This is a genomic window from Burkholderia sp. BCC1998, from assembly GCF_905339875.1.
Lineage (GTDB): Bacteria > Pseudomonadota > Gammaproteobacteria > Burkholderiales > Burkholderiaceae > Burkholderia.
The window spans coordinates 225,376-338,139 of sequence record NZ_CAJPHE010000006.1 but is presented as its reverse complement, the minus strand read 5'-3'; the positions used below and the strand labels follow the sequence as shown (position 1 = coordinate 338,139).

Below are 112,764 nucleotides of genomic sequence, written 5' to 3'. Positions count from 1 at the left end.
GCGGATCAGTTCGGTTTCGAGCGGGAAATACACGATGTCGGCGACCCACATGCCCGCGCGGAGCAGCTCGGCCGGCAGCGGCAGGCCCGGATGCTTGGCCATGCCGGTCGGCGTGCAATGGATCAGGCCGGTCGCGGCCTGCATCGCGGCCGCGAGATCGCTGCCTGGCGTGACCCGGGCGGCCGGGAAGCGCTGCTGCAGTTCACCCGCGAGCGCGGTGGCGCGCGTGCCGTCGACGTCGAAGATCGTCAGGTCGGCGGCACCCATCTGCAGCGCCGCATGCGCGACGGCCGCACCCGCGCCGCCCGCGCCGAGCTGCACGACACGTTCGAGCGACGCATCGGGCAGGCCGCGGCGGAACGACTTCGCGAAACCCGACCAGTCGGTGTTGTGGCCGATCCGCTTGCCGTCCTTGAACAGCACGGTGTTGACCGCGCCGAGTGCGCGCGCGTCGTCAGACAGTGCGTCGAGGTGCTCGATCACGCGCTGCTTGCAAGGATGCGTGATGTTGAGCCCGTTGTAGCCCATCCGCTGCGCGGCATCGAGCAGTTCCGGCAGCGCGTCGGCGGTCACGCCGAGCACGTCCAGATCGATGCGCCGGTACACGTAGCCGAATCCCTGGCGGAAGCCTTCTTCCTCGTGCATCGCGGGCGACAGCGAACCGCCGATGCCCTGGCCGATCAGGCCGATCAGAAAAGACGGGCGGCTCATCGTGCGGCTCCTTGGGCAAAAATGGTCGACAGGCGCTGCAGCGCGAATACGTAGCCTTCGGTGCCGCAGCCGCAGATCACGGCTTCGGCCACCGCCGACACATAAGAGTGGTGACGAAATGCCTCGCGGCGATGCACGTTCGAGATATGCACCTCGATCACGGGTTTCGCGATCGCGGACAGCGCGTCGGCCAGCGCGACCGACGTGTGCGTGTAGGCGGCCGGGTTGATCACGATGCCGTGCGTGTCGTGACGCGCGGCATGCAGCCAGTCGATCAGCTGGTGCTCGGCGTTCGACTGGCGGAAGTCGATCTCCAGCCCGAGCCCGTCGGCCGCCGTGCGGCAACGCTGCTCGAGGTCGGCGAGGGTTTCCGCGCCGTAGATATGGGGCTCGCGGGTCCCCAGCAGATTCAGGTTCGGGCCGTTCAGCACCAGCACCTTGTGCTTGCTCATGGTGTTTCTGCTCCTAAAACAGGGGCGAATCGCTAGTCGACTTCGCCCTCTGACGTCAAGATTTGGCGCTAGTGTGCGCTTGCGCAAGCGCAATGTCTTTTCGGGTTTTCGCTAATTTGTACCACCTAGTTAGTTTGTATAATTTCACTCACTCCCCTAGTAAATTCGGGATATGGCGCTCACCGGTAATTCAACGACTGGTTCATTCCGGCCCGATCCGGCCGACGCCACACCCCGCTCATCCGCAGGATTCGCCCATGCAGCGCTCGATCGCCACCGTGTCACTGTCCGGCACGCTCGCCGAGAAGCTCGCCGCCATCCAGGCCGCCGGCTTCGACGGCGTCGAAATCTTCGAGAACGACCTCGTCTACTTCGACGGATCGCCCGCCGACGTGCGGCGCATGGCCGCCGATCTCGGCCTCGACATCGTGCTGTTCCAGCCGTTTCGCGACTTCGAGGGCGTGAGCCCGGCCCAGCTCGCCCGCAATCTCGACCGCATCCGCCGCAAGTTCGACGTGATGCACGCGCTCGGCACCGACCGCATCCTGGTGTGCAGCAGCGTGTCGCCCGACACGATCGCGGACGACGCGCTGCTGGTCGACCAGCTCGGCGCGCTCGCCGAAGCCGCGCGGCAGGCGGGCGTGGTCGCCGCGTACGAGGCGCTCGCGTGGGGCCGCGTCGTGAACCGGTACGGCCACGCGTGGCAGCTCGTGAACGCGGTGAACAGCCCGCACCTCGGCCTCGCGCTCGACAGCTTCCATACGCTGTCGCTCGACGATTCGCCGGACGCAATCGCCGACATCCCGGGCGACCGGATCGCGTTCGTGCAGATCGCCGATGCGCCGAAGCTCGCGATGGACGTGCTCGAATGGAGCCGCCACTACCGCTCGTTCCCCGGCCAGGGCGACTTCGACCTCGCGCGCTTCACCGCCCGCGTGATCGAGTCCGGTTACAAGGGGCCGCTGTCGCTCGAGATCTTCAACGACGGCTTCCGCGCCGCGCCGACCGCGATCACGGCCGCCGACGGCCACCGCTCGCTGCTCTATCTGGAAGAACTGACGCGCGCGCGACTCGCGCAGGACGGCCGCGCGCCGGCCGCCGACCAGCCGCTGTTCGCGCCGCCGGCACCGCCCGCGCACGTCGGGTTCCAGTTCATCGAATTCGCGGTCGACGCGCAGGCGGCGGCCACCGTCGGCGAATGGCTCGGCCGGATGCGGTTCCGGCTCGCAGGCCGTCATCGGTCGAAGGACGTGACGCTGTTCCAGCACGGTGCCGCGTCGATCGTGCTGAACGCCGAGCGCGACTCGTTCGCCGACGCATTCTTCCAGCAGCACGGGTTGTCGCTGTGTGCGTCGGCGTTCCGCGTCGACGATGCGAAAGTGGCATTCGAGCGTGCGGCCGGCTTCGGCTACGCGCCGTTTTCCGGGCGCGTCGGCCCGAACGAGCGCGTGCTGCCGGGCGTGCAGGCGCCGGACGGCAGCCTCGAATACTTCGTCGACGAGACGCCGAACGCACCGACGCTGTATGAATCGGATTTCGTGCTGACCGACATCGACGGCCCGAGCGAGGTCGGCCCGCTGACGGGCATCGATCACGTCTGCCTCGCGCTGCCGGCCGACGCACTCGACACGTGGATCCTGTTCTTCAAGACCGCCTTCGGCTTCGAGGCCGAGCGCAGCTGGCTCGTGCCCGATCCGTACGGCCTGATGCGCAGCCGCGCGGTGCGCAGCACGGACGGTTCGGTGCGGATCGCGCTGAATGCGTCGGTCGACCGTCATACGGCCGTCGCCGAATCGCTCGACCGCTATCACGGCACGGGGCTGAACCATGTCGCGTTCCGGACCGACGACATCGTGAAGACGGTCGCCGCGTTCGCGGCCGACGGCGTGCCGTTCCTGCGGATCCCGCCGAACTACTACGACGATCTGGCCGCGCGCTACGCGTTGCCGGACGAGCTGATCGACACGCTGAGCGCCCACCACCTGCTGTACGACCGCGACGAAAACGGCGGTGAATTCCTGCATGCGTATACCGAGCTGGTCGACAACCGCTTCTCGCTCGAAATCGTCGAGCGGCGCAGCGGCTACGACGGCTACGGCGCGGCCAACGCCGCCGTGCGGCTCGCCGCACAGGCCCAGCGCAGGAAATAAGGGAGCAAGGGAATTTCGTCCAGGGGTCGAATCGAATGAGAAAAACACGACGACCCTGCGACGCGCGCCGCGCGACCGCACCATCGTGGTGAATCCCGCTGCGGCGCCCGCCCGGCAAGGCCGGCCGCCGGCGGCCGGAAACGGCCGCCCGGCGGGCGTTACATCCGGTAACGCACACCGCACCGCAGCATTCGCGCGGCCGCGGCCGTTTTAAGAATCGCTTAAGTCTCCGACGGCACCATCCGCAACCAGTACCCGATGGATACCCCGAAAAGGAGGACAGCGATGAGCGCCGTAGATACACCCGCGGGCCGCCCGGCCGCCCCCCCAGTGAAAAAGACGATGCTGCGCCGTTTGCTCAGCCATCATGAAATCGCGACGCTGCTCGTGCTGCTGCACGCGCCGATCGGCGCGAACGCCAAACCCGAATTGCCCGCGCTGCAGGAAGCCGGCCTCGTCGAGATGATCAAGCTCGACGCCGACACGGCGCCGAGCTTCCGGCTGACCGAAGACGGCACGGCCGTCCTGAAAGGGCTCGGCTACCGCTGAGCCGCCGCACGCCGAATCCCGTCTCGCCCCTTCAGATCCGCCGGCCCGGCCGGCGCGTCACTTCACCCTGCCCGGTCCTGCAGCATCAGCCGGTATTCCGTCGGCGTCACGCCGACCGTCGCCTTGAACTGGCGCGTGAACGCGCTGTGATCCGTATATCCGCATAGCGCCGCGACGTCGGTCACCTTGTCGTGCGTGACCAGCAGCGCCGTGGCCGCATCGAGCCGCGTCTTCAGCAGCACCTGGCGCGGCGTCAGGTGAAACACCTTGTGGAAGTAGCGCTCCAGCTGCGCGACCGACATCCCCGCCATCTGCGCGAGCTGCTTCAGGTTCAGCGGCTGCACGTAGTGATCCTGGATGTGCTGCACCACGTCGGCGAGCTTGCTGTAGGCCGGATGCGAGCCCTCGTGCGCCTTCAGGTCGCGCGAGATGCCCGCGAGGCCGACCACCTTGCCGGCCGCGTCGCGCAGCGGCTCCTTGCAGGTCAGGCACCAGCCCGGCTGACGGCCCGGATACAGATGCAGCTCGAGCTGGTCCATCAGCTGCTGACCTGCGGTGATCGTCGCCATGTCCTGCTCGAAATAGGTCTTGCCGAAGCGGCGCGGAAACACTTCGTCGGTCGTCTTGCCGAGCAGGTCGCGCTTGTCCTTGTAGCCGCAGCGCATCGCCAGCGTGCGGTTGACGAGCGCGTAGCGGCCGTTCGCGTCCTTCACGAAGAACGCGACGTCGGGCAGCGCATCGAACACCGGCTCGAGCAGGCGGAAGTGCGCGAGCATCGCGCCGAGATCGGCGTTGTCGGGCTGGTAGCGCAACGTATCGGACAGGCTCATGGGCGGTGCGGCAAGCAAGGTCGTCATCCCGGCATCTGCGAAGGGGGTGGCTGATGGCGTCGATTATAGGAGCGCCGTCTCGAACGCGTCGTGGCGATCGCGGGCCAGCGATCGGGCGGCCCAGCGAATGGCGGCAAGCGCAACGCGCGGCCGATCGGCGCCGATCGGGCGATTCGCGTGGGCCGGCAAGCACGTCATGCGCCGTGCGGTTGTGCGCGCAACCACTGCGCCGCACGCACGTCCGGCGGGCACGATTTCGCATCGGCACGTTGCCTGGCGTCGCGCACGGCCAGCGCTGCCGACGCGATCGGCTCACCCCGCCCGCACCGAGACTCCGCGCGCCCGAACCCGCCATCCTAAAAATGCCGGCGTGTCGCGTCTTGGCGCGTTTGCGCACTCGTCATGACGATTTCAGCATATATCAGGGTTATCGACGATATGCCGAAATCGTCGCCGGCTGCGCTCCGAACGCGCAAGACGCGCGCATTTTCGCTACCTAGACTTCGATCAACGGTTACGAGACGACATCCCGCCGCCGCCGCGCACGCCGATTCCGGCACAACCCGCGCAGCGCATGGCACACCCCGCACGGCTTTCGGAAAGGCCTGCAACCCGATACGTCTCGCCCGGTTTACCGCGCCGGCCGGCTGGCCGGCGGCGGCCCAACCATGCCATCAAGGGGAAGTGAAAGTGAAGCTGAAGGTATCGCACGTCGCGCTGGCTGCTGCCTGCGCACTGTCGGGCGCACACGCCATCGCCGCCGACGTCGTCAAGATCGGTTTCGCCGCACCGCTGACGGGGCCGCAGTCGAACTACGGCTCGGACATGCAGAAGGGCGTGCAACTCGCGATCGCCGATTTCAACGCGACGAATCCGACGATCGGCGGCAAGCCGGTCACGTTCCAGCTCGACTCGCAGGACGACCAGGCCGACCCGCGCACCGGCACGACGGTCGCGCAGCGGCTGATCGACGACAACGTCCGCGGGGTCATCGGCCACTTCAACTCGGGCACGAGCATTCCGGCGTCCGACCTGTACGATCGCGCGGGGCTGCCGCAGATCTCGATGGCGACGTCGCCGCAATACACGGCGCGCGGCTACAAGACGACCTACCGGCTGCTGACGAGCGACGCGCAGGCCGGCCGCATCGTCGGCACGTATGCGGTGAAGACGCTGCACTTCAAGCGCATCGCGATCATCGACGACCGCACGGCCTACGGCCAGGGCATCGCCGACGAATTCGCGAAGGCCGTGCAGGCCGCGGGCGGCACGATCGTCAAGCGCGACTTCACGAACGACAAGGCGCTCGACTTCTCCGCGATCCTGACCAACCTGAAGGGCATCAACCCGGACGCGATCTTCTACGGCGGCGGCGATGCGCAGTCGTCGCCGATGATCCGCAAGATGCGCCAGCTCGGGATGAAGTCCGCCTTCGTGACCGGCGAGATGTCGCGCTCGCCGACGTTCCTGAAGGTCGGCGGCGACGCGGCCGAAGGCGCGATCGTCTACATGGGCGGGCTGCCGAAGGAAAAGATGCCGGGCTTCGCCGGCTACGCATCGCGCTACAAGGCACGCTTCAACGAAGACGTGATCACCTATTCGCCCTACTCGTACGACGGCACGATCGCGCTGCTCACCGCGATGAAGGACGCGAACTCGACCGACCCGAAGGTCTACACGCCGTATCTCGGCAAGGTGTCGATCAAGGGCGTGTCGGCTCCGAGCATCGCGTACGACGCGAAGGGTGACCTGAAGGATGCGCCGGTGACGATCTACAAGGTCGAGCACGGCGCGTTCAAGCCGGTCGACACGATCGCCGGCAACTGATCGCGCAGACCCCGTCACACGCGGCGCGGCAAGCGGTTCTCCCGCCTGCCGCGCCGCGTGCGTTTCGGGCTCGACGAAGTTCGAAGCATGCCTCGGCGCGGCCCCGCGCGCGCGCATTTCGCGCTCCTGTAGAATCCCCCCACCCGCTTTGACGCTTCGTCTGCGTCGTGCCCCATCCCGGTGCGACGGTACGTGTCACATGCCCCATCCGGCACTCGACGCACGCTCGACGACGCAGGCCGCGCCTTGCCAGTCCATGCCGATAGCGGGTTCTGGAGACGCAGCACCGACAACTACATTCGAAAACCGATCGTCCTGACCATGCAAGCTTCCGAATTGAGCGGCGTGCCTCGCGCCGCCGAACGCGCGCTCACGCGCAGCGACTACAAGACCCTTGGCCTTGCCGCACTCGGCGGCGCCCTCGAGTTCTACGACTTCATCATCTTCGTGTTCTTCGCACCCGCGATCGGGCAGCTGTTCTTCCCGCACGACATTCCCGACTGGCTGCGCCAGTTGCAGACGTTCGGCATCTTCGCGGCCGGCTATCTCGCGCGCCCGCTCGGCGGCGTGATCATGGCGCACTTCGGCGACCTGTTCGGCCGCAAGCGGATGTTTACGCTGAGCGTGCTGATGATGTCGGTGCCGACGCTGCTGATGGGCCTGCTGCCGACCTACGACTCGATCGGCATCCTCGCGCCGGTGTTGCTGCTGCTGTTCCGCGTGCTGCAGGGCGCGGCGGTCGGCGGCGAAGTGCCGGGCGCATGGGTGTTCGTGTCGGAACACGTGCCGTCGCGCCACATCGGCTATGCGTGCGGCACGCTGACCGCGGGCCTCACCGCCGGCATCCTGCTCGGCTCGCTGGTCGCCGCGGGCATCAACAGCCGTTACTCGGGCGCCGAAGTCACCGCGTTCGCGTGGCGCATTCCGTTCCTGCTCGGCGGCGTGTTCGGCCTGTTCTCCGTGTACCTGCGCCGCTGGCTGCACGAGACGCCGGTGTTCGCCGAGATGAAGGCGAAGAAGGCGCTCGCGGCCGAGATTCCGCTGAAGGCCGTGCTGCGCGACCACGGCCGCGCGGTGATCGTGTCGATGCTGCTCACGTGGATGCTGTCGGCGGCGATCGTCGTCGTGATCCTGATGACGCCCGCGCTGCTGCAGAAGCAGTTTCACCTGACGCCCGCGACCACGCTGTTCGCGAACAGCGTCGCGACGCTGTGCCTGACGGCCGGCTGCATCACCGCCGGCTCGCTCGCGGGCTGGATCGGCGCGAAGCGCGTGCTCGGCATCGGCGGCCTCGTGCTGGCCGCGTGCTATTACCTGCTGTTCGCGCAGGTCGCGGCCGACGCGTCGACGCTGCCGCTGTACTACGGGATCGCCGGCTTCATGGTCGGCACGATCGGCGCGGTGCCGTTCGTGATGGTCAAGAGCTTCCCGCCCGTCGTGCGCTTCTCGGGCATCTCGTTCTCGTACAACGTCGCGTATGCGATCTTCGGCGGCCTCACGCCGGTGATCGTGTCGCTGATGATGAAGTCGAATCCGCTCGCGCCGGTCGTGTACGTCGCGGCGATCTGCGTGCTCGGCGCGATCGCCGTGCAGTTCTCGAAGGATGCGAAGGACCCGAAGGACACGCGCTGAACGTCGGCGCGCACGCGCCGGCCGGATGAACAAAGGGCCGAATCCCGCGGCGTGCGGGATTCGGCCCTTTTGTTTGGCTTCAGCGTAGCGACTTGCGTGCGCCGCGCCATCCAGCCCGGTTCGATTCAGCGCAGCGCGCCGTACGACGAACTCGGCCGGCGCAGCGCGTCGATGCTTGCGCCGCCGGCGCCGGTCACGAACAGCAGCAGGAAACCGCCGGCGATCGCGACGTTCTTCCAGAAGTGGATCACCATGTCGTGCTGGACCGCGGCGTCCGTCGCGTCCCAGAAATTGTGTCCGACCATCGCGGTCGCGATCGTATAGAACGCCATCAGCAACGCGAGCGGCTTCACCTTGTAGCCGACGATCAGCAGCAGCCCGCCGAGCGCTTCGATCGTGACGACGACCGGCCCCGTCACCTGCGGATAGGGCACGTTCAGCCCGTGCAGATAGCCGATGAAATCGCTGTAGCCGAGCAGCTTCATCACGCCGCCCCACAAGAACAACGCCGCCAGCGCCAGGCGCGCGAAAAAAATGACGCCGGAATCGACGGAACGCGTCATGCCTCTCTCCTCGTATGCAATTCGGCCGTCCACACGAGGCGTGCCCGTGCGGCTCGGGGTCGCGCGGCCCTGCCGGGCCGGCGGCAAATGGGCCAGCATAGAGGGTCTTTCCGCGGTGTCCAAGAAAAAGGTTGTAGCAAATCTTTACACCGCGGCGGTCATGCCGGCGCGGCGGCACCGCGAAACACGGTGTTCGGCCCTGGCGGATAAATAACGGAACAGGGCCTAACCGGCGTCGCTCAACAGCACGCCTTTCTTGAAGATGAAACAGCCGTAGCCGCGCGACTCGCCGGTGACGATCACCGCATACGCCTGCTGGGCGCGCTCGTAGAACGCGAAACGGTCGACGCCCGTGAGCGGCACCGCGCGCCCTTCCGCACGATCGATCTCGGCCTGCACTTCGCGCTGCACGGGCGGCACCGCGGCCGGATCGCCGACGACTTCCATCCGCCAAGCGGGTGTGTCGACGAACGTGTCGAGCGGCAGCACCGACAGCACCGCGCGCGCGACGCGCGCCGAGTCGGCGCCGTCGATGCGCAGCGCGCGGCCGACCACCGTGTGCCCGGCGACGGATTCCGCCGGAAAATTCGCATCGCAGATCACCACTTCATCGCCGTGGCCCATCGCGCGCAGCGCGTGCAGGATGTCGGCGTGCAACAGCGGATCGAGATTCTTCAACATGTGGGAAAGGCTCCGGGATCGGGAACGAATCGCATAACGTTACCCGATCCCGGCCGCCGCCGGGCATGCGTCGCTCGTATCACGACGCCGCGGCCGGCATTTCGTCGATGAAACCCGTGACCGACTTCAGGCGGCCCGACGCATCGACGGTGCCGAAGTCCGAACCTTTCACGACCGCCGCACCGTCGGGCGACACGAGCGCCCACGAGAAGCGCAGGTGCTGGCCGAACCCGTCGACGTCGGTCGTGCGGCGAAAGCGATACGCGGGGAAACGCTCCTGCACCGCAGCGATCATCGTGTCGATGCCCGCATGGCCGTCGCCGGCCATCAGCGGATCGCGATAGGCCGCGTCGCTCGCGTAGGTCGCATCGATCAGCGCGCGCCGGCGTGCGACGTCGGGCTCGTTCCAGGCATCGAAATAGCGGTCGATCAGGTCGGCGTGAGCCGACTGGGCGGTTTCGGCGGTGTTCATGGCGAGGCTCCTTGTGTCGATGGGGGAACGATGTCGCAAACGTTTCGTGTTCGCGTGTCGCCATCGTCGCCGGCCTCGCGTGGGCGGTCGATTACGTGCGAGGTAAGGAATTCGTGCCGGCCGCGGAAAATACGCATGCGCCGCACCGCGAACCCGCCGCCGCCATCAAAAACGGGCGCCCGAAGGCGCCCGCATCGCATCGTCTGCCGCCGTCGCGGCGCGCGTCAGGTCACCGGTGCCGGATTGAACAGCGTCAGCGCATTCGCGAGCTTCCATTGCTCGGCCCACGTGCGACGCTTGCCGCTCGCGACGTCGAGCATCAGCCGGAACAGTTCCCAGCCCACGTCCTCGATCGACGCCGCGCCGGTCGCGATCTGCCCCGCGTCGAGATCCATCAGGTCGTGCCAGCGGCGCGCGAGATCGCTGCGCGTCGCGACCTTGATCACCGGCACCTGCGCAAGGCCGTACGGCGTGCCGCGCCCCGTCGTGAAAACGTGCAGGTTCATCCCCGCCGCGAGCTGCAGCGTGCCGCAGATGAAGTCGCTCGCGGGCGTCGCCGCGTACAGCAGCCCCTTCTGCCGCGCCCGGTCGCCGGGACGCACGACGCCCGCGATCGGCGCGCTGCCCGACTTCACGATCGAGCCCATCGCCTTCTCGACGATGTTCGACAGGCCGCCCTTCTTGTTGCCGGGCGTCGTGTTCGCGCTGCGGTCGACGCGGCCGCGCTGCAGGTAGCGGTCGTACCAGTCCATCTCGCGGATGATCTCGCGGGCGACGTCCTCGTTCGCCGCGCGCGACGTGAGCTGCGCGACGCCGTCGCGCACTTCGGTCACCTCCGAGAACATGATCGTGGCGCCCGCCCGCACGAGCAGGTCGGCCGCGAAGCCGACCGCCGGGTTCGCGGTGAGCCCCGAGAACGCGTCGCTGCCGCCGCACTGCACGCCGACGACGAGATCCGACGCCGGGCAGGTTTCGCGACGGCGGCGGTTCAGCCGCTCGAGATGCGATTCGGCCATCTTCATGATCGAGTCGATCATCGAGTTGAAGCCGACGTGCGCGGCGTCCTGCAGGCACACGACGCCGCCGTTTTCCGGCGCGCCGTCGGCCGCCACCGGAATCGAGCCCGGCGGCAGCAGGCGCTCGGGCTGCAGCTTCTCGCAGCCGAGGCTCACCGTCATCACCTCGCCGCCGAAGTTCGGATTCAGGCTGATGTTGCGCAGCGTGCGGATCGGAATGTCGGCATCGGGCGCATCGATCGCGACGCCGCAGCCGTATGTGTGCTCGAGCCCGACCACGTCGTCGACGTTCGGGTAACGCGGCAGCAGTTCGTCCTTGATCCGCTTCACCGCATGCTCGACGACGCCCGACACGCATTGCACGGTCGTCGTGATCGCGAGGATGTTGCGCGTGCCGACCGAGCCGTCGGCATTGCGAAAGCCCTCGAACGTATAGCCTTCGAGCGGCGCCAGCGGCGGCGCGGCACGCGTGGCGAGCGGCAGGTCGTCGAGCCCCGGCGGCTCGGGCATGCGCATCGTGCGCTCGTTGACCCAGCTGCCGCGGCGCAGCTCGGCGAGCGCGTAGCCGATCACGACGTTGTAGCGGACGATCGGATCGCCGGCCGCGAGGTCGACCAGCGCGACCTTGTGCCCTTGCGGCACGCCTTCGCGCAGCGTCAGGCCGTCGGCGAACGTCGCGCCCTCGGGCAGGCCGCCGTCGTTGACGACGATCGCGACGTTGTCGTCCGGGTGCACGCGGATATAAAGCGGGGAAGCAGTCATCGGAATTCCTGGGAGGCTACCGGGTCAAATCGTTAGTCATCATATGACATTCAACACCCAGCCGCGATGCTGCGTAAACCCTTATCCGGAAAGACCCTATCTCTCGCCAGCCGGCAAACCGCTTGCGCCGCGCCTTTCCTCGTTGTACGATGACATACAACGACATCGCCAATATGGCCCGGATGCCGTACCCGACGAACCCATCAGCACTCGCGCTGGACGGACGACCCAACCATGACTTCACCGCAAGAACTCAAACAGATCATTTCCCACGGCCTGCTGTCGTTTCCGCTGACGGATTTCGACGCGGACGGCAGCTTCCGCCCGGCCACCTATGCCGAGCGTCTGGAATGGCTGGCGCCGTATGGCGCGACCGCGCTGTTCGCGGCCGGCGGCACCGGTGAATTCTTCTCGCTCACGCAGCGCGAGTATTCGGACGTGATCCGCGTCGCGACGGAAACCTGCAAGGGCAAGGTGCCGATCCTGGCCGGCGCCGGCGGCGCGACGCGCGTCGCGATCGAATACGCGCAGGAAGCCGAGCGCCTCGGCGCGAGCGGCGTGCTGCTGATGCCGCACTACCTGACCGAAGCCAGCCAGGAAGGCATCGCCGAGCACGTCGAGCAGGTGTGCCGCGCGCTGAAGATCGGCGTCGTGGTGTACAACCGCGCGAATTCGAAGCTGAATGCCGACATGCTCGAGCGCCTCGCCGATCGTTGCCCGAACCTGATCGGCTTCAAGGACGGCGTCGGCGAAATCGAGAGCATGGTCACGATCCGCCGCCGCCTCGGCGACCGCTTCGCGTACCTCGGCGGCCTGCCGACGGCCGAAGTCTACGCGGCCGCGTACAAGGCGCTCGGCGTGCCGGTGTACTCGTCGGCCGTGTTCAACTTCATCCCGAAGACGGCGATGGCATTCTACGAAGCGATCGCGAAGGACGACCACGCAACGGTCGGCCGCCTGCTCGACGAGTTCTTCCTGCCGTACCTGAAGATCCGCAACCGTCGCGCGGGCTACGCGGTCAGCATCGTGAAGGCGGGCGCGAAGCTCGCCGGCCACGACGCCGGCCCGGTGCGCGCGCCGCTCGTCGACCTCACCGACGCCGAAATGGCCGAACTCGACGTGCTGATCAAGAAGATGGGGGCGCAGTAAGCGGCGGGCTGACCAACGGCACGCGATCCGGTGCGTGCCGGCCCGCGCGGGACCGGCGGTTCCGCCCGGCGCCTCCCTTTCGACGGCCGCCCCGTGCTTCGCGGGCCGGCCGTTTTCATTACATCTGTGCGATGGTTCCGACGATCCGGTAGCGCAGGCTGCCGAGCCTGAGCCGGGTCGCGGCGATATCGGTGCCGGCCGCCGATCGCCGGAAGCGCGTGTTCGGATCGTCGGCAAGAATCTGATCCAGCACGTCGGGATCCACGACCGCATCGAAAAACCGGCCGAGCGTGAGCGTCGCATACTGTTTCGCGGTCGCGAGCTGGCTGTTGGCCTGCATCAGCGCCTCGGTGCGCAGGCCCGGATCGCGCTCGTCGATGCTGCGGCGATGCTTCAGCGCAAACACCAGCGCCTCCATGTCCAGCCGGAACCGCTTGACGGCCTGGCCGAACCCGAGCGAATGCGGATCGGCGCCGGTGACGGGCCGCCCCTGATTGATCGTCACGTCGAATTCACTGCCGCCCAGGTCGCGCTGCAATTCGAACAGCGCATTGGCCAGTACGCGCCCTTCGCTGGTCTCGCCGATCTGGGTACGCACCGATTTCGCGACGTCGCCGATCGCTTTCCACAATCCGGCCGCGAACAGGTGGTCGCCACGCTTGCTGATATTCATCGGAGGGCTCCTTGTTGGTTTTTGTCGGTCTCTCAGGCTCGCCTGCGGACCGGCGGGTCCGAGGCCTCGCTAATGTAGGAGAAATTCCGGCGGCGTGGAAGCCGCCATCCATCTCGTCAAGGCGGCGCATCATGAGAAGCATCATTCGATGCCCCCCGCTCTCTAATCGAGCAAAACCGGCCCTCCATCAAAAAGGCGGCGGGGTACCCGTGGGCACCGTGCGCCGCCTTGTTTCAACCTTGCCGGAACGCGCCCCTCCCGGGACGCGGCCTTCAGTCGTCCTGCGCCATCACTCCGCCTTCCCGTCCCGCAGCCGCGGAATGTCGAGCGGATTGCGTTCCTGCAGCCCTTCGGGCAGCAGGTCGTCCGGGAAGTCCTGATAGCACACGGGCCGCAGGAAACGGTCGATCGCGGTCGCGCCGACCGACGTGACGGCCGGGTTCGACGTCGCCGGGAACGGCCCGCCGTGGACCATCGCATCGCACACCTCGACGCCGGTCGGGTAGCCGTTGACGAGCAGGCGCCCGGCCTTGCGTTCGAGGATCGGCAGCAGGCGGCGCGCGAGCGGCTTGTCGTCGGCGTCCAGTTGCAGCGTGGCCGTCAGCTGGCCCTCGAGTGCGTCGAGCACGCGCGCGACTTCGTCGAGATCGCGGCAGCGCACGATCAGCGACGCCGGCCCGAACACCTCGTGGCCGAACGCCGGTTCGGCCAGGAACGCCTGCGCGGCGACTTCGTACAGCGCGCCGCCTGCCTGGCATTCGGTCTGCGCCGCCTCGCCCGCGCCGATTTCGCGCACGCCCGGCAGTTCGGCCAGCTTGCCGCGGCCGTTGCGATACGCGTCGGCGATGCCGCGCGTCAGCATCACGCCGGCCGGCTTCTTCGCGAGCGCCTGTGCGGCGACGGACTCGAAGCGATCGAGATTGGGGCCGTCGACCGCCAGCACGAGACCCGGGTTCGTGCAGAACTGGCCGGTGCCGAGCGTCAGCGAATCGACGAAGCCGGTCGCGATCGCGTCGCCGCGCGCGGCCAGCGCGGCCGGAAACAGCACGACCGGGTTGATGCTGCTCATTTCCGCATAGACGGGAATCGGTTGCGGGCGCGCGTTCGCGAGCTGCACGAGCGCCATGCCGCCCTGCCGCGACCCGGTGAAGCCGACGGCCTGGATCGCCGGATGGCTGACGAGCGCAGCGCCGATCACGCGGCCGGGGCCGATCAGCAGCGAGAACACGCCGGCCGGCATCCCGCATTTCGCCACCGCCGCGCGGATCGCGCGGCCGACCAGCTCGGACGTGCCGAGGTGCGCCTCATGGGCCTTCACGATCACCGGGCAGCCGGCCGCGAGTGCCGACGCGGTATCGCCGCCGGCCACCGAGAACGCGAGCGGGAAGTTGCTCGCGCCGAACACGACGACGGGCCCGAGCCCGACCTTCTGCAACCGCAGGTCCGAGCGCGGCAGCGGCGTGCGCGCGGGCTGCGCGGGATCGATCGACGCGGCGAGGAAGCGCCCGTCGCGCACGACGCGCGCGAACAGCCGGAGCTGGCCGACGGTGCGGCCGCGCTCGCCCTGCAGCCGCGCGACGGGCAGGCCCGTTTCGGCGTGCGCGCGTTCGATCAGCGCGTCGCCGAGCGCGACGATTTCGTCGGCGATCGCCTCGAGAAACGCCGCGCGGGCCGCGAGCGGCTGCGTGCGATACGCGTCGAAGGCGTCGCGCGCGAGTTCGCACGCGCGCTCGACATCGGCCTGCGTCGCGACGCCGAAGGCCGGCGCATCGATCGGCGCGCCCTTCGTCGGGTCGAACGCGCGCAGGGTACCGGCCGAGCCGGCCACCGCGTCGGCGCCGATCAGCATCTCTCCAGTCAGTTGCATGGGTGTGCTCCGTGGTTCGGGAATGGTTCGCTCATTGTAGCCCAACAGATATGATGTCTGCTGACAAGATGGCGATATTCTCGTCGCTCCACAGTTACTCGACTGCAGGCCACAAACCCTTATCCATTCGGCACAGGCAGGAAATTCTTGCCTCTCCCGCGGCCGTCCGAAGGGAAAACCCGAGGTGTCCGCACGCCCTCGTTGCAGGTAAGTTTTGGCCCATGTTATACGACGACATATATTAAGCACGCAATCGGCACACCTCTAGAGATCTTCCGATCAAACTCGCCGCAGCGCGCGCGCCGCACCGCCGTGCGCTACTGGATCCGGGCGCCGCTGTCCGTCGTCACGACGCTCAACGATGCGGACCACGCGACGCCGTCGGTCACCGGCATGCCGATCCGCAAGGCGTTCGGCATGATCCGGTGACGACGGGCCGGATCTTCCCGGCGCTCAGCCGGGCGTACGTGCTCGCGCAACTGCCGAGCGGCCGGTTCCCCGATTCGTCGATCGAGTTGCCCATCGGGCGCAGGCAGCGGGCAGCATCGGCGCTGCACACCGATCCGGAATGCTTACCTCGCAGGTAATGCCCGGCGCGCGCGGGATTGCCTATCATCTTCGTCATGAACTCGACCGCCACCCTCCAATCGCTCCCCCCGTCCGCCGGCCGCGCGTCTGGCATCGGCTCGCTGCTGCGCACCTGGCGTCAACGCCGCCGCCTGAGCCAGATGGCCCTCGCGCTGGAGGCCGAGGTGTCCGCGCGGCACCTGAGCTTCGTCGAATCGGGGCGTGCGCAGCCGAGCCGGGAGATGGTGCTGCATCTCGCGGAGCGCCTCGACGTGCCGCTGCGCGAGCGCAATGCGCTGCTCGTCGCGGCCGGCTATGCGCCGCTGTTTCGCGAGCGGCCGTTCTCCGATCCGCAGCTCGATGCGGCGCGCCAGGCGGTCGAAGCCGTGCTGCGCGGCCACGAACCCTACCCGGCACTCGCCGTGGATCGTCACTGGACTCTGCTCGCCGCGAACCGGATGCTCGGCGCGCTGGTCGCGCAGGCCGATCCGGCGCTCCTGCGGCCGCCCGTCAACGTGCTGCGGCTGAGCCTGCATCCCGACGGCCTCGCGCCGCAGATCGTCAACTGGCACGAGTGGCGCGCGCATATCCTGCACCGGCTGCAACGGCAGATCGACGCGAGCGGCGACCGCACGCTGCATGCGCTGCGCGACGAACTCGCGAACTATCCGGCACCGGCCGGCCAGCCCGCCGACACGCAGGCACGCGCCGACTACGCGGACATCGCGGTGCCGCTGCGGCTGCGCACGGCAGCCGGCGAACTGACGTTCTTCAGCACGACGACGGTGTTCGGCACGCCGGTCGACGTCACGCTGTCGGAGCTCGCGATCGAGGCGTTTTTCCCGGCGAATCCGGAGACGGCGGACGCGATGTGCGCGCTGGCGGACGCGTTGCCGGCGCAGTGAGCATCGTCAACGACGCTCGAACGCCAGCTTCACGCCCAACCCGAGCAGGACCGCGCCGCTCACCCGGTGCATGCGGGTCAGGATGCGCGGATTGCGCCGGATCGACGTCGACAGCAGGCCGGCGAACAGCGCGACCGGCCCCTTGACGAGAAACGTCAGGCCGGCAAACGTCGTGCCGAGCACGAACAGCGACAGCATCGGATGCGCGGCGCCCGCGGGGACGAACTGCGGCAGGAACGCGAGATAGAACAGCGCGACCTTCGGATTCGACACGTTGGACAGCGCGCCTTGCGCGAACGTGCGCAACCCGGACGCCGGCGCATCGCGACCGCTCGCGAGCGTCAGCTCGCCCGACGACCGCAGCAGCGTGATGCCGAGGTACAGCAGATACAGCGCGCCGATCATCTTCAATGCAGTGAACAGCCATTCGGACGCCTGAAGAAGCGCACCCAGCCCCAGCGTCGCGAGCATCGTATGCACGAGCAGCCCGACGCTGACGCCCGCCGCGGTCACGAGGCCCGCCCGCGTGCCGCCGGATAGCGTGCGCGACATCACGAGCACCATGTCCTGGCCCGGCGTCAGAATGATCAGAAGGGAAGTGGCCATGAACGGCAACCAGGCTACGTGCGGCATCGGAACTCTCCTGAAAGCGGCGCCAGGCGGGACGGGCGGGAATCGCGCGCGTCCGATGAGCCGGGCAGTCATCGGATTATCGGCAACTTGCCGTGGAGAATGGCTGCGAAGTCGGCTACTTTCGAGGCATGATTTGGCGTTATTCTCCAATATCGACTTCATCGGTAGTCAAAAATGCCAATCAAGCTGGATGCCATCGATCGGCGCATTCTGCGTGCGCTGCAACGGAACTCGAACCAGACGAACGCCGAACTCGCGCAGCAGGCCGGCCTCTCGCCCACGCCCTGCCTGCGCCGCGTTCACCTGCTGGAGGAACAGGGCGTGATCGACGCGTACGTCGCCCTGCTGAACCCGGCGGCCGTCGAGCTGCGGTTCACGGCCTTCGTGCGCGTCACGCTGGAACGCCAGGACAAGACGACCGTCGAGCGCTTCGCGCGCGAGATGGAGCAGGCGCCGGAAGTGCTCGAATGCCATCTGATGGCCGGCAGCTACGACTATCTGCTGCGCGTCATCGCGAAGGATCTCGACGACTATCAGCGCTTTCAGATGGAGACGCTCACGCAGATCGAAGGCGTACGCAACGTCGAAACCGAGATTCCGCTGAAGCGCATCAAGCAGACGGTGCGTCTGCCGATCTAGGCAGGCGAAAAGACAACGGTGTGCGCACCGCTGTCTTCGGATCAGGCGCCAGAACACTACAATGACGTCCGTTCGTACAAGATCCTGAAATGTCGTCCGCCACCCGGGCCACGCCGGCGGCGGCACCCTTCACTTGACGATGCCGGCACGCCCCGGTCTACCGCGGCCATTCCAACAATGATTCCGCTCGGTCGTTCGCCTGTCTCATGATTCCCGCTCCGATTTTCTCCGGCACCTTCTTCATCGTTCTCGGCATTTCGTTTCTGGCGGCCGTCTCTGTCGTGCTCTGGATCGTTGCGCTGGTGCTGTTTCCGCCTGTACGACGATCGTTTCGTGTATATCGGCGACGCTCCACCGCCATCTTCGCCGCCCTGTGCGTGACGAGCAGCTTCGTCGTCTCGATGGTGGCGATCGGGCTGCAGGCCGAGGCGAACATCAGAAAGGAAGAGGCCGCGAAGCATCCCGCGCTCGTGAAGAGCGAGCGTCTGCTGGGCATCGACATGCCGCCCGGCACGCGGCTGTCGCTCTCGACTGCCGGCGACATGAACTCGATCGAGAAAGCCGAGTTTCCGCATGCGGTCGATGTCTACGGCATTGCGGCCGTCGCGCTGACGGTCGGGACGGAATTCGACGATGAAGCGCCGCGCAACGACCGGGACCTCGCCACCCTCACCGCACTGACGCTCACCACCACCGGGCCCCGGACGATCGATGGTTGGACCTGCGGTTCGAAAGCGCCGCTGAAGATCGTGCTGCGCAACGATGCGCGGACCAGGACACTCTGGTCATGCCACCTGGCCGACGGCAATCGCGTGGCCGGCGGTGCCGTACCCGCCGGGTCGCGCGTCATGAGAAGCACCACCACCTATGGGGACGGCATGCGCGACAACGACTATTGGGAGATCAGGGTCGCGGAAGACGACGTGTTCGAATTGTCATCGCTACCGCTGCGTCACCCCGAACTGCGACTCAATCGGGAACGCACCGTTCTCGCGTTCGACTACGCGACGCTGGCGCGTGCGGCGAGCGTCGGTAACATCGCCTACCCGGCCGGCACCGAAGTCACGTTCGGCGTGCGCGGGCTGCGCGAAGACTACCCCGGTGCGTGGCGCTTCAGGACACCCGGGCGCCAGCACGCGGTCGACAAGAACACGGGACCGATCGCCGATGGTGCGTCGGTCGTACAGGCGCCTTCGGGGAAGGTTTACGCGATCTTCCCGGGTCGTACCGACTGAATGCGCTGCGCCATCACCGGCTGGCGGCCGGGTGCGAGCGCAGCGGAATGGTGATTGCACGGTTCGCGAAGAAATGCCGAAGTCCCGCAAGGACGCGGGCGTCGGCTATCGCCGGCAAGCCACACCGAGCGGCATGGCGACGCCGGACGGTTTGCCGACGCTACGTATAAAGCGACGCCTGCGGCAATTCCCCCGTCAGCGCGAACCGGCCGACGTCGCGCAGCCGATAGTCGAGCGGATCGTGCAGCGTATGCGTGCGCGCGTTGCGCCAGAAGCGGTCGAGGCCGAGCGATGCGGCCGTCGCACGTGCGCCGCACGTGTCGAACAGCGCCTCGCCGTTCTCGAGCGCCGCGCGCTGCGCGACGATCTTCGCGTCCGACACCGCGAGTGCCACCTCGGCCCGTTCGTCGGCCGTCAGCGCGTCATGCCGCGACCATGCGCGCTGCAACGCGACGGCCGCGCGGTCGGCGAGCGCCGCCGCCGCGACCGCCTGCACGCGCATGTCGCCGAAGCGCTGCAGCGTATAGGGATCGTCGCTCGCCTGCGCGACACCCGCGTTGATCCACGGCCGGCCGTGCTTCAGCACGTAGTCGCGCGCCTCGGCCAGCGCGCCTTCCGCGATCCCGACGAACAGGTTCGTCAGCACGAGCTGCGACACCAGCGTGCGCAGCGTCGCGCGCGGCGTCGGCGGTGTCTCGGAGCGGTGCAGTACCTCGTCCGGCGCGAGCGTCACACCGTCGAAGCGCACGCTGCCGCTGTCGGTCTGGCGCTGGCCGATCGGATCCCAGTCCTCGTTGACCGTGATCCCGTCACGATCGGTCGGCACCACGCCGAACACGGCGCGGCCCGTTTCCGGATCGTGCGCGGACACGGTCATCCGCTGCGAGCCGCGCGTGCCCGAACAGAAGCCCTTCACGCCGTCGAGCCGGTAGCCGCCGTCCGGCGTCGCGGTCGCCGCGAGCCGCGTGTCGAGCGGGTTGACCGCATTGCCCCACCACCAGCGATGCTCGACCGTGCCGCGCAGATAGCGTTCGCGCTGCGCCGCACTGCCCCACACGTCGACGCTCACCACCTGCAGGATCTGGAACCCGACCAGATGCGCGAGCGCGCTGTCGACGCGCGCGATCCGCCGGATCGTGTCGTAGATCGCCGGCCACTCGGCTTCCTGTCCGCCGAATTCGCGCGGCACCGCGAGCGTCAGCAGGCCCGCGTCGGCGAGCCGCTGCTTTTCGTCGGCCGCGTGACCGCCCGCGCGGTCGCGCTCGGCAGCCGTCGCACGCAGCGCGTCGATCGCACGCGCCAGCGCATCGGCGTCGAGCGCGCGTGCGTCGGTTTCCGGCGCCAGCGTCGCCGGGCCGCGGGGATCGTTCATGCGACGGCTTCCTGTGCAACGGTTTCGTGCGCAACGATTTCGCCCGACAACGGCACCAGCGCGCCGAGCCGGCGACCGGTCAGCCGCGACAGGATCTCGCGCCGCCAGTCGTCGTAGATCGCGCGGTATTCGGCGATATCCGCACCGAACACGTGCGCGGTGTGCGCGTATTCGTCATGCAGATAACCGTCGAGCCGCGCCTGGGTTTCCTCGTCGGCCGCGATCACGCGGTCGACCAGCGCGTCGCGCTCGGCGGGCGGCAGCGCGTTCAACGTGTCGAACCACCACTGGACGATCTGCACGCGATGCCACTCCTCGTCCGGACGGATCCGGTTCTCGCCGTGCTCGCGCATCGCGCCGTCGGCGATGCGGCCGGTCTTGCGCTGGATCCACAGCTTCGCGAGGATGTGCAGCTCGTAATGCCATTCGAACGCGAGAAAGCCCGCGACGTCGCGCACCGCGATGTCGCCGATGCGTTCCCAGTGCGCGGCGACGAGCCGCTCGACCTCCGGCAGCGGATCGCGGCCCGTCAGTTCGGTCACGCGCTCGCGCCCGATCACCGCGTGCGCGCCGTCGTCGCCGAGCTGGCGCGACAGGATCAGCTGGAAATGCGGGTCATCGCGAAACAGCGTGTCAATCGCCTTCGCGACGACCTGCACGATGAACAGGTCGTGCGACGCCATCTTCGTGTAGTAGTCGGCGACGGCGGCGAGCTCGTCCGCGCCGTGCGGCTCGCGCGGCGGCGTCGCCAGTTTGTCAGGGAAGCCGGGGCGATGGCGTCGTGCGACGTCCAGAAACAGGGCTTCCTCGAATTGTCCGTTCCATTCGCGCGGCGCGCCGATGGGCAAGGTCATGGGTATCGTTCTCTCAGGGTCTTCAATGAAAAGAGCCGGCGCTCGTGGCGCCGCTCAGGTACGCCGGGTCACGCGTCGGACCAGGCGGTCGCCCGTGATTTGCACGGCCGAAACGAGTGCGATCAGGATCACGATCACGGTCACCATGACCGTGGTGTCGAAACGCTGATAGCCATAGCGGATCGCGAGATCGCCGAGCCCACCCGCGCCGACTGCGCCCGCCATCGCGGTCGAGCCGATCAGCGCGACGACGGTGATCGTGAAACCGCCGAGCATGCCGGGCAACGCCTCCGGCAACAGCACGTGCCACACGATGTGGCGGCGTTTCGCGCCCATCGCGAGCGCGGCCTCGATCAGCCCGCGATCGACTTCGCGCAGGCTCACTTCCGCAATCCGCGCGAAGAATGGAATCGCCGCGATCGACAGCGGCACGACGGCCGCCCACACGCCGATCGTCGTGCCGATCAGCACGCGCGTGAACGGCAGCAGCGCGACGAGCAGGATGATGAACGGTGTCGAGCGGAACACGTTGACGAGCGCGCCGAGCACCGCGTTCAGGCCACGCCGCGCGTAAATGCCGCCGGGCGCGGTCGTCACCAGGATCACCGCGAGCGGGATGCCGATCAGCGCGGCGATCGCGGCCGACGCGGCGACCATCGACAGCGTGTCGCGGATCGCGTCGAGCAGTTCGGGCCACCAGAGTTCAAACATAGCCGAGCACCTCCGCATGATTCGCGTGGCGGCGCGCGCGCTCGAGCAACGCGGCGACCGCGCCGCCGCGTGCCGGCGGGTGGCCGGCGTCGTCCGCGCGCGGCGACGCCGCGATCACGAGGCGGCCCTGCGCATGCCCCTGAATGCGCTCGATCCCGCCGTGCAGGAAGCGCACCGAGCCGCCGAGCGCCGCCGCGAGCGCGCCGACGTCCGGCTCGCCGCCGCTTTCGCCCGTATAACGGACGTCCAGCACGACTTGCGCGCCGTCGGGCAGCGCGGCCAGCTCGGGCAACGGCTGCACGCGCGCGGCGAGTTCGGCCGGCAGGTCGTGCACGAGCGTGCTGAGCAGCGCGCGCGTCGCGCCGTGACGCGGATCGCCGAACACGCGCCACACCGGGCCCGTTTCGACGACCTCGCCCTGTTCGATCACCGCGACCGTGTCGCACACCGCGCGGATCACTTCCATCTCGTGCGTGATCAGCACGATCGTCAGTCCGAGGCGGCGGTTGATGTCGGCGAGCAGCGCGAGGATCGATTGCGTCGTCTCGGGGTCGAGCGCCGACGTCGCCTCGTCGCACAGCAGCACCTCCGGGTCGTGCACCAGCGCCCGCGCGATGCCGACGCGCTGCTTCTGGCCGCCCGACAGGCTCGCCGGATACGCGTCGCGTTTCGCGGCCAGCCCGACGAGATCGAGCAGCGCCTCGGCCTTGCGCGTGCGCTCGGCCTTCGGCACGCCGGCGATCTTCAGCGGCAGCGCGACGTTCTCGAACACCGTCTTCGCCGACAGCAGGTTGAAATGCTGGAACACCATGCCGGTGCGACGCCGCAGCGCGACGAGCCCGTCCTCGTCGAGCGCGCCGACGTCGACGCCCTGCACGCGCACGCTGCCCGAACTCGGACGTTCGAGGCCGTTCACGAGCCGCAGCAGCGTCGACTTGCCGGCACCGCTGCGGCCGATGATGCCGAACACCTCGCCGCGCCGCACGTCGAGCGTCACGTCGCGCAGCGCGGCGGCCTGGCCGCGCGGCGTCGCGAACACCTTGCCGACGTGTGCGAACGACACGGCGGCGGCGCCGTCGGCCCGCGCGGCCGCTGCGTTACGCGAATCATGCGCGTCATGCACGTCCGCACCCGCACCGGCCCGCACCGCCGATGCCTCGATGAAACCCAGCGTATCGAACAATTGCGTCATCGCTTCGCTCCGTCACGTTCACGCATGCGCGGGATGCGCGGGTTCGGGCGCCGGCACGGCGGCCGGCCGGTGCTGTGCGCCCGTGTGCCACGCGGGCAGCCGCGCGCCGGCGCCGAACAGCTTCTCGCGCAGCGTCGGCGCGGGATCGTAGTCTTCCTTGTAGATGCCGCGGTTCTGCAGCTCGGGCACGACCCAGTCGACGAAATCCGCGAACGACTCGGGCATCACGGTGCGCGTCAGGTTGAAACCGTCGATGCCCGTCTCGTCGATCCACGACTGCAGTTCGTCCGCGACCTGCGACGGCGAGCCGACGATCGGCGCATAGCGGCCGCCGAGCGACATCTGTTCGAGCATCCGGCGCACGGTCCACGTGCCGGTCGTGCTCTTGCGCGAGATCGCGTCGACGGCCGACTGGATCGAATCGGTCTTCACGTACGAGATCGGCTCGTCGAGGCCGTACTTCGCGAAGTCGATGCCGGTCGAGCTCGCGAAATGCGCGAGGCCGGCTTCCGGGCTCGCATAGCGCCGGTATTCGTCGAACTTCTCGCGCGCGAGCCGCTCGGTTTCGGCGGTCACGACGCTCACGCCCGCGAAAATCTTGATCGATGCGGGATCGCGGCCCTGCCGCGCGGCGGCTGCGCGAATATCCAGCGCCGCCGCGCGCGCCGCGGCCTTGCTCTGCCCGTTCACGAACACGCACTCCGCATGCCGCCCCGCGAACTCGACGCCGCGCGCGGACGAGCCGGCCTGGTACAGCACCGGCGTGCGCTGCAGCGACGGCTCGCTCAGGTGGATCGCGTCGACCGAATAGAACGGCCCGTCGTGCTTCACGCGCCGCACCTTGCCCGGCTGCGCGAACACGCGCGCCTGCGCGTCGCGGATCACCGCGTCGTCGTCCCAGCTCTGTTCCCACAGCTTGTAGACGACGTCCATGTAGTCGTCCGCGCGTTCGTAGCGGTCGTCGTGGCCGATCTGCTGTGCGAGGCCCATCCCGCGCGCGGCGCTGTCGAGATAGCCGGTCACGATGTTCCAGCCGATACGCCCCTTCGTCAGGTGATCGAGCGTCGACATGCGGCGCGCGAACAGGTAAGGCGGCTCGTAGGTCAGGTTCGCGGTCACGCCGAAGCCGAGATGTTGCGTGACCTGCGCCATTGCGGGCACGAGCAGCAGCGGATCGTTGACGGGTACCTGCACCGATTCGCGCAGTGCGGCGTCCGGGCCGCCGCCGAACACGTCGTACACGCCGACGATGTCCGCGAGAAAGATCCCGTCGAACTTGCCGCGTTCGAGCGTCCTCGCGAGATCGGCCCAGTAGTCCAGATCGGTGTAGTGCGCGGAGCGGTCGCGCGGATGCGTCCACAACCCGTGGTTGATGTGCCCGACGCAGTTCATGTTGAACGCGTTGAGCAGGATCTTCTTGCGGTTCGCCGTCGTCATGTCGCCTCCGTCACCACGCGATCGCGTACAGCGAGCCGAACGCGTTGTCGAGCGCACGGCGCACCGCCGGCGAATGCTGGTAGATCGCGATGAACTTGCGGATGCGCGCGTCGTTCACGCTCTCGGGCCGCACGACCCACTGGATCGCGAAGTTCTTGTTCTCGGTGCCGTCGAACAGCAGCGCGCTGTTCGGATCGGTCGTGCCTGCGAGCTTGATGAAGCTCGGATAGCCCTGCGCGAGGTCGACGTCGTCGAGCGAGCGCGCGAGCTGCGACGCTTCGGGCGGGATGATCTTCAGGTGTTTCGGGTTGGACACGATGTCGTGCGTCGTCGCGCGGTAGTCGGCGCCCGGCTTCAGCGTGATGAGGCCCGCGCGCTGCAGCAGCAGCAGCCCGCGCCCGCCGTTCACCGGGTCGTTCGCGATCGCGACACGCGCGCCGTCCTTCAGCTCATCGAAGCGCTTCACCTTCTTCGAGTAGAGGCCGATCTTCATGATCGTGCCCGGCGCGATCGACACGAAGTTGTAACCGCCCTGCTTCTTCGCGTTCTCGAGAAACGGGATGTGCTGGAAGTAGTTGACGTCGATGTCCTTGTTCGCGAGCGCCGCGTTTGGCGTATTCCAGTCGGTGAACTCGACGATCTTCACGTCTAGGCCCTGCTCCTTCGCTTCCTTCGCGGCAATCTTCAGCGCGTCGATCTGCGGGCTCGTCGAGATGCCGACCTTCAGCGGCGCGGTGTCGGCACGGGCGCCGTTCAGCATCAGGACACCGAGCAGCGTGGCTGCCAGCAGGCGGGCCACGCGGCCGGAGGAAAAGCGGGCGGAAAAAACGGCATGCAGCATGGGAACCACTCTCCTGTCCAAAGACGGTATCGACGGATGAGCGGCGCCGCGGCGAACGCGCGGGCGTTCTCCGGACAGTCGTCGTCACATCGGAAAAAGATCAGCCGATGATAGAGAGCGGCAGGAAGGCGGTCTACGAAGCGATTGTGCGAAGAAAATCGCGTGCGGCGATATGGCGCCAGGGCGCGCGTCCGATGCGCGGGCGGGCGCCAGGCCGGCCATCGGGCCGAAATCTCGGCCTGCCCGCCGGGCGAATTCCGAAATCTCGGCCAGCCGGGTGCTGCCATCCTTTCCACAGACGAAACAAAATCCTTATAAATCAATGCACTAAAAATATTCCGGCAGGCCGGAATGCTTGGCACGGGGGTTGCATTAATAGACGCCACACGATGCCGCGTAGCAATGCGGGCATTCCAAACATCAGGAGACACGTCTTGCAGACCTCAATCCCCACCCAATCCCGTCCGGAGGCACTTGCCGAAGCCGGTCCCGCCACGCGCACACGCTTCTGGCCGGAAGGCTGGTGGAAGCTGATGGAAATCCGCATCGGCATCATCCCGCTGCCGGTCTACGTGATCCTGTTCGGGCTGATCGTCGGCTTCGCGGTGACGGGCAAGGTGCCCGGCGAGATCTCGATGGCGATCGCCGTGCTCGCGTTCTTCGGCTTCACCTGCGCAGAACTCGGCAAGCGCCTGCCGCTCTTGCGCAACATCGGCGCGGCCGCGATCTTCGCGACCTTCGTGCCGTCGGCGCTCACCTACTACCACGTGCTGCCGAAGCCGGTGCTGAACCTCACCGTCGAGTTCACGAAGTCGACCAACTTCCTGTACCTGTTCATCGCGTCGATCATCGTCGGCAGCATCCTGAGCATGGACCGGCGCGTGCTGATCCAGGGCTTCGTGAAGATCTTCATTCCGCTCGCCGCCGGTTCGGTCGCGGCCGCGATCGTCGGCACGGCGGTCGGCACCGCGCTCGGCCTCGGCGCGCGCCACACGCTGCTGTACATCGTCGTGCCGATCATGGCGGGCGGCGTCGGCGAAGGTGCGATTCCGCTGTCGATCGGCTATTCGGAACTGATGCACCTGCCGCAGGGCGAGATGTTCGCGATGGTGCTGCCGCCGGTGATGCTCGGCAGCCTGACCGCGATCATCCTGTCGGGCGCGCTCGACATGCTCGGCAAGCGCCTGCCGCACCTGACCGGCAACGGTCGCCTGCAGGTCGGCGAAAGCGGCGACATGACGCCGGAAAGCGAGGAGATCCGCGGCCACGTCGACGTCACGCACATCGCGGGCGCCGGCATCACGGCGATCACGCTGTACCTCGTCGGCCTGATGGCGCACAAGCTGTTCGGCCTGCCCGCGCCGGTCGCGATGCTGTTCCTCGCGGTGCTGGTGAAGCTCGCGCGCGCGGTGTCGCCGCCGCTGCAGGAAGGCGCGTTCGTCGTCTACAAGTTCTTCTCGACCGCCGTCACGTATCCGCTGCTGTTCGCGATCGGCGTCGCGATGACGCCGTGGGACAAGCTGACCGCCGCCTTCACGATCGTCAACGTCGTCACGATCGTGTCGACCGTCGCGACGCTGATGGGCACCGGTTTCGTGGTCGGCCGCCTGCTGAAGATGTACCCTATCGACACCGCAATCGTGAACGCCTGCCACAGCGGGCAAGGCGGCACCGGCGACGTCGCGATCCTGACCGCCGCGAACCGGATGCAGCTGATGCCGTTCGCGCAGATCGCCACGCGCATCGGCGGCGCGATCGTCGTCACCGTGACGCTGATCCTGGTCGCGCACTTCGGATGACGCGCCGCTGCGCGCACCGTCGCGCAGGCTGCTTCGCACGCGCCGCCGCCGGCTTTGCCGGCGCGCGGCGCGCGTCGTTGTGGCGGGGCGTTTGGGACGGCCGGCGTTGCGGACGGCCGGTCTCGGACGGCCGGTCTCGGACGACCGGTTGCGGGCATCGATGAGGGCGAACGTGCAGAAGAGCTTCAAGGGAATCCCGTGGTGGGGCTGGGCGTCGGCCGCCGTGCTGTATGTCGGCGTGGCGGGCGCGGCCGTCGATTTCGCGTGGGAACGCGCGATCGATGCGCTCGAGGAAACCGGCGCGCACCGGCTCGACCTGTACGCGTCGAGCCTCAAGAGCGAACTCGGCCGCTTCGAGATCCTGCCCGGCCTGGTCGCCCGGCAAGACGGCGTGCGCGCGCTGCTGCGGGCCGCGCCGCACGATCGGCCCGCGCTCGCGCGCACGGTGGACACGTATCTCGAAGCCGTGAACCGCGATGCGGGCAGCGGCGCCGTCGACGTGATCGACCTGCAGGGCGAAGTGATCGCCGCCAGCAACTGGAACGAGACGATCAGCTTCGTCGGCACCAACGTGTCGTACCGGCCGTACTTCAAGGATGCCCTGGCGCACGGCAGCGGCCGCTTCTTCGGGATCGGCACCAACACCGGCGTGCCGGGCGTCTATTTCGCGAGCGCGGTGCGCGACGGTGGCGTGCCGATCGGCGCGGCGGCCGTGAAGATCAGCGTCGACCCGCTCGAATCCGCGTGGCGCGCGCCGGGCGTCGCCGCGATGGTGGTCGACGGCAACGGCGTGGTCGTGATCTCGACCGAGCCGGCGTGGAAGTTCACCGCGCTGCGCCCGATCACCGCGCAGCAGCAGCGCGACATCCAGGCGTCGCGGCAATACGCGGGCCGCACGGTCGACATGCTGCCCTACCGCCACCTCGGCGACCGCAGCGCCGCCGCATGGTTCGGCACGTTCCCCGATCCGCGTCACGCCGGCCGCAGCACGCGCTATCTCGTGATGTCGCGGCCCGCGCCGCAGGCCGGTGATTCGCTGATGGTGCTGCTCGACATCGCCGGCGCGCGGCGCCAGCAGCAGACCGCGTTCGCGTTCGTCACCGGCGCGTTCCTGATCGCCGCGCTGCTGGCCGGCTACGCGATCCAGCGGCGCCGGGCGATCGTCGCGCGGCTGAACGCGCAGGATGCGCTGCGCCGCGCGAACGACCGGCTCGAGCTGACCGTCGCGCAACGCACGGCCGCGCTGACGGCGGCGAACGAGCGGATGCAGCGCGAGATCGTCGAGCGCGAGCGCACCGAGCAGCGGCTGCGCGATTCACAACAGGAAGTCGTGCACGCGGGCAAGCTCGCGGTGCTCGGGCAGATGGCCGCGGGCCTCACGCACGAGCTGAACCAGCCGCTCGTCGCGATCCGCACGCTGTGCGACAACGCGCGCACGTTCTTCGAGCGCGGCCAGCCGGCACCGGCGTATGCGAATCTCGAACGGATCGGCAAGCTGGTCGACGGCATGGCCGTGCTCACCGGCGAGCTGAAGACCTTCGCGCGCAAGCCCGACGTCGAGCGCGTCGCCGTGTCGCTGAACGAGGCCGTCGCGCATGCGCGCCTCATCTACGATGCGCGGATCCGCGACGAAGGCGTGCAGCTCGACGTGAACATCGCGCCCGGCACGACGGTGTCCGCGGAATCGAGCCAGTTGCAGCAGGTGATCGTGAACCTGCTCGGCAACGCGCTCGACGCGGTGCACGACGCGCCGGTGCGGCGCATCGTGATCGAAGCCGCCGGGCCGGACGACGCCGGCCGCGTGCGTTTCTCGGTGGCCGACAGCGGCGCGGGCATCGCGCCCGACGTGCTGCCGCACCTGTTCGAGCCGTTCGTCACGACCAAGCCGCGCGGCCAGGGCCTCGGGCTCGGCCTCGCGATCACGTCGCGCATCGTCGAGGCGTTCGGCGCGAAGATCGCCGCGACGAACCGCGACGAAGGCGGCGCGCAGTTCAGTATCGAATTCGCGGCGGCGACGCCGCAACAGAGGATAGAGCATGGAAGATGAGATTCGCGTGCTGGTCGTCGAGGACGATGAAAACGTCCGGATCGGCGTCGAGCAGGCCGTCGCGCTCGCCGGGTTCCCGGTCGACGCATTCGCTTCGGCCGCCGACGCGCTCGCGCACGTCGCGCCCGGCGCCCCCGTCGTGATCGTGTCGGACGTGCGGATGCCGGGCATCGACGGGCTGCAGCTGCTCGAACGCGTGATGGCCGTCGATGCGCAGATTCCGGTCGTGCTGATCAGCGGCCATGCGGACATTTCGACGGCCGTCGGCGCGATGCAGGACGGCGCGTACGACTTCATCGAGAAGCCGTTCTCGTCGGACGTGATCGCGGGGCGCGTCGCGCGCGCGGTCGAGAAGCGCCGCCTGACGCTCGAGGTGCAGGGGCTGCGCGCGGCACTGAACAACTGGCAGGGCATCGAGGCGTTCGTGCTCGGCAAGTCGCCCGCGATGGCCGACGTGCGCAAGAAGATCCTGCGCCTCGCCGATACGTCGGTGTCGGTGCTGATCACCGGCGAGACGGGCACCGGCAAGGAACTGATCGCACGCAGCCTGCACGACTTCGGCGGACGGCGCGACGCGCATTTCGTTGCGCTGAATTGTGGCGGCCTGCCCGAGCAGGTGTTCGAGAGCGAGTTGTTCGGCCATGAGGCCGGCGCATTCACCGGCGCGATCAAGAAACGCATCGGCAAGATCGAATGGGCGCACGGCGGCACGCTGTTCCTCGACGAGATCGAGACGATGCCGATTCCGCTGCAGATCAAGATGTTGCGCGTGCTGCAGGAGCGCGTGGTCGAGCGGCTCGGCGCGAACGAGCTGATTCCGGTCGACTGCCGCGTGGTGGCCGCATCGAAGGCCGATCTCGCCGAACTCGCGGCCGACGGGCGCTTCCGCGCGGACTTGCTGTATCGGCTCAACGTCGCGCAGATCGAGCTGCCGCCGTTGCGCGAGCGGCGCGAGGACGTGCCGCTGCTGTTCGAGCATTTCGTGCTCGCGGCCGCACGGCGCTTCGGGCAGCCGGCGCCGGTCGTCACGGCTGCGCAGGTGTCCGAACTGATGACGCATGCATGGCCCGGCAACGTGCGCGAATTGCAGAACGTGGCCGATCGCTTCGTGCTCGGGTTGACCGGCGACAGCCTGTTGTCGTCCGGCGGCGCGCCGGCGGCCGGCGGCACGCTTGCCGAGCAGATGGCGTATTTCGAGCGGATGCTGATCGAAGACATGCTGCGGCGTCACAACGGCAACGTGGCGGACGCGAGCGTCGCGCTCGGCATGCCGAAGAAGACGCTTTATCACAAGCTGCGCAACCTGCGGATTCCCGCGCGCGGCGACGCGGCGGCCGACGGCGGCGAATGACGCGAACGAGGATACGCAGAACAGCATGGATCGCATCGACATCACCGAACACGGCCGCATCACCGGCCACCTGATCCGCGGCGTCACGCGCGCGCAGAAAACCTTCCGACCGAGCGGCTGGCCCGAGCGCCTCGCGGGTGTCATCACGCTGTTCGTCGGCGAGCGGCGGCCCGGCTATCCGTGCGCGCTGTCGCGGCTTGCGATGCCGGTCGTCGATGGGGGCGCCAAATGCCTGTTCGTGTCGGACGAATTGCGCGACGTATGCGCCGACGCGTTCGACTTCGCGATGCAGTTCGCCGCCGACAACGACCTTCCCGTCGAGCTTCAGACCGCGCCCGCGCTGGCGGTGCGGTGATGCGCGGGTCGCGTTCGGCGGCCCTTTCTCCCGTTTCCCCCCGCTCAGATGCGCGCCTGCGCAGGCGTTCGCACGTGCTTTCAGCCGTCAAATAAATCATCAGACGATTTGAGCCTTCGGCACTTCCCCACGCTGCGACAAGGGTTTTCAGCCGAGCCATCAATAAAATTGATCGTCACGATGAAAATTATGCGTTTTCCTTGCAGCTTGCCGTGAGGCATAGTTGCGACGTGATGACGCACCCATTGAGTTTTCAGTCATGAACATGCGAATCGAGCCTTCGGTGCTCGCGAACCCCGACCTGCAATTTGCGACGCTTTCGTCAGGCATCAGCCTGCCGTATGTCGAGCGGGGCAGCGGCGCGCCGATGGTCTTCGTGCACGGATCGTTGTGCGACTACCGTTACTGGGATCCGCAACTCGCGTCGTTGTCGGCCCACTACCGCTGCATCGCGCCGAGCCTGAGCCATTACTGGCCGGCCGTCGAGGCGGGCATCCAGGACGAGTTCAGCTGGCAGAACCACGTCGACGAGCTCGCCGAATTCATCGACGCGCTCGATCTCGGCCCCGTGCATCTCGTCGGCCACTCGCGTGGCGGCAGCGTCGCGTTCAACGTCGCGCGCCAGCATCCGCAGCTCGTCGACACGCTGACGCTCGCCGATCCGGGCGGCCCGCTACAACAGCCGGGCGTGCGCGAAGCCGCGCTGCCGGCCGCCGCGATCGCCCTGCGCACGCAGGCCGTGAACCTGATCGGGCAAGGCGAAGTGGAAGCCGGCCTCGAAATGTTCGTCGACTCGGTGAGCCTGCCCGGCGCATGGAAGAAGAGCACGTCGCGCTTTCGCACGATGGCGATCGACAATGCGAGCACGCTGCCGAAGCAGCTGCAGGATCCGCTGCCCGCGTATTCGCAGCACACGGCATCGGATATCGCATGCCGCACGCTGCTGATCGACGGCCAGCGCAGCCCGAAGATGTTCCGCAACAACGTCGACACGCTGTCGCAGTGGATCGGCGATGCTCAACGGCAGACCGTCGCCGGTGCGTCGCACGGGATGAACGCCGCGAGCCCCGCGGTGTTCAACCGTTACGTGCACGAGTTCGTCGCCGCGTAACGCTCGCGGGCGGCATTCGGTCCGCCCGTCACTTCCCGTCACTTCCCGCCCCTTTCCTGAACGAAGCGATACGGGCTGCCCCGCATCGCTTCGCCCGCCTCCGCGTCAAACGATCGGTTCGGGCTTGCGCGTCACCGCATCCGACAACCCGAACACGCTGTCGAACGACCAGTTGTACGCGAACGTGAAGATCGGGAAGAACACGATCAGCACGGACGGCGAACTCGCGCCGCTCGTGTTCGCGAACATCCGGAACGGGCTGCCGCCGCCCGTGTATCTGCGGCGGCCGAAACATACGGGGCTCGGCAAGGCAGCCAGCGAACTGATGCGGGCACTGCGGGCTGAAGGCAGTCACGGCTGACCGGTGCGGCGAATCATCGCCGCACCGTCGGTCAACGCTGGATGGTTTGACCGTTAGTTGCGGTTAATGCGAACCAGCCGCCGCACCCTGGATCGAATCGACGAGCGCAGCGTTGTCGTACCGTCGCCCGGCAATGCCCCATCCGCCGTCGACCGCATGCACGACATTCACCCAGATCTGCGCCGGCGTCAGCCGCCCGCCTGCGCGATGCAGCACGATCGCGGTCGCCCGTTCGACGAATTGCCGCTGCTTGTCGGGCGCCGCGAGCGCCACGGCCGGCAGCTTCAGCTCGACGAATGCCGCGGGCTCCGCGCGACCATTCACGAAGGTCCGGTGACGCGGCAGCACGTTGAGCGAGCCGATCACGTTCGGCGCCAGGAACGCATTCCCGGTCAGCCCTTCGACCTCCAGCAGCGCATCGGTCAGTTCGGCAAATACCGGCCCTTCGTCTTCCTGCGAGAAAACCCCTTCAGATACTGTCAGCGTAATCGGCATCGCACGTTCTCCAGGTCAGGTCATCGGAATCGTGACGTGATATAAATATCAGTCACTCTCTATACATTAGACACTGATCGCTCTCTATGCAAGCGATAAAGAGCGATCGCTCTGAAGCGAGCCTGTCATGCGTTATTCCGTCGAGCACAAGCACGAAACCCGCGCGCGCATTCTCGAGGCGGCGAGCCGCCTGTTCCGCCAGGAGGGCTATGGCGGCTCCGGCATCGGTCCGCTGACGAAGGCGGCGGGCGTCACCAACGGCGCGTTCTACGGGCATTTCAAATCGAAAGGCGAAGCGTTCCGCAGCGTGGTCCTCGCCGGTCTCGACCAACTCCGGCAAGGCGTCGCGATCTTCAAGGCCGAGCATGGCGCGCGCTGGCGGCGTCCGTTCGTGTCGTTCTATCTCGGGCCGCGGCGCACCTGCGCGCTCGGCGAAAGCTGTGCGCTGCCGAGCCTGTCGCCCGAAGTGATGCGCGCCGACGACGACACGCGCGACGCCTATGAACAGGCGTTGCGGCAGATCGTCGACGAAGTGTCGTCCGGGCTCGGCGACGCCCCCGACGACGATCGCGCGATCGCGTTCCTCGCGCTGCTGACGGGCGGCGTCACGCTCGCGCGTGCAGTGCGCGATCCCGAACTGGCGCAGCGCATCGCCGATGCGGTCGGCCGCTACGCGGTGGTGATCGCCGAACGCACGGATGTGAAGCCCGAACAGCAGGCATAACGCACGGCCAATAAAAAACCCCGATCCGCGTTGCCACGGAATCGGGGTTCTTCTTCGATCAGCCACCTGCTCGAACGGCCCCTGGCGGGCCGCTGCTTCAACGCGCGGCGACTTCCGCCTTGACGGACGCCGCATCGCCGACCGCCGCCGGCACCGCACCCCACCCGCCGCCCAGCGCGCGAATCAGGTTCACGGTCGACACGGCCTGCGCCCCGGTCAGCTGGTTCGCCTGCAACTGCGACTGCAGCACCGACCGTTCGCTGTCGATCACGTCGAGATAGGCCACTTCGCCTTCCTGATACTGCGTCCGCGACAGCGTCGCCGCACGGCGCGACGCATTGACGGCCGCATCCTGCGCGCGAATCTGGTCGTCGAGCAGACGCAGATCGGCGAGATTGTCCTCGACCTCGCGGAACGCGACGAGCACCTGCTGCCGGTAGTTCGCGACCTGCTCGTCGTACTGCGCGCGCGCCTGCTGCACGCCGGCCGCCCGCCGCCCGCCGTCGAACAGCGGCAGCGTCAGCGCGGTGCCGGCGAACGGCCCGAGCAGGAACGTGCGGCTCGACCACATGAACAGGTTGCCGAGCGTCGACGCCTCATAGCCGAACGCGCCCGTGATATCGAGCTTCGGGAAGTACGCCGACTTCGCGAGACCGATCCGCGCGTTCGCGGCCGCCATCGCGCGCTCGGCCGCCGACACGTCCGGGCGGCGTTCGAGCAATGCCGACGGCAGACCCGGCGGGACCTTCACCGCGACCGGCACGATCGGCGTTTCCTTGAACGCGAAGTCCGCGGGCGCCTTGCCGAGCAGGATCGCGAGCGCATGCTCGGACGCCGCGCGCCGGCGCGCGACGCCGACCGCATCGGCCTGCGCGGTTGCCAGCTCGTTCTTCGCGCGCGACACGTCGAGCTCGCTGATGTCGCCTTCGTTGAAGCGGCGCTGTACGAGCTTCAGCGCCTGGTCACGCAGTTCGACCGTGCGGCGGTACAGGTCCTGGTCCGAGTCGAGCTGGCGCAGTTCGAAGTAGTTCTGCGCGACGTCCGCCTGCAGCGCGAGCTGCACCGAGCGGAACAGCGCCTCGCTCTGCGCCTGGTCGGCACGCGACGCCTCGACGTTGCGGCTCACGCGGCCGAACAGGTCAGCCTCGTACGACACCGTGCCCTGCGCGCGCCACAGCGTCGCGGTGGTCGGGCCCGTGCCCTGCGGCTGGAACTGCGACGCCGACGACAGCCCTTCGCGCGTCGGCCCGAACCCGGCGCCGACTTGCGGGAACCACTGCGAGCGCGCGGTGCGGGTCGCCGCACGCGCTTCCTCGACGCGCGCCGCCGCGGCCTTCAGGTTCTGGTTCGCGGCGAGCGCCTGCGACTCGAGCGAGTCGAGCACCGGATCGCCGAACACCTTCCACCATTCGCCGCGATGCTCGCCGTCCGCCGGTTCGGCGGTCTTCCACGTGCCGGCCTGTTCGCCGGCCGCGAGCGTCGGCGCTTCCTTGAACGCCGCGGGCGTCGACACGTCCGGGCGCTTGTAGTCGGGCCCCACCGCGCACGCGGCGAGCAGCGTCGCGAGCAGGGTGCTCGCGGCCGCCACCTTCGCGAAGCGCATCAGGCCATTCGTGTTGTGCATGTTGTCCATCTTGTTGTCCTCAAGCATCCGAAGCCGACGCACCGGAAGGCGACTCGCCATAGCCGGCCGAGTCCTTGCCCGCGACGTGGATCTTGCCGCCCGCCAGCGTGCGCAGCACGACGTAGAACACCGGCGTCAGCATCAGCCCGAACAGCGTCACGCCGAGCATCCCGAAGAACACCGCGACACCCATCGCATGGCGCATTTCCGAACCCGCACCGGTCGACGTGACGAGCGGCACGACGCCCATGATGAATGCGATCGACGTCATCAGGATCGGGCGCAGCCGCAGCCTGCTCGCCTCGATCGCGGCCTCGAGCGGCGTCCTGCCGTCGTGCTCCAGTTCACGTGCGAATTCGACGATCAGGATCGCGTTCTTCGCGGACAGCCCCACCAGCACCATCAAGCCGATCTGCGTGAAGATGTTGTTGTCGCCCTGCGTGAGCCACACACCCGTCAGCGCCGACAGAATGCTCATCGGCACGATCAGGATCACCGCGAGCGGCAGCGTCAGGCTTTCATACAGCGCGGCGAGCACGAGGAACACGAGCAGCACGCTGATCGGGAACACGTACATCGCCGAATCGCCTGCCAGGATCTGCTGGTACGTGAGGTCGGTCCATTCGAACCGCACGCCACGCGGCAGCGTTTCATGCGCGATACGCTCGATCGCCGCCTGTGCCTGACCCGACGAGAAGCCCGGCGCCGGGCCGCCGTTGATGTCGGCTGCGGTGTAGCCGTTGTAGCGCACGACCATTTCCGGGCCGAACGTCGGCGTCACCGTGACGAGCGACGACAGCGGCACCATTTCGCCACGGTCGTTGCGCGTCTTCAGCTGCAGGATGTCGTCCGCGCGCTGACGGAACGGTGCATCGGCCTGCACGCGCACCTGGTACACACGTCCGAAGCGGTTGAAGTCGTTCACGTACAGCGAGCCGAGATACACCTGCATCGTGTTGAACACGTCGGTGACCGGCACGCCGAGCTGCTTCGCCTTCACACGGTCGAGATCGACGTTGAGCTGCGGCACGTTGATCTGGTAGCTCGTGAACAGCGGGCCGAGTTCCGGCGCCTGCTGCGCGCGCTTGATGAAGTCGTTGGTCGCATCCGACAGCTTCGCGTAGCCGACCGCGCCGCGATCCTCGATCTGCATCTTGAACCCGCCGAGCGTGCCGAGGCCGAGCACCGGCGGCGGCGGGAACACCGCGACGAACGAATCCTTGATCGCACCGTACTGCTGGTTCAGCGCACCGGCGATCGCACCGGCCGACAGCGCCTTGCCGTGCCGCTCCGAGAACGGCTTCAGCGTGACGAACACGATGCCCGCGCTCGAACTGTTGGTGAAGCCGTTCACCGACAGCCCCGGGAACGCGACCGCGCTCTCGACGCCCGGCTGCTTCAGCGCGATCGAACCCATGTCGCGGATCACCTTCTCGGTGCGGTCGAGCGACGCGCCGTTCGGCAGCTGCGCGAACGCGATCAGGTATTCCTTGTCCTGCGCGGGCACGAAGCCGCCCGGCACGACCTTCGACACGAGCACGGTCGCACCCACCAGCACGAGGTACACGCCGAGCATCAGCGTCTTGCGCGACAGCACGCCGCGCACGCCGCGGCCGTAGTTCTCCGCGCCGCGATGGAACACCTTGTTGAAGCCGCGGAAGAAGCCGCCGAGCACGCGGTTCATCACGCGCGTGAGCCAGTCTTCCTTGTCGCCGTGGCCCTTCAGCAGGATCGCGGACAGCGCCGGCGACAGCGTCAGCGAGTTGAACGCCGAGATCACCGTCGAGATCGCGATGGTCATCGCGAACTGCTTGTAGAACTGGCCGGTCAGGCCCGACATGAACGCGAGCGGCACGAACACGGCGACGAGCGTCAGCGCGATCGCGATGATCGGCCCGCTCACTTCCTGCATCGCCTTGTAGGTCGCCGCCCGCGCGTTCATCCCGCTCTCGATGTTGCGCTCGACGTTCTCGACGACCACGATCGCATCGTCGACCACGATACCGATCGCGAGCACCATCCCGAACAGTGACAACGCGTTGATCGAATACCCGAACGCCAGCAGCAGCGAGAACGTGCCGATGATCGACACCGGCACCGCGATCAGCGGAATCAGCGACGCGCGCCAGGTCTGCAGGAACACGATCACGACGATCACGACCAGCGCGATCGCTTCGAGCAGCGTGTGCACCACGGCCTTGATCGACGAGCGCACGAACTGCGTCGGGTCATAGACGATCTTGTAGTCGACGCCGGCCGGCATGTCCTGCTTCAGCTCGGCCATCGTCTTGCGCACTTCGTCGGAGATCTGCAGCGAGTTCGCGCCCGGCGACTGGTTGATCGCCATCGCGACGGCCGGCTTGTTGTCGAGCAGCGAGCGCAGCCCGTATTCGGACGCGTCCAGCTCGATGCGCGCGATGTCGCGCAGATGCGTGACGCCGCCGTCCGGCGTCGTCTTCACGACGATGTCGCCGAACTCGTCTTCCGTCTGCAGACGGCCGCGCGCGTTCACCGACAGTTGCAGCGGCGTGCCGGGCAGCGACGGCGACGCGCCGATCACGCCGGCCGCGACCTGCACGTTCTGCTCGCGGATCGCCTGCACGACGTCCTCGGCCGACAGTCCGCGCTGCGCGACCTTCTGCGGATCGAGCCACACGCGCATCGCGTAGTCGCCCGAACCCCACAACTGCACCTGGCCGACGCCCTGGATCCGCGACAGGCGATCCTTCACGTTGATCAGCGCGTAGTTGCGCAGGTAGGTCATGTCGTAGCGGTTGTCCGGCGAGATCAGGTGGACCACCATCGTCAGCGTCGGCGAGCTCTTCACCGTGGTGATGCCGAGCCGCTGCACGTCTTCCGGCAGGCGCGGCAACGCCTGGTTCACGCGGTTCTGCACGAGCTGCGTGGCCTTGTCCGGATCGGTGCCGAGCTTGAACGTGACGGTGATCGTCATGTTGCCGTCGCTGTTCGCCTGAGACTGCATGTAGAGCATGTCCTCGACGCCGTTGATCTGCTCTTCCAGCGGCGACGCGACCGTCTCGGCGATCACTTTCGGGTTCGCGCCCGGATACTGCGCCTTCACGATCACGGAAGGCGGCACGACTTCCGGATACTCCGAAATCGGCAGCAGGAACATCGCGATCACCCCGCCGAGCAGGACGATCACCGATAGGACTCCTGCAAAGATCGGCCGGTCGATAAAGAATTTGGAAATGTTCATGGGTTGCTCTGTCTGGTTGAACGCGGAAATCGAAGCGGCGGGCCGCTTACGATTCCGCCTTCGCCGGTGCGGCCGGCTTCGCGTTGTCCGCGAGCGGCGCGGACGGCGCATCGCCGCCCGTCATCGGGACCATGTGCGGCTTCACCTGCTCGCCCGGCCGCACGCGCTGCGTGCCGTTCACGATCACGCGATCGCCGGCGGCGAGGCCGCTCACGATCACGCGCCGGTTGCCGTGCTGCATGCCCTGCTGCACTTCGCGATACGACACGCGGCCCTGCTGGTCGACGACGAACACGAACTTCTTGTCCTGGTCGGTGTTGATCGCCGCATCGTCGACGAGCAGCGCCTCGTGCGGTGCGCTGCCGCCCACCTTCACGCGCGCGTAGAGCCCGGGGACGAGCGTGCCGTCCGCGTTGTCGAAGCGCGCGCGCACGCGGATCGTGCCGGACGACGTGTCGAGCCGGTTGTCGACCGAGTCGATCTCGCCGCTGCGTGAATAGCCGGTTTCGTTCGCGAGGCCGAGCTCGACCGGCACCTTGCGGCCGTTGCGCGCGCCGTTGATGTATTGCAGGTAGGTCTGCTCGTCCGCGTCGAACGACGCGTAGATCGGCGACACCGACACCAGCGTCGTCAGCGGCGCGGCGGACGCGCCGGCCGACACGACGTTGCCGAGCGTGATTTCCGCGCGCGACACGCGGCCCGACACGGGTGCGGTGATGCGCGTATAGCCGAGGTTGATGCGCGCCGTTTCCAGCGCGGCTTCGGCGGCCTTCAGGTTCGCCGTCGCTTCGCGCGCCGCGTTCTGCTTCTCGTCGTAGTCGCGCTTCGCGATCGCGTTGTCGCCGATCAGCCGCTGCGCGCGCTGCCAGTCGCTCTGCGCGTAGCCGTTGCGGGCCTGCGCGGCGGCGAGCTGCGCGGCCGCGCGGTCGGTTTCCGCCTGGTACGGGCGCGGATCGATCACGAACAGCACGTCGCCCTTCTTCACGAGCGCGCCGTCCTTGAAGTTCACCGCGACGATCGTGCCCGACACCTGCGGGCGCACGTCGACTTTCTCGACCGCCTCGAGGCGGCCCGAATAGCCTTGCCAGTCGGTGACGGTCTGCGGCACGACGGTCGCGACGTCGACTTCGGGCAGCGGCGCTGCCGCCTTTTCGGGCGCGTTCGCGTTCACGCGCATCGCGCCGAACGTGCCGAGGCCGACGACGGCGAGCGTCGCGATCGCCGCGGTCGCGATTCGGGAGCGGGAGGTGCGTAGGATGGCCATGTGGATCTCCAATAAGCGTGGATTGGTTCTGGTTATTCGGAACGGTTCGGCTGGCGCGCCTGGAAGCGGCACTGGAAGAAGCGCACGGCTTCCTCGAGCGCGGCCTCGTGCGTCGCGAGCGCCGCGTGCGTGACGTCCGGGTAGCGGATCACCTGCGTGAGCACGCCCGATGAAATCAGGCAGCCCGCATATTTCTCCGCTTCGACGTGCAGCACGTCGTTCTGCGCGGTGACGACGAGCGTCGGCGGCAGGCCCGCGAGGCGCACCGATTCGAGCGGCGCCGCATACGGGTGCATGCGCTGCGCCGCCTGCGGCAGATAGGCGCGATAACAGGCCGCGCATTCGCGCGCGGTGATGTCCGACGCAAGGCGTTCGGCGTCGCCGATGCGCGTCATGCTCGGGTCGAGCATCGGCCCGAACAGGGCCTGCGCGGCGATCGACACTTCGCCGCGATCGCGCGCGATGAACGCGAGACAGTTCGCGAGCTGGCCGCCCGCATCGTGCCCCGCGACGCCGATCTTCTTCGGATTGCCGCCGAACGCGCGGGCGCGCGTCGCGGCCCACACGGCCGCGCGATACGCATCCTCCGGCGCGGCCGGAAAAGGAAAGGCCGGCGCGAGCGAATAATCGACCGACACTACGAGAGCCGGTAAGCGTTCTGCTAAAAAGCGCGCGGCGAAATCGGCGTCATCCAGCGTGCCGCGCACGAAACCGCCGCCGTGGAAGTAAAGCACTACCGGCAATCCGGTCTTGTCCGCGCGCCGATAGAGGCGCAGCACGATGTCCTGCGCGTAGCCGGGGATTTCCACCTCCGCGACCGTCAGTGCCGCGCCGGCTCTGGCTTCGGCGGGCAATGCGGCTTTCAGGAATTTGCTGAATTCAGAAGCGTCCATGACGATGCAGCATCCATTTCGAGATGGAACGAATTCTGGGTCCGGCAGACATCCGGATAAATGCCTATAATCCGGCAACACAATTCAACGCCCCCGAACAATCCAGGCTGCGCTTACCCATGAGGTAGCGCAGCCTTGTCGTTCGGGCGGCAAATTAGATTGCGGAGGTTGTGATGGACCGGCTTCAGGCCATGCAGGTGTTTACTCGCGTCGTCGATACAAGCAGCTTCACCAAGGCAGCAGAGTCGCTCAGCCTGCCGCGGGCGTCCGTCACGACGATCATCCAGAATCTCGAAGCCTTCCTCGGCGTGCGGCTGATGCACCGGACCACGCGCCGGCTGTCGCTCACGCCGGACGGGGCCGCGTACTACGAACGCTGCGTGCGGATCCTCGCCGATGTCGAGGAAACCGAAGCAAGCTTCCAGAACAACAACCGCAAGCCGCACGGAAAGTTGCGTATCGACATGCCGGGCTCGATCGGGCGGCTGCTGGTGATTCCGTCGCTGTGCGAATTCCACACGCGCTATCCGGACATCGACCTGCAGCTCGGCCTGTCCGACCGGCCGGTCGACCTGCTGCAGGAAGGCGTCGACTGCGTGATCCGCGTCGGTGCGCTGCAGGATTCGTCGCTGGTTGCGCGCCGGGTCGGATTGTTCGAGTGCGTGTCGGTCGCTGCGCCCGCGTATCTCGAGAAGTTCGGCGAGCCGCGAACGATCGAGGATCTGAACGACCACAAGGCCGTCAACTACTTCTCGAGCCGCACGGGCCGTACGATCGACTGGACGTTCCTGACCGACGGCAACGAAGTCGAGGTCAAGATGAACGCGATCGTGTCGGTCAACGATGCCGATGCGTACGTGACGTGCGGGCTCGAAGGCTTCGGCCTGATCCAGCCGCCGCTGTTCATGGTGCTGCCGCACCTCCGCGACGGCCGGCTCAAGGAAGTGCTGCCCGGCCTCAAGCCGCTGCCGATGCCGATCTCGGTCGTGTATCCGCACAGCCGGCACCTGTCGCCGAAGGTACGCGTGTTCGTCGACTGGATCGCCGAAGTGTTCGACCGCTGCCCGCTGCTGAGCGGCAAGGGCAGCCTCGACGCGACGTGCAGCAAGCGCACGTTCGAGGAAGCCGAGCGCGCACCGGCGCTCGACACGCCGGTCATCAACGAGTGGGTCGCGTAATCGTCTGAACCGCGGTGCGCGGGCTGTGCGGCCCGCGCGCCGTCCTGCCTTCGCGCCGCCACGGCGTCACGTTCGTGCCGCCTTCCCCGCCGCACAGCGCCTTTCCTGAATCCGCATCACACCTTTGCGCCGTGCACGGCAATCGGCCGCGTGCGTGACGGCGCGCGCCGCGCGACATCGCCGGGAGCCCCGCTGCAGGCGGCTGTGCGCGATTTTCGAGTAACCCTGCCGACAGTACGGATCGCGATTGTTCCACCATCACGACAATTCAATTCGCGTCAGCCGCATTTATCGCGCCTGAACGTCCCCCTAGAGTAAACCCTGTCGCGCACCTCGTTGCGCATCGAACAGATCCCGCTTGACGGGACCGGAGCAAGCGCCGACGCGCCAACTCCGACCAACACAGGAGTTACGTCATGAACCGCCGCCATCTTCTCTCCGCCGTCGCACTCGCACTCGCCGTGTCCGCACCGGCCTTCGCCGATACGACCACCCTGCACGCAGGCGACTACGCGAACACGTCGTGGTACGCGCAGCACAACAACGGCCCGCGCACGCGCGCCGAAGTCAGCGCGGAAGTCGAGCAGGCCCGCCGCGACGGCACGCTGGCCTGGCTGCGCAAGGCGAATTCGTATCCGCAAGGGCTCGAACTCGCGCAAGGCCCGTATCGCCCGACACCGGAAGGCAACCAGCTCGCCGGCGCAGGCCGTTGAGCATCGGTCAACGCGCAACGCCGCGCAGCGGATGATCCGCGGCGCGGCGTCGAGACACCGCCATCGAACACCCGATTAGTCAGTTAGTTGCAGGAGCCTGTGATGAACGATCAACTTCCTTCGCCGCTCGATCATTGGGACGACACGACGCCCGTCTGGACGCCGTTTCGTTCCGCGCCGCACGCGCATTGAACTTCGCGTCGATCTCTCGCTGAAGACGCTGGCCTTCAACGGCGCGGCACGCCGTCGCGCCATTCGCCCCAGTGCGTCACGATGTCCTGAACGAGCGGATTGCCCGCGCGGTACAGGTTTTCGGTCGCCGGGGCGAAACCACCCTGGTCCGCATAGTTCAGCAGATTGTCTGCGCTCGTCTGCCCTGCATACGGCCGGTCGAAATCGGAACCCGTGCGCAGCACCGCGACGCGCGACAGGTCGACCCGCTTCACGCTCGCCGCGCGCTTGAGCGCTTCATACGTCGCGTTGTCTTCCTGTGCGGTCATGCAATAGGTGCCCTTGCCGTCGGTGAGGATCTTGGTCCACTGACGCGCGCGCTCGCCGATCAGCGTGCCCGAGAACCACGTATTGCCCGATGACGTGTCGCACTGGATCACCGTCGGCGGCCGATTCGCCGGCGCATACGTGAACTTCGCGCGCGCGGCCTGGGCCTGCGCGCTGTCGGCGAGCACGACGTTGCGCGACAGCGCATACGCGGCATCGGTCAGCTGCGGGTTGAGCTGGAATACTTCGGTGCGGTAATCGAGCGGCGGCTTGTCGTTCGGGCTCTTCGTATTGATGCCGAGAAAGCCGGTATTCCAGCCGGCCGGAATCTCGCGCGCATCGAGCTCCCACTGCAGGCTGAAGTCGACCAGGTATTTCGACCAGGCGGCGGAGCCGACCGTGCCTTGCGCGGGGTCGACGCCCGCGATGCCCGACACGAGGAAGTACGTGCGGCGCAGGTCGAAACGCTGCGAGAACGTGAGCGCCATGATCGTCGCGGACGCGTTCGCATAGCCCATGCCGGTCGTCACCACGCACACGTCCTGCTTGTTGCAGTGAACGGCCGGATAGTCGGGCGACAGGCCGGGCACGGTGATGTCGCGCCACGGGCCGAGCCGGTCGAGCCATGCCTGGCCTTCCGGACCGAACATCGTGATGATCATGACCTTGACCGGGCGGCCCTGTGCACCGGTCTCGGCGAATGCAGCGTTGCCCTGGTTGTTCTGCGCAATCGACGGCGCGGTCGCACAGGCGGCAAGCGAGAATGCAGCTGCGGAAAGGATGGAGCGAGTCAGCATCGGCGTTCCTTGTTTCGGTGATGTTGGGTGAGAACGGCTCTCGGAGACTGCGCGAGGGAGTATAGAACGCGTGTGTGCGATGCGGAACCCGACTACGAAACGGCGGGCGGTGTTTCGTCTCGCGATTGTTGTACGCCCGGTTCGCATGCCGCCTGACAAAAAAATCAGGAATGCTACTCGGTTGATCGATATGAAATCGCCACATCTTCCGCCAATGATCGTGACCGACGACTGCGCTCGAGCCGCTAGACGCGAAGCATCCCCGCAACGCCATAACCGAGCACGACCAGTGCGGCCACCACATGACTCGCGGCGAGCCATCGCGGTGACTTCACGATGCGCCCGATTGCGCTGCCGCCGAACGCGAACACGAGTTGCCCGGCGAGACTGCCGGCAAACACGCACGCGGCACCGAGCAGCCAGTGCCGATGCGCACCGGCCGCTGCGGTGGCATAGCCATAGAACAGCAGGATGGTCAGCGGATTCGCGAGCGTGACGAAGAACATCGACGTGAACGGGCGCGCGCCCGGCGGCGGCGCGGCGCCGTTCAGCGTGCGGCGCCGATCCTGCAACGCGCGCCACAGCATGCGTGCGCCCATTGCAAGCAACACGAGCGCGCCGACGAAGCGGAACAGCGGCAGGTGCGACGCGAGCGTGCTCGCGAGCATCGCGCCAATGGTGAACGCGACGAGCGCATAGCAGCCGTCGGCCGACGCCACGCCCATTGCCGCGCGCACGCCGCTCGCGGTGCCGGCGCGCATCCCGTAGTTCGCGATCATCAGCGCGACGGGCCCGACCGACAGCGCGATCATCAGCCCGAACAGGAAATCGTTCATCGGTCGTCGATGCCTTCGAGGGAAGGCATCGATTCTAGCGACCGACAGCAATCCAGCGTGAAAAAAACCGCGTCAGGCGACGTCGACGCGCGCGGGCCCGTCCACCATCTCGCCGATCACGGCCGCGCGGTCGAAGCCGTCGGCGCGGAAGCACGCGAGCACGTCGTCGACGGCATCCGGCGCGCACGCGACCAGCAGGCCGCCGGACGTCTGCGGATCGGTCAGCAGCGCCTGCGCGACGGGCGGCAGCCCGTCGGCGAGCCGCACGTCGGCGCCATATGCGGCCCAGTTGCGGCCCGATGCGCCGGTGAACACGCCGTCGGCGACGAACGCCTCGACGCCCGCCAGCCACGGCAGCGACGCGTAATGCACGCGTGCGGTCAGCTTCGCGCCGCGCGCCAGTTCGAGCGTATGGCCGAGCAGCCCGAAGCCCGTGACGTCGGTCAGCGCATGCACGCCCGGCAGCGCGGCGAGTTCGGCGCCCGGCCGGTTCAGCTTGGTGGTCGTCGCCACCATCTGCGCGTAGCCCGCGTCGTCGAGCTGGTTCTTCTTCAGCGCGGCCGACAGCACGCCGACGCCGAGCGGCTTGCCGAGCACGAGCACGTCACCCGCGCGCGCGGCCGCATTGCGCTTAACGCGCGACGGATGCACGACGCCGATCGCCGCGAGCCCGTAGATCGGCTCGACCGAATCGATCGAATGACCGCCCGCGACCGGAATGCCGGCATCCGCGCACACCGATTCGCCGCCGCGCAACACGGCCGCGATCGTCTCGTGCGGCAGCACGTTGATCGGCATCCCGACCAGCGCGAGCGCGAGAATCGGCTTGCCGCCCATCGCGTAGACGTCGGACAGCGCGTTGGTTGCAGCGATACGGCCGAAGTCGAACGGATCGTCGACGATCGGCATGAAGAAGTCGGTCGTCGCGACGATCGCCTGCTCGTCGTTCAGCCGGTAGACGGCCGCGTCGTCGGAGGTCTCGGTGCCGACCAGCAGGTCCGGGAACAGCGCGGGCGGCGTCGCCCGCTTCAGCAGCTCGGACAGCACGCCCGGCGCGATCTTGCAGCCGCAGCCGCCGCCATGCGACAGGCTCGTGAGGCGCGGAACGGCGGGCGGGGTGAGGGGGGCTTCGGTCATCGTCGGCATCCGGTGAATAACAACGTTCTATTATCGACAATTCCGCGCGAGCGCGCCCGACACCCACATAATTGACGGCGCCCGCCCTCGTCCGCTCGCTCATTCATGGATCACCTGTTCATCGGCCTCGTGCTGTGCTCCGCCCTCTTGCACGCGATCTGGAATGCATTCCTCCACGTGAGCGAAGACCGTCTCGTCCAGCTCGGCACGATGTCGCTGCCGTATCTCGCGTTCGGCATTGCGGGCGTTGTACTGCTGCCCGCGCCGGCGCCCGCCGCGTGGCCGTATGTCGCGGCGTCGGCCGTGCTCGAGGTCGCGTACTGCTTCACGCTGGCGCGTGCATACCGCAACGGCGAGTTCGGGCAGATCTACCCGATCGCGCGCGGGATCTCGCCGCTGCTCGTATCGGTGCTGGCGCTCGCGATGCTGCACGAGCGACCGACGCCGTTCGGCTTCGCGGGCATCGCGCTCGTGTCGTTCGGCATCATGTCGCTCGCGTTGCGGCGCGGCTTCCGGTTCTCTGGCGAAGGCGTGCCGTACGCACTGCTCACGGGCGTGTTCATCGCCGCATATTCGATCTGCGACGGCATCGGCTCGCGTGTGTCGGGCAGCGCGCTCGGCTATATCGCGTGGGTTTATCTGCTGTGGAGCGTGCCGCAGCTCGTGCTGGTGTGTGCGATGCGCGGCGGCCCGCGCGTGGTGTTCGGTTCGCGCGCGTCGCTGCGGCAAGGCGCGATCGCCGGCACGATCTCGCTCGCCGCCTATGGAATCGTGATTCTCGCGTACCGGCATCTGCCGGTCGCGACGGTATCGGCGCTGCGCGAGACAAGCTCGATCTTCGCGGTCGCGATCGGCTGGTTCGTGATGCGCGAGCGGCCCGGCGCGCAGCGGCTCGCAGCATGCGCGCTGGTGGTCGCGGGCGCGGCGTTGATCCGGCTTTGACGCGCGTGCGTATGCCCTCAGGAAGGACCGGCAGTCACGGCAGGTCCGGTGCACTCGGCAGTTGGGCCGTTGTGTGCTTGCCGCCGAGGTTTTTCCAGGCGAGGCAATTGTCTCCGCACCACGGAGACAATTGCCCTGAACCTGCTTGAAAACGCTGATCCATATCGACTTCCTCTCATACGTGACTTTCGCATCGCGCTCTGCCGTCTCGAGCGTTGGTCGTCACCGCAACAGCCGCACACGTCAAGCCGCCGCAATCATCCCGTCGAACGCCCGCTCGTCGATCGCCTCGGCCAGCGTCGCGAACGCCGTCGCGATCTCGTCCTCCGGCACGCACGCATAGCCGAGCAGCAAGCCCGACGCCGCGCGTTCGCGCTCCGCGTAATAACCGGACAGCGGCCGCACGACGATGTTGCGTTCGAGCGCGGCCTGCGCGACCGCGCGATCGTCGACCCCGTCCGGCAGCCGCGTGACGAGATGCAGCCCCGCATCGCTGCCGAGTGCCTGCAGCGTGTCGCCGTAGCGGCGCGCGACCGCATCGAGCAGCACCTCGCGGCGCTGCCCGTACAGCGTGCGCATCTTGCGGATATGCGACACGAAGTGCCCTTCCGCGATGAACTCGGCGAGCACCGCCTGCTGCAGCAGCTGCCCTTCGCGATACAGCTCGGCGCTCGCGGTCGCGAAGCTTTCCGCGAGCGGCTCTGGCGCGACGAGGTAACCGACGCGCAGCCCCGGGAACAGCGTCTTGCCGAAACTGCCGACGTAGATCACCTGCCCGGCCGTATCGAGCCCCTGCAGCGACGCGAGCGGCCGGCTGCCGTAGCGGAATTCGCTGTCGTAGTCGTCCTCGATGATCCAGCAGCCGTGCTGGCGCGCGTATTCGAGCAGCATCCGCCGCCGCGCGAGGCTCATCACCATCCCGAGCGGATACTGGTGCGACGGCGTGACGAGCATCAGCTTCGGCGGCTCGGCGAGATCGGCGGCCGACGGCGCGATCCCTTCGTCGTCGACCGGAATCGGCCGCGTGGTCAGCCCCGACACGTTCAGCACGCTGCGCACGCCCCAGTAGCACGGATCCTCGGTCCAGATCGCGTCGCCCGGATCGGTCAGGAGCCGCACCGCGAGGTCGATCGACTGGTGGATCCCGGTCGTGATCACGATCTGCTCGGGCGTGCAGCGCACCGAACGCGACGTGCGCAGGTAGTCGGCCAGCGCCTCGCGCAACAGCGCGAGGCCGCCGCCCGGCGCGTAGGTCAGCAAATCGGGGCGCAATCTCCGCCAGTACTTGTTGTGCAGCCGCGTCCACACGCGCGCCGGAAAGCGCGACACATCGGGCACGCCGGGCATGAACGCGCCGCCCTGGCGCTTCGACACGCCCGCGCCCTCGACGAGCCGCGTGCCGCGCGCGGACAGCCGCCGCGCGGACGATGGCGCCACCGCCGGGCCGGCGGCCGGGTCGGGCGACGCGCCGACGATCTCGTCCGGCGCGCTGTCGGCGACGAACGTGCCGCGCCCCGTCGCCGAGTTCACATAGCCTTCGAGCGCAAGCTGTTCGTAAACCTGCGTGACCGTGTTGCGGGCGATCCCGAGCTCGGCCGCCAGCAGCCGCGACGACGGCACGCGCGTGCCGGCCGGCAGTTCCCGCGACAGGATCGCCTGCTGCAGCAGCCGATGCAGCTGCCGGTAGATCGGCTGTTCGCCGCCGCGCACGAGGCGCTGCGCCAGCCAGTCCGACAACACGCTTGCGCGCATGATTGGCTCCTGAATATTTATTGAAATGGCTCTGATTGCCAGAGCCAAATGTGATTATAGTCGCCTCCATGGGCTGCCAATGCGGCCGATTTTTATCCCACCGGACAGAACATCAAGGAGATGACCGTGAAGAATGCCGACCTGCAGGCCCGCAAGAACGCCGCCACCCCGCGCGGCGTCGGCGTGATGTGCGATTTCTACGCAGCCCGCGCCGAGAACGCGGAGCTGTGGGATGTCGAAGGCCGCCGCTTCATCGATTTCGCCGCCGGCATCGCGGTGCTGAACACGGGCCACCGCCACCCGAAGATCGTCAAGGCGATCGCGGATCAACTGAACAGCTTCACGCACACCGCTTACCAGATCGTCCCGTACGCGTCGTACGTCGAGCTGGCGGAAAAGATCAACGAACGCGCGCCGGGCGACTTCCCGAAGAAGACCGCGTTCTTCACGACCGGCGCCGAAGCCGTCGAAAACGCGATCAAGATCGCGCGCGCCGCGACCGGCCGTCCGGGCGTGATCGCGTTCTCGGGCGGCTTCCACGGCCGCACGATGATGGGCATGGCGCTGACCGGCAAGGTCGCCCCGTACAAGCTGAACTTCGGCCCGTTCCCGGGCGACGTGTTCCACGCGCCGTACCCGAACGCGCTGCACGGCGTGACGACGGCCGACTCGATCAAGGCGATCGAGATGCTGTTCAAGGCCGACATCGATCCGAAGCGCGTCGCCGCGATCATCTTCGAACCGGTCCAGGGCGAAGGCGGCTTCAACCCGGCGCCGGCCGAGTTCGTGCGCGCGCTGCGCAAGATCTGTAACGAGCACGGCATCCTGCTGATCGCCGACGAAGTGCAAACGGGCTTCGCGCGTACCGGCAAGCTGTTCGCGATGCAGCACTACGACGTGCTGGCCGACCTGATCACGATGGCGAAGAGCCTCGCGGGCGGCATGCCGCTGTCGGGCGTCGTCGGCCGTGCGGACGTGATGGACGCAGCGGCGCCCGGCGGCCTCGGCGGCACCTATGCGGGCAACCCGCTGGCCGTCGCGTCGGCGCACGCGGTGCTCGAGATCATCGACGAAGAGAAGCTGTGCGACCGTGCAACGCAACTCGGCGACGTGCTGAAGGCAAAGCTGAATTCGCTGCAGGCCGACGTGCCGCAGATCGCCGACGTGCGCGGCCCGGGCGCGATGATCGCGGTCGAGTTCCTGAAGCCGGGTTCGGGCGAGCCGGACGCGGAATTCACGAAGCGCGTGCAGACGCGCGCGCTCGAGCGCGGGCTGCTGCTGCTCGTGTGCGGCGTGTACTCGAACGTCGTGCGCTTCCTGTTCCCGCTGACGATCCCGCAGGCCGTGTTCGACGAAGCGCTCGTGATCCTCGAGGAAGTGCTGAAGGAAACGGTCGGCGTGCCGGCCTGAGTTCCGGTCCACGTCAACTGAATGCGCCGCCGCCGTCGTCAGGACGGCGGCGGCCTTTTTATCCGTCATTTTCAAGGCAGGCGATTCATATGAGCACCGTTCAGGAAACCCTGGCACTGAAAGATCCGTCGCTGTTCCGCCAGCAGGCGTATGTCAACGGCGAATGGCAAGGCGCGGCGAACGGCGAGTCGTTCGAGGTCCGCAACCCGGCAACCGGCGGCCTGCTCGGCACCGTGCCGGCGATGGGCACGGCCGAGACACGCCACGCAATCGAGGCCGCGAACGCCGCATGGCCGGCATGGCGCAAGAAGACCGCGAAGGAGCGCGCGGCGATCCTGCGCAAGTGGCACGACCTGATGATGGAAAACGCCGACGACCTCGCGCTGATCCTGACCACCGAGCAGGGCAAGTCGCTCGCCGAGGCGAAGGGCGAGATCGGCTACGCGGCGTCGTTCCTCGAGTGGTTCGCGGAGGAAGGCAAGCGCGTGTACGGCGACACGATCCCGACGCCGGCGAGCGACAAGCGCATCGTCGTGACGAAGGAAGCGATCGGCGTGTGCGCGGCGATCACGCCGTGGAATTTCCCGGCGGCGATGATCACCCGCAAGGTCGGTCCGGCGCTCGCGGCAGGCTGCCCGATCGTCGTGAAGCCGGCTGAAGCGACGCCGTTCTCGGCCCTCGCGATGGCCGTGCTGGCCGAACGCGCGGGCGTGCCGGCCGGCGTGTTCAGCGTCGTCACGGGCGACCCGAAGGCGATCGGCGGCGAGCTGACGTCGAACCCGATCGTGCGCAAGCTGTCGTTCACCGGCTCGACGCCGGTCGGCCGCCTGCTGATGTCGCAATGCGCGGCGACGGTCAAGAAGGTGTCGCTGGAACTCGGCGGCAACGCACCGTTCATCGTGTTCGACGACGCCGATCTCGATGCCGCCGTGCAGGGCGCGATCGCATCGAAGTACCGCAACAGCGGCCAGACGTGCGTGTGCACGAACCGCTTTTACGTGCACGAAGCCGTGTACGACCAGTTCGCGCAGAAGCTCGCGGCGGCGGTCGGCCAGCTGAAGGTCGGCCGCGGCACGGAGCCGGGCGTCACGCAGGGTCCGCTGATCAACGAAGCGGCCGTGCTGAAGGTCGAGGCGCACATCGAGGACGCGCTCGCGAAGGGCGCGACCGTCGTGACGGGCGGCAAGCGCCACGCGCTCGGCCACGGCTTCTTCGAGCCGACCGTGCTGACGGGCGTCACGCCGGCGATGAAGGTCGCGAAGGAAGAGACGTTCGGGCCGCTCGCGCCGCTGTTCAAGTTCGGCAGCGACGACGAGGTGATCCGCCTCGCGAACGACACCGAGTTCGGTCTCGCCGCGTACTTCTACAGCCGCGACATCGGCCGCGTGTGGAAGGTCGCCGAAGCGCTCGAGTACGGGATGGTCGGCGTGAACACGGGCCTGATCTCGAACGAAGTCGCGCCGTTCGGCGGCGTCAAGCAGTCGGGCCTCGGCCGTGAGGGCTCGCACTACGGCATCGACGACTACGTCGTGATCAAGTACCTCTGCCTCGCCGTCTGACGGTTCGGGGCCTGGCGCTTCGGCGACAGGCCCTGACCGCCCGGCCGGAACCGGGCGGTCACGACGCGGGCCGGTACCTCCTCTCCGCCGTGCCCGCGTCACCTTGCCGTGCGCGATGTCGGCACGCGTTCCGTGCGCGACGTCGATGCCGCATCGGCCAAACGTCATGCCGTTCGGCAATTTCGTTCAAGTCTGATTTCTCGTTCCGCTGCCAGCCGCTAGATTGAGCGTTCCACCTCGATCCGGTTTGCCTGCGCATGAACAGTTCCTCCATCCGCCCGACCTGCGTATCCCCCGCGCACCGCGCCCTCGTCGCGCTTCCTCGCACCCGTCCCGGCATCGCGCCCCGCACGAAGGGAGCCCGCACATGAGCGTCGGATCAGCCGATCGTCGTACGTGCCCGCCCGAGGAAAAGCGCGGCGGGCCGAGCAATCACCAGCCGTTCAATGTCATCTATGACGGGCCCGCGCTCGGCGAGCACCGGATGGACGTGGTGACCTCGCACCGGTGCTGCTCGCGATCGCCGACCTGTTCTCGTCCGCCAACAAGGAACTCAATGGCGACCACTCCGAGGTTCGTCTCGAGGTCAGGGGCGGCTTCAAGTCCGGCTCGTTCCATGCAGAGCTGATCTTCGTCCAGTCGCTCGCGAGCCAGATCCGCGACCTGTTCGCCGGGCCGAACGCCAATGCGTTCAGCAACGCACCGGCAATCCTCGCCGCATTGGGGATCATCGGTGGCGGCGGGCTGATCGGCCTCATTCGCACGCTGCGCGGGCGCAAACCGCATCGCACCGAGCCGGACGGAGCGCATGTCAGGATCTGGATGTCGGAGCAGGAATGCTTCGTCGTCGATGAACCCATCGTCCGGCTGTATCGGAACCGGGCCGTTCGCGTCAACCTGCAGAAAATGCTCTCGCCGCTCGAACATGACGGCATCGACAGCTTCGGCATCGTCCGCGACGACATCGTCGAACTCTCGATCGAACGCGACGAACTCGGTACGTTCGCGAGCAGCGACGATCCCGGCGAAATCGTCACCGACACGATCGCACTCAAGATGTTGAAGCTCGAATCCGTCGTGTTCAAGGACGGCAACAAATGGCGCGTGCACGACGGCACGTCCGCGTTCTATGCGTCGCTGGACGACGAACGGTTCATCGCGAAGATCGATGCCGGCGAGCGCTTCGGAAAGGGCGACGTGCTGGTCGTCGATCTGCGCCAGACGCAGATCGTCACCGACGACGGGCTTCGCAACGAATACCGGATCGTCAAGGTTCGCGAGCACCGTGCACCGTTGCAACCGGCGCTGATTTGATCTGCGCCCCCGTGGAGGTGACGCGCGGGCCGCGCGTCTCCGCCGTGCCCGCGTCACCTGGCTTGCCCGCCTTCAACGAAACACGTTCACCGCATCCACAAGCCGCGTCGCCTGCTGCTTCAGGCTTTCCGACGCCGCCGCGCTCTGCTCGACCAGCGCCGCGTTCTGCTGCGTGATGTTGTCCAGATGCACGACCGCCTGGTCGACCTGCGCGACCCCGGTGCTCTGCTCGGCCGTCGACGAGCTGATCTCCGCGATCAGGTCCGACACGCGCTTTACCTGCGTGACGATGTCCTCCATCGTCTTGCCCGCGCCGTCGACGATCCGTGCGCCCGACTCGACCCGCTCGACACTCGCGCCGATCAGTGTCTTGATTTCCTTCGCCGCGTTCGCGCTGCGCTGCGCGAGCGCCCGCACCTCGCCGGCGACCACCGCGAAGCCGCGTCCCTGATCGCCCGCGCGCGCCGCCTCGACCGCCGCATTCAGCGCGAGGATGTTGGTCTGGAACGCGATGCCGTCGATCACGCCGATGATGTCGGAAATCTTGTGCGAACTCGCCGTGATGTCGCTCATCGTCGTGACGACTTCGCTCACCGCCCGTCCGCCGCGCTCGGCCGCCTCGCTCGCCGAAACCGACAACTGGTTCGCCTGCAGCGCCGTCTCCGCGTTGCTCGATACGGTGGCCGTCATCTCGGCCATCGACGCAGCCGTCTGCTGCACGCTGGTCGACGCCTGTTCGGTGCGCGCGCTCAGGTCGTTGTTGCCTTGCGCGATCTCGTTGCTCGCGCGTTGCACGTTGTGCACCTGCTCGCTGACGTCGTCGACGAGCCAGCGGAACATCAGCCCGAGCTGGTTGATCGTGCGCAGCGTCATGCCGATCTCGTCGACGCGGTTCATCGCCACGCCGGTGCGGCTCTCGCCGGTCGCGACGCGCAACGCCTGGTCGCGCAACTGAATCAGCGGACGCACGATCTGCGCGTCGAGCCACAGTCCGGCCGCCACCGCCACACCGACCGCCGCACCGGCAAACGCCGCGAGCCCGCCGCCGGTCAGCCCGCACGCCCACCCCGCGCCGACGACGGCCGGCGCCAGCACGCACAGGGTCGAATGAACGCGCGCACGCACCGACATCGTCTGAAACAGAGACGCGACACGCATCAGCCCGGTACGGACGATCAGCCCCTTGTGGAAACGGCGGTTGCCGGCCTTGCCTTCGCGGAAAGCGCGGTACAGCGCGTCGGCCGCCGCGATCTCGTCGCGCGACGCCTTGGTGCGCACCGACATGTAACCCGTCGGCTGCCCGTTGCGCATCACCGGCACCGTATTCGAACGGACCCAGTAATGATCGCCGTTCTTGCGACGGTTCTTCACGAGCGCGGTCCACGGTTCGCCGTTCTTCAGCGTCGCCCACATGTCGGCGAACGCCTCCTTCGGCATGTCCGGGTGCCGCACGACGTTGTGCGGCTGACCTTCGATCTCCTCGGGGGAAAATCCGCTGACCTGAATGAACGCGGCATTCGCGTACTTGATGTAACTGTCCGCGTCGGTGGTCGACATCAGCGTCGCGCCGTCGGGAAAATCGAATTCGCGTTGCGTGACAGGCTGGTTATTGCGCATGGTGTTGGAGTTCCCGGGTTGCGGATCTTTGCGTCCGCTTGTGGATTGAACCGAGACCGTCCGCATCGCGGTCGTCCCGCATGCGGTCGATCAGACTCCTGCGCTTTCGGCAAATCCGGCGAAAACATTATGCCGGCTTCGGGTAAATATGCATGAATTTCGCATCATCTTGATTCAGCCGAACATTTTGTTTATATGTAAATAAAATCCAGCTTTATCAAATACTTGCGCCATCAATCATCTGACTATCCCGGCGCTTGTTCCGACGGGATTCACGAGTCGATCCGGAATCGAGAATGCGAATCCCTCTCGTTTAATTCATGTAAATCGAAACGAAAATCGGGGATTTCGCCGCCTTGCCCTGATTTGCTTCGCGTTGCCTCGCAGTGGCGGGAGCGCGCTGGCGCGCGCGCCCGACGATCACCGAAACACGTTCACCGCGTCCACGAGCCGCGTCGCCTGCTGCTTCAGGCTTTCCGACGCCGCCGCGCTCTGCTCGACCAGCGCCGCGTTCTGCTGCGTGATGTTGTCCAGATGCACGACCGCCTGGTCGACCTGCGCGACCCCGGTGCTCTGCTCGGCCGTCGACGAGCTGATCTCCGCGATCAGGTCCGACACGCGCTTTACCTGCGTGACGATGTCCTCCATCGTCTTGCCCGCGCCGTCGACGATCCGTGCGCCCGACTCGACCCGCTCGACACTCGCGCCGATCAGTGTCTTGATTTCCTTCGCCGCGTTCGCGCTGCGCTGCGCGAGCGCCCGCACCTCGCCGGCGACCACCGCGAAGCCGCGTCCCTGATCGCCCGCGCGCGCCGCCTCGACCGCCGCATTCAGCGCGAGGATGTTGGTCTGGAACGCGATGCCGTCGATCACGCCGATGATGTCGGAAATCTTGTGCGAACTCGCCGTGATGTCGCTCATCGTCGTGACGACTTCGCTCACCGCCCGTCCGCCGCGCTCGGCCGCCTCGCTCGCCGAAACCGACAACTGGTTCGCCTGCAGCGCCGTCTCCGCGTTGCTCGATACGGTGGCCGTCATCTCGGCCATCGACGCAGCCGTCTGCTGCACGCTGGTCGACGCCTGTTCGGTGCGCGCGCTCAGGTCGTTGTTGCCTTGCGCGATCTCGTTGCTCGCGCGTTGCACGTTGTGCACCTGCTCGCTGACGTCGTCGACGAGCCAGCGGAACATCAGCCCGAGCTGGTTGATCGTGCGCAGCGTCATGCCGATCTCGTCGACGCGGTTCATCGCCACGCCGGTGCGGCTCTCGCCGGTCGCGACGCGCAACGCCTGGTCGCGCAACTGAATCAGCGGACGCACGATCTGCGCGTCGAGCCACAGTCCGGCCGCCACCGCCACACCGACCGCCGCACCGGCAAACGCCGCGAGCCCGCCGCCGGTCAGCCCGCACGCCCACCCCGCGCCGACGACGGCCGGCGCCAGCACGCACAGGGTCGAATGAACGCGCGCACGCACCGACATCGTCTGCGGCAGCGACGCGATGCGCAGCAGCCCGGTTCGGATGACCAATCCCTTGTGGAAACGGCGCTGGCCGGCCTTGCCTTCGCGGAACGCGCGGTACAGCGCGTCGGCCGCCGCGATCTCGTCGCGCGGCGCGCTGGTGCGCACCGACATGTAGCCCGTCGGCTGCCCGTCGCGCATCACCGGCACCGCGTTCGCGCGCACCCAGTAGTGATCGCCGTTCCTGCGGCGGTTCTTCACGAGCGCGGTCCACGGTTCGCCGTTCTTCAGCGTCGCCCACATGTCGGCGAACGCCTCTTTCGGCATGTCCGGGTGCCGCACGACGTTGTGCGGCTCGCCGACGAGTTCGTCGGTCGAGAAGCCGCTCACGTGCGCGAACGTCGTATTCGCGTATGTGATGATGCTGTCCGCATCGGTGGTCGACATCAGCGTGACGTCGTCGGGAAATTCGAATTCTTGTTGGGTGACAGGCTGGTTGTTGCGCATGCAGGGCTCCGAAAGGCGGATCCGGCTGCAGGATCCGCGCAGCGCGAAAATCACGCTCAGTAGCCGAAAAACGGTTTATCGCTTTACGACGGTCTCGTCCTTGCTGTCGGCAAGCTCCGGAAAAACCTTAATCCGGAAGCGCATGAAAGATCGAATTCGGTCAACTGCATGATTTCGATCAAGTCATCCGGCGATAATCACGTCCGACGCTTTGCGGAAGAGAACCGATGATTTATGGAATAACCTCGCGCAACGAGCCAATCTACGCAGCCGTTGCGCGCAGCGAAACGACTCTGCCTGGTCTGCTCCATTCGACCGGCATTTGAACTCGATGAAAAAATCCCGGCTGCAATTGAATCGGCCGCCCCGGAATACGGCACGGCCTGCGCATGACGGCGATAGACACGATCAGGCCGCGCTTTTCCGCGATCGCGACACGATGCGCATTCCGCAAACGCACGACATGCACGACATGCGCGGCGCCGCAGCAGGCACGCGGCCGCACCCGCCCAACCACACGCAACGCGCTGCACACCGGACCACCGCATGACACGCCGCACCGCCACCGAACGCGACGCACTCTCGGCACGCCTGCTCACCCGCGACGAACTGCCGCTCGTCTGGACCATCGACCGGCGCGAGATCATTCATCATCTGTACGCGCTGCGCGACGGCGAACTGCAGCTCGTCCCCGACTTCTACGACGTGCGCGGCTGGCCCGACGGCGAAGCCGAGCACTACACGCCGATCCTGCTCGACTGCCATGATCGCGGCGGCTGGTGTCTCGGCATGTTCGACGGCGCGCGGCTGGTCGCGGCGGTCATCGTGGACGCCGATCCGCTCGGCCCGCGACGCGACATGCTGCAGCTGAAGTTCCTGCACGTGAGCCGGGACTGGCGCGGTTGCGGGCTCGGCGAGCATCTCTATCGCGCGGCCCGCGCGCAGGCACGGACGATGGGCGCCGCACGGCTCTACGTGTCCGCGACGCCGTCGCAGCGCACGATCGACTTCTACCTGCGCCTCGGCTTCACCGTCAGCGCATCGCCCGACCCGGCGTTGTACGCGCTCGAGCCGGAGGACATCCATCTGGAAGCGCCGACGGCCTGACGCGCGCGCCCGACACCGGCCGCACGGAGAACGACATTGCAGAACACGCCGCAGCCGCCGGTCACGCCGAAGATCCTCGTCAGCATGTGCGTACTCGGCCATCCCGTCCGCTACAACGGCTCGGCGAAAACCGCCGCGCATGAAACGCTCGCACGGTGGCAGCGCGAAGGGCGCCTGGTGCCCGTGTGTCCGGAATTGGCGGGGGGATTGAGCGTGCCGCGTCCGCCCGCCGAGATCGCGGCAGGCGAATCGGGGCAACGCGTGCTGTCGGGTGCCGCGCGCATCGTCGACGTGCACGGCACCGACGTGACGGCCCCGTTCGTCGACGGCGCGCACGCCGCGCTCGCGCTGGCACGCGCGCACGACTGCCGCTTCGCGATCCTGGCGGACGGAAGTCCGTCGTGCGGAAGCAGCTTCATTTACGACGGGAGTTTTGCGGGCCGGCGGCATGCCGGCGCCGGTGTGACGGCGGCGTTGCTGCGCCAGCATGGCATCGAAGTGTTCGCGGACACCGAGATCGACGCGCTCGCGGCTCGCATCGCGCGGCTATCACGAGGCTGAATGACGATGTGGCCGACACGACGATCTTCTCGTGCCGGCCACATCGTCCGGAAAGGTACGGCCAAGCGGCGCGCATCACGCGCGCTTCGCCGCATCGCGCGATCAGACGCGTTCGATCGCGATCGCGATACCCTGGCCGACGCCGATGCACATCGTGCACAGTGCGAAGCGGCCGTTGGTGCGATGCAGCTGGTACATCGCGGTCGTCACGAGACGCGCACCCGACGCGCCGAGCGGATGGCCGAGCGCGATCGCGCCGCCGTTCGGGTTCACGCGCGGATCGTCGTCGGCGACGCCGAGCATGCGCAGCACCGCGAGACCCTGCGACGCGAATGCCTCGTTCAGCTCGATCACGTCGAACTGGTCGATCGTCATCCCGAGCCGCGCGAGCAGCTTCTGCGTGGCCGGCGCCGGGCCGATGCCCATCACGCGCGGCGCGACGCCGGCCGTCGCGATGCCGAGCACGCGCGCACGCGGCGTCAGGCCGAAGCGCTTCGCGGCTTCCGCGTTCGCGAGCAGCAGCGCGGCGGCGCCGTCGTTGACGCCCGACGCGTTGCCGGCCGTCACCGAGCCGTCCGGGCGCACGACGCCCTTCAGCTTCGCGAGCGTCTCGAGCGACGTTTCGCGCGGATGCTCGTCACGCGAAAAGACGACCGGATCGCCCTTCTTCTGCGGAATCGTGACTGACACGATTTCCTCGGCGAGCGTGCCGTCCTGCTGCGCACGCGCGGCCTTCTGCTGGCTGCGCAGCGCGAACAGGTCCTGATCGGCGCGGCTGACGTTGTAGTCGACCGCGACGTTCTCGGCCGTCTCCGGCATCGAATCGACGCCATGCAGCTGTTTCATCAGGGGATTGACGAAGCGCCAGCCGATCGTCGTGTCGTAGATGTCGGCCTGGCGCGCGAACGCGCTGGCGGCCTTGCCCATCACGAACGGCGCGCGCGTCATGCTTTCGACGCCGCCGGCCACCATCAGCGCGGCCTCGCCCGACTTGATCGCGCGCGCGGCCACGCCGACCGCGTCCATCCCGGAACCGCACAGGCGGTTGATCGTCGAACCCGGCACGCCTTCCGGCAAACCCGCGAGCAGCGCGGACATGCGCGCGACGTTGCGGTTGTCCTCGCCGGCCTGGTTCGCGCAGCCGTAGATCACGTCGTCGATCGCCGTCCAGTCGACGTCGCGGTTGCGCTCGACGAGCGCCTTGAGCGGCACCGCACCGAGGTCGTCGGCGCGCACGCCGGACAGCGCGCCGCCGTAGCGGCCGATCGGGGTACGAATCGCATCACACAGAAAAGCTTCGGTCATCAGTGTCTCCGGTCTCATGCAAGCTGGGAAGTGAGTGAAACGCGCCCCTTGCTTTGCCCGCCGGGATGCGCTTAAATGTTCTATATACGAACATAAGATCGTGTATCGAACGTTCAACGCATCATAGGGAGTGCGGGGACGACCTGTCAAGCGCCCGGTCCGCGGTGCGGTTGGCGTGTCAGGCCCCATGCGCTATCTTCTCGGCTGCACGACAATCCGACCGTTCATGACAACCGAAGACATCCAGACGAAACCAGGCGACTCCTATGTGCAGTCGTTCGCGCGCGGCCTCGCGGTGATCCGCGCATTCGACGCCCAGCGCCCGGAGCAGACGCTCACCGAGGTCGCCTCGGCCACCGGGCTCACGCGCGCCGGCGCACGCCGGATCCTGCTGACGCTGCAGACGCTCGGCTACGTCGAGGCGGACGGCCGGCTGTTCCGGCTCACGCCGAAGATCCTCGAGCTCGGCTTCGCGTATCTCACGTCGATGCCGTTCTGGAATCTCGCCGATCCGGTGATGGAGCAGTTGTCCGCGCAGATCCACGAAAGCTGCTCGGCCGCCGTGCTCGACCGCACCGAGATCGTCTACGTGCTGCGCGTGCCGACCCGCAAGATCATGACGATCAACCTGTCGATCGGCAGCCGCCTGCCCGCGTACTGCACGTCGATGGGCCGCGTGCTGCTGGCGGCGCTCGACGACGCGGCGCTCGACGAAACGCTCGCGCAGAGCGCCATCCGCGCGCATACGCCGCGCACGATCACCGACATCGGCGAACTGAAGGCGACGATCGCACAGGTGCGCCAGCAAGGCTGGGCCGTGGTCGACCAGGAACTCGAAGTGGGCTTGATGTCGATCTCCGCGCCGATCCGCAACCGGCGCGGGCAGGTGATCGCCGCGATGAACATCAGCGGCAACGCGCAGCGGCACACCGCGAAGCAGATGGTGAAGGAGTTTCTCGGGCCGCTGCAGCAGGCCGCGCAGACGGTGTCGGAACTGGTCGCGCGGCGCGGGTGAGCGGTGACTTCGCGTGCCGGATCGGTAACACGATCATTCGCGGATAGCGCGGATATAAAGACGGGCGGCATAAGCCGCCCGCTCAACCCTCAGACTCTGCTTGCAACGCCCTTCTCTCGGAACGCGGAGCCCCCTCCGCATCGCTCAATTTAGGGATGCGGCACAGCCCCGTCAATTTGACGAAAACGAAATTGCACCGCGTCGCTTCGGACAGCGGCATCCCGCATCAGTCCATCGACTCGCGCGCCGTCTCGCGCAGCATCGCGACCGCGATCAGCGACAGCACCACGCACGCGGCCACGTAGCCGGCCGGCGCGAGCTTGCTGCCCGTCGTCTTCACCAGCCAGGTCGCGATCAGTTGCGCGGTGCCGCCGAAGATCGTCACCGCGAGCGCATACGCGATCGAAATGCCCGTCGCGCGTACGTGGCGCGGCAGCGATTCGCACATCAGCGCCATTTCGGATGCCGACCCGAGCGAATAGAACAGCAGCATCAGCGCGGTCAGCGGCAGGATCACCGACAGCGTCGGATGATGATTCATCAGCCAGAACGCCGGGAACAGCAGCAGCACCAGCACGCCGCGCCCGACGAAGATCGGCAGGCGCCGGCTGCCGAGGCGGTCCGACAGCCAGCCGAACAGCGGACACGTCACCAGCATCACGCAGCCCGACGCGACGCCGACGAACATCGACAGCTTCATCGGCAGGCCGAGCGTATGGATCGCATAGGTCGGCATGTAGAAGGTCAGGATGTAGGTCGACACCGTGCCGCCCATCACCGTCAGCATCAGCAGCAGCACCGTGCGCGTGTGCTGCGAGAACAGCTCGCGCAGCACGCCGCGTTCGATCCCGTGATGGTTGTCGCCGGGCGCATCGTCCGCGAGCCGGCGGCGCAAGTACATGCCCACCGGCGCGATCAGCACGCCCACGAGGAACGGCAGGCGCCAGCCCCAGCCCTCGAGCGCGTCCTTCGTCAGCGTGTTCGACAGCAGCGCCGCGAAGCCCGAACCCATCAGCGCCGCACCGCCCTGCGTCGCGAGCTGCCAGCTCGCGCGGAACGCGCGGTGCGACGTGCCGCCCTGCTCGATCAGCGTGGACGTCGCCGCGCCGAACTCGCCGCCCTGCGAGAAGCCCTGCATCAGCCGCGCGAAGACCACCAGCAGCGGCGCGGCCACGCCGACCTGCGCGTAGGTCGGCGCGATCGCGATCAGGCCGGTGCCGAGCGCCATCAGCATGATCGTCAGGTTCAACGCGGCCTTGCGGCCCTTGCGGTCCGCATAGACGCCGAGCACGACGCTGCCGAGCGGCCGCGTGAAGAAACCGGCGGCGAACGTCGCGACCGACAGCAAGAGCGACGTGGTCGGATCGCTCGACGGGAAGAACAGCTTGCCGATCAGCACCGCGAAAAAGCCGTACACGGTGAAATCGAAGAACTCCAGCCAGTTGCCGATCACGGCCGCCGCGATCGCGCCGCGCTTCGTGACGGCCGGCGCGCCATGCGCATCGGTTGCGGCGGCGCCCGTCGACGCAGGGTGCAGCGCGAGATGGTCTTTCTGCATCGTTCGTCTCTCCTCTCAATGCGGCCGGAAGCGCCGGCCGCTCGTCGCGTGCCGCCGCCGGGGTTACTGCCCGAGGTAACGCTCCACGAGGCGCGTCCAGAACGCCGCGCCGATCGGCAGGTTGCGATCGTTGAAGTCGTACTTCGGGTTGTGCACCATGCAGCCGTCCTCGCCTTCGCCGTTGCCGAGCCGCACGAACGAGCCGGGCCGCTGCTGCAGCATGAACGCGAAATCCTCGCTGCCCATCAGCAGGTCGGCCTGCTCGACCACATGCGCGTCGCCGACCAGTTCGCGCGCGACCTGCGCGGCGAAATCCGTTTCGGCATCCGTATTGACGACGACCGGATAGCCTTCGATGTACTCGACGTGCGCGGTCGCGCCATAGCTCGCGGCCTGCGACTCGGCGAGCTCGACGATGCGGCGCTTGAGCAGCGCGCGCACGTCGGGGCTGAACGAACGCACGCTGAGTTCGAGACGCGCGCCGTTCGGGATCACGTTGTTCGCGGTGCCCGCGTGCATCGAGCCGACCGTGACGACCGCCGGCTGCGACGGGTCGACGTTGCGCGCGACGATCGTCTGCAGCGCCATCACGATGCTGGCCGCGACGACCACCGGATCGACCGTCAGGTGCGGCCGCGCCGCGTGGCCGCCGACGCCCTCGATCGAGATGATCGCCTTGTCGCCGGCCGACATGAACGGGCCGCGCCGCGTGAGGAACACGCCGGGTGCCGCGCCCGGATGGTTGTGCATGCCGAACACCGCGTCGCACGGAAAGCGCTCGAACAGGCCGTCGTCGATCATCTTCTTCGCGCCGCTGTCGACGCCGTGCTCTTCCGCCGGCTGGAAATACAGGTGCACGGTGCCGGAGAAATTGCGCGTCTTCGCGAGGTGTTGCGCGGCACCGAGCAGCATCGTGGTGTGGCCGTCGTGGCCGCACGCGTGCATCTTGCCGTGCGTGCCGCTCGCATACGGCAGGCCGGTCGCCTCGAGGATCGGCAGCGCGTCCATGTCCGCGCGGATGCCGATGCTGCGCGTGCCGTCGCCCGCGCGCAGCGTGCCGACCACGCCCGTCTTGCCGACCCCGCGCGTCACCTGCCAGCCCCACTGCGCGAGCTTGTCCGCGACGAGCGCCGCCGTTTCGTGCTCCTCGTACGCGAGTTCCGGGTGGCGGTGAATGTGATGGCGGATCTCGCGCAGCCCGCCGGCGGCGGGCAGCAGATCCTCGATTTCGGTGAATCGGGCGTCGGTGGTCATCAAGCGGCTCCTGCTGATCGTCAGCGTGTCAGCCGCACGCAAACGGTGCGTGCGGGAAAGCGAGCCACTATAGCGAGCCGATATCGGTTCAATAAGATGCGGAATTTTTCACCGCGATAAGCTTTATTAATCAGGGTTAACGCTGACAAAGGTCGCCGGCACGCGTTCGCCCGGCGCGATCGACACGCCCGCTATTGATTTTTGAGACGAACGGTCTATTATTCGCCCATGGACGCTCGAACCGATCCGCCGCGCCGCCGCGGCAGGCCACCGAAGCAGCACGAAGACCTCGTCGCGACACGTGACATGCTGTTGCGCACCGGGCTGGAGGTGCTCACCGAAAAGGGCTTTTCCGCCACCGGGCTCGACGAGATCCTCGGGCGCGCCGGCGTGCCGAAGGGCTCGTTCTATCACTACTTCGACAGCAAGGAGGCGTTCGGCCTCGAGCTGATCGATCGCTACGCCGAGTTCTTCGCGCGCAAGCTGGACCGTCATTTCAGCGAGACTGAAGCAACGCCGCTGGCGCGCGTGCGGGCGTTCGTCGACGATGCGCGCGACGGCATGGCCCGCTACGAATACAGCCGAGGCTGCCTGATCGGCAACCTCGGCCAGGAAATGGGCGCGCTGCCCGAGCGTTTCCGCGCGCGCCTGCGTGAGACGTTCGAGGACTGGCAGCGCCGTCTGGCCGACTGCCTGGTCGCGGCACAGCAAGCCGGCGAACTGGCGGCCTCGGCCGATCCCGCCGAGCTGGCCGCGTTCTTCTGGATCGGCTGGGAAGGCGCCGTGCTGCGCGCGAAACTCGAACGCAGCGACGTGCCGCTCGCGCTGTTCGCACAGTTTTTCTTCAATGGATTGCCTCGCCGCTGAGTTTTTTTGCCATTAACTAGACGATCGGTCTAGAAAGGAGGACGGATGTTCCAGGGCATCGTGATCGACAAGGACGAGACCGGCCAGCACGCGCGGCTGCAGACGCTGGACGACGCGCAGCTGCCTGCGGGCAACGTGACGATCCGGGTCGGCTATTCGACGTTGAACTACAAGGACGGGCTCGCGATCACCGGCAAGAGCCCGGTGGTCCGCAAATTTCCGATGGTGCCGGGCATCGACCTCGTCGGCGAGGTCGAACACAGCACGCACCCGGACTACCGGGCAGGCGACCGCGTCGTGCTGAACGGCTGGGGCGTCGGCGAAACGCATTGGGGCGGCCTCGCGCAGAAGGCACGCGTCGACGGCGACTGGCTGGTGCCGCTGCCGGCCGCGTTTTCGCCGCAACAGGCGATGGCCATCGGCACGGCCGGCTACACCGCGATGCTGTGCGTGATGGCGCTGGAACGGCATGGCGTGCGCCCGGACGATGGCGAGATCGTGGTGACCGGCGCGGCCGGCGGCGTCGGCAGCGTCGCCACCGCCCTCCTCGCGCGGCTCGGGTATCGCGTCGTCGCCGTGACCGGCCGCCCGGCCGATGCCGACTATCTGCGCCAGCTCGGCGCGGTTGAGATCCTCGACCGTTCGCAGTTCGGCGCACCCGGCAAGCCGCTCGGCAAGGAACGCTGGGCCGGCGCGGTCGACGTCGCCGGCAGCCATGTGCTCGCCAACGTGTGCGCGACCACGCGCTATCGCGGCGTGGTGACGGCCTGCGGCCTGGCCGCCGGCATGGACTTCCCCGCGACCGTCGCGCCGTTCATCCTGCGCGGCGTGACGCTCGTCGGCATCGACAGCGTGATGTGTCCGCGCGCCGAGCGTCTGGAGGCATGGCGCAGGCTCGCGTCCGATCTCGACGTCGACAAACTGGGCACCATCAGCCATCAGGTCGGCCTCGCAAATGTCATCCCGCTCGCCGAGGACCTGATCGGCGGCAAGGTGCGCGGCCGCATCGTCGTGGACGTCAACGCATGACGCCGGCGACGGCGACGGCGACGGCGACGGCGACGCATCGTTTCATATCCGGCCGGCGGCGCGCGCATCGCGTTCGCCCGTGCCGCTTTATCCAGGAGACCTCATGACCGCTGCAGACCACGCGCCCGTCAGCCGCTTTCCGGTGCCCGCGCTCGAAGACCTGCCCGACGACATTCGCGAACGCATCGCGGCCGTCCAGGAAAAGTCGGGCTTCATCCCGAACGTGTTCCTCACGCTCGCGCATCGCCCGGACGAGTTTCGCGCGTTCATCGCGTATCACGACGCGCTGATGGACAAGCCGGGCAACCTCACCAAGGCCGAACGCGAAATGATCGTCGTGGCCACCAGCAGCGTGAACCAGTGCCTGTACTGCGTGATCGCGCACGGCGCGATCCTGCGCATCCGCGCGAAGGATCCGCTGATCGCCGACCAGGTCGCGACCAACTACCGCAAGGCCGACATCACCGCTCGACAGAAGGCGATGCTCGACTTCGCGATGAAGGTTTCGCAGACCGCGCACCAGGTGGGCGAAGCGGACTTCGACACGCTGAAGTCGCATGGCTTCACCGAAGAGGACGCGTGGGACATCGCGGCGATTTCGGCGTTCTTCGGGATGTCGAACCGCATCGCGAACGTGACGAACATGCGGCCGAACGCGGAGTTCTACGCGCTGGGGCGCTGAGGACCGCCGGCAACGGCGATCGCCGTCGAAGACCGGGGCGTGCATGCGCCCGGTCTTCCTCCGGTCGCCGCGCGCAATTGGCATCTGCATCTGCATCTGCATCTGCATCTGCATCTGCATCTGCATCTGCATCTGCATCTGCAATCGGCAATCGGCAATCGGCAATCGGCAATCGGTAATCGGTAATCGACGACACGGCGCGACGCTCGCGCGAACCCGCGCCGCCCCGGCTCCCGCGCTTACCCGACCTGCTTCAACGCCTGCAGCCCATCCGGCAGCTTCGCGTCCGGGAACATCGTCGACAGCGTCGTATCGCGCCACCGCGCCGCCTCCTCTGCGCGCTGCGCTTCCGCCTGCTCGCACACGAACAGCGCATCGCCGCCGAGCAGCAAGCGCATCGGCACGTCGTCGCGACGCGACAGCTCGACGATCAGCGCCGCGATCCGCGCGGGATCGCCGACCTCGTGACCGCCATACGCGCCGAGCAATTCGAGCATCTTCCCGACCGACGGCTGATAGTCGGGCAGCAGGCCGTCGACCGCGCGCTTCGCCTCCGAGGCCCATTCGGTGCGCATCCCGCCCGGCTCCAGCGTGCAGACGCGCACGCCGAACGGCGCGACTTCCTTCGACAGCACGTCGCTGAACCCGCCGACCGCCCACTTCGCGGACTGATACGCGGACAGGCCAACCGTCGCCGTGCGCCCGCCGACCGACGACACCTGGAAGATGTGGCCCGCGCGCTGCGCGCGCATCGTCGGCAGCACCGCGCGCGTCAGGTTGACCACGCCGAACAGGTTCGTTTCGATCTGGTCGCGGAAGTCGTCGGCGCCCATCTGCTCGAACGGTGCCGTATGACCGTAGCCCGCGTTGTTCACCAGCACGTCGATGCGGCCGAACGCGTCGCGGGCCGCCGCCACCGCATGCTCCGCCGCCGCCGCGTCGGTCACGTCGAGTTCCATCGGCAGCAGCCGGTCGCCGTACCGTGCTTCCAGATCCGCGAGCCGCGCGGGATCGCGCGCGCCGGCCACCAGACGATCGCCCGCCGCCAGCACCGCTTCCGCGATCGAGCGCCCCAGGCCGCGTGCGGCCCCCGTTATCAGCCAGACTTTCGACATTTTTCCACTCCTCGACAAAGTTGAAACTGAAAAATGAATGATTACTCACTCATTAATATGAGCGATGAAACGGTCGTTTTCGCCGCGCCTCGCCCTGCCTGAAACCGCCTTCCATCGGTGCGGCAGCGCCCGAACCCCAAGGCGCCGCCGATCACCCGTCTTCAGCTTTCCGTCACGCCGATCGCCGCTTACACCGCGTGCAACACGGCCCACAGCGCACGAAACCCGGCCTCGCGGTACGCATCGGCCAACGCCGGGTCGCGCGCGATCGACTCCATCGCCGTTTCCGCGATCGACGTGAACAGCGCCGCGCAGAACGCGTGCGCGTCGTCGGTCTTCAGCCCGCCCGCCGCGGCGACTTGCGCACGCAGCAACGCGCTGATCGCGCCGAAGCCTTCGGTACCGGCCGCGCGATGCGTGTCGTCGATACGGCCGCTCACGCCGAGCTGCTGCAGCGCGCGCCGCCCGTCCGGGTTCGCGACGCCCCACGACACATAGCCGTTCCACGCATGCCGCATCGCCTGTTCGGCTGGCGCGTGCTCCGGAAACCCGGTCATCATCGCGTCGCGCAGGCCGGCCTTCAGGCTCAGGTACAGCGCGTTCAGCAGCGCATCCTTGGTCTCGAAATAGGTGAACACCGTGCCTTCCGCCACGCCGGCGAGCCGCGCGATGCGCGCGGTGGTCGCGCCCGCGCCGTCCTCCGCGAGCGCGCGGGCGGCAGCGGCGAGGATGGCGTCGTGCTTGTCGGGACTGCGCGGTCGGGCCACGTTCGATTCCTTTGATGAGTGAGCGCTCAATCATAATCGCGCCAACGCAGGTCATGCAAGCCCTGTTACATACGCGGGAACCGATCCGCAATCGATCAAAAGCGTGCACTATTAGCGTTTTCACGTACTGGCGCGCCAACCCACCGGCGCCCGGCGCTCGCCGTTCGTTCCACGCTCACACCGCTTCAGACCGCGAACCACTCATGACGAATAAGCCCAACCAGACCGAAGCCGACCAACCCGTCGACATGATCATCTTCGGCGGCGGCGGCGACCTGGCCGCCCGCAAGCTGTTGCCCGCGCTGTACATGGCGCACCTGCACTGCAACCTGCCGCCGGAGACGCGCATCATCGCGGTCGGCCGCCGCGACTGGGGCATCGACGGCTACCGCAAGTTCATGGACGAGCAATCGCGCCCGTTCATCGACGACAAGGCCTTCGACGCCGACGCGTGGAGCCGTTTCCTCGACCTGTTCCAGTACGTGCTGATCGACGTGAGCGCGCCGGAAGACTACGCGCGCCTCGCCGAAGCGGCGCGCAGCGACGCGATCCGCGTGTTCTACCTGTCGACGTCGCCCGAGCTGTTCACGACGATCTGCGATAACCTGTCGGCCGCGCACCTCGTGGATGCGCGCTCGCGCGTCGTCCTCGAAAAGCCGCTCGGCCACGATCTCGCGTCGGCGAAGGCGATCAACGATGCGGTCGGCAAGCATTTCGCGGAATCGCAGATCTACCGGATCGACCATTACCTCGGCAAGGAAACCGTGCAGAACCTGATGGTGCTGCGCTTCGGCAACCCGATCTTCGGGCCGCTGTGGCAGGCGCCGAGCATCCGCAGCGTGCAGATCACGGTGGCGGAGACGGTCGGCGTCGGCAGCCGCGCGGGCTTCTACGATCACACCGGCGCGCTGCGCGACATGGTGCAGAACCACCTGCTGCAGCTGCTGTGCATCGTCGCGATGGAGCCGCCGGTGTCGCTCGACCCGGACGCGGTGCGCGACGAGAAGCTGAAGGTGCTGCGCTCGCTGCGGCCGATGGCGCTGTCGGACGTCGCGCGCGATACCGTGCGCGGCCAGTACACGGCCGGCGCGGTCGACGGCCAGCCGGTCAAGGGCTATCTCGACGAGGAGAACGTGCCGGCGGACAGCCACGCGGAGACCTTCGTCGCGCTGCGTGCGCACATCAACAACTGGCGCTGGGCGAACGTGCCGTTCTTCCTGCGCACCGGCAAGCGGCTGCAGCGCCGCCAGTCGGAAATCGTGATCGAGTTCGCCGACATGCCGTTCTCGATCATCCCGACCGGCCCGCGCCACTACAGCAACCGCCTCGTGATCCAGCTGCAGCCGGAAGAGTCGATCCAGCTGCAGATGCTCGCGAAGGAGCCGGGCAGCGGGATGAAGATGGTGCCCGTGAGCCTGAACCTCGACCTGCAGCAGGCGATTCCGGAACGGCGCGCGGAAGCGTACGAACGGCTGCTGATCGACGTGATCCGCGGGCGCCTCACGCACTTCATGCGCCGCGACGAACTCGAGGCCGCCTGGTCGTGGGTCGAGCCGATCCTCAACGGCTGGAAGCAGCTCGGCGACCGTCCGCGCCTGTACACCGCGGGCACGTTCGGGCCGGCGGCATCGTCGGCGCTGCTGGCGCGCGACAACATGTCGTGGTCCGAGGAAGCGTAGGAAGCGCCGCACGCGACGGCATGTCGGCGGCGCAAGCGCCGTCGGCGTGCCGGATCATATCGGCGCGCCCGCCGCGCACCGTCCGCCGCCCCGCCGTTCGCGTCGGCCGGAGGAAATCCGCCGAGCCGTCCTGCGTGGGAACGGCACCCGGCGGCAACGACGCAGCCTCCCTGGCTACACCGTCCCCATCCACGCCGCCTTGCGCCGCGCCGGCGCATCGCTGCCGCCGCTCCCGCCGCCCAGCACCTCGATCATGTAATCGACGAACGACGCGATCCGCGACGAAATCGCGGTATTCCGGTAATACACCGCGTTGATCGGCTGCTCGACGTCGAGCGTCTGCCGCGCGAGCACCTGCACGAGCCGCCCGGCCTCGCGATCCTGCGCGGTCATGAAATCCGACAGGCACACGACGCCCGCGCCCTCCAGCGCGAGCTGCCGCAGCGTCTCGCCGCTCGACGACCAGATAGCGGGCTCGATGCGGCTCGGCTCGCCGTCCGCGCCGAGGATCGGCCACACGTTCAGCGATTCGGGCTGCGTGAAGCCGAGCAGCGTGTGCTTGCCGAGATCCTCGACCTTGCGCGGCTGGCCGTGCGCTTCGATATAGGCGGGGCTCGCGAGGATGCGCAGCCGGCTGTTGCCGATCCGCCGGCTGTGCAGGGTCGAATCCTTGAGCCGGCCGATGCGGATCGCGACGTCGGTGCGCCGCTCGAGCAGGTCGATGATCCCTTCGTTGCTGTTCAGCTCCAGGTCGACCTTCGGGAAGCGTTCGCGGTAGCCGCGCACGAGCGGCACGATCACGTGCAGCATGAACGGCGTCGCGGCATCGACGCGCAGCCGCCCCGACGGCATCTCGCGCCGCGCGAGCATCTGCTCCTCGGCGTTCTCGACCGATTCGATGATCGCGCGGGCGTCCTGCAGGAACGCGCGCCCCTCTTCGGTCAGTTCGAGCCGGCGCGTGGTCCGGCGCAGCAGCGTGGTCTTCAGCTTCTCCTCGAGCCGCGCGAGCGTGCGGCTCGTGGCCGACACGGTGAGGTCGAGCTGCTGGGCGGCGGCGGTGATCGAACCGGTGTCGACCACGGCGGCAAAGGCCTGGAGTTCGTCGAGGGTGATCTTCATTGTTGATCTGAAATCAAAACAATTTGGTTTATAGACCAGTTTTTCCGCAAAAGTAAAGGCGGCACACTGCGATCCATCCTCACTGGAACCAGGATCCCGCCATGCCACTCGCCCTGCTTGCGCTGACCATCAGCGCCTTTGCCATCGGCACGACCGAATTCGTGATCGTCGGGCTGATCCCGACGATCGGCGCCGATCTCGGCGTCAGCCTGCCGTCGGCCGGCCTGCTCGTCAGCCTCTACGCGCTGAGCGTCGCGATCGGCGCGCCGCTCCTCACCGCGCTCACCGGCCGCGTGCCGCGCAAGACGCTGCTCGCCGCGCTGATGGCGCTGTTCACCGTCGGCAACCTCGTCGCCTGGCAGGCGCCGGGCTACGAATCGCTGATCGTCGCGCGCGTGCTCACCGGCCTCGCGCACGGCGTGTTCTTCTCGGTCGGCTCGATCATCGCGACCACGCTCGTGCCGAAGGACAAGGCCGCCAGCGCGATCGCGACGATGTTCAGCGGGATGACCGTCGCGTTCGTCGCCGGCATTCCGCTCGGCACCTTCATCGGCCAGCACTTCGGCTGGCGCGCGACGTTCCTGATCGTCGCGCTGTTCGGCCTCGTCGCGTTCCTCGGCGCGGTGGCGTTCGTGCCGCGCGGTCTTCCGCAAACGCCGCCGGCGCCGCTCGCCCGCCAGTTCCGCGTGCTCGCCCAGCCGCGCCTGCTGCTCGTCTACGCGATGACGGCGGTCGGCTACGGCGGCTCGCTGATCGCGTTCACCTACATGGCACCGCTGCTCGAACAGGTCGCCGGCTTCACGCCGTCGCAGGTCAGCCTGGTGCTCGTCGGCTACGGCGTGTCGGTCGCGGTCGGCAACGTGTGGGGCGGCAAGCTCGCCGACAGCGTCGGCCCGGTCAAGGCGCTCAAGCGGATCTTCCTGCTGCTCGCGATCGTGCTGCTCGCGCTGACCTTCACGGTGCACGTGAAGTGGCTCGCGGTGCTGACGATGCTCGCGTGGGGCGCGGTCGCGTTCGGCAACGTGCCGGGCCTGCAGGTGTACGTCGTCAAGCAGGCGCGCCACTTTGCGCCGGACGCCACCGACGTCGCATCGGGCTTCAACATCGCCGCGTTCAACCTCGGCGTCGCGGGCGGCTCGTCGCTCGGCGGCCTGATCGTCGCGAACGTCGGCCTAGGCCACACGCCGTGGATCGCCGCCGCCGTCACGCTCGGCGCATTCGCGCTGACCGCGCTGAGCGGCCGTCTCGACCGCGGCCAGGGTCTGCCCGAACGCACGGCCGAACCCGTCGAACTCGCCCATTGAACGTCAACCTTTTGCAGGAGCTACTCAGCATGAACGCATCGACCCAACGCCCGCCGTTCGCCGGCAAGACGTTCGAAGTCCGTTACGAGGGCCTCACCGCGCTCAACGCCTATGACGAAGACGGCCTCCGCATGCGCTACGAAATCACCGAAGGCGCATACGCCGGCGCGAAGGGCGAAGTCGCCTGCATGTGGCAGCACGTCGCCGGCGAGACCTATGCGATCTCGTGGCAGGAAGCCGATCGCGCAACCGTGGTGCACATCGACGATTTCGCCGCCGGCACGTCGCGCTCGTTCTTCACCGCGGCGTCGCTCGATTTCTACCGGCTCGAAGGCAGCCTGCGCGCGGTCTGAACGGAGACGCCCGACCATGTCCACCTCACTCGACAAGCTCACCGCCGGCGGCTTCAGCATCGGCATCGAACTGCCGCTCGACAACGACTGGTCGCCGGCCGGCGACGCGAAGCGCCAGCACGACGGCCGCCGCCCCGGCGTGCCCGACCTGGAAATGCACGCGGAACTCGCGCAACTGGCCGACACGCTCGGCTTCCGCGCGCTCTGGGTGCGCGACGTGCCGGTGTACGACCCGTCGTTCGGCGACGCCGCGCAGGTGTTCGAGACCTTCTCGTATCTCGGCTACCTGGCCGGCATCACGCGCGACATCCTGCTCGGCACGGCGGCCGTCGTGCTGCCGCTGCGCGAACCGCTGCTGACGCTGAAATCGGCCGCGACGATCCAGGAACTGAGCCGCTCACGCCTGCTGCTCGGCGTCGCGAGCGGCGACCGGCCGGTCGAATATCCGCTGTTCGGCCGCGACTTCGCATCGCGCGGCGCGAGTTTCCGCGACCAGATCGCGCTGCTGCGCGACGGCGCGCGCGCTCACCTGCCGCCGGGCCTCGACGTGCTGCCGGCCGCGCGCTCGCCGGTGCCGCTGCTCGTCGCGGGTCTCGCGCAGCAGACGCCCGCCTGGATCGGTGAACACATGGACGGCTGTCTCGCGTATCCGGGCACGCCGGACGATCACCTGAAACGGGTCGCGAACTGGCGCGCGGTGGCCGGCGACAAGCCGTACGTGAGCTTCATCCACCTCGACCTCGCGAACGATCCGCACGAGCCGCTGCAGCGGCACCGCTTCGGCGCGCGCGCCGGGCGCATCGCGCTGACGGAGGAACTCGCGGCGATGCGCGACGCGGGCGTGCAGCACATCGGCCTGCATTTCCGCCGCAACCGCCGTCCGCTCGACGAGACGATGGCCGAGATCGCGTCCGACGTGCTGCCGGCGTTCCATGCGAATGCGAACGACGCTGCCGACACGAACGCGCGCACGGCCACGGCCTGACGAACGCACGCCGGCAGCCGGCTCGACCCACGACCGATATTTGACTTTAAATCAAATATTTTTGACCTCTAAAGGCGTTTATCTCATCAGTATCAAACGCCAGAATGACTTCCATACCGCAATCGGTCCACCTATCCCAGGAGCACAAGATGAGCAACATTCCCGCATTCGGCCTCGGTACGTTCCGCCTGCAAGGCCAGGTTGTGATCGACTCGGTCCGTAACGGCCTCGAAGTCGGCTATCGCGCGATCGACACCGCGCAGATCTACAGCAACGAAGCCGAAGTCGGCGAAGCGATCGCCGCGTCGGGCGTGCGCCGCGAAGACCTGTTCCTCACGACGAAGATCTGGGTCGACAACTACGCACCGGAAAAGCTGGTGGCGAGCCTCGAGGAAAGCCTGCGCAAGCTGCGCACCGACTATGTCGACCTGACGCTGATCCACTGGCCGGCCCCGGACAACGGCGTGTCGCTCGAGGCATTCATGACTGCGCTCGCCGAAGCCAAGGCGAAGGGCCTCACGCGCCAGATCGGCATCTCGAACTTCAACATCGAACTGACGAAGCAAGCGATCGCGGTGGTCGGCAAGGATGCGATCGCGACGAACCAGATCGAACTGAGCCCGTACCTGCAGAACCGCAAGCTGGTCGAGTTCCTGAACGCCGAAGGCATCCACGTGACGTCGTACATGACGCTCGCGTACGGCAAGGTGCTCGGCGACCCGGTGATCGGCGCGATTGCGCAGCGTCACGACGCGACGCCGGCGCAAGTCGCGCTGGCCTGGGCGCTGCAGCTCGGCTACTCGGTGATTCCGTCGTCGACCAAGCGCGAGAACCTCGCGAGCAACCTGCTCGCGCAGACGCTGCGCCTGACAGACGAAGACATGGCGCAGATCGCCGCGCTCGAGCGCAACGGCCGCGAAGTCGATCCGGCCGGCCTCGCGCCGACGTGGGACTAAGCGCGCCGCACCCTCAATCGACCCGTCCGCGGCCAGCCGGCCGCGGCACCGACAGGAATCCATCATGACCCAGGACCCGCTGTTCCAACCGCTGCAATTCGGCGCGCTGACGCTGCCGAACCGCATCGTGATGCCGCCGATGACGCGCTCGCGCGCGAGCCAGCCCGGCGACGAAGCCAACGAACTGATGGCCGCGTATTACGCGCAGCGCGCGAGTGCGGGCCTGATCGTCAGCGAAGGCACCTACATCGCGCCGCTCGGCAAGGGCTACGCATGGACGCCCGGCATCCACACGCCGTCGCAGGTCGCCGGCTGGCGCAAGGTGACGGACGCCGTCCACGCCGCGCACGGCCGCATCTTCGCGCAGCTGTGGCACGTCGGCCGGCTGAGCCACACGAGCCTGCTCGGCGGCCGGCAACCCGTGTCGTCGTCGCCGCTCCAGGCGAAGGGCGTGAACGTGTTCATCGCCGGTGAAGACGGCAGCACGCCGGGCTTCGTGCAGGCCTCCGAGCCGCGCGCGCTGTCCGTCGACGAAATCCGCGAGATCGTCGATCAGTACCGCGCCGCCGCGCGCAACGCGATCGAAGCCGGCTTCGACGGCGTCGAGCTGCACGGCGCGAACGGCTACCTCGTGAACCAGTTCATCGACTCGAACGCGAACACGCGCACCGACGCGTACGGCGGCTCGCTCGAAAACCGGCTGCGCTTCCTGCGCGAAGTCACGCAGGCGCTGATCGAAGGCACCGGCGACGCATCGCGCGTCGGCATCCGCCTCGCGCCGCTGACCACGCTGAACGGCTGCGTCGACGACGATCCGGAAACGACCTACCTCGCCGCCGCGAAGCTGCTCGGCGAACTCGGCGTCGGCTACCTACACATCGCGGAAGCCGACTGGGACGATGCGCCGCTGATGCCGGTCGAATTCAAGCAGCAGCTGCGTGCCGCGTACCCGGGCGTGCTGATCTACGCCGGCGCATACACCGCCGAGCGCGCCCGCGAAGCGATCGCCGCCGGCTGGGCCGACCTCGTCGCCTTCGGCCGCCCGTTCGTCGCGAACCCCGACCTGCCCGAGCGCCTGCGCACCGGCGCCGCGCTCACGCCACACGATCGCAATACGCTGTTCGGCGGCGGCGCACAGGGCCTGACCGACTATCCGACGCTCGCGCAAGCCGCCGCGTAAACGATCCGAAGGAATCCTGCATGAAAGCAACACTCGCCCGGCTCGCGCTCGCCGCGATCCCGCCGTTCACGGCGGCCCGGGCAGCGCGCGCCGCGCGGCTCGCATGCTTGCAACGTCTCGCCGCTCAGCCGATCCGCATCGACAGCTCGACATCGCCGCCGAACGGCACCGACAGGTAGCCGTTCTCCGGCGCACGCACGTAGGCGAGGTAGTCGGGGCTGTATTCCGCGTTGTCGGCGACGACGAACGCACCGGGCCGCAGCCGCGGCTCGACCCGCGCGAGGATCTCCGGATACAGCGCCTTCGCGCCGTCGAGCAACACGAGATCGACGGTCTCCGGCAGATCGGCCGCCAGCGTGCGCAGCGCATCGCCCACGCGGATTTCCACCAGATCGGCCAGCCCGGCCGCCGTCAGGTTCGCGCGCGCGCGTTCGACCTTCGACGCTTCGAACTCGCTCGTGATCACCCGGCCGCCGCCGTTGTCGCGCAGCGCAGCCGCGAGGTGCAGAGTCGAGATGCCGAACGACGTGCCGAATTCGACGATCGAGCGCGCACCGCAGCCGCGCGCGAGCATGTACAGCAGCGTGCCCGTCTCGCGCGACACCGCGAGCGGATAGTCCTTCAGGCTTGCATAGAAATCGGCGTAAGCGGTCTTGCTGCGCATCAGCCGCGCGTGCTCGTCGTGCGACAGGTCGGCGAAGTCCGGGCTCGACGCGGGCGACGATGCCTCGGCTTCGTCGAACAGGCGCGCGAGCAGCGACGCCAGCGGGTCGTGAATCAGGGTGGTCATGCGAATCTCCGGTGTCAGGTTGAGTGCGTCAGGGCGCCCGACTAGAATATGACGAACTATTCAGGTTTTACTATTCGCATTGGCAGACCCGTCATGACCGACCGCCGCAACACCCCGATCGCCTCGCGCAGACTGCCTCGGCAGGCCCGCGCGACCCAGCTCGTCGACGCCGTGCTGCAGGCCGCTATTCAGGTTCTGGCGGCCGAAGGCGCGCAGCGCTTCACGATGGCGCGCGTCGCCGAGCGCGCCGGCGTGAGCGTCGGCTCGCTGTACCAGTACTTCCCGAACAAGGCGGCCGTGCTGTTCCGGCTCCAGCACGACGAGTGGCGGCAGACGTCCGGGATGCTCTGCGCGATTCTGCAGGACCCGCGGCAGACGCCGCCCGAGCGCCTGCGCACCGCCGTCCACGCGTTCATCCGTTCTGAATGCGACGAGGCGCCCATGCGCATCGCGCTCGACGATGCCGCGCCGCTCTATCGCGACGCCCCCGAGGCGCAGGAAGTGAAGGCCGCGTGCAACCGGATCTTCAGCGCGTTCATGCGCGAAGCGCTGCCCGACGTGCCCGACGCCACGCATGCGCTCGCGTGCGAATTGATCATGACGACGCTCACGACGGGCGGCAAGGCATTCTCCGAAACCGCGCGCACGCCTGCGGAAATCGATGCATATGCGACCGCGATGGCCGACATGTTCTGCACGTACCTCGCGCATCTCGCGCGTGTCTGATGCAGTGGCAGGCCAGGACGAGCGCGGGCGCGGCCCGCGCGCGGCACCGGCATCATCCGGATGCGGGTTGCGCAACGGCCGCGTTTTCACATCCGGCGCGGCTGTTTCCGCGCTCCCGCGCAGCCTCTCCGAAAGTCCTTCGTAAGACTCGATGCATCACCCGCTCCCGCCCTGCCCGCCGACCCTGCATTCGAATAGTCGCCTTAACGGATTCGAACTAGGCGTATACACGCGTTCCGCGACGACGAAGCCCCGTTGCACGCCGATATAAGCGCTGCGACATGCGCTGCATGCTCTTCCCCCAATGGGACGTGATGGGCCGTTCGCCTAACCTTCGCTACGGCAAAGCACACGTGACGGGATCGACCGCACCACGCGTCGCACGACGCGGCACACGCGCCCCCTTCGACGCGCGTACGACGACACGACTCACGCGTGATGCGTCCCCACGACGCCGCCGAATATTCCAACCAGATTCGAGACACCCTGACGACGGTCCGCCACGGGCCGTTTCAGCATGCTGATAAAGGAGCAAGCTCATGAGTGATACCCCGGTGCAGCCGACGGTCGGCGTCGGCGCGGAAGAAACGGACTTCGGCACCAAGGGAGTCATCGACCGGTACTTCGGCATTTCGTCGCGCGGCAGCACGCAGCGTCGCGAAATCGTCGCGGGCGTGACCACTTTCCTCGCGATGGTCTACTCCGTGTTCGTCGTGCCCGGCATGTTCGGCAAGGCCGGCTTCGACACGAGCGCGGTATTCGTCGCGGTCTGCCTCACCACCGCGTTCGGTTCGCTGCTGATGGGCCTGTGGGCGAAGCTGCCGATCGCGATCGGCTGCGCGATTTCGCTGACGGCGTTCACCGCGTTCGGGCTCGTGCTCGGCAAGGGCCTGCCGCCGACCGTCGCGCTCGGTGCCGTGTTCCTGATGGGCCTCGTGTTCACGGGCATCTCGGTCACCGGCGTGCGTTCGTGGATCCTGCGCAACCTGCCCGCGGGCGTCGCGCACGGCACCGGGATCGGCATCGGCCTGTTCCTGCTGCTGATCGCGTCGAACGACGTCGGCCTCGTGATCAAGAATCCGGGCGCCGGCCTGCCGGTCTCGCTCGGCCAGATCACCGCGTTCCCGGTCATCATGTCGGTCGTCGGCCTCGCCGCGATCTTCGGGCTCGAGAAGCGTCGCGTGCCGGGCGGCATCCTGCTCGTCGTGGTCGCGATCTCGCTGATCGGCCTCGCGTTCGATCCGGCCGTGAAGTACCGCGGCATCTTCGCGCTGCCGTCGCTGAGCGCACCGGGCCACGCGTCGCTGATCGGCGCGATGGACATCAAGGGCGCATTGTCGATGGCCGTGCTGCCGAGCGTGCTGGCGCTCGTGATGACCGCCGTGTTCGACGCGACCGGCACGATCCGCGCGGTCGCGGGCCAGGCCGGCCAGCTCGACGAGAACGGCCGCATCATCAACGGCGGCCGCGCGCTGACCGCCGATTCGGTCAGCTCGATCTTCTCCGGCTTCCTCGGCGGCGCGCCGGCGGCAGCCTACATCGAGTCGAGCGTCGGCGTGGCCGCCGGTGCGAAGACGGGCCTCGCGGCCGCGGTGGTCGGCGTGCTGTTCCTGGTCGTGATGTTCTTCTCGCCGCTCGCGGGCCTCGTGCCGTCGTACGCCACGGCCCCCGCGCTGATGTACGTCGGCCTGCTGATGCTCGGCAGCGTGAGCAAGCTGCACATGGACGACATGGTCGACGCGATGTCGGGCCTCGTGTGCGCGGTGTTCATCGTGCTGACCGCGAACATCGTGACGGGCATCATGCTCGGCTTCTCGACGCTCGTGATCGGCCGCGTCGCCAGCGGCGAATTCCGCAAGCTCAACGTCGGCACCGTGCTCATCGCGGCCGTGCTCGTCACGTTCTATCTCGGCGGCTGGGCGATCTGACCGCGGATCATGCGCGACGTCGCCTGCCGAAGGGCGGCGCGCATCGGGACGGCATCGTCTCCTCCCACCATCGTCGTTGATGGTCTCCAGGCTCGGGAACGTACGTTTCCGGGCTTTTTTTCGTCGGTGCGGCGGGGGTGCCACCGGGCCGTTCGACCGACACGGGAAACCGCGGCAGCGTGCCGCGCATCGCGAATCCGCACGCGGTGCTACGATCGCGTTTTATCCTCCGGAACGCTCATGAATCCGTTCGGCATCGTCTCCGAATCAGACACGCGGACCGCGGCGCGCAAGCCACCGTTCATCCCGTCGTTCGGTTTCGTCGAAGTTCATGAATCGCGGCCGATCGACGCGCCGCCGTCGCGCATCATCGATGCGGTGGCCACGCTCGACATGCGCGCCGATCCCGTCATCGACGCGCTGCTTGCCGTGCGCGAAGCGCCGGCAGCCATCGCCCGCGCGCTGGGCCAGCGTCCGGCCGGCGCCGCCCGCGAGCGCTTCGGCTTCGATTCGTTCACGCTGCTGCATCGCGACGACACGTCGCTGTCGCTCGGGCTCGTCGGACGCTTCTGGCGTCCGACGCCCGACGTGCGCACGATCGACGACGCCGCGGCATTCGTGCGGCACGACGATCCGGATGACGCGAAGCTGGTGCTGCGCTTCGAGGTCGTCGGGCTGTCGTCAGGCGCGCGGTTGCTGCGCACCGAAACCTTCGTGCACTGTCCGAGCGCGCGCACGCGCCTGCTGTTCCTGCCGTACTGGCTCGCGATCCGGCTCGGGAGCGGCTGGATCCGCCGCCGCACGCTCGCGGCCGTCGAACTGGCGCTCGCCTGACACGCCGGGATGCCGTCGAACGGAAACGCGATGATGTCGTATCGCGGCGTACATCGACGGCATCTCGAACATGCACGCGCCATCATCTGCAATCCTGATCGGTTTGCCGCCGGACACGGCGAAACTGTGCCGCGCACCGCCGCGCGATTTTTGTTCCGCCCCGCGCCCGCCGTCACCTCGCGCTACCCTATCGATCTTCGCGCCGGCGCCCCGGCCCGCCGCCAGATCCGAACCGATTGATGACCCGCATCCGCAATCACCTGAACATCGCGCAGCTCCAGGCCTTCGTCTCCGCCGCGCATCACAAGAGCCTGCGCGCCGCCGCGCGCGAGCTCGGCGTCACCCAGCCCGCGATCACGCATACGATCCGCGAACTCGAAACGGCGCTGAACGCGGAACTGCTCGTGCGCAGCGTGCGCGGCGTCGAGCTGACCGCGTGCGGCCACGCGCTGCTGCCGCGCGCCGAGCAGCTGCTCGGCGACATGCGCCGCACCGTCGAGGCCGTCGAGCAGGTGAAAGGGGAAATGTCGGGGCGCGTCGCGGTCGGCACGATGCCGTCGATCGCGCTGACCGCGCTGCCGCACGCGGTCACCGCCTTCCGCCGGTCGATGCCGAACGTGAACCTGCATCTGGAGGAAGTGACGGTGCCCGACGCGCTCGCGCAACTGCGCAACGGCACGCTCGACATCGCTGCGATGCACCATGTGCCCGCGCTCGACCGCGATTTCACGCAGGTGCCGCTGCTGTCGACCGAGTTCACCGTCGTGATGCGCGAAGGCCACCCGCTCGCGCACGCGCGCCGATTAGAGGAATTGCTCGACGCGGAATGGATCGTCACGGTCGGCGCCGAGCAGTTTCCGCACAGCGTGATGGTCGGGATGTTCGAGGCGCGCGGGCTGCCGCTGCCGAAGCGCCTGCTGCGCTCGCCGATGTCGTTCGCGGTGACGCTCGGGCTCGTCGCCCGCTCCGACGTGATCGGCTGCTTCACGCGCCCGCTGGCCGCGATGGTGGCACCGCTCGGGATCCGCACGGCCGAACTCGACGAAAGCATGCCGCGCTTCGACCTGTCGATCATCGCGCGCCGCGACCTGCTGCCGACGCCGGCGGTATCGCAATTCGTCACCTGCCTGCAGCGCGCGGTCAACGAAACGCTAGGTTGAATCGTTCCTTCCTCTGAAACGGTCACGCGCCGCATGCGCGGCCGTCGGGTCCGGTATCGGGGCTTGTCCTAGGCGCCCTGCCGGTATTTTGTCTTGATAATCTTGCGCACGTCGCGCGCCCGCATCGGGCAGCGAAACGGACAGTCCGACGCGAAGCCGCGCCGGGCCGAAGGCTTACGGCGCGGCACAACCGCGCACCCATCGAACAAAACGAGGAGTCACCGAGTGAAAAAGATTCTTGCGGCTGTGACCGTGGCCCTGCTCGCCGTATCGGCCGGCACTGCATACGCGAAGGACTGGACGACCGTACGCTTCGGCGTCGACGCAAGCTACCCGCCTTTCGAATCGAAAGGGGCTGACGGCAAGGTGGTCGGCTTCGACGTCGATCTCGGCAACGAAATCTGCCGCCGCATCAACGCGAAGTGCGTGTGGATCGAGAACGACTTCGACGGGATGATCCCCGCACTGAAGGCTCGCAAGTTCGACGGCGTCCTGTCGTCGATGTCGATGACGCCGGCACGCGAGGAACAGATCGCGTTCTCGTCGAAGCTGTTCAACACGCCGACGCGCCTCGTCGCGAAGAAGGGCGCCGGCCTGATGCCGACGGCCGAATCGCTGAAGGGCAAGTCGGTCGGCGTCGAGCAGGGCACGATCCAGGAAACCTACGCGAAGACGTACTGGGCCTCGAAGGGCGTGAACGTCGTGCCTTACCAGAACCAGGACCAGGTCTACGCCGACCTGATCTCGGGCCGTCTGGACGGCGCGCTGCAGGACGCGGTGCAGGCTGAAATCGGCTTCCTGAAGACGCCGCGCGGCGCGAACTTCGATTTCGCCGGCAAGGACATCGACGATCCGAAGACGCTCGGCAACGGCGCCGGCATCGGCCTGCGCAAGGAAGACACCGACCTGAAGGCGAAGATCGACGGCGCGATCGCCGGCATGCGCAAGGACGGCACGTACGACAAGATCGCGAAGAAGTACTTCGATTTCGACGTGTACGGCAAGTAACACCGCGCAACGCGCGCTTCGCGACCGCGCAGACGGGCTCCGCAAGGAGCCCGTTTTTTTTGCTCGCGCGCGGCGAAAGGCCGCGCGACACGCGTGGACGAAGGGCTGCGGCGCCGTTATTTTTTACGCGCCAACTCGATGATTCGTAAAGGAAATCGACATGCCCGGCGCGCGGTTTGATAGGTTCGCGGAAGGCAACGTACAATCGATCTTCCACGCATACCGGATCACTCGCGGCTGCGCCGCCCTCCCCTCATCATGCAAACGCAGACCCATCCGCTGATTTCCCCCGCCGTCGGCACCGAACGCCAGATCACGAGCTTCCACTACGGCCCGCGCGGCGGCAAGAAGGTCTACATCCAGTCGTCGCTGCACGCGGACGAACTGCCCGGCATGCTGGTCGCCGCGCTGCTGCGCCGCAAGATCGCCGCGCTCGAGACGGCCGGCAAGCTGCGCGGCGAAGTGGTCATCGTCCCCGTGCCGAACCCGATCGGCCTGTCGCAGCACGTGTTCGGCGATCACCTCGGCCGCTTCGAGCTCGGCTCGATGCAGAACTTCAACCGCAATTTCTACGATCTCGCGGCGCTCGTGCTGCCGCGCATCGAAGGCCGCCTGACGAACGACGCGCAGCGCAACCTCGCCGCGGTACGCGCCGCGATGCGCGAGGCGCTCGACGAACAGAAGCCGCGCACCGAGCTCGAATCGCAGCGCCTCGCGCTGCAGAAGCTGTCGTTCGACGCCGACATCGTGCTCGACCTGCATTGCGACAGCGACGCGGTGATGCACCTGTATACGAACCCCGATCTGTGGGAAGACGTCGAGCCGCTGTCGCGCTACCTGGACGCGCAGGCGTCGCTGCTCGCGCTGAATTCGGTCGGCAACCCGTTCGACGAGATCCACAGTTTCTGCTGGTCGGATCTGCGCAGCCGGTTCGGCGATCGCTTCCCGATCCCGAACGGTGCGATTTCCGTCACGGTCGAATTGCGCAGCGAGCGCGACGTGTCGTACGAATTCGCGGAGAAGGACTCACAAGCGATCGTCGAATACCTGACCGAGCGCGGCGTCATCGACGGCACGCCCGCGCCGCTGCCGCCGCTCGCGCATCCGGCCACGCCGCTCGCGGGCACCGATCCGCTCGTCGCGCCGGTGTCCGGCGTGATCGTGTTCCGCACGCCGGTCGGCGCATGGATCGAGGCCGGCCAGGACGTGGCCGACATCGTCGATCCGCTGACCGATCGCGTGATCACGCTGAAGAGCAGCGTGTCGGGCGTGCTGTACGCGCGCCAGATCGTGCGCTTCGCGACCGCCGGGATGGAAGTCGCGCGGATTGCCGGCGCGAACCCGATCCGCACCGGGTCGCTGCTGTCGGCCTGAGTCGCCTCCGGCCCGGGCCGCCTGAACGGCCGGCCCGCGCGCCGCATCGCGACGCGCACCAACGAAATCGCCCGCTTGCGCGGGCGATTTGCTTTTCGGTCCGGCGGCATGCCCGGCAACGTGGCCGGGGAGCAGCCGGGCGCAGCGTTCAGAACGCCGGCACGATCGCGCCGCCGAACTTCTGGTCGATGAACTTGCGCACGTCGTCCGATTCATAGGCCGCGACGAGCTTCTTCACCCACGGCTTGTCCTTGTCCTGCGCGCGCACCGCGATCAGGTTCGCGTACGGCCCGCGCAGGTCCTCGATCGCGATCGCATCCTTCACCGGCGTGAGCCCGGCCTTCACCGCGTAGTCGGTGTTGATCGACGCGGCGTCGACATCGGGCAGCGCGCGCGGCAACTGCGCGGAGTCGAGTTCGACGATCCTGATCTTCTTCGGGTTCTCGGCGATGTCGAGCGGCGTCGCGTTCACGCCGTTGCTGCCGACGCCCGGCTTCAGCTTGATCACGCCGTACTTCTGCAGCAGCAGCAGCGCGCGGTTGCCGTTGGACGGATCGTTCTGGATGCCGACCTTCGCGCCGGCCGGCAAGTCCTTCAGCGACTTCAGCTTCTTCGAATAGAAGCCCATCGGCGCCGTGTAGGTCAGCCCGACGTTGACGATCTTGTAGCCGCGCTGCTTGATCTGGCTGTCGAGGAACGGCTGGTGCTGGAAGCCGTTCGCATCGAGGTCGCCCGCATCGAGCGCCGCGTTCGGCTGCACGTAGTCGTTGAATTCGATGACCTTGATCGCGAGCCCTTCGCGTGCGGCGACTTTCGTCACCTCGGTCCAGATCTGCGCGTCGGGGCCGCTCATCGTGCCGATCTTCAGCGTCTGGGAATCGGCGTGCGCGCCGGGCGCGGCAAAGGCCAGCGCCGCGGCAAGCGCGCCGAGGCCGGTCAGGATCGAACGTCGCATGGTGTCCTCTTGTCCCGTGTCGTTGTTGAAGCGCGCATCGTGGCACGGGGCCGGACCGGCACCAACCAAGCTTATTTCATGTGCATATTCCTCACTCCGATCGAATCTCAGGCGGAATCGGTATAACTCCCTGCTGTACAACCGGGCAGAATCCAATGTCGCATCGGCACCACAGATTCGTAATATGACAAGGCTGTCACATTCATTACGTGGCCCGCCGATAAAGTTGCGACCGGTCCGTGAAAGCGCCCATAGAGAGCGCCGGAACCGCAACTGGACACGCCATTTATTCGCTCGGAGAATCCTTTGAACAAGAAACTGTTGACCATCGCCATCCTCGCAGCAACGGCTGGCACGGCGCACGCACAAAGCAGCGTGACCCTGTACGGTGTCATCGATGCCGGTATCAGCTACGTGAACCACAGCAAGACCGCGAACGGCGGCAGCGGCAAGCTGTTCAAGTACGACGACGGCGTGGCCCAGGGCAGCCGTTGGGGCCTGCGCGGCACCGAAGACCTCGGTGGCGGCCTGAAGGCGATCTTCGTGCTCGAAAACGGCTTCAACAGCGGCAACGGCACGATCGGCCAGGGTGGCGCGATCTTCGGCCGTCAAGCGTACGTCGGCCTGAGCCAGGCGCAATACGGCACGGTCACGTTCGGCCGTCAGTACTCGTTCTCGACCGACATCCTCGGCTCGAACTACTCGACGGGCGGCAACACGGTCGCGGGTAACTACGCGTACCACGTGAACGACGTCGACCAGCTCACGTCGAGCCGCATCAACAACTCGGTGAAGTTCCAGAGCGCGAACTACGCCGGCTTCACGTTCGGCGCGTTGTACGGCTTCTCGAACTCGACCGACTTCGCAGGCGCACCGTCGACCACGACGGGCACCACGACGACGGCCGGTTCGTCGCGCGCATACAGCTTCGGCCTGAACTACGCGAACGGCCCGTTCGCACTCGGCGCCGCTTACACGGACATCCGCTTCCCGAGCCAGTCGACGCCGGCATTCTCGACGTCGATCGCGAACATCGCGCTGACGAACATCCGCGACCTGCGCACGTACGGCGTCGGTGGCCGCTACATCTTCGGCCCGGCAACGGCATGGCTGCTCTGGACGCGCACGCAGTTCACCCCGATCGCGGCTGGCGCATCGGGCACGTTCTACAACGCGTATGAAGCAGGCGTGAAGTACGCAATCACGCCGGCCCTGTCGGCAGCCGTCGGCTACACGTACACGAACGCCACGCAAAGCGGCAACTCGGCACACTGGAACCAGGGCAACCTCGGCCTCGACTACGCACTCAGCAAGCGTACGGACGTGTACGCGCTGGTCATCGGCCAGAAGGCGTCGGGCAACAACGTGCAGGCGCAGATCGGCTCGAGCACGAGCTACTTCAGCACGTCGGGCAACGGTGCGACGAACCAGATCGCCGCGCGCGTCGGTATCCGTCACAAGTTCTAAAGCATCCGCTTAACTCGTCCGCTCATCGCGCGGATGACGACGGCACGAAGCGCCCCGCTCCATGCGGGGCGCTTTTTTATGGGCTTTTAAGTTTCGCTTAATTCTGGGCTGAGAGGATGCTCTCACCCCCCCTGTTGGCCGCCTGAGCATCGGCGGCTTCTTTTTTTTGAGACCCACTACGGCACCGCCATCAACTGCCCGCAAGACAGGATCGGAGGCCAAGATGATCGAAGATACCGTTTTCAGCCATCTGCACGCGATTCTGACGCGTCAGCATTCGCTACCGGTCCAGAGCTGCCGCGTGTCGGTGGCGATGCAGCGCCCGTGGGGCCGCCCGTACCGGCTCGTCGAATGGACGATGCATCTCGACGCGCCCGCGCGGCGCCAGATCGTGCCGGCCGAATCGACCGACGAAGAGATCGCCGAGGTCGTCGCGTCGCACGTGCCGGGCCGCCTGTACGGCGACGGCCAGCTGCAGTTCTGACTTCCCCTCGTTACGCCTGGTTACGCCTCGCTACCCGTCACTGCCCGCAGCGCGGCCGGCCCGCACGCATCGTGCGGCACTCGGTCTCGTTTGACGCGGCAACGAAGTCTGCTACGCTGCGCGTTTTCGTCCACGCACCATACGATGGAAAACGCATTCAACGAACGCGGCGTGATGGTCACGCGCAACGGCCTGTCGGCCGCCGGGCAGGTCTTCCCGCTGCGTGACATCCGCAACGTCGACGTCGTCAAGATCCCGAAGAATCGCCTCGTGCCGTCGCTGATCTCGCTGATCGGCGTGGTCGCCGCCATTGCCGGCGGCATCGGCGGATCGAGCGCCGCGCCGGTCGTCGGCGTGATGCTCGCCGTCGTCGGCTATCTCGCCTGGACCACGCAGGACATCACGTACCGGCTGATGGTCGAGATGCCCGACGGCAAGCGCGAAGCGCTGTCGAGCGTCGACCCCGAATTCGTCGAACGCGTCGCGCAGGTCGTGCGCGAGGCACGGACGGCGACGGCCGCCGGCTGATTTCCGCTGCGCGCGCCGACCACCTACTATGAAATGAGCGGCACGCCGCCGCGTCGTTCGAGGAGGTCGGCATGAACCCCCAATCGCTGTCCGGCATGCTGCGCGCGCAGGAACTGCTGCTCGTCACGATGATCCGCGCACTGCCGCCCGACGCACGCAGCGCGCTCGTCGACCTCTACGCCGAACAGCTCGCGTTCGCCGAACAGGCCGGCTTCGAGGGCCACGGCGATCGCGCGACGCACGACGCGTACATCGCGCATGCGCGCAACCTGTTGATTCGCCTCGAATCGCTCGCATAGGGCCTCTGCTAACACGCCTATAACGGCCCGCGCCGGCCCGCTTCTCCCGAATTTGCCCCCCGCGCGGCGTGTCCGATCCGCGCCGACGGCGCACGTCCGTAGGCCTCGCTTTCCGTTCTTGTATTGATAATAATTCTCATTTACACTGAACGAATTATCAATTCCCTTTCAATTCGCCGTTCGCCGCCTGCCGCGCGCGAACTGGCCAGCCAGGTGAACGCGTCACCCAGCCAGCCTTCGGGCTAGTCATCGTCAATGGGAGACCACCTGTGCATTGCTATCCGCTGGCGCGGCGGCCGATCTGTGCCGCGCTGTTCGGTGCGTTCGGCCTGTCCGCCGCCCCTGCTTACGCCGATTCGTCGCCGCAAGGCGTCAACCCTTCATCTGCCGTGCTGACCACCGCCGCCGCGTCCACGCGCGGCGATGCGTCGCTGCTCGACCCCGTCACCGTCACGGCCACCCGCACCGCCACCGCCGCAAGCCGCACGGCCGCGTCCGTGTCGGTGATCAGCGACGACGATCTCGACGAGCAGCAGGCCACCAACATCAAGGACGCGCTGCGCTACGAGCCGGGCGTCACGGTGCGCCGCACCGCGTATCGCCCCGGCAGCGCCGCGCTCGGCGGCGGCCGCGACGGCGATTCGAGCATCAACGTCCGCGGCCTCGAAGGCAATCGCGTGCTGCTGATGGAAGACGGCATCCGCCTGCCGAACGCGTTCTCGTTCGGGCCGCTCGAAGCCGGCCGCGGCGACTACGCGGATCTCGACATGCTCAAGCGCATCGAGATCCTGCGCGGGCCGGCGTCGGCGCTGTACGGCAGCGACGGGCTGACCGGCGCGGTGAACTTCATCACGAAGGATCCGCGCGACCTGCTGTCGATCTACGGCAAACCCACCTACTTCTCGCTCCGGCCGGGTTACGACTCGGCCGACCGCAGCGTCGGCGCGACGGTGTCGGCCGCGGCCGGCAACGACCGCGTGCAGGGGATGATCGTCGCCGACGGCCGGCGCGGCCATGAGGTCGACACGCGCGGCAGCGACAATTCCGCGAGCGCGCTGCGCACGACGTCGAACCCGCAGGACGTCTATTCGGAATCGCTGCTCGGCAAGCTCGTGCTGACACCCACCGCGCGCGACACGATCAAATTCACCGCGGAAACCGTGCAGCGCCGCGTGAGCACCGACGTGCTGTCGGCGATCAACCCGCCCGGCACGCTCGGGCTCACGACGCACGACCGGCTCGAGCGCAACCGCTTCAGCATCGACTACGACTTCCGCGACGATGCGTTGCGCTGGTTTCAGAACGCACACGTTCAGTTCTACTACCAGGATGCGAAGCAGGATCAATACGCGTTCGAGACGCGCGGCGCGCCGCTGAAATCGCGCTCGCGCGACAACCAGTACAAGGAGCGCACGTTCGGCGGCGCCGCGTTCGCCGAAAGCGGCTTCTCGACGGGCCCGCTCGCGCACAAGCTGCTGTATGGCGTCGACGGCAGCCTGTCGCGCGTGACGAACCTGCGCGACGGCACGGTGCCGGGCGTCGGCGAAGCATTCCCGAACAAGGCGTTTCCCGATACCGACTACACGCTGTTCGGCGCATTCGTGCAGGACCAGGTCGGCTATGGCCGCCTGCTCGTCACGCCGGGGCTGCGCTTCGACACGTACCGGTTGAGCCCGACCGGGAACGATCCGCTGTTCACCGGCACCGCGGTGTCGACGAGCGCGAACGAAGTGTCACCGCGCGTCGCGGTGCTCTACGAGATCACGCCCGCGCTGATTCCGTATGCACAGTACGCGCACGGCTTCCGCGCGCCGACACCCGACCAGGTAAACAGCAGCTTCTCGAACCCGGTGTACGGCTACACGTCGATCGGCAATCCGAACCTGAAGCCCGAAACCAGCGACACATTCGAAGCCGGCCTGCGCGGCAAGGCCGGCACCGGCTACGGCGTGGTGCGCTACAGCGCGGCCGCGTTCACGGGCCGCTACCGCAACTTCATCGCGCGCACGACGATCGCGGGCAGCGGCCGGCCAACCGACCCGTCCGTGTTCCAGTACGTGAACTTCGCCGACGCGCGCATCCACGGCCTCGAAGGTCGCGCCGAATGGATCATGCCGAACGGCATCACGCTGAAGACGGCGATGGCGTTCACGAAGGGCTCGACACGGAACGACGGCGCGGCGAGCCAGCCGCTGAACACGGTCAATCCGTTCTCGGCGGTGTTCGGCGTGCGCTACGAACCCGGCGAACGCTGGTTCGTGCAGACCGACCTGCTGTTCCAGGCCGCGAAACGCGACAAGGACATCGACAAGTCCGACTGCTCGAACAAGGCGTGCTTCGCGCCGCCGTCGTCGTTCGTCGTCGATCTGCGCGGCGGCTACCGCTTCAACAAGCATGTGAGCGCGACGATCGGCATCCGCAACCTGTTCGACCGCAAATACTGGAACTGGTCGGACGTGCGCGGCATCGCCGCCGATTCGCAGGTGCTCGACGCGTATACGTCGTCCGGACGCACCGTCGCCGTCAGCATGAAAGTGGATTTCTGATGCGCGCGATCGCGCGTTCCTGCCCAACCGTTACTTGAAGGAGTCCGACATGATGCATTCCGCCCTTCCCGGCCAGCCGGCCACGCCGGCCCGCGCGTCCGCCGCGTTGCGCGACGCATTCGTCAAGCTCAAGGCCGAGCGCCAGCTGCGCAACCGCGACGTCGCGCAGGCGCTCGGCGTCAGCGAAGGCGAGGCGCTCGCCGCGTTCGTCGGCGGGCACGTGGTGCGGCTCGACGCGCGCTTTCCGGCGATGTTCGAGGAAATGCCGCGCCTCGGCCGCGTGATGGCGCTCACGCGCAACGACACGGCCGTCCACGAGAAGGACGGCGAATATGCGCAGATGAGCCACGACGGCCCGGTCGGCCTCGCGCTCGGCGACATCGACCTGCGCATCTTCTACCGTCACTGGGCGTCCGCGTTCGCGGTGCACGACGAGACCGCGCACGGTCCGCTGAAGAGTTTGCAGTTCTTCGACGCGCAGGGTCATGCGATCCACAAGGTCTACCTGCGCGCGCACAGCGATCACGCGGCGTACGACGCGTTCGTCGAACGCTGGCGCGCGACGTCGCAGGAGCCGGGGCTCGACGTCGTGCCCGCCGCACCGAAAACGCCCGAGCGTGCCGATACCGGAATCGACGTCGCAGGCTTTCGCGCCGCATGGGACGCGATGACCGACACGCACCAGTTCTTCGGCATCACGCAGCGCTTCGGCGTGAGCCGCATGCAGGCGCTGCGCCTCGCCGAGCCGCGGTACGCGTATCCGGTCGAGGCGACGCGCGCGCTGCGTCACGTGCTCGAACGGGCCGCGAGCAGCGGCCAGCCGATCATGGTGTTCGTCGGCAATGCAGGGATGATCCAGATCCACACGGGCCCCGTCGCGAACGTGCGCGAGGTCGGCGCATGGATCAACGTGCTCGACCCGGGCTTCAACCTGCACGTGCGCGAGGACCTGATCGCCGCCGCGTGGGTCGTGAAGAAGCCGACGAGCGACGGCATCGTCACGTCGCTCGAACTGTTCGATCGCCAGGGCGACCACGTCGCGCTGCTGTTCGGCGAACGCAAGCCCGGCAAGGTCGAACGCGACGACTGGCGCGCGCTCGTCGCGACACTTCCGTCGGCGGCACGTGGAGACGCGCGGTGAGCGCGCGATCGTTCCTGCCGCGACGCCGCGTCGTGCTCGCAAGCGCGGTGGCCGGTGCGCTCGCGGGCGCTCTGCCGGTGCGCGCGCTTGCGCAGGCCGGGCCGAAGCGCGTCGTCTTGATCGGCGGCGCGCTCGCGGAAACCGCGTTCGCGCTCGGCGGCGCCGACGCGCGCGGTTACCGGCTCGTCGGCACCGACACGACCTGCACGTACCCGGACGCCGCGAAGCGCCTGCCGAAGGTCGGCTACCAGCGCGCGCTGTCGGCCGAGGGGCTGCTGTCGCTACGGCCCGATCTCGTGCTCGCGTCGGCGGAGGCCGGCCCGCCCGCCGCGATCGCGCAGGTGAGAAGCGCGGGCGTCGCGGTCACGACGTTCGACGAGCGGCACGACGTCGATTCGGTGCGCGCGAAGATCACCGGCGTCGCGCAGGCGCTCAACGTGCGCGACGCGGGCACCGCGCTGCTGCAACGCTTCGATCGCGACTGGCAGGCCGCGCGCGACGCGGTCGCCGCGCGCGTGCCGGACGGCGCGCAGCCGCCGCGCGTGCTGTTCGTGCTGAACCATACCGGCAACCAGGCACTCGTCGCCGGCCAGCGCACGGCCGCCGACGCGATGCTCCGCTACGCGGGCGCGCGCAATGCGATGCAGGGTTTCGATCACTACAAGCCGATGACGACCGAGGCGCTGGCCGCCGCCGCCCCCGACATCGTGCTGATCTCCGACGAAGGGCTCGCGGCGGTCGGCGGCCGCGCCGCACTGCTCGCCGCGCCCGGCTTCGGCGCGACGCCGGCCGGCCGCGCACGCCGCGTCGTGTCGCTCGATGCGCTGTTCCTGCTCGGCTTCGGTCCGCGCCTGCCGCTCGCCGTCACGACCCTGCACCGGCGCCTGTCGGATGCGCTCGCCTGATTCCGGAGCGTCCCGATGCCTGTTCATGCTTCGCCTTTCCCCGCGCGGTCGCACGTATCGCATGCCGGTGCCGCGCGCGTCGGCGCGTCGCGCCGCCTCGTACCGTTCGCGCTGGCCGCGCTGGCCGCGCTCGTGTGTGTCATGTCCGTCATCGCGCTGTGCGTGGGCGCGTACCGCATTCCGTTCGCGGAAGCGTGGGCCGCGCTGAGCGGCGACCCGGCCGCCCGGCAGGCGCGCGCGGTGCTGTTCGACATCCGCGCGCCGCGCGTCGTGCTCGCGCTGCTGGTCGGCGGCGGCTTCGGCGCGGCCGGCGCCGCGATGCAGGCACTGTTCCGCAATCCGCTCGCCGACCCGGGGCTCGTCGGCGTGTCGAGCGGCGCGGCGCTCGGCGCAACGACGACGATCGTGCTCGGCCCCGCGCTGTTCGCCGCGCACGCGAGCGCGGCCGTGCTGCCCGTCGCCGCGTTCGCCGGCGCGCTCGCGGTCGCGGCGCTCGTCTACCGGCTCGCCGCGTCGCGCGGCCGGCTCGCGCTGCCGCTGCTGCTGCTCGCCGGCATCGCGATCAACGCGCTGGTCGGCGCGGCGATCGGCCTGCTCACGTTCGTCGCCGACGACGCGCAGTTGCGTTCGCTGACGTTCTGGAGCCTCGGCAGCCTCGGCGGCGCGCAATGGTCCGCGCTGGCGGCCGTCGCGCCGTGCGTCGCGATCGGCTGCGTGCTGCTCGCGCGCGACCGTGACGCGCTCAACGCATTGCAGCTCGGCGAAACCGAGGCGCTGCACCTCGGCGTGCCCGTGCAGCGGCTCAAGCGGCGCGTGCTCGTCGCGGTCGCGCTCGCGGTCGGCGCGCTCGTGTCGTGCGCGGGCATCATCGGTTTCATCGGCCTCGTCGCGCCGCACTGCGTGCGCCTCGCGTGCGGCCCCGACCAGCGCGTCGTGCTGCCCGGCGCCGCATTGCTCGGCGCGCTGCTGACGCTCGCCGCCGATCTCGCCGCGCGCACCGCCGCCGCACCCGCCGAGATTCCGCTCGGCGTGCTCACCGCATTGCTCGGCGCGCCGGTCTTTCTCGCGCTGCTGAGGAAAAGCCGCGGCGCGCTCGGCGGCTGATCCTTCATGCACCCATCATGCTGACTGCCCATCATCTCGACGTCGCCCGCCGGCACCGCGCCGTTCTGCACGACCTGTCACTGTCGATCGAACCCGGCCGCGTGACCGCGCTGCTCGGCCGCAACGGCGCGGGCAAGAGCACGCTGCTGAAGACCCTGGCGGGCGAACTGACCGGCAGCGTCGCGCCGAACGGCGCGCGCGTGACCGGCGACATCACGCTGAACGGCGAGCCGCTCGCGCACATCGACGCGGCGCGGCTCGCGTGCCTGCGCGCCGTGCTGCCGCAGGCCGCGCAACCGGCGTTTCCGTTCAGCGTCGACGAAATCGTGCTGCTCGGCCGCTATCCGCATGCGCGGCGCGGCGGCGCGCGACACGTGATCGCGCGTCGCGATCGCGACATCGCGTGGCAGGCGCTCGAACGCGCGGGCGCCGACGCGCTCGTCGGCCGCGACGTGACGACGCTGTCGGGCGGCGAACTCGCACGCGTGCAGTTCGCGCGTGTGCTCGCGCAGTTGTGGCCGGACGACGGCGCGCAGCCCGGCCCGCGCTACCTGCTGCTCGACGAGCCGACCGCCGCGCTCGATCTCGCGCACCAGCACCGGCTGCTCGATACCGTGCGCACGGTCGCGCGCGAGTGGCGGCTCGGCGTGCTCGCGATCGTCCACGATCCGAACCTCGCCGCGCGGCACGCGGATACGATCGCGATGCTCGCGGACGGCACGATCGTCGCGCAGGGTGCGCCGCGCGACGTGATGACGCCCGGCCATATTGCGCAGTGCTACGGATTCACCGTGAGGATGGTGGAAACGGGCGACGGGGCGCCGCCGCTCATGGTGCCGGCGTAGAACACGTCGTCCGTCCATATCGCGCAGTGCTACGGGTCCGCCGTGAGGATGGTGGAAACGGGCGACGGGGCGCCGCCGCTCATGGTGCCGGCGTAGAACACGTCGTCCGTCCATATCGCGCAGTGCTACGGGTCCGCCGTGAGGATGGTGGAAACGGGTGACGGGGCGCCGCCGCTCATGGTGCAGGCGTAGAACACGCGTATCGTCGCGTCCGTGCGGCACCCTCGCTCAACGCTCAACGCTCGACGTCCGCGACACCGAACGTGCGCATCTTCCACCCGAGCCGTACAGCCAGCATCCGCATCGTGAAGCCGGCCGCCAGCGCAACCGCCGTCGCGAACCCCGCGTCGATGCCGAGATGCTGGATCCCGACGTACAGCGTGCCCGTGAAGAACGCGACGCTCGCATACAGTTCCTCGCGCAGGATCAGCGGCATCTCGTTGCACAGCAGGTCGCGCAGCATCCCGCCGCACACGCCGGTGATCGCACCGGCCAGCACGACGATGATCGGCGCGGTGCCCGTCGACGCGCCGATGTCGCAGCCGATGATCGTGAACGCCGCGAGGCCGATCGCGTCGACGGTGACGAACAGCGTCTTCATGCGCGCGACGTGCCGCGCGGCCCACGACGCGACGGTCGCCGCGGCGAGCGTGATCACGAGGTACTCGGGATGCGCGATCCAGCCGAGCGGATAGTGGCCGAGCAGCACGTCGCGCACGGTGCCGCCGCCAAGCGCCGTGACCGCGCCGACGAGCGCGAGCCCGAAGCGGTCCATCCCGCGCCGCATGCCCATCAGCGCGCCCGACATCGCCTCCGCGACGATCGCGATCAGATAAAGCGTATGCATCGCGCGCCTCAGTCTTCGGTACGGAACAGGTCGAGCACGCGTTCGCGTTCGGCCGCGTCGACGGCGGCCGGCATCGGCTCGCCGGGCATGCCGCGCCCGTCCGGCGCATCGGACGCCGGCGCACCGCCACAGGCAAAACGGCTGCGGATGAACGGCGGCATGTCGGCGGTGCAGGTGCCGCGCGTGTATTCGGCGTACACGAAATCGCCGTCGACGAGCGCGACGTCCTGCGGCGGCGTCGCATCGACCGGCGTGCGTCCGTCGACGGCCGTCTTCATGTAGTCGAGCCAGACCGGCAGCGCGAGCGTCGCGCCGGTCGCGCGCCCCATCGTGCGCGGCGTGTCGTAGCCGAGCCACGCGACCGCGACGATGCCCGACGAATAGCCGGCGAACCACGCGTCCTTCGAGCCGTTCGACGTGCCGGTCTTGCCGGCCGCGTCGTCGCGGCGCAGCGCGAGCGCGCCGCGCGCGGTGCCGGCCCGCACGACGTCGCGCAGCATGCTGTCCATCACGAACGCATTGCGCGCCGACACGACGCGCGTGCCTTCAGGCGTCGTCGCGTCGTACATCGCCCCGCCATGACGCTGCTTCACCGACAGGATCAGCCGCGGCACCATCCGTATCCCGCCGTTCGCGAACACGCCGTACGCGCTCGCGAGTTCGAGCGGCGTCACGGCGCCCGCGCCGAGCGCGAGCGGCAGCGACGCCGGATTGCGCTGCGCGTCGAAACCGAAGCCCACCGCGTGCTGCTGCACGTAGCGCGCGTCGGCCGCCTGCATCAGGTTGACCGCGACGAGGTTCTTCGAGCGCACGAGCCCGCGCCGCACCGGGATGAAGCCCTCGTAGCGGTTGCCGAAATTGCGCGGACGCCACGGCCGCGCGCCGGTTTCCGCATGCGTGAGCGTGCGCTGCGTATCGTCGACCAGCACGCCCGGGAAGTAGCCCTTCTCCAGCGCTGCCGAATAGACGAACGGCTTGAAACTCGACCCCGGCTGGCGATACGCCTGCAATGCATGGTCGAACACGTTGCGGTTGAAATCCGCGCCGCCGACGAGCGCGAGCATGTCGCCCGTCGCCGCATCCAGCGACACGAGCGCGCCTTCGAGCCCGTTGCGCGCATCGCGCTTGCCGGGCTGGCGGCGCAGCGTGCGCCCCAGCGCGGCCTCGGCCGCGCGCTGGTCGCGCATCGAGATCGTCGTCGTCACGTCGAGGCCGAGCGTATAGGCGTCGTCGTGAAAGCGCTCGACCATCATCCGGCGCGCGCGCTCCGCGACGTACGGCGCCGCGACGATGCCGGGCGGCGGCGTGGTCGCCAGCGCAATCGGCAGGTCGAGCGCCGCGCGATAGGTCGCATCGTCGAGTTCGCCGAGCGCATGCATGCGGCCGAGCACGTAGTTGCGCCGTGCGGTCGCGCGCGCCGGATTGACGACCGGGTTGAACGCGGACGGCGCCTTCGGCAATCCGGCGAGCACGGCCGCCTCGCCCGCGCTCAGCGCGTCGAGCGGCTTGCCGAAATACACGTTCGCGGCCGCCGCGAAACCGTACGCGCGCTCGCCGAGATAGATCTGGTTCATATACAGCTCGAGCAGCTTGTCCTTGCCGTATTCGCGCTCCAGCTTGATGGCCATCAGGATCTCGGCGAGCTTGCGGCTCAGCACCTTGTCGCGCGTCAGGTAGAAATTGCGCGCGACCTGCATCGTGATCGTGCTGCCGCCCTGCCCCGGCTGCCCGGTCACGACGTTCGCGAAGGTCGCGCGCGCGAGGCCGCCGACGTCGATCGCGCCGTGCTGGTAGAACTTCGCGTCCTCGGCCGCGAGCAGCGCGTGGCGCATCAGCGGCGGAATGCGTTCGAGCGGCACGAACTCGCGGCGCTCGACGCCGTACTCGGCCAACAGGTCGCCGTCGCGCGAAAAAATCCGCAGCGGCAGCGCGGGACGGTAGGCGGCCAGATGTTCGACGGACGGCAGTTGCGTCCAGATGCGGTGAATCGTCCATGCGCCGATGCCCGCGCACGCGAGCGTCAGGCCGAGCAGCGCGCCCGCGAGCATGCGCCATGCGCGGCGGCGTGACGGTGCGGACGGTGGCGCGGGGGGCGGCGATGGGTTGGCGGTGGGGTCGGTCATGTCGGGCTCCTTCTTCAGTGCCGCGACGGCCGGCGCGCGAGCGGCGCCGATCGTCGCGAAAGGCGCGCATTGTCGAAGGGATGGCGCGAAACCGGAACATTCTTTAGCCAAAGTTTGGCTGGCTAAATTTTATTTAGGAAAGCGCGCCGGGCCGCTCGCGCGGTGCATACGCGCCTATGGCATGTCGTCACGGCCGAGCGCACCGGGCGCGCGAGCCGGTTCGCTTGTACCATCGTCGGATGTTCGATCGATACCTCGACCTGTGGGGCCTCGTTCCCGACGGCGGCCCGATCCTGACCGCGAGCGGCGGCCTGTTGCCGGTCGTCTGGCGCACACGGCCGGCAATGCTGAAAGTCGCGACCTGCGACGAAGAGCGTCGCGGCAATGCGCTGATGACCTGGTGGAACGGGGATGGCGCCGCGCGCGTGTGGCTGCACGACAGCGACGCGGTGCTGCTCGAACGCGCGCAGCCGGCGCCGACGCTCACCGGCCTGTCCGCCGCGGGACACGACGACGACGCGATCCGGATCGCATGTCGCGTGGTCGCGCGGCTGCATGCGCATCGCGCACCGGCTCCGCCCGCGGTCGTGCCGCTGCCCGACTGGTTCCACGCGCTGCTGTCGCACGACACGGACGACGACGTGCTGCGGCGTTCGGCCGCGACGGCGCACCGGCTGCTGGCCGTGCCGCCCGTCGACGACGTCGTGCTGCACGGCGACATCCATCACGGCAACCTGCTGTATTTCGGCGATCGCGGCTGGCTCGCAATCGACCCGAAGGGGCTGCGTGGCGATCGCGCGTTCGACTACGCGAACCTGTTCTGCAATCCCGCGCACGACATCGCTGTGGATCCCGCGCGCTTCGAGCGTCGCGTCGTGCTCGTTGCGGATGCCGCACAGCTCGACCGGCGGCGGTTGCTGCAATGGATTCTCGCGTGGTCGGGCTTGTCGGCGGTATGGCTGATGGACGACGAACTGCCGCCCGATACGAGGCTGGAGGTCGCGAGGCTGGCCGCGAACGCGCTGGGTCTGTAGTGCACGAGCACACTGCCGCGCCGGCCGCATCGCATCGCGTGGCCCGAAAAAATGTCCGCGTCAGATCGGCGAGTTGACTCGTGCGAATGTCATCGGTCAACCGGGGCGCGTCGATCGCCGCATCAACCGATTCACGCCCCGTACGATCAGACCCGCGATGCCAAGGCAAACACCGAGAACGAGAAGGAGCCCGACTCCTTCAACATCATCGGCATGTGCGATCGTGTCGACGCCGAAAAGCGCCATCACCGATTCGATGGTTGACGGAATCGACGTCCCGATTGGAAGTCGGACGAACCAACGCGCGAGCAGCACGCCGAGAGCGCCCGTTGCAAGAAAATTGATGCTGTAGCGGACCGCTTTCATTACCAGACCTCGACGATTCCATATGCCTTGATGGCGGTGCCCGGAATCGGAACCGTTGCGCCGTGCGCGCAAAATCATGGAGCCGTCCCAAGCGACCGCCAGTCTGTCTGTCGACAATGTAATAGAGGCCACGCGGTAGCGGGCCTGATTTCGGTTTAGCGACCGGTTCTGCTTCCGCTCGATTCCTTGCTCCATCCGGCGCTTCTTCGCGTCCGCAAAACGTGTCGATCTGTTTCCGGACGGGTCACAGGTCACAATGAAAAAAACCCGCCGGCATGCACCAGCGGGCTTTCCGATCCGACGCGCGCGACGCTTAACGCGCCGGATTCAGCGTCAGGTTCATGTGACGATTCACATCCTTGTACAGCAGGTAACGGAAGCGGCCGGGGCCACCCGAATAGCAAGCCTGCGGACAGAACGCGCGCAGCCACATGAAGTCGCCCGCTTCCACCTCGACCCAGTCCTGGTTCAGGCGATAGACGGCCTTGCCTTCGAGCACGTACAGGCCGTGCTCCATCACGTGCGTCTCGGCGAACGGAATCACGCCGCCCGGCTCGAAAGTCACGATGTTCACGTGCATGTCGTGACGCATGTCGCTCATGTCGACGAAGCGCGTCGTCACCCACGCGCCGTTGGTGCCCGGCATCGGGATCGGCTCGACGTCCTGCTCGTTGGTCACGAACGCTTCCGGCAGCGGAATGCCGTCGACGACCTGGTAGTGCTTGCGGATCCAGTGGAAACGCACGGCGGCATCGCTGACGTTGTGCAGCGTCCAGTCGGCGCCCGGCGGAATGAACGCGTAGCCGCCCGGCTTCAGCGTGTGCTGCTTGCCCTGCAGCGTCAGCTCGGCCTCGCCCTCGACGACGAACAGCACGGCTTCGGCGTTCTTGTCCTGCTCGGGCTTGTCGCTGCCGCCGCCCGGGTTCACTTCGACGATGTACTGCGAGAAGGTTTCGGCGAAACCCGACAGCGGACGCGCGATCACCCACAGGCGCGTGCTGGTCCAGAACGGCAGCCAGCTCGTGACGATGTCGCGCATCACTCCCTTCGGAATGACCGCATACGCCTCGGTGAACATCGCGCGATCGGTCAGCAGATCGGTCTGCGGCGGGTGGCCGCCATGCGGCGCGTAATACGTTGTCTTAGACATAAAGCATCCAGGCAATGGGTTGGTCCGGCCCCGGGTCGCAACGGCAGGCGCGGCACGCGCGTGGGGCACGCATGCGGCGGCGGGACATCGTTGCCGGGGTGGCTTGAAAGCGCGGGCGCCTTCGTTCGGTCGGCCAGGCTTCGCGACGGGTCCGCCCGGTTCAGCGGGCGGGGCGCCCCATGCTTGCGGGTCCGGCGGCCGGGCCGCGGACACTCGGGGTGATGCGGCGGGGCACGGGGGACGGCACGGTTCGATTCCGTACGCGGGCAGCGTTGACGATAGCGAAGTCGATCCTGATCGACCAATTAAATGTTGCGATGCCATCCATTCGATTTCCCACTACCCGCCGCGGTGCGCGACGGCCGGCGAACGCGTGCCGCGGATGCGTCGGCGCATGAGGGAAATCCTGATGACCGGACGCCAACGCGTCGATCAGCAATATCGAAACGGGGTCGGCCGAACCTGCCCGGCTACATGTCGATGCAACGGGAGATGCCGTCTACAAGCGGGAAAAGTCAGGCGGGAGAGAAGGCGCCAAGCCGTCGAACGAGGCTGGGCATGAACTGCCGAAGGGGAGAAGGTGCCGGTCTTGCCGGCGACGGCCGCCCGGCTGAAGCTGCCGGGCCGGCTGTCGGAGGGTGCCACCGCGTCGGGCGCGCCGGTGCGCGAACCGCGCACCGTGCCGCGCCCGCGGGGATCAGTCCCAGTCGCGGTGATGGCGATGCTTGCGGTGACGATGGCCGCGATCACCATAGTCGCCGCGGTCGTACGAGTTGCGCGACAGGTTGCCGCCGAGCGCCGCGCCGGCGCCGCCGCCGACGGCTGCGCCGAGCAGGCCGCCCGTGCGGCCGCCCATCGCGTTGCCGGCCGCGGTACCCGCGCCGCCGCCGAGTGCGCCGCCGATGATCGCGCCGGTGCGTTCGCGACGGTTCGACGTCACGGCACCACCCGCGCCGCCGCCGATCGCGCCGCCGATCACGGAGCCCGTGCTGCCGCCGACCGCGCCGCCGACCGCTGCGCCGGCAACCCCGCCGAGCGCGCCGCCAAGCGCGTTGTTCATGTCACCGGCCATTGCCGGCAGTGCGGTCGCGCCGGTCAGCACGGCAACGACGAGAGTGGGGGCGATTTTCTTCCACATTCCCGTATTCTTCCTTGTTCGCAATCTGGTTATTAAAGGTCTGCTCGTTACGACGATCTGAATCGATCGACGCCGATGCCGGCATTGTGCCGAATCCCGGACCAATTCATTTCAATGAGCTTGCGGCGAAGAATAGCACCGGTCGTGTCCCCTTGCCGTCGACATTCTGGTAACAAGTTGTTTACCGCAACGGGACCGGAAAAGGTTGCCGAAAACCGCCAGCAAAGCCCGCCGGCACGGGCTCCGGCCGTGGGCCGGCCGCACTCGAAGGCGGTGCCGGAAGCGCCCGTCGCGCGGGTTCGGACACACGTGGCAACACATCGCGGGTGCGCCACGAGGCGGCCGGGATCGACCGGGCCATCCAGGACGAACGAGGGTCAGTACACGCCCGGCAGCAGCCGCCACGTGTGCGCGCAGTACGCGTCGTATTCGGCGCCGAATTGCGCGCGCAGCAACGCTTCCTCGGAACGGATGCGGGCGACCAGCGGGATCATCGTCAACGCGACGAGCAGCAGCCCGATGCCCGAGCGGAACGCACACGCCCAGCCGGCCGCATTGACGAGCAGGCCGAGATAACTCGGGTTGCGAATTCTCCGATAGATACCGTCCGTCACCAGCGTGTGGCCCGGCTGGATCGCGACGAGCCCGCTGAAGCGCTTGCCGAGCACGAACACGGGCCACATGCGCAGCACGCCGCCCGCGACGTACAGCACGACGCCGATCCAGCGCACCGTGTCGCCGCCGAAGGTCCATACGTCGAGCCGGTCGGTCAGCGCGGGCAGGTAAGCGAGCAGGAACCCGCTGGCCGCGAACGCCGCGAGCACCCAGCGGTTGTCGCGGTTCTCGCGTTCGCCGGCGCTCAGGTTGCCTTCGGTGAACAACGCGGCGACGGCCAGCGCGAGCGTCGCGACGGCAATGACGGTCAGTTGCGGATGCGAGAAGAAGGCGGCGTACCCGCCGATGCCGAGCACGGCGAGCCCGAGATAGACGAGCGTGGAGACGCTCGCCACGATTGCGACCTTGCGCGTAACGGCCATGGCTGCCTCGCCGGAGTGGGCTTTCCTGTGAAGTATAGGAACCCGGGCGGGCCATGCGCACGCGCGCCGTCATGCGGCGCGCGAGTCGTCCGTGCGGGAAGCGGCGGCCAAGCGTCGAACGACGGGGCCGCTCGACGTGCGGGCGGCGCCCGCGCCTGCCGCCCGGTCAGCGAATGCGGAAGTTGCCGCCGATGCCGACGCTGACGGGCGGTGCGTAATAGGCCGGCGCATAGCCGTAGTAGGCCGGCGCGGGTGCGTAGTAGCCGTAAGGCGGCGCGACATAGCAGCCGGACAGGCCGCCGATCAGCGCAAACGTGATGAGGATTTTGTACATGACTCGATTCCCGGCGAAGAGGGCACGTTGCATCTCGCGAAAACCACGCCGTCGCAGCCTGCGACGGCCGGCACGGAAGAGACAACCGGCCCTTCCCGTCGCTCGATGCGGCAATGCGCGGAGTCTAGCGCCGGGGCCACCGGGACACGTTTCGCGAGCGGTTACACGTGTTACGTGGTGTGACCGCTGAAACAGGCGCGCACGGCGTCGCGGCACGCGCCCGCTGGCGCCGCCCGAACCACGCGCCGTCTACGCGTTACACGAAACGCGCGCGGATCCGCTCGGCGACCGATTCGAGCGTCGCCGAATCGGCGATGTCGCGCGCGTGCATCCGCAGCTCGACGCCTTCCCAGCGCGGAATCACGTGGAAATGCACGTGCGGGACCGTCTGGCCCGCCGCCGCGCCGTTGAACTGGCCGATGAAAACGCCGTCCGGCCCGAGCGCCGCGCGCACGGCCGCCGCGACGCGCTGCGTCATGCGGATGCCGGCCGCGGCCGCGTCGCCGGACAGCTCGAAGATCTGCGCGGCCGGCTCCTTCGGGATCACGAGCACGTGACCGTCGGCCTGCGGCATGAGATCCATGATCGCGAGGGTCGCGTCGTCTTCGGCGACCTTCACGCACGGCAGTTCGCCGCGCAGGATTCGGGCGAACGGGTTGTTGTTGTCGTAGGACATGGGCGTTTTCCGATGTTTGCGATTGCGGTTTGACTGGGAACGATGCCGGACGATTATCGGCCGACGGCGGTCCGGATTTCAACTTGTCAGGCCGTGTCGCCATGGCGGCGAACAATGCGCGCCGACTCGCGTGCAATGCCCGTCGCCGGATGGAATATCCGGCCGTCGCGATCCGTTTATTTCGAGTGCGGACTCGCACGTCAAGACCGCGGATCCGCGCCGGACATCCGCGCGCTGCGCAGGCCGGCAGCCGGGATGACTGCTCGCGATCATCAACCGGAGTCATGCCATGGACCCTCTCCCCTCCTGTCGTTCGCCCGCCCCGCCCGTGTTTGCCGTTCATCCGCCGATCCTCGCCCACGCCCGCCGCACGATGGCGCGCACGCTATGCCGCGCGGCTTTCGGCGCGGGGCTGATCGCGTTGTCGTCGGCTTTCGCGTGGGCCGGCGGCGGCAATTCCATCCTGCCGGTCTCGTCGGTCACGGCGTCGACCGTGCCCGCCAACGGCGACGTCAATCCGTACGGCATCGCGTTCGTGCCGCGCGGCGTGCCGAGCTGGAGCACGCTGAAACCGGGCGACGTCGTCGTATCCAACTTCAACGCGGCATCGAACACGCAAGGCACCGGCACGACGGTCGTCAAGCTGTCGCCCGGCAAGACGCCGGCAACGTTCTTCCAGGGCAGCAATGTCGGCCTGACGACCGCGCTCGCGGTGCTGCGCAGCGGCTTCGTGCTGGTCGGCAACGTGCCGGCGCCGGACGGCAAGACCGTGGTCCCCCCGGGCTCGCTGCTCGTCATCGGTCCGCAAGGCAATCTCGTCACGCAACTGTCGAGCAGCACACTGCTCGACGGACCGTGGGACATGACCGTGATCGACCGCGGCCAGCGCGTGACCGCGTTCGTGTCGAACGTGCTGAACGGGACGGTCGCACGGATCGAGCTGATGATCGGCAGCGACGGCGTCAGGATGCTGCCGGGCTCGCAGATCATCGCATCGGGCTACGTGAACCGGACCGATCCCGCTGCGCTCGTCGTCGGCCCGACCGGCCTCGCGTACGATCCCGACATCGACGTCCTGTATGTCGCCTCGACCGGCGACAACGCGGTGTTCGCGATCCAGAATGCCGCGACGACGAATCGCAACGGCGGCGTCGGACGGATGATCTACTTCGATGCGGCTCACCTGCACGGCCCGCTCGCGCTGGCGCTCGCGCCGAACGGCCATCTCGTGACCGCGAACGGCGATGCGGTCAACCCCGACCCGCTGCAACCGAGCGAGATCGTCGAATTCACGGTGGACGGGCGCTTCGTCGCGCAGATGCAGGTCGATACCGTGCCGGGCGCGGCATTCGGGCTCGCGTTCGGGCGCGGCAGCAAAGGCCAGCCGGAATTCGCGGCCGTCGACGACAACACGAATACCGCGACGGTCTGGACACTGCGTTCGGACAACGGCAACGCACAATGACGCATCCCGCGAACGGGCCGCGTGCGGCCCGTTCGAACCTGCGCGATCGACACATGCGATTCGCAGACGCCGGGCACCATGCCGCCTGACCGACGCCGCCCGGCGTCACCCGCCCCCACGATTGCCACCGCTCGCGCGAACCTGCGACACTGCCGGATCGTTGCCATCGTTGCCGGCCGGCACGCCACCGAGGACGCTCGCGCATGACGATCCCCTTCAAATCGCTGATCCTGCGCGGTGCCGCCGTCGCGCTCGTCGCCGCGGCCGGCTACACCGGCTACATGCTGTCGCGGCTCGCGCCCATCGCGACGGGCTATGCCGCGAAGGCGCTGTGTTCGGGCGTGTTCGTGTCGGGCCGTCCGGCCGCGTCGGTGATCGACGTCGACATCATGGCCGGCGTGCATCCGCTGCTGAAGCTGGTGCGTCCGTCGATCGATCCCGAGCATCATCGCGCCGTCGCGACCTTCGCCGGGTTCGCGCAACGCGAGGCGGACTTCCGGCCCGGGCTCGGCTGCACGCTCGCGCTCGGACCGTCGCCCGGCGGGCTGCCGGCCGCGCTACCGCCCGCCACCGATCCGCCGCCCGCGCACGAAGCGGCGCCGGCCGACCCGCCCGCCGGCATCGACGCGCACAAGCTGCAGGCCGCGCTCGACCGCGCGTTCGACGAACCCGATCCGGCGCGGCCGCGGCGCACCCGCGCGGTCGTCGTGATGTGGCGCGGCCAGGTGATCGCCGAACGCTATGCGCCCGGCTTCGCGGCCGACACGCCGCTGCCCGGCTGGTCGATGACGAAGACCGTGACGGCCGCGCTGGCCGGCATGCTCGTCGCGCAGCACAAGCTGTCGCCGGACGCGTCGGCGCTGCTGCCCGAATGGCGCGACAGCGGCGACCTGCGCGCGGCGATTACGCTCGACGAGCTGCTGCGGATGACGAGCGGCCTGCAATTCAACGAGGACTACGACGACCCGCTGTCCGACGTCGCCGTGATGCTGTTCACGCAGCCGGACACCGCGCGTTTCGCGTCGGCCATGCCGCTCGCCGCGCAGCCCGGCACGCAGTGGTACTACTCGAGCGGCACGAGCGCGATCGTCGCGCGCGTGATGCGCGAGGCGATGGGCGGCACCGAAGACGACTACCTCGCGTTTCCGCGCCGCGCGCTGTTCGCGCCGCTCGGCATGCGCAGCGCGGTGTTCGAGCCCGATGCGGCCGGCACGCTCGGCAGCGCGTCGTTCATGTATGCGAGCGCGCGCGACTGGGCGCGCTTCGGGGAGCTTCTGCGGCAGGACGGGGTGTGGAACGGGCAGCGGCTGCTGCCGCAAGGCTGGGTGCGCTACCTGACGCGCGCGACGCCGCTGTCGACGCGCCAGGAATTCGGCGCGCATCTGTGGGTGAAGGTGCCGGAGCCGTTCAACGATCGCAATGCGCACGCGAGCCCGCTGCCCGTCGACGCGTTTCATGCGGTCGGCCATGAAGGCCAGTTCGTGAGCGTGGTGCCGAGTCGCGAGCTGGTGGTCGTGCGGCTCGGGCTGTCGCGGCCGGAATCCGCATGGAATCACGAGGCGTTTCTCGCGCGCGTGCTCGAGGCCGTACCGGCATCGGGCTCGTGACGGCCGCGGCGCGGCGGCGCTGCGGCGGCAAATCACGCCGCCGCGCCGCGCGCGACATGCGATGCGTTACGGGTTCGCGCTGCCCGCGTACTGCTGGAAACCTTCGCGCGTCGCCAGGCGCTCGATGTAGCGCTTCACTGCCGGGAAATCCGGATGCTCGAACGGCGTGCCGAACCAGCGGTTCACCGACAGGCCGATCGGAATGTCCGCGAGCGTGAAGCGGTCGCCGGCCACGAACGCGCCGGTCGCTTCGAGCTGCGCGTTCAGTATCTGCATGTGCTTCGTCCAGCCCGCGATCGACTGCGCGATCGCCGCCGGGTCCTGGTGATCGGGCGACTTGCGCACGAGGCCGAGGAACGCGCCGACCCACGAGCGGTTCAGGTCCGTGCCCTGCCAGTCGATCCACTGATCGACCCGCGCGCGCGCCTGCGGCTCGGCCGGATAGAGCGCGTCGCCGCCATAGCGGTTCGCGAGATAGCGGATGATCGTGTTCGACTCCCACAACACGAAGTCGTCGTCCTTGATGACCGGCACGAGGCCGTTCGGATTCAGCGCGAGGTAGGCCGGATCGTTGGTCGTGCGAAAGCCCGCGCCCCAGTCTTCCTGTTCGAACGGCAGGTTCAGTTCGGTGCACAGCCACAGCACCTTGCGGACGTTGATGGACGGGATCTTGCCGAGGATGTGCAGCATGCAGGCTCCTTGTGAGGTCGAATGCGAAGCGTTCGGGAGGCGCGACACGGCCCGGACGCGCTCCCGTCGAAGTTATACACGAGCCCGCGAGAATCGACAGCGCGTCAGGCGAAATCGCCGTTTCAGGCCGCGCTGCCTCGCTCACATCGGCTTGAGCACCATCAGGAAATAAACGCTCAGCATCGCGAAGAACGCCGGATAGCCGAGCAGCTCCCAGCGCTTCGCATAGCGCCAGTACCGTTCCGGCAGCGCGGCAGCGCCGTTCGCGTGCGCGAGCTTCGCCATCGCGGCCAGTTCGATCTGCAGCCATACGACCGGCAGCCAGCACGCGCCCGCGACCGCATACAGCACGATCGACGCGACCAGCCACGGCGTCGTCCACGGCCAGCCGGCCGTATGCGCGAGCCACAGCCCGGATGCGGGCTGGAACAGCACGGCCGGCGTCGTGAACCACCAGTCCGCGCGCACGACGAGGCGCGACACGGCGGCAATCGCCGGCACCGAGCGCGTGCGGTTCGCGAAGAACAGATAGAACGCGGTGCCGAAACCCGTGCCGACCATCAGCACCGAGGACAGGATATGCAGCGTCTTGATCACGAGATAGGTGTTCATGCGTGTTCTTCTTCTGAAAAGAGGATCAACAGGATCGCCAGAATCGGCACGTTCTTGAGCACGGGGCCGAACGGCTCGGCGAGCAGGCCGGGCATCGTGACCGCGATGACGGCCGAATACGCGACGATCAGCGCGCCTTGCGCGGCCCACAGCCGGCGGGACGGCGCGACGACGGTCGCCACGCCGAACGCGAAGTCCAGCGCGCTGGCCGCGTAGAGCGCGATCAGCGCGGGCAGCCCGGTCAGGTGCGCGCGGGCGAGCATCGCGAGGCTGTCGTGCCGCGGATGGATGAACGCGCTGACGATGGCCGTCCAGATCCAGACGATCGCGAGCGCGCCCAGCAGCAGCGGCCGCCGCCACATCGCGAGCGCGTCGCGGCGCAGCGCGGGCGCGTCCGCGCCGATGAAATGCCGCAGCCCGCGCGGCGGCCGGCCGAGCACGGCCGCGAGCGCCGCGGGATCGCCGGTGTTGCCGCCGCGCAGCATCGTCCACGTGTCGCGGGTCAGCATCGCGCCCGGCAGCGTGCCGAGCAGCGCGGCCGCCGCACCGACCAGCGGGCCCGGCAGCGCGATGCGCGCCGCCGGCGGGAAGCCCAGCGCGGCGCGATAGACGCTCAGCATCTCGCGATACTCGACTTCGTCGCCGCCGACCGCGTCGATGACCGGGTTGCCGGCCGCCGGCGCATCGACGAGCCGCGCGACGAGTTCGGCGAGATCGTCGATGTGCACGGGGCGCAGCCGCTGATGGCCGCCCGCCGGCAATGCGTGCACGGGCAGGCTCGCGAGCATCCGGAAGAACCGTGCCGACGTGCCGGAAGCGCCGTAGACGAGCGCCGGGCGCACGATCCGGTAATCGAGCGGCAGCGTCCGCAGGAAGGTGTCGGCTGCGTATTTGCTGGCGAAATACGGCGTGTCGCCGCGCTCGACGCCCAGCGCCGAGATCTGGATCACGCGTCGCACGCGGGCACGGCAGCACGCGGTGAAGAGCGCGCAGGGCGCCGCGCGATGCACGGCGTCGAACGTCGCGTCACGCCGGTCCGCAAGGATCCCGACCGCATTGATCACCACGTCGACGCCGTCGAGCCGGGCGAGCCACGCATCGGGATTGACGTCCTTCGTGAAGTCGATCGCGACGTCGTGCGGGCCGACCGCATGCCGCACGCCGCGCAGCACGCGATGGCCGCCGGCTTCGAGCCGCGCGCCCAGCGCCCGCCCGATGAAGCCATTCGCGCCGCAGACGAGGATGTTCATGTCGCACTCCGCGGTGCGGCATGCCGGCGGATCGATCGCGATGCCCTGTTCATTTTCGTCCTCTACCTACAGTTATTTCTGTAAAGACAGAAATTTCACTTCCAAAAAAAGCGGGCTGCGTGCCCGCACGTCCGGTACCGCTTACTTCGACGACTTGCGCCTGACCGTCTGGCTGATCTTCGCGCCGATGCCGAGCGCCTTCATCAGCGTGTCGGGCTTGAGCCGCAGCATCTCGTCCGACCAGGTCGTGAGCGTCTCGACGAACTGCAGCGTGTCGCGGATGCGCTGTTCGGTTTCGCGGCTCTCGTCGGCGATCTCCGGGCTCGTCAGGCAATCGCGCAGCACCGTGAGCGTCGGTTCGATCTCGCGCTGCCGCCGGCCTTCGACGATCAGCTTGAACAGTTCCCAGATGTCGGTCGACGTCTCGAAGTGGTCGCGCCGGTCGCCCAGCACGTGCACGACCTTCGCGAGCCGCCATGCCTGCAGTTCCTTCAGGCTCGTGCTGACGTTGGAACGCGCGACGTTGAGCGTCTCGGCGATCTCGTCGGCCGCAACCGGCCGGCCGGCCAGGTACAGCAGCGCGTGAATCTGCGAGACGGTGCGGTTGACGCCCCAGCGCGAGCCCATTTCGCCCCAGTGCAGGATGAATCGTTCGGCAATCGGTGTGAGTTCCATGTCGGGGAATTTAGTTTTTTCAGTTATTTCTGTCAAGAGAGAAATATCGGGCGGCGACGCGAATGGCTGCCTCGACCGTCCCGCCCGCGGGCGACTGCGACCGCGGCCACGGCTCACCTTTCCCGCCGTTGCGCCCGCTTCCATTACAATGCGCGGGATTTTTCCGATTTCAGGCCGTCCGCGCCTTTCTGACTAGAGGTTCTCCCATGATCATCAAACCGCGCGTGCGTGGCTTCATCTGCGTGACGACTCATCCGGTCGGCTGCGAAGCCAACGTCAAGGAACAGATCGACTACGTGACTTCGCACGGCCCGATCGCCAACGGTCCGAAGAAGGTGCTCGTGATCGGCGCGTCGACCGGCTACGGCCTCGCCGCCCGGATCTCGGCCGCCTTCGGCTCGGGCGCGGACACGCTGGGCGTGTTCTTCGAGCGCGCCGGCAGCGAAACGAAGCCGGGCACCGCCGGCTGGTACAACAGCGCCGCGTTCGAGAAATTCGCCGCCGAAAAGGGGCTCTATGCGCGCAGCATCAACGGCGACGCCTTCTCCGACAAGGTCAAGCAGATCACGATCGACACCATCAAGCAGGATCTCGGCAAGGTCGACCTGGTCGTCTACAGCCTCGCGGCACCGCGCCGCACGCACCCGAAGACGGGCGAAACGATCAGCTCGACGCTGAAGCCGGTCGGCAAGTCGGTCACGTTCCGCGGCCTCGACACCGACAAGGAAGTGATCCGCGAAGTGTCGCTCGAGCCGGCGACGCAGGAAGAGATCGACGGCACCGTCGCCGTGATGGGCGGCGAGGACTGGCAGATGTGGATCGACGCGCTCGATGAAGCCGGCGTGCTGGCCGACGGCGCGAAGACGACCGCGTTCACGTATCTCGGCGAGCAGATCACGCACGACATCTACTGGAACGGCTCGATCGGCGAAGCGAAGAAGGATCTCGACAAGAAGGTGCTGTCGATCCGCGACAAGCTGGCCGCGCATGGCGGCGACGCGCGCGTGTCGGTGCTGAAGGCCGTCGTCACGCAGGCGAGCTCGGCGATCCCGATGATGCCGCTCTACCTGTCGCTGCTGTTCAAGGTGATGAAGGAAAAGGGCACGCACGAAGGCTGCATCGAGCAGGTGTACGGGCTCCTGAAGGACAGCCTGTACGGCGCGACGCCGCACATCGACGAGGAAGGCCGTCTGCGCGCGGACTACAAGGAGCTCGACCCGCAAGTGCAGGACAAGGTCGTCGCGATGTGGGACAAGGTCACCAACGAGAACCTGTACGAAATGACCGACTTCGCGGGCTACAAGACGGAATTCCTGCGCTTGTTCGGCTTCGAGATCGCCGGCGTCGACTACGACGCGGACGTGAACCCGGACGTGAAGATCCCGGGCATCATCGACACGACGGTCTGACGAAACGCCCCGCCGCCGCGCTCATCGAGCGAGCGGCGGGGTCGCGTTGCCGGCCGCGTCAACGCGGCGCCGGCTCTTCCAGATAGACGCCCGACGACAGCGTGGCCTTCACCTGCCGCGTGAACTCGTCGGTCGACACTTCCTCCTCCCCTGCTTCGATTGCCTCGTACGCCTGGCGCACGACGTCGGCCGGCGTGGCCTTCGGCACGTCGAGGCCGGCCGTCAGGTCGGTATCGATGAACCCCGCATGCAGCCCGACGACCTGCGTATGCTGTTCGCGCAGCGAATGCCGCAGCCCGTTGGTCAGCGCCCACGCGGCCGACTTCGACACGCCGTAGCCCGACAGGATCGGCCGGTTCACCCAGCTCGCGACCGACAGCACGTTCAGGATCGCGCCGCCGCCGTGGCCGGCCAGCGTTCCCGCGAAGGCGCGCGACATCGCCAGCATTCCGAACACGTTGGTTTCGAAGTGATCGCGCAACGCGTCGAGCGCGCCGTCGTCGGTCAGGCTGCCGAGTCGCGCGATGCCCGCGTTGTTGATCAGCAGCGTGACGTCGCGCGCGATATCGGCGGCCGCGGCGACCGTCGCCGGATCGGTCACGTCGAGCCGCACGGGCACCACGCCCGGCAGCGTCACGCTGGCCGGATCGCGCGCGCCCGCATAGACCTTGCGCGCCCCGCGTTCGAGCGCCTGCTTCGCGAACTCGCGGCCGAGCCCGCGGTTCGCGCCCGTGACGAACACCACTGCACCTTCGATCTTCATGCTCGTTCCTTTCGGAGAAAGGATCCCGCTCGCGCCGGTTCGCCGCGCGCCCGGGATCCGGTGATAAACCACGCCGCCATCGCGGACCGAACCGTTGCTCCGCCGGTGCCGTGCCGGAAGCCGGGCAGTCCGCCGCCCACGCCACGCCGCACCGGGACCGATATCCATCCGTGCCGCGCCGGTCGCTTCGCTTCATTCGCGAAGTCGGCTACACTCGATGTCAATGTCGATCACCATTGTCTTTGCGATGCATTGTGTCAGCGCGATTTCGACACGTCAATGGCGATCACCATTGTGTTTTTCAATCGACGCAATTGCCGGAATGAGGGAGGGATCGATGGGCGTCTCGAGACAACAGGCCGCCGAAAACCGCAACGCGATCGTCGCGGCCGCCGAGCGGCTGTTCCGGGTGCGCGGTGTCGACGCGGTGGGGTTGACGGAGTTGATGAAAGAAGCCGGCTTCACGCAGGGCGGCTTCTACAACCACTTCAAATCGAAGGATGCGCTGGTCGCCGCGGTGATGGAGAAAGCCATCCAGGACCGCGCGGATTCACCGAACGCCGGCAGCGTCGCGAAGCAGGCGACGGCGTACCTGTCGACCGCGCATCGCGACAACGTCGAAGCCGGTTGCCCGCTGTCGGGTTTCGCGGGCGATGCGCCCCGGCTGACCGACGCGGCGCGCGCGTGCTACGCGCACGGCGTCGCCGCGTATCTCGACCGGCTGGAACGGATGGTGGCCGCCGAAGGCTCGGCCGCGGCGGACACGCGCCGCGACGCGATCGCCGCCTTCAGCCAGATGGTCGGTGCGCTCGTGCTGTCGCGCGCGATCGCCGGCACCGATCCGGCGCTGGCCGACGAGATCCTCGACGCGGGTCGGCGCACGCTCGGCGCGCAGCCCGACGATCCGGCCGTACCGGCGTAGCGGCACGACGGGCGCCGGTCGCGCGCGATCGCTATTGCACGGCCCTGGCGGCGTCCCACAACGGCCGCTGGCCGAGCGCCGCATGCCACGCCGCGAATTGCGTGCGCCACGACTCGAACGGCTCCGACAGCGGATGACGCGGATCGTCGCTCAACGCATACGCCATCCCCTCGATCAGCCAGCGCGGCTTGGTCGCGACCGCGAGGTTGCCGAGCACTTCGGCCTGCCGGTGGTGGATCAGCTCATGGGCGAGAAAGTAGGTCTGCCAGCCGCGCGGCGCGACGACCACGCCGAAATCCCCGAGCGTCAGTGCCGCCCGTTCGCCGAGACCGAACTGGTCGGCGCACGCGCGCGTCGAGCAGAACACGACGCGCGGCGCGTCGCGAAACGGGCCGACGGCCGCGGCCGCGCGCGCGTAGCCGTCTCGATAGAGCTGCTGCGCGATGCCGAGCTTCGCGGCATCGTCGGTGCAGATGTCCGCGCTCGGGCATGACACGCCGGGCAGCAGCGCGGGCGCGACGACGCGCAGCGGCTTGACGAGCGCGTAGGCGGCGATCGGCACCGCGACGAGCAGGCCCGTGAGGGCGAAGGCGATACGGGAGCGTTTCATCGAGGCGGCAATTCCGTTGGCGTGGCGGTGACGTGTTCCAGCACGAATATATCGGAGCCGCGGCGGCGCCGGCCGGCTTTTCTGGTTCGCCCGGCTTCCGGCGCCGGTACTGCCGCGCCGCCGCGCCGCCGCGCACGCGCGCCGGTCGCGACCCGGATCGCGACCGCATCCGGCCCCGTTACGCGAGCTGCTTGTGAAAATACGTCGTCGCGCACAACGCGCCGTCGGGCATCAGCGCATAGTTCGGCACGACGCCCACGCGCTGCCAGCCGGCCCGCTCGTACAGGCGCTCGGCATCGCCGCCCGTCACGGTGTCGAGCACGAGCACGGTCTTGCCGGCGGCGCGCGCGGCGTCGTCGGCAGCCGCCATCAGCCGCGCGGCGACGCCCTGCCGGCGCGCATGACGCGACACGAGCATCTTCGCGAGGTCCGCTCGATGCGGCT

General features: G+C 67.9%; 103 protein-coding genes and 2 pseudogenes (2 of these 105 cut by a window edge). 55 read left to right on the top strand and 50 right to left on the bottom strand.

Annotated elements, in window-relative coordinates; genetic code table 11:
• Positions 1–711, bottom strand: the 5' portion of a protein-coding gene (locus tag U5A56_RS14240) for a shikimate dehydrogenase (protein ID WP_124530200.1). Its footprint begins 144 nt before the window's first position; 711 of the gene's 855 nt are visible here — the first part of the coding sequence; it begins with the start codon at positions 709–711; the stop codon falls past the left edge of the window.
• On the bottom strand, positions 708–1,163 hold the full coding sequence (gene aroQ / locus U5A56_RS14235) for a type II 3-dehydroquinate dehydratase (RefSeq protein ID WP_044845730.1): 456 nt from the start codon (positions 1,161–1,163) through the stop codon (positions 708–710). Before aroQ ends, U5A56_RS14240 begins: the two co-directional genes overlap by 4 nt.
• Positions 1,164–1,420: 257 nt before the next feature.
• Here aroQ and U5A56_RS14230 point away from each other — a divergent pair, with 257 nt between their 5' ends.
• Both U5A56_RS14230 and U5A56_RS14225 read left to right on the top strand, forming a co-directional pair.
• The gene (locus U5A56_RS14230; RefSeq protein WP_321922920.1) at positions 1,421–3,313 is read left to right on the top strand and encodes a bifunctional sugar phosphate isomerase/epimerase/4-hydroxyphenylpyruvate dioxygenase family protein; all 1,893 of its coding nucleotides are present in this window, start codon (positions 1,421–1,423) and stop codon (positions 3,311–3,313) included.
• 285 nt (positions 3,314–3,598) lie between these two features.
• Entirely contained in the window at positions 3,599–3,862 is a 264-nt protein-coding gene (locus U5A56_RS14225; RefSeq protein ID WP_044845732.1) for a hypothetical protein, read from the top strand.
• Between the two features lie 62 nt (positions 3,863–3,924).
• Here U5A56_RS14225 and U5A56_RS14220 read toward each other — a convergent pair whose 3' ends face one another.
• The gene (locus U5A56_RS14220; protein WP_044845733.1) at positions 3,925–4,719 is read right to left on the bottom strand and encodes an AraC family transcriptional regulator; all 795 of its coding nucleotides are present in this window, start codon (positions 4,717–4,719) and stop codon (positions 3,925–3,927) included.
• Between the two features lie 663 nt (positions 4,720–5,382).
• On the opposite strand from U5A56_RS14220, the gene U5A56_RS14215 reads away from it, so the two are divergent.
• Positions 5,383–6,519, top strand: a complete 1,137-nt coding sequence (locus U5A56_RS14215; RefSeq protein WP_044845855.1) for a branched-chain amino acid ABC transporter substrate-binding protein — start codon at positions 5,383–5,385, stop codon at positions 6,517–6,519.
• 321 nt (positions 6,520–6,840) lie between these two features.
• Positions 6,841–8,151 (top strand): MFS transporter, encoded by a 1,311-nt coding sequence (locus U5A56_RS14210; protein WP_044845735.1) that lies wholly within the window; start codon positions 6,841–6,843, stop codon positions 8,149–8,151.
• Between the two features lie 125 nt (positions 8,152–8,276).
• Here the strand turns inward: U5A56_RS14210 and U5A56_RS14205 are convergent, their stop codons facing one another.
• From U5A56_RS14205 to garD, 4 genes are all read right to left on the bottom strand, one after another.
• The gene (locus U5A56_RS14205; RefSeq protein WP_044845736.1) at positions 8,277–8,714 is read right to left on the bottom strand and encodes a DoxX family protein; all 438 of its coding nucleotides are present in this window, start codon (positions 8,712–8,714) and stop codon (positions 8,277–8,279) included.
• 225 nt (positions 8,715–8,939) lie between these two features.
• The gene (locus U5A56_RS14200) at positions 8,940–9,395 is read right to left on the bottom strand and encodes an RbsD/FucU family protein (RefSeq protein WP_321922917.1); all 456 of its coding nucleotides are present in this window, start codon (positions 9,393–9,395) and stop codon (positions 8,940–8,942) included.
• Between the two features lie 79 nt (positions 9,396–9,474).
• Positions 9,475–9,867: a nuclear transport factor 2 family protein gene (locus tag U5A56_RS14195; RefSeq protein WP_124530204.1), complete on the bottom strand. Its 393-nt coding sequence runs from the start codon at positions 9,865–9,867 to the stop codon at positions 9,475–9,477.
• Between the two features lie 224 nt (positions 9,868–10,091).
• Positions 10,092–11,645, bottom strand: coding sequence for a galactarate dehydratase (gene garD, locus U5A56_RS14190; protein WP_124921713.1), 1,554 nt, complete (start codon positions 11,643–11,645; stop codon positions 10,092–10,094).
• Between the two features lie 234 nt (positions 11,646–11,879).
• Between garD and kdgD the strand changes: the two genes are divergently transcribed.
• Positions 11,880–12,794 (top strand): 5-dehydro-4-deoxyglucarate dehydratase, encoded by a 915-nt coding sequence (gene kdgD / locus U5A56_RS14185; RefSeq protein WP_321922916.1) that lies wholly within the window; start codon positions 11,880–11,882, stop codon positions 12,792–12,794.
• A gap of 118 nt (positions 12,795–12,912) precedes the next feature.
• Here the strand turns inward: kdgD and U5A56_RS14180 are convergent, their stop codons facing one another.
• Together U5A56_RS14180 and U5A56_RS14175 are read right to left on the bottom strand one after the other, a co-directional pair.
• Positions 12,913–13,467 (bottom strand): hypothetical protein, encoded by a 555-nt coding sequence (locus U5A56_RS14180; protein ID WP_044845741.1) that lies wholly within the window; start codon positions 13,465–13,467, stop codon positions 12,913–12,915.
• A gap of 289 nt (positions 13,468–13,756) precedes the next feature.
• Complete coding sequence (locus U5A56_RS14175; RefSeq protein WP_321922914.1) at positions 13,757–15,334, bottom strand: aldehyde dehydrogenase (NADP(+)); 1,578 nt, start codon at positions 15,332–15,334, stop codon at positions 13,757–13,759.
• 278 nt (positions 15,335–15,612) lie between these two features.
• Between U5A56_RS14175 and U5A56_RS14170 the strand changes: the two are divergent.
• Both U5A56_RS14170 and U5A56_RS14165 read left to right on the top strand, forming a co-directional pair.
• Positions 15,613–15,825 (top strand): annotated as a pseudogene (locus U5A56_RS14170) (MFS transporter); the annotation flags it as partial.
• 132 nt (positions 15,826–15,957) lie between these two features.
• Positions 15,958–16,806 carry a helix-turn-helix transcriptional regulator gene (locus U5A56_RS14165; protein ID WP_321922912.1) on the top strand — a complete coding sequence of 283 codons (849 nt, stop codon included), beginning with the start codon at positions 15,958–15,960 and terminating at the stop codon, positions 16,804–16,806.
• A gap of 6 nt (positions 16,807–16,812) precedes the next feature.
• Here U5A56_RS14165 and U5A56_RS14160 read toward each other — a convergent pair whose 3' ends face one another.
• The gene (locus U5A56_RS14160; RefSeq protein ID WP_059528415.1) at positions 16,813–17,439 is read right to left on the bottom strand and encodes a LysE family translocator; all 627 of its coding nucleotides are present in this window, start codon (positions 17,437–17,439) and stop codon (positions 16,813–16,815) included.
• A gap of 174 nt (positions 17,440–17,613) precedes the next feature.
• Between U5A56_RS14160 and U5A56_RS14155 the strand changes: the two genes are divergently transcribed.
• Both U5A56_RS14155 and U5A56_RS14150 read left to right on the top strand, forming a co-directional pair.
• Entirely contained in the window at positions 17,614–18,078 is a 465-nt protein-coding gene (locus U5A56_RS14155) for an Lrp/AsnC family transcriptional regulator (RefSeq protein WP_044845745.1), read from the top strand.
• Positions 18,079–18,284: 206 nt separating this feature from the next.
• Complete coding sequence (locus U5A56_RS14150) at positions 18,285–19,313, top strand: hypothetical protein (protein ID WP_321922910.1); 1,029 nt, start codon at positions 18,285–18,287, stop codon at positions 19,311–19,313.
• Positions 19,314–19,473: 160 nt separating this feature from the next.
• On the opposite strand, the gene U5A56_RS14145 is transcribed toward U5A56_RS14150, so the two are convergent.
• Genes U5A56_RS14145 through U5A56_RS14120 form a run of 6 tightly spaced genes read right to left on the bottom strand, consistent with a single transcriptional unit; the run spans position 19,474 to position 25,720 of the window.
• Entirely contained in the window at positions 19,474–20,685 is a 1,212-nt protein-coding gene (locus U5A56_RS14145; protein ID WP_321922908.1) for an acyl-CoA dehydrogenase family protein, read from the bottom strand.
• Positions 20,682–21,539, bottom strand: a complete 858-nt coding sequence (locus U5A56_RS14140) for a hypothetical protein (protein WP_124530210.1) — start codon at positions 21,537–21,539, stop codon at positions 20,682–20,684. Before U5A56_RS14140 ends, U5A56_RS14145 begins: the two co-directional genes overlap by 4 nt.
• A 54-nt stretch (positions 21,540–21,593) precedes the next feature.
• On the bottom strand, positions 21,594–22,250 hold the full coding sequence (locus tag U5A56_RS14135; RefSeq protein ID WP_044845749.1) for a methionine ABC transporter permease: 657 nt from the start codon (positions 22,248–22,250) through the stop codon (positions 21,594–21,596).
• Positions 22,243–23,442 carry a methionine ABC transporter ATP-binding protein gene (locus U5A56_RS14130; RefSeq protein ID WP_321797696.1) on the bottom strand — a complete coding sequence of 400 codons (1,200 nt, stop codon included), beginning with the start codon at positions 23,440–23,442 and terminating at the stop codon, positions 22,243–22,245. The genes U5A56_RS14135 and U5A56_RS14130 overlap by 8 nt, the downstream gene beginning before the upstream one ends.
• Positions 23,443–23,460: 18 nt before the next feature.
• The gene (locus U5A56_RS14125; protein WP_321922905.1) at positions 23,461–24,879 is read right to left on the bottom strand and encodes an LLM class flavin-dependent oxidoreductase; all 1,419 of its coding nucleotides are present in this window, start codon (positions 24,877–24,879) and stop codon (positions 23,461–23,463) included.
• A gap of 10 nt (positions 24,880–24,889) precedes the next feature.
• Entirely contained in the window at positions 24,890–25,720 is an 831-nt protein-coding gene (locus U5A56_RS14120) for a MetQ/NlpA family ABC transporter substrate-binding protein (RefSeq protein WP_321922903.1), read from the bottom strand.
• Between the two features lie 434 nt (positions 25,721–26,154).
• On the opposite strand from U5A56_RS14120, the gene U5A56_RS14115 reads away from it, so the two are divergent.
• From U5A56_RS14115 to U5A56_RS14090, 6 genes and pseudogenes are all read left to right on the top strand, one after another.
• The gene (locus tag U5A56_RS14115) at positions 26,155–27,519 is read left to right on the top strand and encodes a 2-hydroxycarboxylate transporter family protein (protein WP_124523783.1); all 1,365 of its coding nucleotides are present in this window, start codon (positions 26,155–26,157) and stop codon (positions 27,517–27,519) included.
• Positions 27,520–27,679: 160 nt separating this feature from the next.
• On the top strand, positions 27,680–29,566 hold the full coding sequence (locus tag U5A56_RS14110) for a sensor histidine kinase (RefSeq protein ID WP_321922902.1): 1,887 nt from the start codon (positions 27,680–27,682) through the stop codon (positions 29,564–29,566).
• Positions 29,556–30,917 carry a sigma-54-dependent transcriptional regulator gene (locus U5A56_RS14105; protein ID WP_124530215.1) on the top strand — a complete coding sequence of 454 codons (1,362 nt, stop codon included), beginning with the start codon at positions 29,556–29,558 and terminating at the stop codon, positions 30,915–30,917. Before U5A56_RS14110 ends, U5A56_RS14105 begins: the two co-directional genes overlap by 11 nt.
• A 25-nt stretch (positions 30,918–30,942) precedes the next feature.
• Positions 30,943–31,272, top strand: coding sequence for a DUF3579 domain-containing protein (locus U5A56_RS14100; RefSeq protein WP_321922901.1), 330 nt, complete (start codon positions 30,943–30,945; stop codon positions 31,270–31,272).
• Between the two features lie 259 nt (positions 31,273–31,531).
• Positions 31,532–32,383, top strand: coding sequence for an alpha/beta fold hydrolase (locus U5A56_RS14095; protein WP_044845756.1), 852 nt, complete (start codon positions 31,532–31,534; stop codon positions 32,381–32,383).
• Between the two features lie 214 nt (positions 32,384–32,597).
• Positions 32,598–32,744 (top strand): annotated as a pseudogene (locus tag U5A56_RS14090) (LysR family transcriptional regulator); the annotation flags it as partial.
• A 63-nt stretch (positions 32,745–32,807) separates the two neighbouring features.
• On the opposite strand, the gene U5A56_RS14085 reads toward U5A56_RS14090, so the two are convergent.
• Positions 32,808–33,239: a Tautomerase enzyme gene (locus tag U5A56_RS14085; protein WP_321797711.1), complete on the bottom strand. Its 432-nt coding sequence runs from the start codon at positions 33,237–33,239 to the stop codon at positions 32,808–32,810.
• A 127-nt stretch (positions 33,240–33,366) separates the two neighbouring features.
• On the opposite strand from U5A56_RS14085, the gene U5A56_RS14080 reads away from it, so the two are divergent.
• Positions 33,367–33,963, top strand: a complete 597-nt coding sequence (locus tag U5A56_RS14080; RefSeq protein ID WP_044845759.1) for a TetR/AcrR family transcriptional regulator — start codon at positions 33,367–33,369, stop codon at positions 33,961–33,963.
• 97 nt (positions 33,964–34,060) lie between these two features.
• Here U5A56_RS14080 and opcM read toward each other — a convergent pair whose 3' ends face one another.
• The 4 genes from opcM to U5A56_RS14060 are packed head-to-tail and all read right to left on the bottom strand — an operon-like array spanning position 34,061 to position 40,964.
• Positions 34,061–35,596, bottom strand: a complete 1,536-nt coding sequence (gene opcM / locus U5A56_RS14075; protein WP_321922899.1) for a multidrug efflux transporter outer membrane subunit OpcM — start codon at positions 35,594–35,596, stop codon at positions 34,061–34,063.
• Between the two features lie 10 nt (positions 35,597–35,606).
• On the bottom strand, positions 35,607–38,807 hold the full coding sequence (ceoB, locus tag U5A56_RS14070; protein WP_321922897.1) for a multidrug efflux RND transporter permease subunit CeoB: 3,201 nt from the start codon (positions 38,805–38,807) through the stop codon (positions 35,607–35,609).
• A gap of 46 nt (positions 38,808–38,853) precedes the next feature.
• Complete coding sequence (ceoA, locus tag U5A56_RS14065) at positions 38,854–40,071, bottom strand: multidrug efflux RND transporter periplasmic adaptor subunit CeoA (RefSeq protein ID WP_044845762.1); 1,218 nt, start codon at positions 40,069–40,071, stop codon at positions 38,854–38,856.
• Between the two features lie 32 nt (positions 40,072–40,103).
• Complete coding sequence (locus U5A56_RS14060) at positions 40,104–40,964, bottom strand: alpha/beta hydrolase (RefSeq protein WP_044845763.1); 861 nt, start codon at positions 40,962–40,964, stop codon at positions 40,104–40,106.
• Between the two features lie 173 nt (positions 40,965–41,137).
• Here U5A56_RS14060 and ceoR point away from each other — a divergent pair, with 173 nt between their 5' ends.
• Complete coding sequence (ceoR, locus tag U5A56_RS14055; protein ID WP_257772671.1) at positions 41,138–42,142, top strand: putative multidrug efflux transcriptional regulator CeoR; 1,005 nt, start codon at positions 41,138–41,140, stop codon at positions 42,140–42,142.
• A 416-nt stretch (positions 42,143–42,558) separates the two neighbouring features.
• On the top strand, positions 42,559–42,855 hold the full coding sequence (locus U5A56_RS14050; RefSeq protein WP_321922893.1) for a DUF4148 domain-containing protein: 297 nt from the start codon (positions 42,559–42,561) through the stop codon (positions 42,853–42,855).
• 227 nt (positions 42,856–43,082) lie between these two features.
• Here the strand turns inward: U5A56_RS14050 and U5A56_RS14045 are convergent, their stop codons facing one another.
• From U5A56_RS14045 to selD, 3 genes are all read right to left on the bottom strand, one after another.
• Positions 43,083–44,150: a purine-nucleoside phosphorylase gene (locus tag U5A56_RS14045; protein ID WP_044845766.1), complete on the bottom strand. Its 1,068-nt coding sequence runs from the start codon at positions 44,148–44,150 to the stop codon at positions 43,083–43,085.
• Between the two features lie 245 nt (positions 44,151–44,395).
• Complete coding sequence (locus U5A56_RS14040; RefSeq protein WP_044845767.1) at positions 44,396–44,986, bottom strand: LysE family translocator; 591 nt, start codon at positions 44,984–44,986, stop codon at positions 44,396–44,398.
• A gap of 72 nt (positions 44,987–45,058) precedes the next feature.
• A complete protein-coding gene (gene selD / locus U5A56_RS14035; protein WP_124520046.1) occupies positions 45,059–46,123 on the bottom strand; it encodes a selenide, water dikinase SelD in 1,065 nt (354 codons plus the stop codon).
• A 105-nt stretch (positions 46,124–46,228) separates the two neighbouring features.
• On the opposite strand from selD, the gene U5A56_RS14030 reads away from it, so the two are divergent.
• Positions 46,229–47,065 (top strand): DMT family transporter, encoded by an 837-nt coding sequence (locus tag U5A56_RS14030; RefSeq protein ID WP_124486154.1) that lies wholly within the window; start codon positions 46,229–46,231, stop codon positions 47,063–47,065.
• A gap of 243 nt (positions 47,066–47,308) precedes the next feature.
• On the opposite strand, the gene U5A56_RS14025 is transcribed toward U5A56_RS14030, so the two are convergent.
• Entirely contained in the window at positions 47,309–48,817 is a 1,509-nt protein-coding gene (locus U5A56_RS14025) for a PLP-dependent aminotransferase family protein (protein ID WP_124486153.1), read from the bottom strand.
• A 120-nt stretch (positions 48,818–48,937) separates the two neighbouring features.
• Here U5A56_RS14025 and U5A56_RS14020 point away from each other — a divergent pair, with 120 nt between their 5' ends.
• From U5A56_RS14020 to U5A56_RS14010, 3 genes are all read left to right on the top strand, one after another.
• A complete protein-coding gene (locus U5A56_RS14020) occupies positions 48,938–50,227 on the top strand; it encodes a 4-aminobutyrate--2-oxoglutarate transaminase (RefSeq protein ID WP_044845769.1) in 1,290 nt (429 codons plus the stop codon).
• 89 nt (positions 50,228–50,316) lie between these two features.
• Positions 50,317–51,786, top strand: coding sequence for an NADP-dependent succinate-semialdehyde dehydrogenase (gabD, locus tag U5A56_RS14015; RefSeq protein ID WP_044845770.1), 1,470 nt, complete (start codon positions 50,317–50,319; stop codon positions 51,784–51,786).
• A 507-nt stretch (positions 51,787–52,293) separates the two neighbouring features.
• On the top strand, positions 52,294–53,100 hold the full coding sequence (locus tag U5A56_RS14010; RefSeq protein WP_321922889.1) for a hypothetical protein: 807 nt from the start codon (positions 52,294–52,296) through the stop codon (positions 53,098–53,100).
• Positions 53,101–53,172: 72 nt separating this feature from the next.
• Here the strand turns inward: U5A56_RS14010 and U5A56_RS14005 are convergent, their stop codons facing one another.
• Positions 53,173–54,717, bottom strand: coding sequence for a PAS domain-containing methyl-accepting chemotaxis protein (locus U5A56_RS14005; RefSeq protein ID WP_044845772.1), 1,545 nt, complete (start codon positions 54,715–54,717; stop codon positions 53,173–53,175).
• Positions 54,718–55,137: 420 nt separating this feature from the next.
• A complete protein-coding gene (locus U5A56_RS14000; protein ID WP_321922887.1) occupies positions 55,138–56,682 on the bottom strand; it encodes a methyl-accepting chemotaxis protein in 1,545 nt (514 codons plus the stop codon).
• Positions 56,683–57,228: 546 nt separating this feature from the next.
• On the opposite strand from U5A56_RS14000, the gene U5A56_RS13995 reads away from it, so the two are divergent.
• On the top strand, positions 57,229–57,789 hold the full coding sequence (locus tag U5A56_RS13995) for a GNAT family N-acetyltransferase (protein ID WP_124486148.1): 561 nt from the start codon (positions 57,229–57,231) through the stop codon (positions 57,787–57,789).
• Between the two features lie 84 nt (positions 57,790–57,873).
• On the top strand, positions 57,874–58,350 hold the full coding sequence (locus U5A56_RS13990) for a DUF523 domain-containing protein (RefSeq protein WP_415749136.1): 477 nt from the start codon (positions 57,874–57,876) through the stop codon (positions 58,348–58,350).
• Between the two features lie 102 nt (positions 58,351–58,452).
• Here the strand turns inward: U5A56_RS13990 and pcaF are convergent, their stop codons facing one another.
• Positions 58,453–59,655 carry a 3-oxoadipyl-CoA thiolase gene (pcaF, locus tag U5A56_RS13985; RefSeq protein ID WP_321797737.1) on the bottom strand — a complete coding sequence of 401 codons (1,203 nt, stop codon included), beginning with the start codon at positions 59,653–59,655 and terminating at the stop codon, positions 58,453–58,455.
• A 226-nt stretch (positions 59,656–59,881) separates the two neighbouring features.
• Between pcaF and U5A56_RS13980 the strand changes: the two genes are divergently transcribed.
• Positions 59,882–60,670: an IclR family transcriptional regulator gene (locus U5A56_RS13980; protein ID WP_321821868.1), complete on the top strand. Its 789-nt coding sequence runs from the start codon at positions 59,882–59,884 to the stop codon at positions 60,668–60,670.
• Between the two features lie 226 nt (positions 60,671–60,896).
• Here the strand turns inward: U5A56_RS13980 and U5A56_RS13975 are convergent, their stop codons facing one another.
• Together U5A56_RS13975 and U5A56_RS13970 are read right to left on the bottom strand one after the other, a co-directional pair.
• Entirely contained in the window at positions 60,897–62,228 is a 1,332-nt protein-coding gene (locus U5A56_RS13975) for an MFS transporter (RefSeq protein WP_044845778.1), read from the bottom strand.
• Between the two features lie 63 nt (positions 62,229–62,291).
• Positions 62,292–63,482 carry a M20 aminoacylase family protein gene (locus U5A56_RS13970; protein ID WP_321922884.1) on the bottom strand — a complete coding sequence of 397 codons (1,191 nt, stop codon included), beginning with the start codon at positions 63,480–63,482 and terminating at the stop codon, positions 62,292–62,294.
• Positions 63,483–63,710: 228 nt separating this feature from the next.
• On the opposite strand from U5A56_RS13970, the gene U5A56_RS13965 reads away from it, so the two are divergent.
• The 3 genes from U5A56_RS13965 to U5A56_RS13955 all read left to right on the top strand — a co-directional run bounded on the left by U5A56_RS13965 (position 63,711) and on the right by U5A56_RS13955 (position 66,060).
• Positions 63,711–64,349: a TetR/AcrR family transcriptional regulator gene (locus U5A56_RS13965; RefSeq protein WP_321922882.1), complete on the top strand. Its 639-nt coding sequence runs from the start codon at positions 63,711–63,713 to the stop codon at positions 64,347–64,349.
• 45 nt (positions 64,350–64,394) lie between these two features.
• Positions 64,395–65,378, top strand: a complete 984-nt coding sequence (locus tag U5A56_RS13960; protein ID WP_321922880.1) for an MDR family oxidoreductase — start codon at positions 64,395–64,397, stop codon at positions 65,376–65,378.
• Between the two features lie 103 nt (positions 65,379–65,481).
• On the top strand, positions 65,482–66,060 hold the full coding sequence (locus tag U5A56_RS13955) for a peroxidase-related enzyme (RefSeq protein WP_321922878.1): 579 nt from the start codon (positions 65,482–65,484) through the stop codon (positions 66,058–66,060).
• Between the two features lie 239 nt (positions 66,061–66,299).
• Here the strand turns inward: U5A56_RS13955 and U5A56_RS13950 are convergent, their stop codons facing one another.
• Both U5A56_RS13950 and U5A56_RS13945 read right to left on the bottom strand, forming a co-directional pair.
• Complete coding sequence (locus U5A56_RS13950; protein WP_321922877.1) at positions 66,300–67,175, bottom strand: SDR family NAD(P)-dependent oxidoreductase; 876 nt, start codon at positions 67,173–67,175, stop codon at positions 66,300–66,302.
• Between the two features lie 188 nt (positions 67,176–67,363).
• Positions 67,364–67,942: a TetR/AcrR family transcriptional regulator gene (locus tag U5A56_RS13945; protein ID WP_124486140.1), complete on the bottom strand. Its 579-nt coding sequence runs from the start codon at positions 67,940–67,942 to the stop codon at positions 67,364–67,366.
• Positions 67,943–68,145: 203 nt separating this feature from the next.
• Between U5A56_RS13945 and zwf the strand changes: the two genes are divergently transcribed.
• Positions 68,146–69,621, top strand: coding sequence for a glucose-6-phosphate dehydrogenase (zwf, locus tag U5A56_RS13940; RefSeq protein WP_124530123.1), 1,476 nt, complete (start codon positions 68,146–68,148; stop codon positions 69,619–69,621).
• Positions 69,622–69,795: 174 nt separating this feature from the next.
• On the opposite strand, the gene U5A56_RS13935 is transcribed toward zwf, so the two are convergent.
• The gene (locus U5A56_RS13935; protein WP_044845840.1) at positions 69,796–70,740 is read right to left on the bottom strand and encodes a LysR family transcriptional regulator; all 945 of its coding nucleotides are present in this window, start codon (positions 70,738–70,740) and stop codon (positions 69,796–69,798) included.
• Positions 70,741–70,841: 101 nt separating this feature from the next.
• On the opposite strand from U5A56_RS13935, the gene U5A56_RS13930 reads away from it, so the two are divergent.
• The 5 genes from U5A56_RS13930 to U5A56_RS13910 all read left to right on the top strand — a co-directional run bounded on the left by U5A56_RS13930 (position 70,842) and on the right by U5A56_RS13910 (position 75,518).
• Positions 70,842–72,044 carry an MFS transporter gene (locus U5A56_RS13930; RefSeq protein WP_321922876.1) on the top strand — a complete coding sequence of 401 codons (1,203 nt, stop codon included), beginning with the start codon at positions 70,842–70,844 and terminating at the stop codon, positions 72,042–72,044.
• Between the two features lie 29 nt (positions 72,045–72,073).
• Entirely contained in the window at positions 72,074–72,397 is a 324-nt protein-coding gene (locus tag U5A56_RS13925; protein WP_321922874.1) for a MoaF-related domain-containing protein, read from the top strand.
• A gap of 16 nt (positions 72,398–72,413) precedes the next feature.
• A complete protein-coding gene (locus U5A56_RS13920) occupies positions 72,414–73,382 on the top strand; it encodes an LLM class oxidoreductase (protein ID WP_321922873.1) in 969 nt (322 codons plus the stop codon).
• Between the two features lie 149 nt (positions 73,383–73,531).
• Positions 73,532–74,338 carry a 2,5-didehydrogluconate reductase DkgB gene (dkgB, locus tag U5A56_RS13915; RefSeq protein WP_321922871.1) on the top strand — a complete coding sequence of 269 codons (807 nt, stop codon included), beginning with the start codon at positions 73,532–73,534 and terminating at the stop codon, positions 74,336–74,338.
• Between the two features lie 64 nt (positions 74,339–74,402).
• On the top strand, positions 74,403–75,518 hold the full coding sequence (locus U5A56_RS13910; RefSeq protein ID WP_124530119.1) for an alkene reductase: 1,116 nt from the start codon (positions 74,403–74,405) through the stop codon (positions 75,516–75,518).
• A gap of 124 nt (positions 75,519–75,642) precedes the next feature.
• Here the strand turns inward: U5A56_RS13910 and U5A56_RS13905 are convergent, their stop codons facing one another.
• Positions 75,643–76,308, bottom strand: a complete 666-nt coding sequence (locus U5A56_RS13905) for an O-methyltransferase (RefSeq protein ID WP_321922868.1) — start codon at positions 76,306–76,308, stop codon at positions 75,643–75,645.
• 48 nt (positions 76,309–76,356) lie between these two features.
• Between U5A56_RS13905 and U5A56_RS13900 the strand changes: the two genes are divergently transcribed.
• From U5A56_RS13900 to U5A56_RS13870, 7 genes are all read left to right on the top strand, one after another.
• Positions 76,357–77,034, top strand: coding sequence for a TetR family transcriptional regulator (locus U5A56_RS13900; protein ID WP_321922865.1), 678 nt, complete (start codon positions 76,357–76,359; stop codon positions 77,032–77,034).
• A 539-nt stretch (positions 77,035–77,573) separates the two neighbouring features.
• Entirely contained in the window at positions 77,574–78,962 is a 1,389-nt protein-coding gene (locus tag U5A56_RS13895; protein ID WP_044845850.1) for an NCS2 family permease, read from the top strand.
• A gap of 240 nt (positions 78,963–79,202) precedes the next feature.
• Positions 79,203–79,796, top strand: coding sequence for a hypothetical protein (locus U5A56_RS13890; protein ID WP_124486129.1), 594 nt, complete (start codon positions 79,203–79,205; stop codon positions 79,794–79,796).
• A 9-nt stretch (positions 79,797–79,805) separates the two neighbouring features.
• Positions 79,806–80,036, top strand: a complete 231-nt coding sequence (locus U5A56_RS13885; RefSeq protein ID WP_321922863.1) for a hypothetical protein — start codon at positions 79,806–79,808, stop codon at positions 80,034–80,036.
• A complete protein-coding gene (locus tag U5A56_RS13880; RefSeq protein WP_321806055.1) occupies positions 80,036–80,956 on the top strand; it encodes a LysR substrate-binding domain-containing protein in 921 nt (306 codons plus the stop codon). Before U5A56_RS13885 ends, U5A56_RS13880 begins: the two co-directional genes overlap by 1 nt.
• Before the next feature lie 225 nt (positions 80,957–81,181).
• Complete coding sequence (locus U5A56_RS13875; RefSeq protein WP_044845853.1) at positions 81,182–81,964, top strand: ABC transporter substrate-binding protein; 783 nt, start codon at positions 81,182–81,184, stop codon at positions 81,962–81,964.
• 258 nt (positions 81,965–82,222) lie between these two features.
• Entirely contained in the window at positions 82,223–83,338 is a 1,116-nt protein-coding gene (locus U5A56_RS13870) for a succinylglutamate desuccinylase/aspartoacylase family protein (protein WP_257772696.1), read from the top strand.
• Positions 83,339–83,486: 148 nt separating this feature from the next.
• On the opposite strand, the gene U5A56_RS13865 is transcribed toward U5A56_RS13870, so the two are convergent.
• Positions 83,487–84,293, bottom strand: a complete 807-nt coding sequence (locus tag U5A56_RS13865; protein WP_321922861.1) for a MetQ/NlpA family lipoprotein — start codon at positions 84,291–84,293, stop codon at positions 83,487–83,489.
• 306 nt (positions 84,294–84,599) lie between these two features.
• On the opposite strand from U5A56_RS13865, the gene U5A56_RS13860 reads away from it, so the two are divergent.
• From U5A56_RS13860 to U5A56_RS13820, 9 genes are all read left to right on the top strand, one after another.
• A complete protein-coding gene (locus U5A56_RS13860; RefSeq protein ID WP_044849041.1) occupies positions 84,600–85,760 on the top strand; it encodes a porin in 1,161 nt (386 codons plus the stop codon).
• Positions 85,761–85,983: 223 nt separating this feature from the next.
• Positions 85,984–86,244, top strand: coding sequence for a DUF2866 domain-containing protein (locus tag U5A56_RS13855; protein WP_044849042.1), 261 nt, complete (start codon positions 85,984–85,986; stop codon positions 86,242–86,244).
• Between the two features lie 144 nt (positions 86,245–86,388).
• Positions 86,389–86,772 carry a DUF6232 family protein gene (locus tag U5A56_RS13850; RefSeq protein WP_321922858.1) on the top strand — a complete coding sequence of 128 codons (384 nt, stop codon included), beginning with the start codon at positions 86,389–86,391 and terminating at the stop codon, positions 86,770–86,772.
• Positions 86,773–86,843: 71 nt separating this feature from the next.
• Positions 86,844–87,071 (top strand): hypothetical protein, encoded by a 228-nt coding sequence (locus U5A56_RS13845; RefSeq protein WP_044849044.1) that lies wholly within the window; start codon positions 86,844–86,846, stop codon positions 87,069–87,071.
• Positions 87,072–87,340: 269 nt separating this feature from the next.
• A complete protein-coding gene (locus tag U5A56_RS13840; protein WP_321922856.1) occupies positions 87,341–89,617 on the top strand; it encodes a TonB-dependent hemoglobin/transferrin/lactoferrin family receptor in 2,277 nt (758 codons plus the stop codon).
• A gap of 49 nt (positions 89,618–89,666) precedes the next feature.
• Entirely contained in the window at positions 89,667–90,758 is a 1,092-nt protein-coding gene (locus tag U5A56_RS13835) for a hemin-degrading factor (RefSeq protein ID WP_321922854.1), read from the top strand.
• Positions 90,755–91,663 (top strand): heme/hemin ABC transporter substrate-binding protein, encoded by a 909-nt coding sequence (locus U5A56_RS13830; protein ID WP_415749134.1) that lies wholly within the window; start codon positions 90,755–90,757, stop codon positions 91,661–91,663. Before U5A56_RS13835 ends, U5A56_RS13830 begins: the two co-directional genes overlap by 4 nt.
• A gap of 15 nt (positions 91,664–91,678) precedes the next feature.
• The gene (locus U5A56_RS13825) at positions 91,679–92,767 is read left to right on the top strand and encodes an iron ABC transporter permease (RefSeq protein ID WP_321922852.1); all 1,089 of its coding nucleotides are present in this window, start codon (positions 91,679–91,681) and stop codon (positions 92,765–92,767) included.
• Between the two features lie 17 nt (positions 92,768–92,784).
• The gene (locus U5A56_RS13820; RefSeq protein WP_321922850.1) at positions 92,785–93,612 is read left to right on the top strand and encodes a heme ABC transporter ATP-binding protein; all 828 of its coding nucleotides are present in this window, start codon (positions 92,785–92,787) and stop codon (positions 93,610–93,612) included.
• 235 nt (positions 93,613–93,847) lie between these two features.
• On the opposite strand, the gene U5A56_RS13815 is transcribed toward U5A56_RS13820, so the two are convergent.
• Together U5A56_RS13815 and U5A56_RS13810 are read right to left on the bottom strand one after the other, a co-directional pair.
• Positions 93,848–94,459, bottom strand: a complete 612-nt coding sequence (locus U5A56_RS13815; protein WP_044849048.1) for a trimeric intracellular cation channel family protein — start codon at positions 94,457–94,459, stop codon at positions 93,848–93,850.
• An 8-nt stretch (positions 94,460–94,467) separates the two neighbouring features.
• Positions 94,468–96,582 carry a PBP1A family penicillin-binding protein gene (locus U5A56_RS13810; protein ID WP_321922848.1) on the bottom strand — a complete coding sequence of 705 codons (2,115 nt, stop codon included), beginning with the start codon at positions 96,580–96,582 and terminating at the stop codon, positions 94,468–94,470.
• A 239-nt stretch (positions 96,583–96,821) separates the two neighbouring features.
• Here U5A56_RS13810 and U5A56_RS13805 point away from each other — a divergent pair, with 239 nt between their 5' ends.
• Positions 96,822–97,616, top strand: a complete 795-nt coding sequence (locus U5A56_RS13805) for an aminoglycoside phosphotransferase family protein (RefSeq protein ID WP_321922846.1) — start codon at positions 96,822–96,824, stop codon at positions 97,614–97,616.
• Between the two features lie 96 nt (positions 97,617–97,712).
• Here U5A56_RS13805 and U5A56_RS13800 read toward each other — a convergent pair whose 3' ends face one another.
• The 6 genes from U5A56_RS13800 to U5A56_RS13775 all read right to left on the bottom strand — a co-directional run bounded on the left by U5A56_RS13800 (position 97,713) and on the right by U5A56_RS13775 (position 102,317).
• The gene (locus U5A56_RS13800; RefSeq protein ID WP_321922844.1) at positions 97,713–98,177 is read right to left on the bottom strand and encodes a hypothetical protein; all 465 of its coding nucleotides are present in this window, start codon (positions 98,175–98,177) and stop codon (positions 97,713–97,715) included.
• A gap of 118 nt (positions 98,178–98,295) precedes the next feature.
• On the bottom strand, positions 98,296–99,132 hold the full coding sequence (locus U5A56_RS13795) for a bifunctional allantoicase/(S)-ureidoglycine aminohydrolase (protein WP_124486110.1): 837 nt from the start codon (positions 99,130–99,132) through the stop codon (positions 98,296–98,298).
• Between the two features lie 697 nt (positions 99,133–99,829).
• A complete protein-coding gene (locus U5A56_RS13790) occupies positions 99,830–100,270 on the bottom strand; it encodes a hypothetical protein (protein ID WP_124486109.1) in 441 nt (146 codons plus the stop codon).
• 377 nt (positions 100,271–100,647) lie between these two features.
• Complete coding sequence (locus U5A56_RS13785; RefSeq protein WP_321922842.1) at positions 100,648–101,307, bottom strand: isoprenylcysteine carboxylmethyltransferase family protein; 660 nt, start codon at positions 101,305–101,307, stop codon at positions 100,648–100,650.
• 166 nt (positions 101,308–101,473) lie between these two features.
• On the bottom strand, positions 101,474–101,641 hold the full coding sequence (locus U5A56_RS13780; protein WP_185500310.1) for a hypothetical protein: 168 nt from the start codon (positions 101,639–101,641) through the stop codon (positions 101,474–101,476).
• A gap of 256 nt (positions 101,642–101,897) precedes the next feature.
• Positions 101,898–102,317, bottom strand: coding sequence for an HIT family protein (locus U5A56_RS13775; RefSeq protein WP_044848523.1), 420 nt, complete (start codon positions 102,315–102,317; stop codon positions 101,898–101,900).
• Between the two features lie 289 nt (positions 102,318–102,606).
• Between U5A56_RS13775 and U5A56_RS13770 the strand changes: the two genes are divergently transcribed.
• Positions 102,607–103,782 (top strand): hypothetical protein, encoded by a 1,176-nt coding sequence (locus tag U5A56_RS13770; protein WP_321922839.1) that lies wholly within the window; start codon positions 102,607–102,609, stop codon positions 103,780–103,782.
• Positions 103,783–103,985: 203 nt separating this feature from the next.
• Positions 103,986–105,389, top strand: a complete 1,404-nt coding sequence (locus tag U5A56_RS13765) for a serine hydrolase (protein WP_321922837.1) — start codon at positions 103,986–103,988, stop codon at positions 105,387–105,389.
• Between the two features lie 66 nt (positions 105,390–105,455).
• Here U5A56_RS13765 and U5A56_RS13760 read toward each other — a convergent pair whose 3' ends face one another.
• The 4 genes from U5A56_RS13760 to U5A56_RS13745 form a co-directional block, all read right to left on the bottom strand.
• Positions 105,456–106,079, bottom strand: coding sequence for a glutathione S-transferase family protein (locus U5A56_RS13760; protein WP_044848521.1), 624 nt, complete (start codon positions 106,077–106,079; stop codon positions 105,456–105,458).
• A 141-nt stretch (positions 106,080–106,220) separates the two neighbouring features.
• Positions 106,221–106,691: a DUF2269 family protein gene (locus U5A56_RS13755; RefSeq protein ID WP_124486106.1), complete on the bottom strand. Its 471-nt coding sequence runs from the start codon at positions 106,689–106,691 to the stop codon at positions 106,221–106,223.
• Complete coding sequence (locus tag U5A56_RS13750; protein ID WP_321922834.1) at positions 106,688–107,941, bottom strand: SDR family oxidoreductase; 1,254 nt, start codon at positions 107,939–107,941, stop codon at positions 106,688–106,690. The genes U5A56_RS13755 and U5A56_RS13750 overlap by 4 nt, the downstream gene beginning before the upstream one ends.
• A gap of 141 nt (positions 107,942–108,082) precedes the next feature.
• Complete coding sequence (locus tag U5A56_RS13745; RefSeq protein ID WP_006760784.1) at positions 108,083–108,616, bottom strand: GbsR/MarR family transcriptional regulator; 534 nt, start codon at positions 108,614–108,616, stop codon at positions 108,083–108,085.
• Positions 108,617–108,822: 206 nt separating this feature from the next.
• Between U5A56_RS13745 and fabV the strand changes: the two genes are divergently transcribed.
• Positions 108,823–110,025 carry an enoyl-ACP reductase FabV gene (fabV, locus tag U5A56_RS13740; RefSeq protein ID WP_124529225.1) on the top strand — a complete coding sequence of 401 codons (1,203 nt, stop codon included), beginning with the start codon at positions 108,823–108,825 and terminating at the stop codon, positions 110,023–110,025.
• Between the two features lie 58 nt (positions 110,026–110,083).
• Here the strand turns inward: fabV and U5A56_RS13735 are convergent, their stop codons facing one another.
• Positions 110,084–110,788 carry an SDR family oxidoreductase gene (locus tag U5A56_RS13735; RefSeq protein ID WP_044848517.1) on the bottom strand — a complete coding sequence of 235 codons (705 nt, stop codon included), beginning with the start codon at positions 110,786–110,788 and terminating at the stop codon, positions 110,084–110,086.
• Positions 110,789–111,125: 337 nt separating this feature from the next.
• Here U5A56_RS13735 and U5A56_RS13730 point away from each other — a divergent pair, with 337 nt between their 5' ends.
• Positions 111,126–111,710, top strand: a complete 585-nt coding sequence (locus U5A56_RS13730; RefSeq protein ID WP_321922831.1) for a TetR/AcrR family transcriptional regulator — start codon at positions 111,126–111,128, stop codon at positions 111,708–111,710.
• A gap of 31 nt (positions 111,711–111,741) precedes the next feature.
• Here U5A56_RS13730 and U5A56_RS13725 read toward each other — a convergent pair whose 3' ends face one another.
• Together U5A56_RS13725 and U5A56_RS13720 are read right to left on the bottom strand one after the other, a co-directional pair.
• On the bottom strand, positions 111,742–112,320 hold the full coding sequence (locus U5A56_RS13725; protein ID WP_044848515.1) for a membrane protein: 579 nt from the start codon (positions 112,318–112,320) through the stop codon (positions 111,742–111,744).
• 178 nt (positions 112,321–112,498) lie between these two features.
• Positions 112,499–112,764: the 3' portion of a GNAT family N-acetyltransferase gene (locus tag U5A56_RS13720; protein WP_044848514.1), read on the bottom strand. The gene runs 265 nt beyond the window's last position; 266 of the gene's 531 nt are visible here — the last part of the coding sequence; its start codon lies beyond the right edge, outside the window; the stop codon is at positions 112,499–112,501.

What these genes read in the sequence shown, in the direction of transcription:
- aroQ (WP_044845730.1), bottom strand. Translation starts at nt 1,163, where the DNA reads ATGAGCAAGCACAAGGTGCTGGTGCTGAACGGCCCGAACCTGAATCTG.
- U5A56_RS14230 (WP_321922920.1), top strand. Translation starts at nt 1,421, where the DNA reads ATGCAGCGCTCGATCGCCACCGTGTCACTGTCCGGCACGCTCGCCGAG.
- U5A56_RS14225 (WP_044845732.1), top strand. Translation starts at nt 3,599, where the DNA reads ATGAGCGCCGTAGATACACCCGCGGGCCGCCCGGCCGCCCCCCCAGTG.
- U5A56_RS14220 (WP_044845733.1), bottom strand. Translation starts at nt 4,719, where the DNA reads ATGACGACCTTGCTTGCCGCACCGCCCATGAGCCTGTCCGATACGTTG.
- U5A56_RS14210 (WP_044845735.1), top strand. Translation starts at nt 6,841, where the DNA reads ATGCAAGCTTCCGAATTGAGCGGCGTGCCTCGCGCCGCCGAACGCGCG.
- U5A56_RS14205 (WP_044845736.1), bottom strand. Translation starts at nt 8,714, where the DNA reads ATGACGCGTTCCGTCGATTCCGGCGTCATTTTTTTCGCGCGCCTGGCG.
- U5A56_RS14200 (WP_321922917.1), bottom strand. Translation starts at nt 9,395, where the DNA reads ATGTTGAAGAATCTCGATCCGCTGTTGCACGCCGACATCCTGCACGCG.
- U5A56_RS14195 (WP_124530204.1), bottom strand. Translation starts at nt 9,867, where the DNA reads ATGAACACCGCCGAAACCGCCCAGTCGGCTCACGCCGACCTGATCGAC.
- garD (WP_124921713.1), bottom strand. Translation starts at nt 11,645, where the DNA reads ATGACTGCTTCCCCGCTTTATATCCGCGTGCACCCGGACGACAACGTC.
- kdgD (WP_321922916.1), top strand. Translation starts at nt 11,880, where the DNA reads ATGACTTCACCGCAAGAACTCAAACAGATCATTTCCCACGGCCTGCTG.
- U5A56_RS14180 (WP_044845741.1), bottom strand. Translation starts at nt 13,467, where the DNA reads ATGAATATCAGCAAGCGTGGCGACCACCTGTTCGCGGCCGGATTGTGG.
- U5A56_RS14175 (WP_321922914.1), bottom strand. Translation starts at nt 15,334, where the DNA reads ATGCAACTGACTGGAGAGATGCTGATCGGCGCCGACGCGGTGGCCGGC.
- U5A56_RS14165 (WP_321922912.1), top strand. Translation starts at nt 15,958, where the DNA reads ATGAACTCGACCGCCACCCTCCAATCGCTCCCCCCGTCCGCCGGCCGC.
- U5A56_RS14160 (WP_059528415.1), bottom strand. Translation starts at nt 17,439, where the DNA reads ATGCCGCACGTAGCCTGGTTGCCGTTCATGGCCACTTCCCTTCTGATC.
- U5A56_RS14155 (WP_044845745.1), top strand. Translation starts at nt 17,614, where the DNA reads ATGCCAATCAAGCTGGATGCCATCGATCGGCGCATTCTGCGTGCGCTG.
- U5A56_RS14150 (WP_321922910.1), top strand. Translation starts at nt 18,285, where the DNA reads ATGATTCCCGCTCCGATTTTCTCCGGCACCTTCTTCATCGTTCTCGGC.
- U5A56_RS14145 (WP_321922908.1), bottom strand. Translation starts at nt 20,685, where the DNA reads ATGAACGATCCCCGCGGCCCGGCGACGCTGGCGCCGGAAACCGACGCA.
- U5A56_RS14140 (WP_124530210.1), bottom strand. Translation starts at nt 21,539, where the DNA reads ATGACCTTGCCCATCGGCGCGCCGCGCGAATGGAACGGACAATTCGAG.
- U5A56_RS14135 (WP_044845749.1), bottom strand. Translation starts at nt 22,250, where the DNA reads ATGTTTGAACTCTGGTGGCCCGAACTGCTCGACGCGATCCGCGACACG.
- U5A56_RS14130 (WP_321797696.1), bottom strand. Translation starts at nt 23,442, where the DNA reads ATGACGCAATTGTTCGATACGCTGGGTTTCATCGAGGCATCGGCGGTG.
- U5A56_RS14125 (WP_321922905.1), bottom strand. Translation starts at nt 24,879, where the DNA reads ATGACGACGGCGAACCGCAAGAAGATCCTGCTCAACGCGTTCAACATG.
- U5A56_RS14120 (WP_321922903.1), bottom strand. Translation starts at nt 25,720, where the DNA reads ATGCTGCATGCCGTTTTTTCCGCCCGCTTTTCCTCCGGCCGCGTGGCC.
- U5A56_RS14110 (WP_321922902.1), top strand. Translation starts at nt 27,680, where the DNA reads ATGAGGGCGAACGTGCAGAAGAGCTTCAAGGGAATCCCGTGGTGGGGC.
- U5A56_RS14105 (WP_124530215.1), top strand. Translation starts at nt 29,556, where the DNA reads ATGGAAGATGAGATTCGCGTGCTGGTCGTCGAGGACGATGAAAACGTC.
- U5A56_RS14100 (WP_321922901.1), top strand. Translation starts at nt 30,943, where the DNA reads ATGGATCGCATCGACATCACCGAACACGGCCGCATCACCGGCCACCTG.
- U5A56_RS14095 (WP_044845756.1), top strand. Translation starts at nt 31,532, where the DNA reads ATGAACATGCGAATCGAGCCTTCGGTGCTCGCGAACCCCGACCTGCAA.
- U5A56_RS14085 (WP_321797711.1), bottom strand. Translation starts at nt 33,239, where the DNA reads ATGCCGATTACGCTGACAGTATCTGAAGGGGTTTTCTCGCAGGAAGAC.
- U5A56_RS14080 (WP_044845759.1), top strand. Translation starts at nt 33,367, where the DNA reads ATGCGTTATTCCGTCGAGCACAAGCACGAAACCCGCGCGCGCATTCTC.
- opcM (WP_321922899.1), bottom strand. Translation starts at nt 35,596, where the DNA reads ATGGACAACATGCACAACACGAATGGCCTGATGCGCTTCGCGAAGGTG.
- ceoB (WP_321922897.1), bottom strand. Translation starts at nt 38,807, where the DNA reads ATGAACATTTCCAAATTCTTTATCGACCGGCCGATCTTTGCAGGAGTC.
- ceoA (WP_044845762.1), bottom strand. Translation starts at nt 40,071, where the DNA reads ATGGCCATCCTACGCACCTCCCGCTCCCGAATCGCGACCGCGGCGATC.
- U5A56_RS14060 (WP_044845763.1), bottom strand. Translation starts at nt 40,964, where the DNA reads ATGGACGCTTCTGAATTCAGCAAATTCCTGAAAGCCGCATTGCCCGCC.
- ceoR (WP_257772671.1), top strand. Translation starts at nt 41,138, where the DNA reads ATGGACCGGCTTCAGGCCATGCAGGTGTTTACTCGCGTCGTCGATACA.
- U5A56_RS14050 (WP_321922893.1), top strand. Translation starts at nt 42,559, where the DNA reads ATGAACCGCCGCCATCTTCTCTCCGCCGTCGCACTCGCACTCGCCGTG.
- U5A56_RS14045 (WP_044845766.1), bottom strand. Translation starts at nt 44,150, where the DNA reads ATGCTGACTCGCTCCATCCTTTCCGCAGCTGCATTCTCGCTTGCCGCC.
- U5A56_RS14040 (WP_044845767.1), bottom strand. Translation starts at nt 44,986, where the DNA reads ATGAACGATTTCCTGTTCGGGCTGATGATCGCGCTGTCGGTCGGGCCC.
- selD (WP_124520046.1), bottom strand. Translation starts at nt 46,123, where the DNA reads ATGACCGAAGCCCCCCTCACCCCGCCCGCCGTTCCGCGCCTCACGAGC.
- U5A56_RS14030 (WP_124486154.1), top strand. Translation starts at nt 46,229, where the DNA reads ATGGATCACCTGTTCATCGGCCTCGTGCTGTGCTCCGCCCTCTTGCAC.
- U5A56_RS14025 (WP_124486153.1), bottom strand. Translation starts at nt 48,817, where the DNA reads ATGCGCGCAAGCGTGTTGTCGGACTGGCTGGCGCAGCGCCTCGTGCGC.
- U5A56_RS14020 (WP_044845769.1), top strand. Translation starts at nt 48,938, where the DNA reads ATGACCGTGAAGAATGCCGACCTGCAGGCCCGCAAGAACGCCGCCACC.
- gabD (WP_044845770.1), top strand. Translation starts at nt 50,317, where the DNA reads ATGAGCACCGTTCAGGAAACCCTGGCACTGAAAGATCCGTCGCTGTTC.
- U5A56_RS14005 (WP_044845772.1), bottom strand. Translation starts at nt 54,717, where the DNA reads ATGCGCAATAACCAGCCTGTCACGCAACGCGAATTCGATTTTCCCGAC.
- U5A56_RS14000 (WP_321922887.1), bottom strand. Translation starts at nt 56,682, where the DNA reads ATGCGCAACAACCAGCCTGTCACCCAACAAGAATTCGAATTTCCCGAC.
- U5A56_RS13995 (WP_124486148.1), top strand. Translation starts at nt 57,229, where the DNA reads ATGACACGCCGCACCGCCACCGAACGCGACGCACTCTCGGCACGCCTG.
- U5A56_RS13990 (WP_415749136.1), top strand. Translation starts at nt 57,874, where the DNA reads ATGTGCGTACTCGGCCATCCCGTCCGCTACAACGGCTCGGCGAAAACC.
- pcaF (WP_321797737.1), bottom strand. Translation starts at nt 59,655, where the DNA reads ATGACCGAAGCTTTTCTGTGTGATGCGATTCGTACCCCGATCGGCCGC.
- U5A56_RS13980 (WP_321821868.1), top strand. Translation starts at nt 59,882, where the DNA reads ATGACAACCGAAGACATCCAGACGAAACCAGGCGACTCCTATGTGCAG.
- U5A56_RS13975 (WP_044845778.1), bottom strand. Translation starts at nt 62,228, where the DNA reads ATGCAGAAAGACCATCTCGCGCTGCACCCTGCGTCGACGGGCGCCGCC.
- U5A56_RS13970 (WP_321922884.1), bottom strand. Translation starts at nt 63,482, where the DNA reads ATGACCACCGACGCCCGATTCACCGAAATCGAGGATCTGCTGCCCGCC.
- U5A56_RS13965 (WP_321922882.1), top strand. Translation starts at nt 63,711, where the DNA reads ATGGACGCTCGAACCGATCCGCCGCGCCGCCGCGGCAGGCCACCGAAG.
- U5A56_RS13960 (WP_321922880.1), top strand. Translation starts at nt 64,395, where the DNA reads ATGTTCCAGGGCATCGTGATCGACAAGGACGAGACCGGCCAGCACGCG.
- U5A56_RS13955 (WP_321922878.1), top strand. Translation starts at nt 65,482, where the DNA reads ATGACCGCTGCAGACCACGCGCCCGTCAGCCGCTTTCCGGTGCCCGCG.
- U5A56_RS13950 (WP_321922877.1), bottom strand. Translation starts at nt 67,175, where the DNA reads ATGTCGAAAGTCTGGCTGATAACGGGGGCCGCACGCGGCCTGGGGCGC.
- zwf (WP_124530123.1), top strand. Translation starts at nt 68,146, where the DNA reads ATGACGAATAAGCCCAACCAGACCGAAGCCGACCAACCCGTCGACATG.
- U5A56_RS13935 (WP_044845840.1), bottom strand. Translation starts at nt 70,740, where the DNA reads ATGAAGATCACCCTCGACGAACTCCAGGCCTTTGCCGCCGTGGTCGAC.
- U5A56_RS13930 (WP_321922876.1), top strand. Translation starts at nt 70,842, where the DNA reads ATGCCACTCGCCCTGCTTGCGCTGACCATCAGCGCCTTTGCCATCGGC.
- U5A56_RS13925 (WP_321922874.1), top strand. Translation starts at nt 72,074, where the DNA reads ATGAACGCATCGACCCAACGCCCGCCGTTCGCCGGCAAGACGTTCGAA.
- U5A56_RS13920 (WP_321922873.1), top strand. Translation starts at nt 72,414, where the DNA reads ATGTCCACCTCACTCGACAAGCTCACCGCCGGCGGCTTCAGCATCGGC.
- dkgB (WP_321922871.1), top strand. Translation starts at nt 73,532, where the DNA reads ATGAGCAACATTCCCGCATTCGGCCTCGGTACGTTCCGCCTGCAAGGC.
- U5A56_RS13910 (WP_124530119.1), top strand. Translation starts at nt 74,403, where the DNA reads ATGACCCAGGACCCGCTGTTCCAACCGCTGCAATTCGGCGCGCTGACG.
- U5A56_RS13905 (WP_321922868.1), bottom strand. Translation starts at nt 76,308, where the DNA reads ATGACCACCCTGATTCACGACCCGCTGGCGTCGCTGCTCGCGCGCCTG.
- U5A56_RS13900 (WP_321922865.1), top strand. Translation starts at nt 76,357, where the DNA reads ATGACGAACTATTCAGGTTTTACTATTCGCATTGGCAGACCCGTCATG.
- U5A56_RS13895 (WP_044845850.1), top strand. Translation starts at nt 77,574, where the DNA reads ATGAGTGATACCCCGGTGCAGCCGACGGTCGGCGTCGGCGCGGAAGAA.
- U5A56_RS13890 (WP_124486129.1), top strand. Translation starts at nt 79,203, where the DNA reads ATGAATCCGTTCGGCATCGTCTCCGAATCAGACACGCGGACCGCGGCG.
- U5A56_RS13885 (WP_321922863.1), top strand. Translation starts at nt 79,806, where the DNA reads ATGCCGTCGAACGGAAACGCGATGATGTCGTATCGCGGCGTACATCGA.
- U5A56_RS13880 (WP_321806055.1), top strand. Translation starts at nt 80,036, where the DNA reads ATGACCCGCATCCGCAATCACCTGAACATCGCGCAGCTCCAGGCCTTC.
- U5A56_RS13870 (WP_257772696.1), top strand. Translation starts at nt 82,223, where the DNA reads ATGCAAACGCAGACCCATCCGCTGATTTCCCCCGCCGTCGGCACCGAA.
- U5A56_RS13865 (WP_321922861.1), bottom strand. Translation starts at nt 84,293, where the DNA reads ATGCGACGTTCGATCCTGACCGGCCTCGGCGCGCTTGCCGCGGCGCTG.
- U5A56_RS13855 (WP_044849042.1), top strand. Translation starts at nt 85,984, where the DNA reads ATGATCGAAGATACCGTTTTCAGCCATCTGCACGCGATTCTGACGCGT.
- U5A56_RS13850 (WP_321922858.1), top strand. Translation starts at nt 86,389, where the DNA reads ATGGAAAACGCATTCAACGAACGCGGCGTGATGGTCACGCGCAACGGC.
- U5A56_RS13845 (WP_044849044.1), top strand. Translation starts at nt 86,844, where the DNA reads ATGAACCCCCAATCGCTGTCCGGCATGCTGCGCGCGCAGGAACTGCTG.
- U5A56_RS13835 (WP_321922854.1), top strand. Translation starts at nt 89,667, where the DNA reads ATGATGCATTCCGCCCTTCCCGGCCAGCCGGCCACGCCGGCCCGCGCG.
- U5A56_RS13825 (WP_321922852.1), top strand. Translation starts at nt 91,679, where the DNA reads ATGCCTGTTCATGCTTCGCCTTTCCCCGCGCGGTCGCACGTATCGCAT.
- U5A56_RS13820 (WP_321922850.1), top strand. Translation starts at nt 92,785, where the DNA reads ATGCTGACTGCCCATCATCTCGACGTCGCCCGCCGGCACCGCGCCGTT.
- U5A56_RS13815 (WP_044849048.1), bottom strand. Translation starts at nt 94,459, where the DNA reads ATGCATACGCTTTATCTGATCGCGATCGTCGCGGAGGCGATGTCGGGC.
- U5A56_RS13810 (WP_321922848.1), bottom strand. Translation starts at nt 96,582, where the DNA reads ATGACCGACCCCACCGCCAACCCATCGCCGCCCCCCGCGCCACCGTCC.
- U5A56_RS13805 (WP_321922846.1), top strand. Translation starts at nt 96,822, where the DNA reads ATGTTCGATCGATACCTCGACCTGTGGGGCCTCGTTCCCGACGGCGGC.
- U5A56_RS13800 (WP_321922844.1), bottom strand. Translation starts at nt 98,177, where the DNA reads ATGGAGCAAGGAATCGAGCGGAAGCAGAACCGGTCGCTAAACCGAAAT.
- U5A56_RS13795 (WP_124486110.1), bottom strand. Translation starts at nt 99,132, where the DNA reads ATGTCTAAGACAACGTATTACGCGCCGCATGGCGGCCACCCGCCGCAG.
- U5A56_RS13790 (WP_124486109.1), bottom strand. Translation starts at nt 100,270, where the DNA reads ATGTGGAAGAAAATCGCCCCCACTCTCGTCGTTGCCGTGCTGACCGGC.
- U5A56_RS13785 (WP_321922842.1), bottom strand. Translation starts at nt 101,307, where the DNA reads ATGGCCGTTACGCGCAAGGTCGCAATCGTGGCGAGCGTCTCCACGCTC.
- U5A56_RS13780 (WP_185500310.1), bottom strand. Translation starts at nt 101,641, where the DNA reads ATGTACAAAATCCTCATCACGTTTGCGCTGATCGGCGGCCTGTCCGGC.
- U5A56_RS13775 (WP_044848523.1), bottom strand. Translation starts at nt 102,317, where the DNA reads ATGTCCTACGACAACAACAACCCGTTCGCCCGAATCCTGCGCGGCGAA.
- U5A56_RS13770 (WP_321922839.1), top strand. Translation starts at nt 102,607, where the DNA reads ATGGACCCTCTCCCCTCCTGTCGTTCGCCCGCCCCGCCCGTGTTTGCC.
- U5A56_RS13765 (WP_321922837.1), top strand. Translation starts at nt 103,986, where the DNA reads ATGACGATCCCCTTCAAATCGCTGATCCTGCGCGGTGCCGCCGTCGCG.
- U5A56_RS13760 (WP_044848521.1), bottom strand. Translation starts at nt 106,079, where the DNA reads ATGCTGCACATCCTCGGCAAGATCCCGTCCATCAACGTCCGCAAGGTG.
- U5A56_RS13755 (WP_124486106.1), bottom strand. Translation starts at nt 106,691, where the DNA reads ATGAACACCTATCTCGTGATCAAGACGCTGCATATCCTGTCCTCGGTG.
- U5A56_RS13750 (WP_321922834.1), bottom strand. Translation starts at nt 107,941, where the DNA reads ATGAACATCCTCGTCTGCGGCGCGAATGGCTTCATCGGGCGGGCGCTG.
- U5A56_RS13745 (WP_006760784.1), bottom strand. Translation starts at nt 108,616, where the DNA reads ATGGAACTCACACCGATTGCCGAACGATTCATCCTGCACTGGGGCGAA.
- fabV (WP_124529225.1), top strand. Translation starts at nt 108,823, where the DNA reads ATGATCATCAAACCGCGCGTGCGTGGCTTCATCTGCGTGACGACTCAT.
- U5A56_RS13735 (WP_044848517.1), bottom strand. Translation starts at nt 110,788, where the DNA reads ATGAAGATCGAAGGTGCAGTGGTGTTCGTCACGGGCGCGAACCGCGGG.
- U5A56_RS13730 (WP_321922831.1), top strand. Translation starts at nt 111,126, where the DNA reads ATGGGCGTCTCGAGACAACAGGCCGCCGAAAACCGCAACGCGATCGTC.
- U5A56_RS13725 (WP_044848515.1), bottom strand. Translation starts at nt 112,320, where the DNA reads ATGAAACGCTCCCGTATCGCCTTCGCCCTCACGGGCCTGCTCGTCGCG.